The 114,636-nt window shown below is 72.2% G+C and carries 101 protein-coding genes, 1 tRNA gene and 1 pseudogene (2 of these 103 cut by a window edge); 61 read left to right on the forward strand and 42 right to left on the reverse strand.

The genetic code is table 11. From position 1 onward, the window contains the following. From I8D64_RS04995 to I8D64_RS05005, 3 genes are all read left to right on the forward strand, one after another. On the forward strand, positions 1–2,119 hold the 3' portion of the coding sequence (locus I8D64_RS04995) for an acyltransferase family protein (protein ID WP_200501410.1). Its footprint begins 1,043 nt before the window's first position; the window shows 2,119 of its 3,162 coding nt (coding positions 1,044–3,162); its start codon lies beyond the left edge, outside the window; the stop codon is at positions 2,117–2,119. A gap of 134 nt (positions 2,120–2,253) precedes the next feature. Then, positions 2,254–3,588, forward strand: coding sequence for a M18 family aminopeptidase (locus I8D64_RS05000; protein ID WP_200501411.1), 1,335 nt, complete (start codon positions 2,254–2,256; stop codon positions 3,586–3,588). A 216-nt stretch (positions 3,589–3,804) separates the two neighbouring features. Continuing rightward, positions 3,805–4,914 (forward strand): Gfo/Idh/MocA family protein, encoded by a 1,110-nt coding sequence (locus tag I8D64_RS05005; protein WP_200501412.1) that lies wholly within the window; start codon positions 3,805–3,807, stop codon positions 4,912–4,914. A 19-nt stretch (positions 4,915–4,933) separates the two neighbouring features. On the opposite strand, the gene I8D64_RS05010 is transcribed toward I8D64_RS05005, so the two are convergent. After that, a complete protein-coding gene (locus tag I8D64_RS05010; protein ID WP_200501413.1) occupies positions 4,934–5,650 on the reverse strand; it encodes a hypothetical protein in 717 nt (238 codons plus the stop codon). A gap of 131 nt (positions 5,651–5,781) precedes the next feature. Here I8D64_RS05010 and I8D64_RS05015 point away from each other — a divergent pair, with 131 nt between their 5' ends. Next, entirely contained in the window at positions 5,782–5,991 is a 210-nt protein-coding gene (locus I8D64_RS05015; protein ID WP_200501414.1) for a hypervirulence associated TUDOR domain-containing protein, read from the forward strand. A gap of 115 nt (positions 5,992–6,106) precedes the next feature. Here the strand turns inward: I8D64_RS05015 and folP are convergent, their stop codons facing one another. Then, positions 6,107–6,988, reverse strand: a complete 882-nt coding sequence (gene folP / locus I8D64_RS05020; protein ID WP_200501415.1) for a dihydropteroate synthase — start codon at positions 6,986–6,988, stop codon at positions 6,107–6,109. 314 nt (positions 6,989–7,302) lie between these two features. Here folP and I8D64_RS05025 point away from each other — a divergent pair, with 314 nt between their 5' ends. Then, positions 7,303–8,016: an HAD family hydrolase gene (locus tag I8D64_RS05025; protein ID WP_200501416.1), complete on the forward strand. Its 714-nt coding sequence runs from the start codon at positions 7,303–7,305 to the stop codon at positions 8,014–8,016. Next, positions 8,013–8,537, forward strand: coding sequence for a GrpB family protein (locus I8D64_RS05030; protein ID WP_200501417.1), 525 nt, complete (start codon positions 8,013–8,015; stop codon positions 8,535–8,537). The genes I8D64_RS05025 and I8D64_RS05030 overlap by 4 nt, the downstream gene beginning before the upstream one ends. Before the next feature lie 25 nt (positions 8,538–8,562). Here the strand turns inward: I8D64_RS05030 and I8D64_RS05035 are convergent, their stop codons facing one another. Continuing rightward, positions 8,563–8,850, reverse strand: a complete 288-nt coding sequence (locus I8D64_RS05035; RefSeq protein WP_200501418.1) for a hypothetical protein — start codon at positions 8,848–8,850, stop codon at positions 8,563–8,565. A 30-nt stretch (positions 8,851–8,880) separates the two neighbouring features. Then, on the reverse strand, positions 8,881–10,476 hold the full coding sequence (locus I8D64_RS05040; protein WP_200501419.1) for a glutamyl-tRNA reductase: 1,596 nt from the start codon (positions 10,474–10,476) through the stop codon (positions 8,881–8,883). A gap of 143 nt (positions 10,477–10,619) precedes the next feature. Here I8D64_RS05040 and hemE point away from each other — a divergent pair, with 143 nt between their 5' ends. From hemE to I8D64_RS05090, 10 genes are all read left to right on the forward strand, one after another. Then, the gene (gene hemE, locus I8D64_RS05045; protein ID WP_200501420.1) at positions 10,620–11,798 is read left to right on the forward strand and encodes a uroporphyrinogen decarboxylase; all 1,179 of its coding nucleotides are present in this window, start codon (positions 10,620–10,622) and stop codon (positions 11,796–11,798) included. Then, positions 11,795–13,276 carry an FAD-dependent oxidoreductase gene (locus I8D64_RS05050; RefSeq protein WP_200501421.1) on the forward strand — a complete coding sequence of 494 codons (1,482 nt, stop codon included), beginning with the start codon at positions 11,795–11,797 and terminating at the stop codon, positions 13,274–13,276. The genes hemE and I8D64_RS05050 overlap by 4 nt, the downstream gene beginning before the upstream one ends. Next, positions 13,273–14,037, forward strand: a complete 765-nt coding sequence (gene hemQ / locus I8D64_RS05055; RefSeq protein WP_200501422.1) for a hydrogen peroxide-dependent heme synthase — start codon at positions 13,273–13,275, stop codon at positions 14,035–14,037. The genes I8D64_RS05050 and hemQ overlap by 4 nt, the downstream gene beginning before the upstream one ends. A gap of 76 nt (positions 14,038–14,113) precedes the next feature. Then, positions 14,114–15,442 (forward strand): ferrochelatase, encoded by a 1,329-nt coding sequence (locus I8D64_RS05060; RefSeq protein ID WP_200501423.1) that lies wholly within the window; start codon positions 14,114–14,116, stop codon positions 15,440–15,442. Continuing rightward, positions 15,439–16,515 carry a hydroxymethylbilane synthase gene (gene hemC / locus I8D64_RS05065; RefSeq protein ID WP_425490268.1) on the forward strand — a complete coding sequence of 359 codons (1,077 nt, stop codon included), beginning with the start codon at positions 15,439–15,441 and terminating at the stop codon, positions 16,513–16,515. Before I8D64_RS05060 ends, hemC begins: the two co-directional genes overlap by 4 nt. Then, entirely contained in the window at positions 16,512–17,420 is a 909-nt protein-coding gene (locus I8D64_RS05070; RefSeq protein WP_200501424.1) for a uroporphyrinogen-III synthase, read from the forward strand. The genes hemC and I8D64_RS05070 overlap by 4 nt, the downstream gene beginning before the upstream one ends. A 112-nt stretch (positions 17,421–17,532) precedes the next feature. Next, a complete protein-coding gene (hemB, locus tag I8D64_RS05075) occupies positions 17,533–18,492 on the forward strand; it encodes a porphobilinogen synthase (RefSeq protein WP_246482784.1) in 960 nt (319 codons plus the stop codon). Between the two features lie 115 nt (positions 18,493–18,607). Beyond that, positions 18,608–19,990: a glutamate-1-semialdehyde 2,1-aminomutase gene (hemL, locus tag I8D64_RS05080; protein WP_200501426.1), complete on the forward strand. Its 1,383-nt coding sequence runs from the start codon at positions 18,608–18,610 to the stop codon at positions 19,988–19,990. 342 nt (positions 19,991–20,332) lie between these two features. Continuing rightward, positions 20,333–20,406: transfer RNA gene (locus tag I8D64_RS05085), tRNA-Met, on the forward strand. A 620-nt stretch (positions 20,407–21,026) separates the two neighbouring features. Next, positions 21,027–21,515: a hypothetical protein gene (locus I8D64_RS05090; protein ID WP_200501427.1), complete on the forward strand. Its 489-nt coding sequence runs from the start codon at positions 21,027–21,029 to the stop codon at positions 21,513–21,515. Positions 21,516–21,659: 144 nt separating this feature from the next. On the opposite strand, the gene I8D64_RS05095 is transcribed toward I8D64_RS05090, so the two are convergent. Then, positions 21,660–23,669: a DUF6020 family protein gene (locus I8D64_RS05095; RefSeq protein ID WP_200501428.1), complete on the reverse strand. Its 2,010-nt coding sequence runs from the start codon at positions 23,667–23,669 to the stop codon at positions 21,660–21,662. A gap of 541 nt (positions 23,670–24,210) precedes the next feature. On the opposite strand from I8D64_RS05095, the gene I8D64_RS05100 reads away from it, so the two are divergent. The 5 genes from I8D64_RS05100 to I8D64_RS05120 all read left to right on the forward strand — a co-directional run bounded on the left by I8D64_RS05100 (position 24,211) and on the right by I8D64_RS05120 (position 31,680). Continuing rightward, entirely contained in the window at positions 24,211–26,151 is a 1,941-nt protein-coding gene (locus tag I8D64_RS05100; RefSeq protein ID WP_200501429.1) for a hypothetical protein, read from the forward strand. Positions 26,152–26,333: 182 nt separating this feature from the next. After that, positions 26,334–27,011, forward strand: a complete 678-nt coding sequence (locus tag I8D64_RS05105; protein ID WP_200501430.1) for an AIM24 family protein — start codon at positions 26,334–26,336, stop codon at positions 27,009–27,011. Between the two features lie 306 nt (positions 27,012–27,317). Then, positions 27,318–28,601 (forward strand): Gfo/Idh/MocA family protein, encoded by a 1,284-nt coding sequence (locus tag I8D64_RS05110; RefSeq protein WP_200501431.1) that lies wholly within the window; start codon positions 27,318–27,320, stop codon positions 28,599–28,601. Positions 28,602–28,915: 314 nt separating this feature from the next. Next, positions 28,916–30,403: an FAD-dependent oxidoreductase gene (locus I8D64_RS05115; protein WP_200501432.1), complete on the forward strand. Its 1,488-nt coding sequence runs from the start codon at positions 28,916–28,918 to the stop codon at positions 30,401–30,403. 299 nt (positions 30,404–30,702) lie between these two features. Further along, positions 30,703–31,680 (forward strand): zinc-binding dehydrogenase, encoded by a 978-nt coding sequence (locus tag I8D64_RS05120; protein WP_200501433.1) that lies wholly within the window; start codon positions 30,703–30,705, stop codon positions 31,678–31,680. A 138-nt stretch (positions 31,681–31,818) separates the two neighbouring features. Here I8D64_RS05120 and I8D64_RS05125 read toward each other — a convergent pair whose 3' ends face one another. Beyond that, positions 31,819–32,241: an organic hydroperoxide resistance protein gene (locus I8D64_RS05125; RefSeq protein WP_200501434.1), complete on the reverse strand. Its 423-nt coding sequence runs from the start codon at positions 32,239–32,241 to the stop codon at positions 31,819–31,821. A 62-nt stretch (positions 32,242–32,303) separates the two neighbouring features. After that, positions 32,304–32,912, reverse strand: a complete 609-nt coding sequence (locus I8D64_RS05130; protein WP_200501435.1) for a TetR/AcrR family transcriptional regulator — start codon at positions 32,910–32,912, stop codon at positions 32,304–32,306. A gap of 236 nt (positions 32,913–33,148) precedes the next feature. Here I8D64_RS05130 and I8D64_RS05135 point away from each other — a divergent pair, with 236 nt between their 5' ends. After that, the gene (locus I8D64_RS05135) at positions 33,149–33,538 is read left to right on the forward strand and encodes a DUF1304 family protein (protein WP_200501436.1); all 390 of its coding nucleotides are present in this window, start codon (positions 33,149–33,151) and stop codon (positions 33,536–33,538) included. A gap of 85 nt (positions 33,539–33,623) precedes the next feature. Here the strand turns inward: I8D64_RS05135 and I8D64_RS05140 are convergent, their stop codons facing one another. Both I8D64_RS05140 and I8D64_RS05145 read right to left on the reverse strand, forming a co-directional pair. Then, positions 33,624–34,592 carry an SDR family oxidoreductase gene (locus I8D64_RS05140; RefSeq protein ID WP_200501437.1) on the reverse strand — a complete coding sequence of 323 codons (969 nt, stop codon included), beginning with the start codon at positions 34,590–34,592 and terminating at the stop codon, positions 33,624–33,626. A gap of 133 nt (positions 34,593–34,725) precedes the next feature. Then, positions 34,726–35,937 carry a pyridoxal phosphate-dependent aminotransferase gene (locus tag I8D64_RS05145; RefSeq protein ID WP_200501438.1) on the reverse strand — a complete coding sequence of 404 codons (1,212 nt, stop codon included), beginning with the start codon at positions 35,935–35,937 and terminating at the stop codon, positions 34,726–34,728. A 314-nt stretch (positions 35,938–36,251) separates the two neighbouring features. Between I8D64_RS05145 and I8D64_RS05150 the strand changes: the two genes are divergently transcribed. The 4 genes from I8D64_RS05150 to I8D64_RS05165 all read left to right on the forward strand — a co-directional run bounded on the left by I8D64_RS05150 (position 36,252) and on the right by I8D64_RS05165 (position 40,660). Next, a complete protein-coding gene (locus I8D64_RS05150; RefSeq protein ID WP_200501439.1) occupies positions 36,252–36,860 on the forward strand; it encodes an HdeD family acid-resistance protein in 609 nt (202 codons plus the stop codon). Between the two features lie 456 nt (positions 36,861–37,316). Then, positions 37,317–38,228: a carbohydrate ABC transporter permease gene (locus I8D64_RS05155; RefSeq protein WP_200501440.1), complete on the forward strand. Its 912-nt coding sequence runs from the start codon at positions 37,317–37,319 to the stop codon at positions 38,226–38,228. 12 nt (positions 38,229–38,240) lie between these two features. Then, positions 38,241–39,263, forward strand: coding sequence for a carbohydrate ABC transporter permease (locus I8D64_RS05160; protein WP_200501441.1), 1,023 nt, complete (start codon positions 38,241–38,243; stop codon positions 39,261–39,263). Between the two features lie 11 nt (positions 39,264–39,274). Next, positions 39,275–40,660 (forward strand): ABC transporter substrate-binding protein, encoded by a 1,386-nt coding sequence (locus I8D64_RS05165; RefSeq protein ID WP_200501442.1) that lies wholly within the window; start codon positions 39,275–39,277, stop codon positions 40,658–40,660. 229 nt (positions 40,661–40,889) lie between these two features. Here the strand turns inward: I8D64_RS05165 and I8D64_RS05170 are convergent, their stop codons facing one another. Then, positions 40,890–42,161, reverse strand: coding sequence for an ROK family transcriptional regulator (locus I8D64_RS05170; RefSeq protein ID WP_200501443.1), 1,272 nt, complete (start codon positions 42,159–42,161; stop codon positions 40,890–40,892). A 44-nt stretch (positions 42,162–42,205) separates the two neighbouring features. Continuing rightward, a complete protein-coding gene (locus tag I8D64_RS05175; RefSeq protein WP_200501444.1) occupies positions 42,206–43,111 on the reverse strand; it encodes an SDR family NAD(P)-dependent oxidoreductase in 906 nt (301 codons plus the stop codon). 40 nt (positions 43,112–43,151) lie between these two features. On the opposite strand from I8D64_RS05175, the gene I8D64_RS05180 reads away from it, so the two are divergent. After that, positions 43,152–45,236 (forward strand): M3 family metallopeptidase, encoded by a 2,085-nt coding sequence (locus I8D64_RS05180; protein ID WP_200501445.1) that lies wholly within the window; start codon positions 43,152–43,154, stop codon positions 45,234–45,236. A gap of 116 nt (positions 45,237–45,352) precedes the next feature. Next, positions 45,353–46,057, forward strand: coding sequence for a hypothetical protein (locus I8D64_RS05185; protein ID WP_200501446.1), 705 nt, complete (start codon positions 45,353–45,355; stop codon positions 46,055–46,057). 37 nt (positions 46,058–46,094) lie between these two features. Here the strand turns inward: I8D64_RS05185 and I8D64_RS05190 are convergent, their stop codons facing one another. Both I8D64_RS05190 and I8D64_RS05195 read right to left on the reverse strand, forming a co-directional pair. Further along, entirely contained in the window at positions 46,095–46,505 is a 411-nt protein-coding gene (locus tag I8D64_RS05190; protein WP_200501447.1) for a DUF6157 family protein, read from the reverse strand. A 92-nt stretch (positions 46,506–46,597) separates the two neighbouring features. Next, positions 46,598–47,191, reverse strand: a complete 594-nt coding sequence (locus I8D64_RS05195) for a DUF4126 domain-containing protein (RefSeq protein ID WP_200501448.1) — start codon at positions 47,189–47,191, stop codon at positions 46,598–46,600. A gap of 59 nt (positions 47,192–47,250) precedes the next feature. Between I8D64_RS05195 and I8D64_RS05200 the strand changes: the two genes are divergently transcribed. The 9 genes from I8D64_RS05200 (at position 47,251) to I8D64_RS05240 (ending at position 57,624) form a co-directional block, all read left to right on the forward strand. Further along, positions 47,251–47,883, forward strand: coding sequence for a hypothetical protein (locus I8D64_RS05200; protein WP_200501449.1), 633 nt, complete (start codon positions 47,251–47,253; stop codon positions 47,881–47,883). 379 nt (positions 47,884–48,262) lie between these two features. Then, positions 48,263–48,889, forward strand: coding sequence for a DUF47 domain-containing protein (locus tag I8D64_RS05205; RefSeq protein ID WP_200501450.1), 627 nt, complete (start codon positions 48,263–48,265; stop codon positions 48,887–48,889). Between the two features lie 8 nt (positions 48,890–48,897). Beyond that, positions 48,898–49,920, forward strand: a complete 1,023-nt coding sequence (locus I8D64_RS05210; RefSeq protein WP_200501451.1) for an inorganic phosphate transporter — start codon at positions 48,898–48,900, stop codon at positions 49,918–49,920. An 86-nt stretch (positions 49,921–50,006) separates the two neighbouring features. Further along, the gene (locus I8D64_RS05215) at positions 50,007–50,978 is read left to right on the forward strand and encodes a hypothetical protein (RefSeq protein WP_200501452.1); all 972 of its coding nucleotides are present in this window, start codon (positions 50,007–50,009) and stop codon (positions 50,976–50,978) included. Between the two features lie 5 nt (positions 50,979–50,983). Then, a complete protein-coding gene (locus tag I8D64_RS17180; RefSeq protein WP_246482751.1) occupies positions 50,984–51,934 on the forward strand; it encodes a DUF6069 family protein in 951 nt (316 codons plus the stop codon). A 15-nt stretch (positions 51,935–51,949) separates the two neighbouring features. After that, entirely contained in the window at positions 51,950–52,720 is a 771-nt protein-coding gene (locus tag I8D64_RS05225) for a CPBP family intramembrane glutamic endopeptidase (protein ID WP_200501454.1), read from the forward strand. A 47-nt stretch (positions 52,721–52,767) separates the two neighbouring features. Continuing rightward, a complete protein-coding gene (locus tag I8D64_RS05230; RefSeq protein WP_200501455.1) occupies positions 52,768–53,622 on the forward strand; it encodes an Fpg/Nei family DNA glycosylase in 855 nt (284 codons plus the stop codon). 139 nt (positions 53,623–53,761) lie between these two features. Further along, positions 53,762–55,405, forward strand: a complete 1,644-nt coding sequence (pgm, locus tag I8D64_RS05235; protein WP_200501456.1) for a phosphoglucomutase (alpha-D-glucose-1,6-bisphosphate-dependent) — start codon at positions 53,762–53,764, stop codon at positions 55,403–55,405. Between the two features lie 689 nt (positions 55,406–56,094). Then, a complete protein-coding gene (locus I8D64_RS05240; protein ID WP_200501457.1) occupies positions 56,095–57,624 on the forward strand; it encodes a hypothetical protein in 1,530 nt (509 codons plus the stop codon). Between the two features lie 77 nt (positions 57,625–57,701). Here the strand turns inward: I8D64_RS05240 and I8D64_RS05245 are convergent, their stop codons facing one another. Then, positions 57,702–58,277, reverse strand: coding sequence for an arsenate reductase/protein-tyrosine-phosphatase family protein (locus I8D64_RS05245; RefSeq protein ID WP_200501458.1), 576 nt, complete (start codon positions 58,275–58,277; stop codon positions 57,702–57,704). Positions 58,278–58,399: 122 nt separating this feature from the next. Between I8D64_RS05245 and I8D64_RS05250 the strand changes: the two genes are divergently transcribed. The 7 genes from I8D64_RS05250 (at position 58,400) to I8D64_RS05280 (ending at position 64,768) form a co-directional block, all read left to right on the forward strand. Beyond that, positions 58,400–58,936: a GNAT family N-acetyltransferase gene (locus I8D64_RS05250; protein WP_343068441.1), complete on the forward strand. Its 537-nt coding sequence runs from the start codon at positions 58,400–58,402 to the stop codon at positions 58,934–58,936. Then, on the forward strand, positions 58,933–60,009 hold the full coding sequence (locus I8D64_RS05255) for a phosphatase domain-containing protein (protein ID WP_200501459.1): 1,077 nt from the start codon (positions 58,933–58,935) through the stop codon (positions 60,007–60,009). Before I8D64_RS05250 ends, I8D64_RS05255 begins: the two co-directional genes overlap by 4 nt. Positions 60,010–60,118: 109 nt before the next feature. Continuing rightward, the gene (locus tag I8D64_RS05260) at positions 60,119–60,664 is read left to right on the forward strand and encodes a GNAT family N-acetyltransferase (RefSeq protein WP_200501460.1); all 546 of its coding nucleotides are present in this window, start codon (positions 60,119–60,121) and stop codon (positions 60,662–60,664) included. A gap of 10 nt (positions 60,665–60,674) precedes the next feature. Then, positions 60,675–61,694, forward strand: coding sequence for an aldo/keto reductase (locus tag I8D64_RS05265; protein WP_200501461.1), 1,020 nt, complete (start codon positions 60,675–60,677; stop codon positions 61,692–61,694). 21 nt (positions 61,695–61,715) lie between these two features. Continuing rightward, complete coding sequence (locus tag I8D64_RS05270; RefSeq protein ID WP_200501462.1) at positions 61,716–62,615, forward strand: LysR substrate-binding domain-containing protein; 900 nt, start codon at positions 61,716–61,718, stop codon at positions 62,613–62,615. Between the two features lie 161 nt (positions 62,616–62,776). Beyond that, positions 62,777–64,045 (forward strand): LCP family protein, encoded by a 1,269-nt coding sequence (locus I8D64_RS05275; protein ID WP_246482752.1) that lies wholly within the window; start codon positions 62,777–62,779, stop codon positions 64,043–64,045. Positions 64,046–64,162: 117 nt separating this feature from the next. After that, positions 64,163–64,768 (forward strand): phosphatase PAP2 family protein, encoded by a 606-nt coding sequence (locus tag I8D64_RS05280; RefSeq protein ID WP_200501463.1) that lies wholly within the window; start codon positions 64,163–64,165, stop codon positions 64,766–64,768. A 116-nt stretch (positions 64,769–64,884) separates the two neighbouring features. Here I8D64_RS05280 and I8D64_RS05285 read toward each other — a convergent pair whose 3' ends face one another. Beyond that, entirely contained in the window at positions 64,885–66,261 is a 1,377-nt protein-coding gene (locus I8D64_RS05285) for a GntP family permease (RefSeq protein WP_200501464.1), read from the reverse strand. Positions 66,262–66,552: 291 nt separating this feature from the next. On the opposite strand from I8D64_RS05285, the gene I8D64_RS05290 reads away from it, so the two are divergent. Then, complete coding sequence (locus I8D64_RS05290; protein WP_200501465.1) at positions 66,553–67,254, forward strand: FadR/GntR family transcriptional regulator; 702 nt, start codon at positions 66,553–66,555, stop codon at positions 67,252–67,254. Positions 67,255–67,354: 100 nt separating this feature from the next. Further along, positions 67,355–68,080, forward strand: coding sequence for a phosphatase PAP2 family protein (locus I8D64_RS05295; protein ID WP_200501466.1), 726 nt, complete (start codon positions 67,355–67,357; stop codon positions 68,078–68,080). Here I8D64_RS05295 and I8D64_RS05300 read toward each other — a convergent pair. The 6 genes from I8D64_RS05300 to I8D64_RS05325 form a co-directional block, all read right to left on the reverse strand. Next, positions 68,025–68,888 carry an amino acid ABC transporter ATP-binding protein gene (locus I8D64_RS05300; protein ID WP_200501467.1) on the reverse strand — a complete coding sequence of 288 codons (864 nt, stop codon included), beginning with the start codon at positions 68,886–68,888 and terminating at the stop codon, positions 68,025–68,027. The two genes, I8D64_RS05295 and I8D64_RS05300, sit on opposite strands and share 56 nt — an antisense overlap. Then, positions 68,888–69,826: an ABC transporter permease subunit gene (locus I8D64_RS05305; protein WP_200501692.1), complete on the reverse strand. Its 939-nt coding sequence runs from the start codon at positions 69,824–69,826 to the stop codon at positions 68,888–68,890. Before I8D64_RS05305 ends, I8D64_RS05300 begins: the two co-directional genes overlap by 1 nt. A gap of 116 nt (positions 69,827–69,942) precedes the next feature. After that, positions 69,943–70,875, reverse strand: coding sequence for a transporter substrate-binding domain-containing protein (locus I8D64_RS05310; RefSeq protein ID WP_200501468.1), 933 nt, complete (start codon positions 70,873–70,875; stop codon positions 69,943–69,945). Between the two features lie 66 nt (positions 70,876–70,941). Beyond that, the gene (locus tag I8D64_RS05315) at positions 70,942–72,066 is read right to left on the reverse strand and encodes a hypothetical protein (protein ID WP_200501469.1); all 1,125 of its coding nucleotides are present in this window, start codon (positions 72,064–72,066) and stop codon (positions 70,942–70,944) included. Positions 72,067–72,185: 119 nt separating this feature from the next. Beyond that, a complete protein-coding gene (locus tag I8D64_RS05320) occupies positions 72,186–74,345 on the reverse strand; it encodes an ABC transporter ATP-binding protein (protein WP_200501470.1) in 2,160 nt (719 codons plus the stop codon). Continuing rightward, positions 74,342–76,078, reverse strand: a complete 1,737-nt coding sequence (locus I8D64_RS05325) for an ABC transporter transmembrane domain-containing protein (RefSeq protein ID WP_200501471.1) — start codon at positions 76,076–76,078, stop codon at positions 74,342–74,344. The genes I8D64_RS05320 and I8D64_RS05325 overlap by 4 nt, the downstream gene beginning before the upstream one ends. Positions 76,079–76,401: 323 nt before the next feature. Here I8D64_RS05325 and I8D64_RS05330 point away from each other — a divergent pair, with 323 nt between their 5' ends. After that, positions 76,402–77,079: a DUF6318 family protein gene (locus I8D64_RS05330; RefSeq protein WP_200501472.1), complete on the forward strand. Its 678-nt coding sequence runs from the start codon at positions 76,402–76,404 to the stop codon at positions 77,077–77,079. Between the two features lie 72 nt (positions 77,080–77,151). On the opposite strand, the gene I8D64_RS05335 is transcribed toward I8D64_RS05330, so the two are convergent. The 8 genes from I8D64_RS05335 to I8D64_RS05370 all read right to left on the reverse strand — a co-directional run bounded on the left by I8D64_RS05335 (position 77,152) and on the right by I8D64_RS05370 (position 88,745). Continuing rightward, positions 77,152–77,856 (reverse strand): hypothetical protein, encoded by a 705-nt coding sequence (locus I8D64_RS05335; protein ID WP_200501473.1) that lies wholly within the window; start codon positions 77,854–77,856, stop codon positions 77,152–77,154. Continuing rightward, a complete protein-coding gene (locus I8D64_RS05340) occupies positions 77,853–78,833 on the reverse strand; it encodes a class I SAM-dependent methyltransferase (protein ID WP_200501474.1) in 981 nt (326 codons plus the stop codon). Before I8D64_RS05340 ends, I8D64_RS05335 begins: the two co-directional genes overlap by 4 nt. A gap of 157 nt (positions 78,834–78,990) precedes the next feature. Continuing rightward, positions 78,991–79,497 (reverse strand): DUF456 domain-containing protein, encoded by a 507-nt coding sequence (locus tag I8D64_RS05345; protein ID WP_200501475.1) that lies wholly within the window; start codon positions 79,495–79,497, stop codon positions 78,991–78,993. Between the two features lie 103 nt (positions 79,498–79,600). Then, complete coding sequence (locus tag I8D64_RS05350; RefSeq protein ID WP_200501476.1) at positions 79,601–80,557, reverse strand: beta-ketoacyl-ACP synthase III; 957 nt, start codon at positions 80,555–80,557, stop codon at positions 79,601–79,603. 36 nt (positions 80,558–80,593) lie between these two features. Beyond that, on the reverse strand, positions 80,594–81,751 hold the full coding sequence (locus tag I8D64_RS05355) for a VanZ family protein (RefSeq protein WP_200501477.1): 1,158 nt from the start codon (positions 81,749–81,751) through the stop codon (positions 80,594–80,596). 371 nt (positions 81,752–82,122) lie between these two features. Beyond that, positions 82,123–83,982, reverse strand: coding sequence for an RICIN domain-containing protein (locus I8D64_RS05360; protein ID WP_200501478.1), 1,860 nt, complete (start codon positions 83,980–83,982; stop codon positions 82,123–82,125). 312 nt (positions 83,983–84,294) lie between these two features. Beyond that, positions 84,295–87,588 (reverse strand): AAA family ATPase, encoded by a 3,294-nt coding sequence (locus tag I8D64_RS05365; RefSeq protein ID WP_200501479.1) that lies wholly within the window; start codon positions 87,586–87,588, stop codon positions 84,295–84,297. Continuing rightward, a complete protein-coding gene (locus I8D64_RS05370; RefSeq protein ID WP_200501480.1) occupies positions 87,585–88,745 on the reverse strand; it encodes an exonuclease SbcCD subunit D in 1,161 nt (386 codons plus the stop codon). The genes I8D64_RS05365 and I8D64_RS05370 overlap by 4 nt, the downstream gene beginning before the upstream one ends. Before the next feature lie 196 nt (positions 88,746–88,941). On the opposite strand from I8D64_RS05370, the gene I8D64_RS05375 reads away from it, so the two are divergent. The 3 genes and pseudogenes from I8D64_RS05375 (at position 88,942) to I8D64_RS17185 (ending at position 90,792) form a co-directional block, all read left to right on the forward strand. After that, positions 88,942–89,928, forward strand: a complete 987-nt coding sequence (locus tag I8D64_RS05375; protein WP_200501481.1) for a serine hydrolase — start codon at positions 88,942–88,944, stop codon at positions 89,926–89,928. Positions 89,929–90,007: 79 nt separating this feature from the next. Further along, positions 90,008–90,328, forward strand: a pseudogene (locus I8D64_RS17895) (maleylpyruvate isomerase N-terminal domain-containing protein); the annotation flags it as partial. An 8-nt stretch (positions 90,329–90,336) separates the two neighbouring features. After that, positions 90,337–90,792: a hypothetical protein gene (locus I8D64_RS17185; RefSeq protein WP_246482753.1), complete on the forward strand. Its 456-nt coding sequence runs from the start codon at positions 90,337–90,339 to the stop codon at positions 90,790–90,792. A gap of 60 nt (positions 90,793–90,852) precedes the next feature. Here the strand turns inward: I8D64_RS17185 and I8D64_RS05390 are convergent, their stop codons facing one another. The 5 genes from I8D64_RS05390 to I8D64_RS17755 all read right to left on the reverse strand — a co-directional run bounded on the left by I8D64_RS05390 (position 90,853) and on the right by I8D64_RS17755 (position 98,060). Continuing rightward, positions 90,853–92,451: a sulfatase family protein gene (locus tag I8D64_RS05390; protein WP_200501484.1), complete on the reverse strand. Its 1,599-nt coding sequence runs from the start codon at positions 92,449–92,451 to the stop codon at positions 90,853–90,855. Between the two features lie 238 nt (positions 92,452–92,689). Further along, positions 92,690–94,261 carry a sugar porter family MFS transporter gene (locus I8D64_RS05395; RefSeq protein ID WP_200501485.1) on the reverse strand — a complete coding sequence of 524 codons (1,572 nt, stop codon included), beginning with the start codon at positions 94,259–94,261 and terminating at the stop codon, positions 92,690–92,692. 177 nt (positions 94,262–94,438) lie between these two features. Continuing rightward, positions 94,439–95,686, reverse strand: a complete 1,248-nt coding sequence (locus I8D64_RS05400; RefSeq protein ID WP_200501486.1) for an ROK family transcriptional regulator — start codon at positions 95,684–95,686, stop codon at positions 94,439–94,441. 206 nt (positions 95,687–95,892) lie between these two features. Further along, entirely contained in the window at positions 95,893–97,341 is a 1,449-nt protein-coding gene (locus tag I8D64_RS05405) for an MFS transporter (protein WP_200501487.1), read from the reverse strand. Positions 97,342–97,403: 62 nt separating this feature from the next. After that, on the reverse strand, positions 97,404–98,060 hold the full coding sequence (locus tag I8D64_RS17755) for an FCD domain-containing protein (RefSeq protein WP_200501488.1): 657 nt from the start codon (positions 98,058–98,060) through the stop codon (positions 97,404–97,406). Between the two features lie 101 nt (positions 98,061–98,161). Here I8D64_RS17755 and I8D64_RS05415 point away from each other — a divergent pair, with 101 nt between their 5' ends. Then, a complete protein-coding gene (locus tag I8D64_RS05415) occupies positions 98,162–99,835 on the forward strand; it encodes a dihydrolipoyl dehydrogenase family protein (protein WP_200501489.1) in 1,674 nt (557 codons plus the stop codon). 58 nt (positions 99,836–99,893) lie between these two features. Here I8D64_RS05415 and I8D64_RS05420 read toward each other — a convergent pair whose 3' ends face one another. Continuing rightward, positions 99,894–100,358 carry a hypothetical protein gene (locus I8D64_RS05420; protein ID WP_200501490.1) on the reverse strand — a complete coding sequence of 155 codons (465 nt, stop codon included), beginning with the start codon at positions 100,356–100,358 and terminating at the stop codon, positions 99,894–99,896. Between the two features lie 209 nt (positions 100,359–100,567). Beyond that, positions 100,568–101,077 (reverse strand): DinB family protein, encoded by a 510-nt coding sequence (locus I8D64_RS05425; RefSeq protein ID WP_200501491.1) that lies wholly within the window; start codon positions 101,075–101,077, stop codon positions 100,568–100,570. Between the two features lie 82 nt (positions 101,078–101,159). Here I8D64_RS05425 and I8D64_RS05430 point away from each other — a divergent pair, with 82 nt between their 5' ends. The 5 genes from I8D64_RS05430 (at position 101,160) to I8D64_RS05450 (ending at position 104,676) form a co-directional block, all read left to right on the forward strand. Further along, positions 101,160–101,669: a GNAT family N-acetyltransferase gene (locus I8D64_RS05430; protein WP_200501492.1), complete on the forward strand. Its 510-nt coding sequence runs from the start codon at positions 101,160–101,162 to the stop codon at positions 101,667–101,669. 162 nt (positions 101,670–101,831) lie between these two features. After that, the gene (locus I8D64_RS05435; RefSeq protein WP_200501493.1) at positions 101,832–102,281 is read left to right on the forward strand and encodes a PadR family transcriptional regulator; all 450 of its coding nucleotides are present in this window, start codon (positions 101,832–101,834) and stop codon (positions 102,279–102,281) included. Further along, entirely contained in the window at positions 102,268–103,431 is a 1,164-nt protein-coding gene (locus tag I8D64_RS05440; RefSeq protein WP_200501494.1) for a hypothetical protein, read from the forward strand. The genes I8D64_RS05435 and I8D64_RS05440 overlap by 14 nt, the downstream gene beginning before the upstream one ends. Before the next feature lie 46 nt (positions 103,432–103,477). Next, a complete protein-coding gene (locus I8D64_RS05445; protein ID WP_200501495.1) occupies positions 103,478–103,963 on the forward strand; it encodes an AAA family ATPase in 486 nt (161 codons plus the stop codon). Between the two features lie 104 nt (positions 103,964–104,067). Next, complete coding sequence (locus I8D64_RS05450; RefSeq protein ID WP_281391999.1) at positions 104,068–104,676, forward strand: histidine phosphatase family protein; 609 nt, start codon at positions 104,068–104,070, stop codon at positions 104,674–104,676. A 42-nt stretch (positions 104,677–104,718) separates the two neighbouring features. Here the strand turns inward: I8D64_RS05450 and I8D64_RS05455 are convergent, their stop codons facing one another. After that, the gene (locus I8D64_RS05455) at positions 104,719–105,159 is read right to left on the reverse strand and encodes a GNAT family N-acetyltransferase (RefSeq protein WP_343068444.1); all 441 of its coding nucleotides are present in this window, start codon (positions 105,157–105,159) and stop codon (positions 104,719–104,721) included. Between the two features lie 37 nt (positions 105,160–105,196). Between I8D64_RS05455 and I8D64_RS05460 the strand changes: the two genes are divergently transcribed. Further along, complete coding sequence (locus I8D64_RS05460) at positions 105,197–105,508, forward strand: putative quinol monooxygenase (protein WP_200501498.1); 312 nt, start codon at positions 105,197–105,199, stop codon at positions 105,506–105,508. 39 nt (positions 105,509–105,547) lie between these two features. Here I8D64_RS05460 and I8D64_RS05465 read toward each other — a convergent pair whose 3' ends face one another. Next, a complete protein-coding gene (locus I8D64_RS05465) occupies positions 105,548–106,684 on the reverse strand; it encodes an FUSC family protein (RefSeq protein ID WP_246482755.1) in 1,137 nt (378 codons plus the stop codon). 191 nt (positions 106,685–106,875) lie between these two features. Here I8D64_RS05465 and I8D64_RS05470 point away from each other — a divergent pair, with 191 nt between their 5' ends. From I8D64_RS05470 to I8D64_RS05485, 4 genes are all read left to right on the forward strand, one after another. Continuing rightward, complete coding sequence (locus I8D64_RS05470; RefSeq protein WP_200501499.1) at positions 106,876–107,418, forward strand: DUF1697 domain-containing protein; 543 nt, start codon at positions 106,876–106,878, stop codon at positions 107,416–107,418. Positions 107,419–107,429: 11 nt separating this feature from the next. Continuing rightward, positions 107,430–108,326 (forward strand): phosphotransferase, encoded by an 897-nt coding sequence (locus I8D64_RS05475; RefSeq protein ID WP_200501500.1) that lies wholly within the window; start codon positions 107,430–107,432, stop codon positions 108,324–108,326. Positions 108,327–108,394: 68 nt separating this feature from the next. Next, positions 108,395–108,817: an HIT family protein gene (locus I8D64_RS05480; RefSeq protein ID WP_343068445.1), complete on the forward strand. Its 423-nt coding sequence runs from the start codon at positions 108,395–108,397 to the stop codon at positions 108,815–108,817. Between the two features lie 108 nt (positions 108,818–108,925). Beyond that, positions 108,926–109,786: a GNAT family N-acetyltransferase gene (locus I8D64_RS05485; protein ID WP_200501502.1), complete on the forward strand. Its 861-nt coding sequence runs from the start codon at positions 108,926–108,928 to the stop codon at positions 109,784–109,786. Here I8D64_RS05485 and I8D64_RS05490 read toward each other — a convergent pair. The 4 genes from I8D64_RS05490 to I8D64_RS05505 form a co-directional block, all read right to left on the reverse strand. Then, the gene (locus I8D64_RS05490) at positions 109,770–112,370 is read right to left on the reverse strand and encodes a family 78 glycoside hydrolase catalytic domain (protein WP_200501503.1); all 2,601 of its coding nucleotides are present in this window, start codon (positions 112,368–112,370) and stop codon (positions 109,770–109,772) included. The genes I8D64_RS05485 and I8D64_RS05490 overlap by 17 nt on opposite strands. 106 nt (positions 112,371–112,476) lie before the next feature. Further along, positions 112,477–113,565 carry a glycine betaine ABC transporter substrate-binding protein gene (locus tag I8D64_RS05495; protein WP_200501504.1) on the reverse strand — a complete coding sequence of 363 codons (1,089 nt, stop codon included), beginning with the start codon at positions 113,563–113,565 and terminating at the stop codon, positions 112,477–112,479. A 2-nt stretch (positions 113,566–113,567) separates the two neighbouring features. Continuing rightward, positions 113,568–114,425, reverse strand: coding sequence for an ABC transporter permease subunit (locus I8D64_RS05500; RefSeq protein WP_200501505.1), 858 nt, complete (start codon positions 114,423–114,425; stop codon positions 113,568–113,570). Continuing rightward, positions 114,418–114,636, reverse strand: partial view of an ATP-binding cassette domain-containing protein gene (locus tag I8D64_RS05505; protein WP_200501694.1) — the 3' end only. The gene runs 1,020 nt beyond the window's last position; only the last 219 of its 1,239 coding nucleotides appear in the window; the start codon falls outside the window, past its right edge; it ends in the stop codon at positions 114,418–114,420. Before I8D64_RS05505 ends, I8D64_RS05500 begins: the two co-directional genes overlap by 8 nt.

A 114,636-nucleotide genomic window follows, 5' to 3' on the forward strand; every position in this document is an offset into this window, starting at 1 on the left:
GCTGGTCGCGGTCTACCACATCTGGTTCGGGCGGGTCTCCGGCGGCGTCGACGTCTTCCTGTTCATCTCGGCCTTCCTGCTCACGGGATCGTTCGCGCGGCGTCTCGAGTCGGGACGTCCGCTCGCGGTGCCGCGCTACTGGCTGAAGACGTTCAAGCGCCTGCTGCCGCCTGCGGTCGTGACGATCCTGGGGTCGCTGGTCCTCGCGTTCACGGTGCTGCCGCCGACGATCTGGGCGACCGTGCAGCGCCAGGCGTGGGCGAGCGCCCTGTACGTGCAGAACTACGTGCTCGCGGCGGACAGCGTCGACTACTACGCGCACGACGCCGCGGCCGCCTCCCCGCTGCAGCACTTCTGGTCGATGTCGATCCAGGGGCAGATCTTCCTCCTCTGGCCGCTGCTGTTCGCGCTCGGCGCCGTGCTGGTCCGCCGCCTGCCCGCGCTGCGCGCCCACCCGCGATGGCTGATGGCAGGCATGTTCTCGCTGGTCATCGTGATCTCCCTGGTGTGGTCGATCGTCTCCACGGTGTCGAACCAGACCTTCGCCTACTTCGACACCGCGGCCCGGCTGTGGGAGTTCGCGCTGGGCTCTCTGCTGGGGCTGATGCTGCCGCGGATCGACCGGGCGACGGGCGCGACGACCTCGAACGCCGCCCCACCGCGCTTCGCCGTGGCGCGCGCGGTGATCGGCTGGGTCGGTCTCGCGGCGCTGCTCTCGTGCGGGGCGCTGCTGGACGTGCAGGGCATGTTCCCCGGCTGGATCGCGATCTGGCCTCTCGCCGCGGCGGGCCTGGTGATCCTCGCCGGACGCTCGGGCCGCGCCTGGGGCGCCGACGCGTTCCTCTCGCTGCGTCCGGTCGCCTTCCTCGGGTCGATCGCCTACGCCCTCTACCTCGTGCATTGGCCGCTGCTCATCGGCTGGCTCGCCCTCACCGGGCAGGAGCGCGCCGGGGCGCTCGACGGCGCCGGGGTGCTCGCCGTGTCCCTGCTGGTCGCGTGGCTGCTCACGCGTCTCGTCGACACTCCCATCCGCCGCTCGGCCTGGCTCGATGCGCGGCCGCGCAGGGCCCTCGCGGCGGTCGCGGTGAGCCTGGTCGTGGTGCTCGTGGGCTCCCAGGCCGTCTTCCCCGCGGTCGGCGAACGGTCGCTCACCGTCGCCCAGGGCGCGCAGGACGACGACGGCGGCGCGAGCGACGGCGGCACGGCCGCGCCCACCGTCCCGAACCCGGGCGCGCAGTGGACGGTGGATCCCATGACCGACGGCTTCGGCACTACCATCCCCTCGCCCGACGTCGTCACCGAGCCCTCCGAGCACACCTACGCCGAGGACTGCCAGAAGAAGCTGGGCCTCCCGGACACCGTCACCTGTCGATACACCCCCGCGTCCGACGGCGACCCCGACCTCACGGTCGCGCTCGCGGGCGACTCCCACGCCGGCCAGTACACGGGCGCGATCCAGCAGATCGCGAAGGAGAGGAACTGGGCCGTCTACTACATCGGCCACAGCGGCTGCACCTTCACCACGGACCCGGCGACCAACCAGTGCAAGGACGTCAACACCTCCTGGGAGACCCTCATCGACGGCGTCGACCCCGACGTGCTGATCACGATGGGCACCCGCACCTCGTTCGACGGCGGATCGGAGTCCGAGGCCGACCGCACGAACCTCGACAGCGCGCTCCCGCTGACCACCGAGCGGGGCATCCCCGTGCTGCTGCTGCGCGACAATCCGCGCTGGCCCAAGAAGGAGGAGTCCGGCAACCGCTTCGACTGCTCCTTCGACGTGCTGCGCGAGGGCGGCGACGCGACGCAGGCCGACGCCGAGTGCGGCGACGACATGAAGAACCGGATGGACGCCGAGAACCCGTCGGCCTACCGGGCGAGCGACGACCCGTACGCGCCGATCCGCATCGCCGATCCCGCGACCGACGTGCTGTGCCCGAAGGGCCGCTGCTCGCCGATCATCGGCAACGTGTTCGTCTACCGCGACAGCTACCACCTCACCGACGCCTTCTCCCGCACCATGGACGACTGGTTCGAGAAGCAGATCGACGCGACGCTCGCGATGAAGGGCCCCGACGCGGAGGCCCCGCAGAGCGAGCCGTCCGACGCCGGCTGATCCGGGCCGACGGGGACGGACGGGCGGACGAGGCCGGACGGGACCGGGCCGACGAGACGAGTCGGGACGGGCAGACGAGGATGGACGGGCCGAAGCCGCCGTCGCGCCTCCGGCCGCTGTGGAACGATGAGGCCATGACCTCCGCACCTGCCGAATCTGCAGTCCACCCCACCGACGAGGCCCGCGATTTCGCGACCGACCTGGGCTCCTTCGTCACCGCCTCCCCCTCGAGCTTCCACGCCGTGCGCGAAGCGGCCCGGCGCCTCGAGGCCGCGGGATTCTCGGCGCTGGACGAGACGGAGCAGTGGGACGGGGACGCGGTGCGCGGGAACCGCTACGTGCTGCGCGACGGCTCGCTCATCGCCTGGTCCGCACCCGCGGAGGCATCGGAGGGGACGGCCTTCCGGATCGTCGGCTCGCACACCGACTCCCCCGCGCTCAAGGTGAAGCCCGACCCGCAGCTCGCCGCGGAGACGATCGCGCAGGTGGGCGTCGAGGTCTACGGCGGGGCGCTGCTGAACTCGTGGCTGGATCGCGAGCTGCGCCTGGCCGGGCGGCTGGTGCTGCGCGGCGGCCGCGAGGTGCTGGTCGCGACCGGTCCGCTGCTGCGGGTCCCGCAGCTCGCCGTGCACCTGGACCGCGGGGTGAACGCCGACGGCCTCACGCTGAACCCGCAGAAGCACATGCAGCCGATCCTGGGCCTGGGCGAGGTCGACGTGCTGGGTCTGCTCGCCGAGCGCGCGGGTGTGCAGCGCGCGGAGATCCTGGGGACCGACGTGGTCACCGCGGACGCGCAGGCGCCCGGCTTCTTCGGAGCCCACGAGGAGTTCCTGGCCTCGGGCCGCCTGGACAACCTCTCCTCCGTGCATGCCGAGGTCGAGGCGCTCGTGCGGCTCGCGGGCGGCGCGGGAGCGGGCGCAGGGGCGGCCGAGGGCGAGCGCCCGATCGCCCTCATGGTCGCCAACGACCACGAGGAGGTGGGTTCGGCGTCCCGCTCGGGCGCCGCCGGGCCGTTCCTCGAGGACGTGCTGGTGCGCGTGCACGCGGCGCTCGGCGGGGACGAGGCCTCGCGGCGCCGGGCTCTCGCGGGCTCGATGGTGCTCTCGGCCGACGCCGGCCACGCCGCCCACCCGAACTACCCCGAGCGCCACGACCCCGTGAACCGTCCACGCCTGGGCGCCGGGCCGATCCTCAAGATCAACGCCAACCAGCGCTATGCGACCGACGCCGTGGGCACCGCGGCGCTCACCGAGGCCTGTGAGCGCGCGGGCGTGCCGCTGCAGGCGTTCGTCTCCAACAACGCGATGCCCTGCGGATCCACCATCGGCCCGATCACGGCGACCCGGCTGGGCATGACCACGATCGACGTGGGCATCACCCTGCTCTCGATGCACTCGGCCCGCGAGATGTGCGCCGTCGCCGACCCGCTGCACCTCTCGCGGGCGTGCGAGGAGTTCCTGCGGGGCTGACGGGCTGCGAGCCCGCTGGTGGGGCACCCGCCCGGCCGGTACCAGCGGGCGCTCGAGGAGCTGCGCAGCTCGCCACGAAGAGAGCGCTGAAACGGTGATAAGGTCATCACCGCACTTATCTATAGACCCGAAATCAACTCCTCGCGCCGGGGTGACCCGCCGCTTGACCGAGGACCCCGGGTCGCCTGTCAGCGCCGACGGAAGGGCCGCTCACCCATGACCTCTCAGAACACCCCGATCCGCGCCGGCGTCGTCGGCATCGGCTGGGCGGGCCAGCAGCACATGGCCGCCTACGACGCCGCGCCCGGCGTCGAGCTGGTCGCCATCGCCGGCATGGAGGACGACGTCCGCGCCGAGCTCTCCGAGCGCTACGGGATCGAGGCGACCTACCGCGACTGGGAGTCGATGATCGCCCGCGGCGATCTTGACGTGGTCAGCGTCGCCGTCCCCACCTTCCTGCACGCACCGATCGCGATCGGCGCACTGCGCGCGGGCGCCCACGTGCTCAGCGAGAAGCCCATCGCCCGCACCGGCGAGGAGGGCCAGGCCATGGTCGACGCCGCCCGCGAGGCCGGCCGGGTGCTCGAGGTCGTCTTCAACCATCGTCGGCGGGGGGACATCGAGGCGATCGCGGCGGCCGTCGAGGACGGCACCGTCGGCCGCCCCTACCACGCGCGCGCCATGTGGCTGCGCCGCGCCGGGATCCCCGCGCTGGGCAGCTGGTTCACCAATGCGGAGATGTCCGGCGGCGGCCCTCTCGTGGACCTCGGCGTGCACGTGCTCGACTGGACCCTGCACATCATGGGCGAGCCGCGCGTCACCGCCGTCTCCGCCGTCACCCACGCCGAGCTGGGCCCGCGGGGCCTGGGCGGCGCCGTCGGCGGGGCGAAGTCCGGCGCCGACTCCGCCTACGAGGTCGAGGACCTCGCGAGCGCGCTGCTGCGCCTCGAGGGCGGCGGCTCGATCATGCTCGAGACCAGCTGGGCGGCCCACCGCGCCACTCCCGACGAGTTCGGCATCACCCTCTACGGCACCGACGGCGGGGCCGACCTGAAGGTCGAGGGCTACGCGCCCTCGGGCGAGCTCACGCTCTTCACCGGCGACGGCGAGGACGCGATCGACACCCCGATCACCGCGCCGGAGGGCCGCGGGCACGGCGCCGTGGTCGAGCGCTTCCTCGAGCACGTGCGCGACGAGGCGTCCTGGGCGCAGCACGACGGCGGCGTGGGCCTCAGCCGCGCCCGCATCGTCGACGCCTGCTACGCCTCGGCGCGCCAGGGCCGCGAGGTCCGCCTCGACGAGAACGGGGAGATCCTGGGCGACTGAGCCCGGGAACCGGCGCTGATCAGCCCGCATGCTCCGAGCGCAGCAGGAGCAGCGACTGCAGCCAGGAGTGATGCGTGCTGGTCAGCGCCACGATCCCGTCGACGATGACCACGAGGCCGCCCAGGGTCAGCAGCCCCGAGAAGATCAGCAGCAGGATCCGTCGGCGCGGGCCGAAGAAGTTCTCGAGGGCGCGCAGCACCCGGGTGTGCAGGCCGAACTGGGAGAGCACGGTGACGGTGACCAGCGGCAGCTGGTAGATCACGTTCCAGGCCACCAGTAGCACGATCTCCTCGAGCAGGCTGTGGGTCTGCATCGCCAGACCCACCGCGATCGTGAAGGTCGGGTCGGCGAACGTGGTCAGCGAGAGCAGCAGCCCGCCGACGGCGAGCGAGCCCACCTGGTCGATCGTGTGGTGGTCCTTCGGCGGGCGCGGGCGCAGGGCGCTGCGGCACTGGTAGGCGGCGAAGCCGAGCAGCGCGCACCCGACGACCAGCTGGATGACCGAGACCCGCGTGCCGGAGTCGAGGACCGGCGCGAGCCAGTGGCCGACGAAGGCGAGGATCGGCTTCAGCACGAGGGTCACCGCGAGCACTGCGACCGCGTATCCGCCCAGGAAGTACAGCAGGTGCAGCGGGCGCATCCCGCGCGCGAGGAAGGTGGCGGCGATGACGCCGCCCAGCACGTCCATGGTGACGACGGCGAGGCCGAAGAAGGTCAGCAGGCCCGCGAGCGTCATGCCGCCGAGAGTACAGGCGCCGCGTGGCACGATGGATCCGCCGAGGGGACGAGCATCGGGGCCGACGATCGGACCCGGGTCGGACTCGGGTCGGACCCCCGTCGAGCTCCTCGGCCGATGGGAGGCGCACGATGACGCAGTTCGCGAAGGGCGACCACGTGCAGTGGAACTCGGAGGTCGGCATCGTCTCCGGCGTGATCACGGACGTCCACGAGAAGGACATCGAGTTCAAGGGACGCACGCGGCACTGCAGCTCCGAGGATCCCCAGTACGAGATCCGCAGCGACAAGACCGATCACGTCGCGATGCACAAGGGCGGGGCACTGACGAAGGTCGAGTGACGCGGCGGGGCGTCGGTGACGGCGGGGCGGCGAAGACGGCGGTCCGACGGGGCCGCGCGGTGCGGCTCCGCCCCTGCTCGCGGAAACTTCCGTGGCCCCCGCGGCGCCTGCCGGCTCAGACGTTGTGGGTCGGGTGCATGTTGTGCTCGAGGCGCACGGGATCACGCAGGCCCAGGATCGCCTCGGTCATGCGCACGGCGTCCACGGTCTCGGGGACGTCGTGCATGCGCACGATCCGCGCGCCCTTGAGGATGCACACGCTCATCGCGGCGAGCGAGCCCGCCAGGCGCTCACCCTGCGGCCGGTCGATCGACTCGCCGATGAAGTCCTTGTTCGAGACCGCGACCAGCAGGGGCAGTCCGATCTGCGCGAGCTCCTCGAGCCGGCGCGTGATCTCCAGGGAGTGCAGCGTGTTCTTGTCGAGATCGTGCCCGGGGTCGACGATGATCCGCTCACGCGGGATCCCGGCCGCCTCCGCGCGCGCGACCTGGTCCAGCAGCGCCTCGCGGACCTCGCCGACCACGTCCTCGTAGTGCGCGGCGGGCTTCTCCTCGCGGGGCCTGCCGGCGCTGTGGCAGAGGATCACGTGCGCACCGCCGTCGGCGACGACGCGCGCCATCTCCGGGTCGGTGAGTCCGCTGGTGTCGTTGATGACCGCGGCGCCCGCCTCGAGTGCCGCTCGGGCGACGGCGGCGCGGTTCGTGTCGACCGAGACCATCACCTGGGGATGGGCGGCGGTGAGCCGCTCGATCACGGGGACCACGCGCTCGATCTCCTCCTCGACGGAGACCGCGGGGCCCCGCCCGAAGGGCACGCCGCCGATGTCCACCCAGTCGGCGCCATGCTCGACGGCGCGCTCGGCGCTCTCGACCGCCTGGTCGAGGACGAAGGTGCGGCCCTTGTCGTAGAAGGAGTCGGGGGTCCGGTTCACGACGGCCATCACGGCGACGTGTCGAGTGAGGTCCAGGGCGCTCATCCCGCGGTGCTCGGGCTCCATCCGACGTCCTCTCTCCCCGACGGCTTCCCGCCGCCCGCACTGGTGGCATCCGCACTGGTGGCGCATGCTCGGCACGACTCTACGGGGCGTTCCCGACAGCGCGCGGGTCACGGAGCGCGGGCCACGCGGGGCACGGCGAGCGCAGGGCACGCAGGGTTCGCGGGGCACGGCACGGCGAGCGCAGGGCACTCAGCGCACGGTCTCCGACGAGGGCGTGCACTTCGCGTAGCAGGGGATCGGGTCACGTGCATATACGAGGGTCACCCGATCTCCTGCTACGTGAAGTGTCCGGGGGTGCTCGGTAGTCTCGGCGGATGCTGCTGCTGATCGACCTCGACAACACCCTCATCGACCGCGACGGCGGCTTCGCGCGCTGGGCGAAGAGTTTCGTCGAGGATCTGGGCGGGGGTCGCGAAGACCTGGACTGGCTGCTCGCGGCCGATGCGCACGGATACGCTCCCCGCCGCGTCCTCGCCGACGGACTGCGCGAGAGGCTGCGCCTGACCACCGACCCGGAGGAGCTCGTCTCGCAGCTGCGGCGCGGCCACCTCCCCTACATCGAGCCCTACTCCGGTGTGGTCGAGGAGCTGCAGAGCCTGCGCGGGGCCGGCATCCCGATCGTGGTGGTGACCAACGGACGCTCCGAGCAGCAGTCCCGCAAGCTCGAGCTCACCGGGATCGGCGACCTGGTCGACCACGTCGTGATCTCCGAATCGGTCGGGGTCAAGAAACCGTCGGCGGGCATCTTCCACGCGGCGCTCGAGCGTCTCGGGTCGTACGCGGAGCCCGGAGCGGTGTGGATGGTCGGCGATCATCCCGACGCCGACATCGCCGGCGGGCGCAACGCGGGGTTCTCGACCGGCTGGGTGCGCCATGGCAGGCCGTGGGACGACCAGGGAAGGGATTGGCGGCCCACCGTGCAGGCCGAGACCACCCGTGAGGTGCTCCAGCTCATCGCCGAGGACGCAGGACATGTCGAGCACGCCTCGCGTAGGGAGGACCGTGAAGGCGGCGTGACCCGGAAATGACCTCAGCGGAGCGGCCGGATACCCCGTCGGAGCAGGCTGTCCTGCTCGTCGATCCGAGACCGGAGGACTGGGCACTGCGCTTCGCGCGGATCCGAGACGACGTCCTCGCTGTGCTGCCCGGAGTGCGGATCGAGCACATCGGTTCGACCGCCGTCCCTGGTCTTCCCGCGAAGGATGTCGTCGATGTGATCGTCGGCGTCCCGCAGAGCGCCATCGCCGCTGCGGCGCATCGCCTGGAAGGTGCGGGCTGGGACCTCGAAGGAGAGCGCGAGCGGCACTGCTGGTTGAGCCGTCCCACGCGCCGCGCGCGCGACTGCGTCCTCCATCTCGTCGAACACGGCGGACGGATCTGGACGGAGCGCCTCGACTTCCGGGATCTCCTGCGCCAGGACGCCGATGCTCGAGCCGACTATCTGCGCACGAAGGTCGAGGCAGCCCGATCATCCATCGGGTGGACCGAGTACACCCGCGCCAAGGCCCCGACCGTCGGCAGGCTGCTGAACGAGCATCGGGAGAGCTGAGCGGCCGCCCCCACCACCACCGACCTCAGCCCTTCTCGCCAACGCTTTCGATGAGGCGCCACACCTCCGCCTTCGCCTCCTCGGCGCGGGCGGTGCGCGGATCGTCCCCGGTGAGCTCGCGGCGGCAGTCCTTCACGAGCTCCTCGACCTGCAGGGCGGCGTCCTCGGCGCGGCCCTCGCGGGCGCAGGCGATCGCGAGATCGGCGCGCACGTCGATGACGGCGGCGTCGAAGGCGTTCGGGGCGTCGGCACCGGTGAGCATGGCCGCGAGGCGCGAGTAGAGCTCGGCCGTGGTGGGACTCGGCGTGGTCATCGGGTCCTCCGGATCAGGGGATGCGACGGGTCAGGACCGGCCGTGGCCGACCTGCTCGAGGAACGCCTGCTGCTGTGCGGGCGTGAGGGGGCAGGCCGAGGGATTCTGGCGCACGTTCTCCTGCACGCCCATGCGCGCCAGCCTGGCGAGCGCCTTCATGGTGTCGGCGGTCGGCGCGGCAGGCGCGGCTCCCTCTCCTGCTGCCGTCCCGTCGGCCCCCGACACGGCGGCCGTCGACGCGTGACCCGTCGACGCGGAACCGGCCCACGCGGCGTCGGCCGGCGCACCGGGCGTCTCCCCCGTCAGCAGGGCGCCCTCGCGCACGGCCTCCGGTGGGACGGTGCGGTCCAGCCGCACCCAGGGGCTCGCGAGGTGGTCGCCCTCGGCGGGGGCGTCGGCCTCCCCGAGGTCGACGCCGAAGATGGTGTGGAAGGCCTGCACGAACTTGTCCGCATCGCCCTGCTCGGCGAGCTCGCGGGCGCGGGCCGTGGGCGAGTGCATGACCTTCGCGAGGATGCGGCGAATCGACCGCTCCACGTCGTCGGCCTCCTCGCCCTTGCCGCCGCGGCGCAGCCGCGCGACCTCGGAGTCGGTCGCCTCGCCCAGCGAGCGGCGCAGCGCGGCCATCGCCGGGTCGACGCGCCGGTACTCCTGGCGGGCGGTGAACTGGGCGACGCCGTCGGCGATGATCTGCCGGGCCGCCTCGAGCACGGGGGCGGCCTCCTCGTCGATCTCGATGGTGAGGTCGGAGAGGTCGAGCACCTGCACATCGTTCAGGTGACGCACCAGGGGGTGCAGGTCGGAGTGCAGGGCGAGGTCGAGGATGAGCGTGGGGCCGACGTCCCGGAAGTGGTCGGGAAACAGGCTCGTGCCGCGGCCGGAGCAGGCGAGCACGAGGTCCGCCTCGCGGATCGCGGTCCCGAGCTGGTCGGCGCGGATGGCCTCGATGCCGTGGCGCTCGGCGAACCCGAGGGCGCGCCCGGAGCCGGAGTGCACGCGCACTCGGCCCGCGCCGCGGCGGGTGAGGTCGGCGACGCCCAGGCGCGCATAGGCGCCGGTGCCGATGACCAGCACGTCCTTGTCCTGCAACGGCCCGATGAGGCCGACGGCGTGGTCGAGCGCGATCGCGACGCCCGAGCGGCCGGCCGCACCCACCGGGGTGCGGGAGGCGACCCGCTTGGCGAAGCGGAAGCCGATCTGGAAGAGGTCGTTGAGCTGCGCGGTGGTGTGGCCGGCGCCGCGGGCGGCGTCGAAGGCCGCGCGTACCTGGCCGGCGATCTCCGCCTCGCCGAGAACGACGGAGCGCAGCCCCGCGGTGACCTCGTAGAGGTGCTCGGCGACGGGCGCGCCCATCGCGGTCTCGAAGCACACGGAGACCAGTTCGGCGTCCAGGCCGCTGGTCTCGCTCACGGCCTCGACGACGAGCTCGAGCCCGTCGTGGAAGCGCTGGGTGTCGAGGTAGACCTCGAGGCGGTTGCACGTGGACATGACGACCCAGCCGTCGAGCGGGCCCCCGTCGGCATTGAGGTTCTCGATGACCTCGGGGAGGTCGGCCGCATCGCGGGTGAGCACGTCCAGCACCCCGAGATCGAGGTGCTCATGAGTGGCACGGACGGCGGCGAGCATCACTCCATGGTAGGCCCGGGCCGCCGCCGGGCCGGTGAGGTGTTGACCACCCCGGGACCTTCCTCCCGCGGACCGCCCACGGGCTGGGGGCACAATGGCAGAGCACGGCGATCGTGCACGTCAGAGCCACTTTTCACGACAGGATGTCAGATCAGATGAGCCCCGCCCCCGCCGCCCGTCCGGGCACTGCGCAGGCCCCGCAGGCCACCGCGCAGGACACCCCGACCCTGGTGCGTCGGCTGCGTGGAGAAGCCGTCGACCCCGCGGCGCCCGCATCCGTGTGGTTCATGCGCCAGGCCGGCCGCTCGCTCCCGGAGTACCGCGAGGCCCGCGAGGGCACCGGCATGCTCGAGGCCTGCCTCATGCCCGAGCTCGCCGCCGAGATCACCCTGCAGCCCGTGCGCCGCCATCGTGTGGACGCGGGCATCTTCTTCTCCGACATCGTCGTGCCCGCGAAGATCGCCGGCCTCGCCGTCGAGATCGTCCCCGGCCGCGGCCCCGTCTTCGACCACCCGATCCGCACGGTCGCCGACATCGACGCCCTGCCCCCGATCGACGACTCCCTCGAGGACTCGCTCGAGCCGATCCGCGAGGCCGTGCGCCTGGTGACCGCCGAGCTCGGCGCGACCCCGCTCATCGGCTTCTGCGGCGCCCCCTTCACCGTCGCCTCTTACATGGTCGAGGGCGGCCCGAGCCGCGACCACCTGCGCACCCGCGCCCTGATGCGCGAGGACCCCGCCGCCTGGGACCGCCTCGCGGGCTGGGTCGCGGAGCTCTCGGGCCGCTTCCTGCGCGCCCAGGTCACCGCGGGCGCCCAGGCCGTGCAGCTGTTCGACTCCTGGGTGGGCGCGCTCTCGGCCGAGACCTACCTGACCCATGTCCAGCGGCACTCGGCGGCCGTGCTCGACGCCGTCGCCGACCTCGACGTGCCGCGCATCCACTTCGGCGTGGGCGCGAGCCACCTGCTGCGCGAGATGCACGCGGCCGGCGCGACCACGATGGGCGTCGACCACCGGATCACCCTCGACCAGGCCATCGACCTCCTCGGCGGCGACGTGCCCGTGCAGGGCAACATCGACCCCGCCGTGCTGTTCACCGGGGCCGACGCCCGCTACGCGGAGGCCGACGCGGTCCTCGCCCGCGGCGCCTCCGCCCCCGGCCACGTGGTGAACCTCGGCCACGGCGTCCCGCCCGACACCGATCCCGGGGTCCTCACCGACCTCGTCGCCTACCTCCACGAGCAGTCCCCTGCGGCCGGCGAGCCGTCCTCGACGGGCCAGGCCCCGAGCACCCCGAGCACTCGGGAGGCCGACGCGCTGTGAGCACCCGTGTCCTCGTCCTCGGCGGAGGTCTCGCCGGGCTCCTGGCCGCGCGCCGGCATGCGCGCGGCGGGGCCCGCGTCACCCTCGTCGAGCGCCGTGAGGACGTGGGTGGGGCCGTGCGCGGCGTCGACCTGGGCGGAATCCTCGTCAACGCCGGCGCCGAGGCGTACGGCACAGGCTCCGGCGCGGTCGACGCACTGCTCAGCGACCTCGGCCTCGGCGAGCACGTCGTGACCCCCCGCGCCGGGCTCGGCTCCCGCGTGGTCTCCGACGCCGGCGCGCTCGTCTCCCCGCCCGGCGGCCTGCTGGGCATCCCGGGCGACCCGCTGTCCCGCGAGGTGCGCGCGGCGCTCGGCACGACGGGCGCGCTGCGCGCCTGGGTCGAGCGCCTCCTGCCCGCCTCCTTCGGCTTCGCCGACGGCGTGAGCGTCGCCGAGTACGTGCGGCGCCGCATGGGCGCCCGCGTCGCGGAGCGCCTGGTCAGCCCGATCATCGGCGGCGTGCACTCGGCCGATCCGCACACCCTCGAGCTCGCGAGCGTGCTGCCGCGCCTCGAGGAGACCGTGCGCGAGACCGGGTCCCTCGCCGCGGCCGTGCGCCGCCTGCGCCCGCAGCCCCATGCCTCCGCGGGCACCGCGGTGCGGGCACTCGATCCGACGATGGCGCTGCTGCCCGGCGCCCTCGCCGACGACCTGATCGCCCACGGCGGCACGATGCTCGGCGGAACCCGCGCGGTGGGCGTCCGACGGGGCGGCACCGACGCGGCCGACGCCCAGCCGGACGCCCCCGACGCAGCCTGGCAGGTGCGTCTCGAGGGCGCGCACACCGGTACGCTCGCGGCCGACCACCTCGTGATCGCGACCGATCCCGGCACCGCCCGCGACCTGCTGCTCGGGAACGGGGCCGCGGAGGCCGACGGCTCCGATGCCGACGCCGATCTCGCGGAGGTCGCCCGGGCGATCCCCTCGAGCCCCGCCGTCGCCGTCCGCCTCGTGCTGCTGGCGCTCGACGCCCCGCAGCTCGACGCGTTCCCCTCGGGCACGGGAGCGCTGGTCGCGCCGGGCACCCGCGGGATCCGCGCGAAGGGCCTGACCCACGCGAGCGCGAAATGGGAGCACGTCGAGCGGGCCGCGCGCGAGCGCTTCGGACCGCACTCCCACGTGCTCCGCCTGTCCTACGGACGCCCCGGCGAGGTGCTGCCCGGGGACGACGCCCTCACCGACGAGCAGGTCACCGACCTCGCCCTCGCCGACGCCTCCGCGATCCTCGGCACCGCGCTCTCGCGCGAGCAGCTGCGGGCCGCCCGCACCGTCACCTGGCGGCGCACCATGCGGCAGGCCCGCCCCGGCCACCGCGCCGCCCTCGAAGACCTCGACCGCATCCTCGGCAGCGCTGGGCTGCCGCTGGAGCTGACCGGCGCATGGCGCGCCGGGACGGGGCTCGACGCCCTCGTCCGACACGATGGAAGGACATCATGAGCAGCGAAGACACCCACCAGGCCTCGTCGGCCCCCGCGGCGACCGCCCCGTCGGCCGCCTCTACCCCGTCGACCCCGTCGGCCCCCACCGGCGGCGAGACGGTCCGGTACACCTCCTACACGGTCTTCACGCGCGTCGAGGCGGCCGACGCCCCGCGCGAGCAGGTCGCGGCGGAGGTCGCGAAGGTCGTGGCAGCGATCGAGGCCGAGGGCACCGTGGTGCGCGGCATCTACGACGCCTCGCTGTTCCGCGCCGAGGCGGACCTCATGCTGTGGATGCACGCCGAGACCCCCGAGGCGCTGCAGGACGCCCTGCGCCGCTTCGAGCGCACGCGCGCCGCCGAGGGCCTCGTGCGCTCGTGGTCGGCCGTCGGCGTGCACCGCGAGGCCGAGTTCTCCCGGTCCCACGCCCCGGCCTTCCTCTCCCCCTCGCGCACCCCGCAGCAGTGGGTCACGGTCTACCCCTTCACCCGCTCCTACGAGTGGTACCTGCTGCCCGACGAGGAGCGCCGCGACATGCTCATCGAGCACGGCACGCTGGGCCGCACCTACCCGCAGGTCCACGCGAACACCGTTGCCGCGTTCGCTCTCGGCGACTGGGAGTGGCTGCTGTCCTTCGAGTCCGACGACCTCCACGACCTCGTCGACATGATGCGCGCCCTCCGCTACACCGGCGCCCGTCTGCACGTGCGCGATGAGCTGCCCTTCCACGTGGGCCGCCGCCTGGCCGCCGCCGACGACGTCGCCGCCATCCTCGTCTGATCCCGTCCCGCACCCACCCGATTCCCTTCCGCCCCGGCCGCCCCGCCGGAGCATCGACTGCGACCCGGAGGTCACCATGCTCGAGAACCCCGCACCCCTCCCCGACGACGTCCCGTACGACGCGATCCTGTTCGCCTCCTTCGGCGGACCGGAGCAGCAGGAGGACGTGGTGCCGTTCCTGCGCAACGTCACCCGCGGGCGAGGGATCCCGGACGAGCGCCTCGAGGTCGTCGGCGAGCACTACCGCAAGCTGGGCGGGCGCTCCCCGATCAACGACCAGAACCGCGACCTCATCGCCCGCTTCCAGCGGGCGCTCGCAGCGGCCGGCATCGACCTGCCGGTCTACTGGGGGAACCGCAACTGGGCGCCGTTCACGAGCGACGTGGTCGGGCGGATCAGCGCCGACGGGCACCGCCGGGTGCTCGCGGTCGCCACGAGCGCCTACTCCTCCTACTCCTCGTGCCGCCAGTACCGTGAGGACTACGCGAAGGCGCTGGTCGCGAACGATCTCGTGGGTCAGATGGAGATCCAGAAGATCCGCGCCTACTTCGACCACCCCGGATTCCTCGAGCCCGTGCGCGACGGGGTGCGCGCGGCGATCACGCAGATGCGGGACGCCGGCCACGACGCCTCCCGCACCCGGGTGCTGTTCTCCACGCACTCCATCCCGCACGTCATGTCCAGCGCCTCCGGGCCCGCGGAGAAGGACGCGCAGGACCCGTCGGCGGGCGATGTGGGCGGCTGGTACGTCGCCCAGCACCTCGCGGCGTGCCGCTGGGTGATGGAGCAGCTCAGGGCGACCGGCGGCGCATCGGCCGGCGCGCGCCCGGGCGACGCGGCCCGGGCCGACGGAGGTGCAGCGGCCCTCGGCGTACCCGACTGGGAGCTCGTCTACCAGTCCCGCTCGGGCGCTCCGCACGTGCCGTGGCTCGAGCCCGACATCAACGACCGCCTGCAGGAGATCCGCGAGAACGGCGAGGCCGACGCGGTGATCGTGGTCCCGATCGGCTTCGTCACCGACCACGTCGAGGTCGTCTGGGACCTGGACACCGAGGCCGCCGAGACCGCCGAGGAGCTCGGCCTGGCATTCACGCGCGTGGCGACCTCCGGGACCGACGAGCGCTTCGTCGAGGGCCTCGTGGACCTCGTGCGCGAGCACGTCGAGCCCGGCCACAGCCCCCGCGCGGTCACCGACTTCGGCGTCGTCGAGGACACCTGCGGCGCCCTGTGCTGCCTGAACGGCTCGGCGCACGCCCGCCCCGTCCCCGTCGAGGGCACGCCCCTGGACACGGTCGAGCAGATCGCCCTCGCCATGCGGGCCGACGAGCACATGCGCGCGCTCATCACCGAGGAGCAGGCCGCGCACGCCGAGCAGTCGCGCGCCGGTTCCGAGGTGCCGGCGTGAGCGCCGAGCAGCACAGCGCGACCTCCGCGCGTGCCGACGCCGCCCCCGCGCGTGCCGACGGGGCCCTCCTGCTGCGCGTCGGCACCCGCGGTTCCGACCTCGCCCTCGCCCAGTCCGGCCAGATCGCCGGACGCGTCGCGGGCGAGGACCGCGTCGAGCTCGTCCGGGTGCGCACCCACGGGGACGTCGACCGCACCAGCCCGCTCGCGCAGATCGGCGGCACCGGCGTGTTCGTCACCGCGGTGCGCGAGGCCCTGCTGGGCGGGGCGGTCGACGCCGTCGTGCACTCCGCGAAGGACCTGCCCACAGCGCCGGTCCCCGGCATCGTGATGGCCTGCATCCCCGAGCGCGAGGACCCCCGCGACGCCCTCTGCGCCCGCGACGGCCTCACCCTCGAGACGCTCCCGCAAGGAGCGAAGGTCGGCACCGGCTCCCCGCGCCGCGCCGCCCAGCTGCGCCGCGCCCGCCCCGACCTCGAGGTCGTGGGCATCCGCGGCAACGTCGAGACGCGGCTCGCCCGCGCGCTCGGCGAGGGCGCGGACCTGGACGCCGTGGTGCTCGCCGCCGCCGGCCTGCTCCGCCTGGGCCGCAGCGAGGTGATCAGCGAGCTGCTGAGCCCCGACGTGCTGCTGCCCGCGCCCGCGCAGGGCGCGCTGGCCGTCGAGTGCGCCGAGAGCTCTGCCGGCGCCTGGTTCGAGTCCGAAATGCGCGCGGCCGACCACGCCCCGACCCGCGCGGCCGTCGCCGCCGAGCGCTCCCTGCTGCGCACCCTCGAGGCCGGCTGCTCGGCACCCGTCGGCGCCCTCGGCACGGTCGCGGGCGCGGACGCGGGCTCGAGCTCGGACGGCGCCGACGACGCCTCCGAGGGGCCCGTGCTCACCCTGCGCGGCCTCGCGATCTCCGAGGACGGCACCCAGGTCTTCGAGGGCACCCGCAGCACGCCCGTCGACCTCGCCGACCCCGCAGCACTCGAGGCCGACGCGGTGCGCCTCGGGCAGGACCTCGCCGCAGACCTCCTCGAGGCCGGCGCCGCCCGTGTGCTGAGCGCCGCAGGGGGCGACGCCGCATCGTGAGCAGGGACCGCGTCCTCCTCCCCCGCCCCGAGGGGCGCGGGGACGACCTGACCGACCTCCTCGAGATCGCCGGCTACGACGTGGTGCGCGCGCCCTTCGTCCGGATCGAGCCCGCACCCGCCGCGGACCTCGCCCCCGCCCTCGACCGCCTCGCCCGCGGCGAGTACGACCTGCTGGTCATCACCAGCCCCGCGACCGTGCGCTCGCTCGTCGCCGTCGGTCTGCAGGTGCCCGAGGGCACCGAGGTCGTCGCCGTCGGCGGCGCGACCGCCCGCGCCCTGCACGAGGCCGGCCTCGAGGTCGACCTGGTCGCCGAGGGGTCCGGTGCGGCGCTCGTCGAGGCGGTGCGCCGCTGTCGGGAGGCCGTGGGCTCGTCGGACCAGGACACGAACCCGGAACTGGGCTCGGTCTCGAGGTCGGTCTCGGACTCGACCGCTCCCGCTCCGCGGGTGCTGCTGCCGGCCTCATCGGCCGCCGCCCCGACCGTCCGCGAAGGCCTCGAGGGCGCCGGCATGCGCGTCGAGCAGGTCGACGCCTACCACCCGGAGCACGCGCCCCTGCCCGCGGAGGTCGAGCGCGACCTGCCCGGCGGCGGCTTCGACGCGATCGTGCTGACCAGCTCGATGATCGCCCGCCGCGCCGCCCAGATCGGCGTGCACCCGCGCACCGCCGTCATCGTCATCGGCCGCCCCACCGAGAAGGCCGCTCTCAGCGCCGGGCTCCGGGTCGACGCGCGCGCCGAGCACCCCGACGCCCCGTCCCTCGCACGAGCCGTGCACCTCGCGCTCGCGCCCGAGACCACCGCTCTCCCAACCACCAGCACGACCAGCCCCACGATCCCCGCCGGCCACACCAGCTCGACCAGCCCCACCAGCTCGACCAGCCCCGCCGCCCCGAAGGAGTGACACCCCGATGACCTCCATCGACCCCGATCAGCGCGTCGCCGACTACCGCGCCCAGCTCCCCGCCCACCTCTCGCCCGCCCGTCGGGCCCGCCGCCTGCGCACCACCGAGGCCATGCGCTCCCTGGTGCGCGAGACCACGCTGCGGCCGTCGGACCTGGTTCTGCCGATGTTCGTGCGCGAGGGGATCGACGCGCCCGTGCCGATCACCTCGATGCCCGGCGTCGTCCAGCACACCGAGGACTCCCTGCTCGAGGCCGCCCGCGAGGCCGCCGACCGGGGCGTCGGCGGGATCATCCTGTTCGGCGTCCCCGCGACGAAGGACGCGGTGGGCTCCGCCGCGAGCGATCCCGACTCCTTCGTGAACCGGGCGATCGCGCGCCTCGCCCAGGAGATCGGCGAGGACCTCGTGATCATGGCCGACCTGTGCCTGGACGAGTTCACCGACCACGGGCACTGCGGCATCCTGGACTCCCGCGGCCGCGTCGACAACGACGCCACTCTGGTGCGGTACCGCGAGATCGCCCTGGCGCAGGCCCGCGCGGGCGTCCACATGATCGGCCCCTCGGGAATGATGGACGGCCAGATCGCCGCGATCCGCGACGCCCTGGACGAGGGCGGCTTCGAGGACGTCTCGATCTTCGCCTACAGCGCGAAGTACTCCTCCGCGTTCTACGGCCCCTTCCGTGAGGCCGTCGACTCCTCGCTCGAGGGCGATCGCCGCACCTACCAGCAGGATCCCGCCAACGGCGGCGAGGCCCGCCTCGAGGTCGAGCTCGACGTGGACGAGGGCGCGGACCTGGTGATGGTCAAGCCCGGCATGCCCTACCTCGACGTGCTGCGCGACATCGCCGAGTCCTCCCCCGTGCCCGTGGGCAGCTACCAGATCAGCGGGGAGTACGCGATGATCGAGGCCGCGAGCGCGAACGGCTGGATCGACCGCGACCGCGCCATCATGGAATCGCTGCTCGGCTTCAAGCGCGCCGGCGCCTCGACGATCCTCACCTACTGGGCGTCCGAGGTCGCCGGCTGGATCCACGACGGCCTGCCCGCCCACCTGCGCCCGTTCGTCTGAGACCCCGCTCGACCGCCGGCTCTGGCACTGGCTCGAGCACTGGCTCGAGCTCCGCTCGACGTCCCGGCGCTGCCCGCACTCCCACCCGTCCGCACTCCCCGAAGGAGACAGCCCCATGACCCTCGACGAGTCGACCTCCGAGTCCCTGTTCGACCGCGCCAAGCAGGTGATCCCCGCCGGCGTGAACTCGCCCGTGCGGGCCTTCGGCTCCGTGGGCGGCACCCCGCCGTTCATCGCCTCGGCCTCCGGCGCGCTGCTCACCGACGCCGACGGCCACGAGTACGTGGACCTCGTGGGCTCCTGGGGGCCGATGATCCTGGGCCACGCGAACCCGCGCGTCGTCGAGGCCGTGCGCGAGGCCGCTGGCCGCGGCCTTTCCTTCGGCGCTCCGCAGACCGGGGAGGTCAGCATCGTCGAGGAGCTCGTGCGGCGCGTGCGCCCGCTGCAGAAGGTGCGCCTGGTCAACTCCGGTACCGAGGCCACCATGAGCGCCCTACGGGTGGCCCGCGCCGCGACCGGCCGCGACGTCGTCGTGAAGTTCGCCGGCTGCTACCACGGGCATGTCGACGCTCTCCTCGCCGAGGCCGGCAGCGGCGTCGCCACCTTCGCGATGCCCGGCTCCGCGGGAGTCACCGAGGGCACCGCCCGCGACACGATCGTGCTGCCCTACGGCGACCGCGACGCCGTGACCTCCCTGTTCGCCGAGCGCGGCGGCGAGATCGCCGCGATCATCACCGAGGCCGCACCCGCGAACATGGGCGTGGTGACCCCGCCGGAGCACTTCAACGCCTTCCTCGCCGAGACCGCCCACGCCGCCGGCGCGCTGCTGATCACCGACGAGGTGCTCACCGGCTTCCGCGCGAGCGCCGAGGGCTACTACGGCATCGACGGGCCGACGGCCGGTGGGGCGGGGTCGACTCCGGCCGGCGGGGCGGGCACGGCCGACGGGGCCGGATCCGCTCCGGCCGGCGGCTCGGACTGGGCTCCCGACCTCATGACCTTCGGCAAGGTCATCGGCGGCGGTCTCCCGGTGGGGGCCTTCGGCGGCCGCGCGGACCTCATGGACCTGCTCGCGCCGCTCGGCCCCGTCTACCAGGCGGGCACGCTCTCGGGGAACCCGCTCGCCACGGCCGCGGGCCTCGCGACCTTCGCCGGGCTCGACGACGCCGCGTACGCCCAGCTCGCGCGCACCTCCTCGACCCTGCAGTCGCTCGTGGCCGACGCCCTCTCCACCGCGGGCGTCCCCCACGTCATCCAGACCGCCGGCACCCTGTTCTCGGTGTTCTTCCGTGAGCAGCCGGTGACCACCTACGACGACGCGAAGGACCAGGACACGGCCGCGTTCGGCCGCTTCTTCCACGCGCTCCTCGAGGGCGGCGTCTACCTGCCGCCGTCGGCCTTCGAGGCCTGGTTCGTCTCCACCGCGCACGACGAGCAGATCGTCGACCGCATCGCCCAGGTCCTCCCGGCCGCGGCGCGCGCGGCAGCGCAGGGTTGAGGGAGCGGGGTTGAGCGGGCTGGGCCGGGCTGAGCAGGCTGGGCGCGCCGGGCTGGGTTGAGTGAGCGCGCTGGGCTGAGCAGGCTGGGCTGAGCGGGCGCGCCAGGTCGCTCGGGGCGGGGACCGGACTCGAGTTCGAGTTCGAGTCCAGGTTGGGCGCCGGTCTCGCTGTGCGTCGCCGTGTGTCCCATGGGTGGCACGGCACGGGGCTCCCTGCGCACCATGGATGCGCGTCCTCCTCGGGGATGGCGCGCATGGCCGCCGACGTCGATCCCGCGCGTCGGTCGCCTCGCCGGGATCCCTCGTCGACCTCGACACGAGTTCTCGGCGTGCAGGCCGTCCCGCTCCGTAGCTCAGCCCGGTAGAGCAGCTCCCCCATAAGGAGCGTGTCGCAGGTTCGAATCCTGCCGGAGTGTCCGCCGCCCGGGTGCTCGGCGCCCGGATGCACGGCGCCCGCTCACCCGGCCCAGTCCCCGCCCGGCGTCGGTTCGCACGCTGGGGCCGTGGGGCCACAAGGGAAAGCGTTGAGTGCTGCGTAGTCGTCGTTCTGAGCGCCCATAACGACCGGTATGCAGCACTGTTCGAGCCAGTACCTGGTCCGCATCACCCTTCGGGCCGATTTCGGGCTGGCCGGACCGTTGAGTGCTGCGTAGTCGTCGTTCTGAGCGCCCATAGCGACCGGTACGCAGCACTGTTCGAACCAGCACCCGGTCCGCATCACCCTTCGGGCCGATTTCGGGCTGGCCGGACCGTTGAGTGCTGCGTAGTCGTCGTTCTGAGCGCCCATAACGACAATTGCGCAGCACTGTTCGAGCCAGCTCCGGTTCCCAAGCACTGTTCGGGTCAACACCGGGGCCTCGGCGAGGTTCGGGGGGCATCACGTGCTGCCGCGCCCCGTGCCGTCGTTCTGGGATGCCCACTTCCCGTCGACGTCGGCTGATCTGCCATGCACGCGCTCGGCGGCCCTCGCGTGACCATCGCCGCGCGTCGGTGCCGTCACCACCGCACGCGGAGCCGGGACGCGTAATCTGCACCGGTGGACATCAACCCGTACGACACTCGCCAGCGGATCCTGCAGGCGCAGGACCAGGTGCAGGTCCAGCGGGAGGTCGCGCCGGACGCCGAGCTCGCCGGATGCCCCGGCTGTCCGTACTTCTGGACGTGCCCGGTGCCGCATCGCGGCGAGGAGGTGCGGCCGCCCCGGGAGATCCACCTCGAGGACGTCACCGAGGAGATCGGAGAGCGCCGTCCCTTCCGTCCGCACGACGAGTCCGACATCGGCTGGACCGACGTCTGGATCGAGGACGACGAGGACGGAGCCGCACACCCGACGGAGGACGCACCGACGACCTCATCGGAGGACGAGAAAGCGGACGTCGAAGGGGCGCACGACGAGGGTGCGGCGGAGTCGGCGGACTCAGGGTACTCGGCTGACTCAGCGGACACAGCGGATGCTCCGAGCGCGCCGGATCACGGACCGACGTCGCGCCGCCGCTGGTGGCAGCGTCGTTCGCGGCGAGCCTGAGTCACCACGGGATCCGCGCAGCGCCTCGGGCCACCGCCTCGGGGCCACCGCCACGAGCTCAGCGATGCGGACTCACCGCGACGGGCGCAATGCCGTGCGGACTCATCGCCGCGAGCTCAGCGACGCGGACTCACCGCCCCGCACTCACCGCCGCCGAGGCTTCCGGTGGAGGCCCTTCGGCGGCGCGAGCGGACGCTGCGGCAGGCTGCGCACCGGTCCGTAGCGGCCCTCCTTCTCGGCCTCGGCGGAGCGCTGGTGCCGACCCTGGGGTCCGCCATCGCGCGGTGAACTGGTCACGCCGATCCAGCTGAGGTCGTCGGCCGCGCCGCCCGGCACCCCGTCAGCCGGGCTAGCTCCGTAGTCAGCATCGCTGTCGACCCTGCTGTCCGCACCTCTGTCGCCAGCACCGACCTCACCGTCGGCCCCGCGACCGCCGCGCGCGCCCGCACCCGCACCCGGCGTGCTGCGGCGGCGGGTGACGCGGCGGATCCTGCGGACCGCGCCGTCGGGCGAGCCGACCTCGACGAGCTCTCTGCTCGCCGACAGCGCGAGCAGGGCGAAGGGGAGGAAGCAGCCGATCACGAGTGCGGCGCCGCCGGAGGCGTCGGCCGGCATGAGGGCGAGCGCCCCGGTCAGGATGCCGATCGGCACCGCCCAGAACCAGACGCCGGGGCGGCGCAGGGCGACGGCGATGACGCCCACCAGCAGCACGGCCACGACGCGCAGGGGCGACTCGACGAGCAGTCGCAGGCCGGGGGTCCCGTCGAGGACCGAGGCGACCGCGCCGGGCGCACCGTCGTCCGCGGTGCCCGGGAGGTTCTGGCGGCCGTGGGCGAAGGGGTCGAAGGTGCTGGAGACCTCCAGCAGGATGCCGTCGGCCGCGAGTCCGGGATGGTTCTGGGCGAGGTGCCACCAGATGTCCGGGAGCCGCTCCGCCTGGGCCGCGCTGACATCGTCGTTCTCCGCCTCGAGCAGTCTCGCGGGCGCTCCGGGCGAGTAGCGGTCGCGCAGGGCTTCGACGTCGAAGATCTTCGCGAGCGCGTCGGCGTCCTCCGCGGACAGCGCATCGGGGTCCTCGCGCAGGGCGAGGGCGATGCTCTGCGCCTGCAGCCCGTGCTGGGCGACCGGGTCCTCCGTGCCCAGCATCCCCTGGGAGGCGCCCAGGCGCGTGCCCACGAGGACCACGAGCAGCGGCACGACGAGAGCGACCAGCGCCACCCGCCATGCCTCCCGGCCGCGGCGCATGATCACCGTCATCACCAGCAGCACGATCACCAGGGGCACCGCAAGCGCGGAGCAGCTGAGCAGCAGCAGGGCGGCGAGCGCCCATTCGAGCACGCGTCCGCCGTGGATCGGCTCGCGCGAGTGGACGTGGTCGATGACGAGCGCGAGGAACCAGCACAGGGAGGCCGCCCCGAGCGCGGCGGGTGAGAGCGACAGGGACCAGAGCGCGATCGGGACGCCGCCGATCACGAGCACCGCGAGCGCGAGGGCGCACAGGCCGTCGCTGCGCACCCAGCGCCCGAGCAGCGCCGCCGCGCGGCCGAGGGCCGCGAGCACGAGGGCCAGCTGGACCAGGACCAGGACGCCGAGGCCCGCCCCGATGCCGCCGGTGAGGAGTCGGCCGATCGCGAGCACGCACTCGAAGGCGATGATGACGAGCGGACTGCGGTGGCCGGACATGCCCTCGCCGCGCAGCGATCCGCCCTGGAGGTCGGCGTCCGCCCAGGCCCCGCCCCCGCCGAGCACCTCGCCCAACAGGATGGGCGACCAGATCACGAGCAGCAGCAGAGCGAGGCGCCACCAGCTGCCCAGCAGCCAGCGCGCGGCCCGTGCGATCCGGGAGGGCCGTCGCCGGGAGGTCCCTGCGGCCAGCTCGCCGGCGCGCTCCTCGGCCCGGGCGAGCGTGAAGCGCAGCAGGCCGCCGACGACGGTGAGCAGGGCGGCGTACATGACCGCGGTGTAGATCAGCAGGCCCACGACGAGCTTCGTGTGGGCGTCGAAGGCGCTCAGGAACAGCAGGTGCTCGCCCTGGTCGTCGAAGGGATGGCGCGCGATCCAGCCCATCGTCGCGCACAGCGTGAGGGCGCAGACCACCAGGATCGGGACGGCGACGGCGCCGAACTTCTGGACACCTCGCAGTGCGCGCTCCACTTCGGCCACTCCCCTCGTCCGTGCCTGCGGACCATTGTCCAGGAACGCAGGCCACGAGCGGGGAGGACACGGCCGTCGTCCCGCGGAAGTCGCGCCGACCGCGCCCCACTTGTCCCGTTCTGCGCCGCTTCTGCGCGGCCACTGCGCCGCTTCTGCCCCACTCCTGCGGGGCCGCTCCGTGCCCCACGTCGCATCCCGTCCGCTCGTCGGTCAACGTCGGGCGTCGGTCCGATGAACTTCGTATGAAGCTTCCCGCGCTCCGGGGCGCTGTCCTGGTGCGTCGCGCGGGGACGGCACGATCTCTCCCAGGACGCCGAGGCCGCCGGGGCTATTCTCACGACGGCGGGTCGCGGATGGCCGGCCCGGTGGTGGCACGGCGTCCCGCGCAGGGACGCCGCACCCGGCCTCGTGGGGGATCGCGAGCCGGGTCGGGGCAGGGCCCCGTGCCTCACGGGCCCGCCCATCCGCACCGCGCCGGTGCCTCTGCTCCTTCCGTGCGGCCGCACCTGCCCTCTGTTCCCGTCGCCGGAGGTTCGCCACCGTGTCATCACCCGCTGCCGCGCGCTCCGCGGAGATCACGCTCCCTCCCACCGCGCTGCGACGCTCGCGCGAGACCGGAGCCGAGCGCGCGGCCGGCACGAAGGCGGAGGACGGCACTGAGGGGCGGGCCGGCGCTGAGGCCAGGACCACGGCTGCGACCGGGACCGGGGCCGACGTCAGGTCGGGCTCGGCCGCCGGGGCCTCCCGCTTGTGGTGGGCGCTCGCGGGGGCCGCCGTCGTGCTCTGCATCGTCCTGCACGTGGTGGTCGCGCAGAGCGCCGTGGCGCCGCGCACCCCATGGGACGAGATCCATCCTCTGCAGATCGCGCGGATGCTCTCCGGCGATCACGACGTCCCCAAGCTCTCCGGGAGCGGCTACTACCCGGGGTGGGCGATCCTCATGACGCCCATCTGGTGGTTCACGCACGACCCGGCGACGGTGTACCGCGCGGCGATCATCCTGGGCAACGTCATCGGCGTCGCGACGATCCTCCCGCTGGCCCTCGCGGGCCGCCATCTGGGGATGAGCACGCCGCAGGCGATCGCGGTCGCGGGCCTGGCCATGTGCATGCCCGGACGGATCGAGCCCGCGGACTACGCGATGAGCGAGCCGCTGCTCATGTTCTGCTACGCCTGGGCGGCGCTGGGCATGCTCGTGCTCTGGAAGCGGCCGACGTGGTGGCGCCTGGCGCTCTTCGTCGGCGCGATCGCCGCCGCCTACCTCACGCACACGCGCGCTCTCGCGCTCGTGCTCACGGCCGTGGTGTGGCTGCTCTTCTTCACTCGCCGCAGCGTCGCGAAGGCGCTCGTGGGCGTGCTCGCGCTGGTCGCGTCCTGGTGGATCGTGGACCGGATCGCCTCGGCCATCAACCACCGCATGCTGCTGACCGGCAGCAGCAAGACAGACCTGGCCATGCAGGCGATCCTCCATGCCCAGCCCGAGGCGCTCGCGAAGCTCCTGGCGGGCCAGAGCTGGGCGCAGGTCGTGGGCACCGCCGGACTGTTCGCCCTGGGGTTCGTCGTGATCGTGGTGTGGACGCTGCGGGAGCTGCGCACCGTGCGTCTGGGACCGGGGGCGTTCCTGTTCGGTCTCACCCTGAGCACCGTCGGCATGAGCGTGGTGTGGTGGTACCAGCCCGAGGCGCTGTGGGGGAAGAGCTTCCACGGCCTCGAGGCCTGGCTCTATTCGCGCTACATCGATCAGGTCGCGGCCCTGGTCGTGATGGTGGCCGCGGCCGCGCTGCTGCGCCGGGTGAGCGCCCCGATGATCGGCATCGCCCTGGTGGTGTTCGTGCTGGGGGCCGCGGCCGTGGTGCTGAAGGTCGCCCCGCACGTGCCCATGTGGTACGGGCTGGGGACGAACACGGCGGCCGTGAACAGCTGGCAGGGCATGTTCCCCGAGTACCCTTTCCATCGTCCGCTGACGCCCACGCTCGACAACGCGAACCGCTTCTGGATATGGGCTTCGCTGGCGACGGCGATCGCCCTGGCCGCGCTGTTCGTGCTGCGGCGCTTCCCGCGCACTGCCGTGGCGCTGCTGCTCGTCGGGGCCGCCGCGATGTCCCTGAACGCGAACCAGGATCAGCAACGGCGCGTGCCGGCCAAGGTGGGTGCGAGCCTCGAGAGGGCGGACGCCGCGAGCGGGGACACGGGCCCGCTGCCGGTGGACGTCGACCTCTCGTGTGCGAGCTCCGGCTTGAACAGGGCCGAGATCCTCAACTGGTCGGGCTTCTGGTTCTCGCCGCGCACCGTGAGCATCGCCGATCCGCCGAAGGGCCTGCCCTTCACGACCGAGCTCGTCATCTCCTGCAAGAACGGGTCGACGATGAAGGACCTGGGCGCCCGACCGGTCACCGGCGGTTCGAGCTACGGCTACCGGCTCTGGGTGCTCCCCGGCTCACTCCAGGACCAGCTCGCCCGGGAGGGCGCCCTGGCGACATGACGGCCGGGCCCGTCGGCCCGGCCGGCCCGGCCGACCCGTCGGCCAGACCTGCCGATCGCCCGACCGTCCCCTCTCCCGACCAGTGACCGCGGCCACGCGACCGTGAGACGATCTCCCGGAATGCCCGACCTGACCGGCCCCACGACCCGCTCGCCGGACCCCGCCAGACAAGGACACCGCTTATGCGCAGCACCCTCTTCGACGCCTCGAACCAGGAGAAGCAGACCCAGGAGCGCTGGGTCCTGCAGTCCTCCAAGATGCTGCGCTGCGCTCTGCAGCCGCAGTCCCCCGAGATCATCGCCGCCCAGGGCGTGATGGTCGCCTACCAGGGACAGATGGACTTCTCGTACCAGGGCTCGGGCGGCGGCATGAAGCTGCTGAAGAAGATGACCACGGGCGAAGGAGGGAACCTCATGCGCGTGCGCGGCCAGGGCGAGGTGTTCTTCGCCCGTCGGGCCGACGAGATCTTCCTGATCCAGCTCGAGGGCGATGCGCTCACCCTGAACACGCGCAACCTGCTGGCCTTCGACTCCTCGATCCAGTGGGACATCCGGGGCACGGGCGGTGCGGGCTTCATGGCCGGCGGCCTGTTCAATCTGTTCCTGCAGGGCCAGGGCCTGGTCGCCGTGACCTCCGACGGCCCGCCCATGCTGCTGGACTGCTCGCAGCAACCCACCTACGTGGACCCGCAGGCGGCGGTCTGCTGGTCGGCGAACCTCACCCCGCAGATCAAGAACGACTTCAAGATGGGCTCGCTCATCGGCCGCGGCTCCGGCGAATCCTTCCAGCTGGGCTTCCACGGCCCGGGCTTCGTCGTGGTCCAGCCCTCCGAGGGCGCTCCGGTCACGACCGCTTCCTGATTCCGGGCCGGGGCTCGGCTGGCTTCCGGGCTCACTGGCGGCTGGGCGGCTGGGGCCGGCGCGGGCGGCGAGCGGGCGGCGGTCGGCAGCTGGCCCAAGCGACCGACGGCCCGCGGCACGCCCTCTTCGGTCAGGTTCCGTGCTGAGATTCGGCGAATCCGGCACGGATCCTGCCCATTCAACGCCGGTCCGCCGCCCAACCACCCGCCGTCAGCACAACCACCCGCACCACAGCGCGACCCTCCCTTCCCTCCTGCGCACCGCCCGCGCTAGTGTGTGACCCACACTTTGTTTCAAGGAGGAAATATGTCGTTCACCCTGGGCATCGTGGGCATCGGCCAGTTCGGCACCCACTTCGCCGAGCTCTTCAGCGCCCACCCCGACATCTCCGCGGTCTATGCCGTGGACTCGGTGCCCGAGCGCATCGACGCGATCGAGCAGCGCGAGCAGAACCCCGTGCACTTCGCCGGACGCTTCTCGAGCGTCGAGGAGCTGCTGGCCTCCGACGTCGACGCGGTCGCGATCTTCACCCAGCGCTGGACGCACGGGAAGATCGCGATCCAGGCGCTGCAGGCCGGCAAGCACGTGTACTCGGCGGTGCCCATGGCGATCGAGGAGGAGGAGATCCGCGAGATCACCCGCCTCGTCCAGGAGACGGGCCTGGTCTACATGATGGGCGAGACCAGCCAGTACAACGCCGCCGTGGTGCTGGCCCGTCGGATCGAGCGCTCGGGCGCCTTCGGCGAGGTCTTCTACGCCGAGGGAGACTACGTCCACGACATGGACCTGGGCTTCTACGACGCCTACAAGTACTCCGGCGGCGACGCCTGGAAGTCGACCGCCTCCTACCCGCCCCTGCTCTACCCCACGCACTCGATCGGCGGGATCCTGGGCGTGCTCGAGGACCGCCACGCGGTCTCGGTCTCGGCGCTCGGTCGGCCCGACACCCGCGGCGACGGCGTCTTCGACAAGGACGTCTCGATGTTCGACAACGACGTCTCCAACGCCTTCGCGCTGTTCGAGATGGACAACGGCGGAGCCTTCCGCACCAACGAGCTGCGCCGCGTGGGCTACCCCAGCCACAAGCGCGAGTCCCGCTTCCGCTTCTTCGGCGAGGCCAGCAGCTTCGAGGAGACCGTGGACGTCACCTACTGGCACGACAAGAAGTCGGTCCTCGAGGTCACCGACCTCATCAGCACCTCGTCGACCATGAGCCTGGACGACCCCCGCCTGAAGGATGTCTCCCCCACCCTGCGCGACGCCTTCGTCGCCGGCGCAGCCCGCTCCCACCACCAGGAGCGCCTGCCCGCGGAGTTCCAGGGCAAGCCCAACGGCCACGAGGGCGCCCACCACTTCCTGGTCGACGACTTCGCGCGTGCGGTGACGAACGGGAAGCAGCCGATGGTCAACGCCTGGCAGGCGGCCCGCTATACCCTGCCCGGGATCATCGCCCATCAGTCGATGCGTGAGGGAGGCGCCCGTCTCCCGATCCACGACCTCGGCGACTGCCCGCTGCCGGTCCAGGATCTCGACGCCGACCAGCCCGCTCTCGACGAGGCCGGCATCCAGGCGCTGCTCGCGGAGGTCTGATCCGGGCGGGGCCGACGGGCCCGTCGGCCGTCGGCCCCGACCCGTCGGCCGGCCCGTCGGCTCGCCGCTCGCCGGCTGCTCTCGCCGGCCGGCCCGTCGCCCCGGTGCGTCGGCCCTGACTGTCGGCCCCGCCCGTCCGGCCGACGCCCGCCCCAGCGGCCCGGAGCGTGATCCCGCTTGCTCCGGGCCGCCGGGGTCTGCAGGTCAGTGATTTTCGCGTATAGGCTGGTGCGTAAATCGAGACCAACGGCGACGCCGCTCTCGCCGGACGCGTGCAGCGCCCGCGGGCGCTCGCCCCGGGAACCCGAGGTGCGATGACCACGAACCAGCCTTCCGCCCAGCCCCTGCGACTCGCCGTGATCGGCTCCGGTCCCGCGGGCGTGTACGCCGCCGAGACGCTGCTGCGCTCCCCGCAGGTGAAGTCCGGCGAGCTCGAGGTCCAGTGCGACCTCTTCGACGCGCTGCCGACGCCCTTCGGGCTGATCCGCTACGGCGTCGCCCCCGACCACCCGCGCATCAAGGGCATCATCACCGCCCTGCACCGCATCCTGGACCGCGGGGACATCCGCTTCCTGGGCGACGTCGAGTTCGGCACCGACCTCACCGCCGCCGAGCTGCGCGAGCGCTACGACGCGGTGATCTTCGCGACCGGCGCCCTCAAGGACGCCGAGCTGAACATCCCCGGCATCGACCTCGAGGGCTCCTACGGCGCCGCCGACTTCGTGGCCTGGTACGACGGCAACCCCGACTACCCGCGCACCTGGCCCTTGGAGGCCGAGCAGGTCGCCATGATCGGCAACGGCAACGTGGCGCTGGACGCGGCCCGCATGCTCGCGAAGTCGGCCGACGAGCTGCTGCGCACCGAGATCCCGGAGAACGTTTACGAGGGCCTGACCTCCGCGCGCACCACCGATGTGCACGTGTTCGGCCGCCGCGGGCCCGCGCAGTCGAAGTTCACGCCGCTGGAGACCCGCGAGCTCGCCCACCCCCACGGCGTGCAGATCGTCATGGACCCGGCCGACTTCGCGATGATCACCCCCGAGGAGCGCGAGGCCATCCGCGCCGACCGCCGCCGCGAGCAGGTCTACGCGACGTTCGAGGGCTGGCTGCATGCGCAGCAGGAGCGCGAGGCGAAGGGCGAGGAGCCCACGGACGCCCACGGCGGTCCCGTGCAGCGTCGCCTGCACCTGCACTTCTGGCACAAGCCCGTCGAGGTGCTCGGCGAGGACGGCCGCGTCGCCGGCATGCGCTTCGAGCGCACCCGCCTGGACGCCGACGGCACCATGGAGGGCACCGGCGAGTTCGTCGACTACGACCTCCAGGCCGTCTACCGCGCGATCGGCTACTTCGGCTCCGAGCTGCCCGGCGTCCCGTACGACGAGTCCCGCGGCGTCATCCACAACGAGGCCGGCCGCGTCACCGAGGCCGACGGCGAGGTCATCCCCGGACTCTTCGCCAACGGCTGGATCAAGCGCGGTCCCGTCGGCCTCATCGGCGCCACGAAGTCCGACGCCGCGGAGACTGTCGCAAGCCTGCTCGAGGACCTCGAGGCCGGCCGCATCCCCAGCGCCTCGGACCGCGATCCCTACTCGATCCTGCGCCTGCTCGAGGACAAGGGCGTGGAGTTCACGACCTGGCAGGGCTGGACCGCCCTCGAAGAGCACGAGATCGGCCTCGGCGCAGCGGTCCAGGACAGCGAGGGCAATCCGCGCCCGCGCGTGAAGGTGGTGCCGCGCGAGGAGATGGTGCGCGTGGCCCGCGAGGGTCAGCGCGCGCACGAGAGCGCCTCGGCCGACGCCTGAGGGCGGCACCTGGCGGCGGTGCCTGAGGGCGGTGCAGCCGAGGACATCGAAGCCGGGCCCCCAGGCCCAGGTCCCAGACCTCAGGCCCCAGCCCACGCAGCGCGCCCCGGGAATCCCGGGGTGCGCTGCCGTCTCTGACGGACCTCACAGCTCCTCGACAGCCACCGAACGACCCAGCGCCCTATAGTGGAATGGTCATTTCACTACAGGGTGGTCTTCGCCGAACCCCGGACGTCGCATCGCGTCGTCGCACCGGAGCTCCCCGCGCCGTCGCCACCCACCGTTCCAGGAGGTCCGCCATGCGCGCCGTCACCCATCAGTCCTTCGGAGAGCCCACCGACGTCCTCGACGTCACCGAGGTCGCCGAGCCCTCACCCGGTCCCGGCGAGGTGCTCGTGCGGATGGTGCTGAGCCCCATCCACAACCATGACCTGTGGACCGTGCGCGGCACCTACGGCGTGAAGCCGGAGCTGCCCGCGCGCGCCGGCACCGAGGCCGTCGGCGTCGTCGAGCAGCTCGGCGAGGGCGTCACCCAGCTGGTCACCGGTCAGCGCGTGGTCGCGACCTCACAGCTCGGCGTGTGGGCGGAGCGCTTCACGGCGCCCGCCGCGTCACTCATCCCCGTACCGGAGAACCTCGCCGACGAGGTCGCCGCGCAGCTCGCGGCGATGCCGTTCAGCGCGATCTCGCTGCTGGAGCGCCTGGACCTCGAGCCCGGACAGACCCTCGTGCAGAACGCCGCCAACGGCGCCGTCGGCCGCCTGGTCGCACAGTTCGCTCGCGCCCGCGGCATCAACGTCGTGGGCCTCGTGCGCCGCTCCGCCGGGGTCGAGGAGCTCGCGGCCCAGGGCATCACGGGCGTCGTCGCGACCGACGAGGACGGCTGGGAGGACCGCGCCCGCGCTCTCATCGGCGACTCCACCGCTCCTGTCGGCATCGACTCGGTGGGCGGGGAGGCCGCGGGCCAGGTGCTCTCGCTGCTGGCCGACGGCGGACGCCTCGTCGTCTTCGGCGCGATGGCCGCCCCGGTCATGTCGATCCCCTCGGGCCCGGTGATCTTCCGCGACCTGCACATCGAGGGCTTCTGGGGCGCCCAGGTCTCCAAGGACATGCCGGCCGACCAGCGGGCCGAGCTGTTCGGCGAGATCATCACCCGCCTGCTCGACGGCTCCGTGACCCTGCCGGTCGCCGCGACCTACTCCCTCGAGGACGTGCGCGATGCAGCGGCCGCGAACTTCGACGTCGGCCGCGTCGGCAAGGTGCTGCTGCGTCCCTGATCCCGCTCGGCGCGCGTCGGCATGGTCGGCGGCCCGAGCATCGGCTCGGCGCGCAGACGCCCGCGCGCCGAGCCGCCCCACGCACAGGAGCCCGCCGGGAGGATTCTCCCGGCGGGCTCTCGTCATGGGCGACGTGGATCAGTCGTCGGCGACGGTGACGTTCACGGGGATGTTCCCGCGGGTCGCGTTGGAGTACGGGCACACCTGGTGCGCGGCGTCGGCGAGCGACTGCGCGGCGTCGTGGTCGAGCTCGGGGATGACGACCTCGAGGTCGACGGCGAGGGCGAAGCCGCCCTCGTCGTTGCTGCCGATGCTCACGCGGGCGCCGACGCTCGAGCCGTCGATCGCGACCTTCTGCTGGCGGGCCACGGCCTGCAGCGCCGAGTGGTAGCAGGCGGCGTAGCCGGCGGCGAAGAGCTGCTCGGGGTTGGCGCCCTTCCCGGAGCCGCCCATGGCCGTCGGGACGGCCATGTCGAAGGCGAGGTCCGATCCTGAGACCTCGACGTGCCCGTCGCGGCCGGCGCCGGTGGCGAGCGCTTCGGTGGAGTAGAGGGGCTTCATGGTGGATTCCTTCCGTCGGGTGCTGCGGTGGACCTGCGGGGTCGGACGGCCGGGGTGCGACCTCAGCCGGCCGACGCGAGCAGGGGTGTGCGGGCCGCTTCGAGGGAGCTGCGCGCGGCGCTCCGGTCGATGCGGCTCATGACCAGGGCCGCGATGAGCGCGGAGACGCTGGTCTCGGTGAGGCGCTCGCGCTCGGCGGCGGAGGCCTCGGGGAAGCGGGCGGCGACGCCGGCGCCGAAGGCGCGCACGAGCTCGGCCCGGTAGGAGGCGATGACGTCGCGCACGGCCTCCTCGCGGCCGATGCCCGCGCAGGCGGAGTTCACGAGCAGGCAGCCGTCGGGCAGGGAAGTCTGCTCCCCCTTCCCGTCGTCCCCGATCTCCTCGCCCAGCAGCCGGGCGGCGGAGCCGAGGTAGTCGGCGAGGGCATGGGGGCTGGGGTGCTCGGTGAGCAGCGGGGCCAGGCCCGGGCGGACGACCTCGTCGAGGTAGTTCGCGATCGCGGCCTCGAAGAGCCCGCGCTTGGAGCCGAACGCGTGGTAGATGCTTGACGCGTTCAGGCCCGTGGCCTGCTGGATCGCGCTCATGGAGGCGCTCTCGTAGCCCTCACGCCAGAAGAGCGAGCGCGCGGCGCGCACGACCTCGACGGTCTCGAAGGTGGCGGTGCGTCCCATCGGCAGGCTCCTTCCCTGATCGGTCCCCGGCGGCGCCATCCGGCCGCGCCCTGCAGCGGCGGCAGACGCGTGCGCCCTGCGACATCCACCTGTCCGGCGGAGCCGCGTGACGCCCGCCCTTCCGGCGGCGCCGCCGTCAGTCTATAGTGGAGCGAGCGCTACAGAAAAGCCTCGCTGGTCACTCCTCACATCACTCGTCACAGGTCGCCTTTCACCCCACCCCTCCGGAGGTCCCCATGCTCGTCGTCGGTCTCGTCCTCGCAGTGCTCGCGGCGCTGCTGCACGTGTTCATCTTCTGGCTCGAGTCGCTCGCCTGGGGCAGCGAGCGCGCCCAGGGCGTCTTCGGCCAGCAGACCGAGCAGGAGGTCGCGGCGACCCGTCTGTTCGCCTTCAACCAGGGCTTCTACAACCTGTTCCTGGGCGTGCTCGCGCTGCTCGGCGTGCTCCTGACCGCCCTCGGTGCGCACTCCGTGGGCCCGGCCCTGGCGCTCGCGGGAACCGGCTCGATGCTGGGCGCGGCCCTCGTGCTGGGCCTCGCCTCCCCCGCGCATCGCGGCGCGGCCGTGCGCCAGGGGGCGCTGCCGCTGCTCGCGGTGCTCGTCCTCGTGCTCGCACTCGCGATCTGAGCGCCGCGGGCACGACGGGCGGGCGGCCGGAGCATCCGGGGACCCCGCGGCATCCGCCGCATCCGCGGCACCCCGGGCCGACGCCTCAGAAGACGGGCCGTCCCCCGGTCACGCCGAGCACGGTGCCCGAGACGTACGAGGCCTCGGCCGGGCTCGCGAGGAACACGTAGGCCCCCGCGCACTCGGCGGGCTGGCCCGCGCGGCCCAGCGGGGTGTTGCCGCCGAAGGCCGTGTAGTCCTCGCTCGCACGGGTGGCGACGTTGAGCGGGGTCCAGATCGGCCCCGGCGCCACGGCGTTCACGCGGATCCCCTTGCCGCCCAGGTCGCCGGCGAGGTTCACCGTGAGGTTGTTGATCGCGGACTTCGTCGCGGCATAGTCCATGAGCGGCACGGAGGGGTCGTAGGACTGGATCGACGTGGTGTTGATGATCGAGGAGCCCTCCCGCAGGTGCGGCACGGCCTCCTGGGTGATCCAGAACATCGACTCGAGGTTCGTGGCCAGCGTGCGGTGCAGGCGCTCCGAATCGATGCCCTCGATGCCGCGCGGCTCCGCACGGCCCCACTGGAACGCGGCGTTGTTCACGAGCACGTCGAGCCGTCCGAGCTCTTCGACGGTGCGCGTGACGAGCGAGCGGGCGTGGGCCTCCTCGCGGATGTCACCGGGAAGCAGCAGGGCCCGTCGGCCCGCGTCCTGGACCCAGCGGGCGGTCTCCTCCGCGTCCTCCTGCTCGGCGTCCATGTAGGAGAGCGCGACATCGGCCCCCTCGCGCGCGAAGGCGATCGCGACCGCGCGGCCGATGCCGGAGTCTCCCCCGGTGATCAGCGCGACCAGCCCGTCGAGCCGGCCGTGGCCGACGTAGGACTGCTCGCCGTGGTCCGGCACGGGCTCCATCGGGGCCGTGAGGCCGGGAGGGTCCTGGTCCTGCGCGGGGAACGAGGGCTCGCCGTCCTTCGTGCCGAGCTCGCGGGCGCGGGCGGTGACGGGACCGATGTCCTCGGCGCCGTTGCCGTGAGTGTCCTCTCGAGCGTGGGTCTCCGGGTCTGTGGCGGGCATGGATCATTCCTTCCGTGGACAGTCCCCCAGCGTATGCCGGGAGACGGAGTTCGTGAAGGGGTGGTGGTGGCGTTCCGGTGGCGGCCCGGGGCGCCCCCGGGCCGCCACGCATGACCGGCCGCGCCAGCCGGCCCTAGCGCCGGATCGAGGCCAGGTGGTCGGCGATGCGGTCGACGGCGTCGGCGAGCAGGCCGACGTCCGGCAGGGTCACCAGGCGGAAGTGGTCGGACACGGGATAGTTGAAGCCTGTCCCCTGCGTGACCAGCAGCTTCTTGGAGCGCAGCAGGTCCATGGCGAACTGCTCGTCGCTGTCGATGCGGTACATCTCGGTGTCGATGCGCGGGAACATGTAGAGCGCGCCCTGGGCCTTGACGACGGAGACGCCCGGGATCTCGCTGAGCCCCTCGTAGGCCACGTCGCGCTGGTCGCGCAGGCGCCCGCCAGGCAGCAGCAGCTCGTCGACCGACTGGTAGCCGCCGAGCGCCGTCGCCACCACGTGCTGGGCGGGGACGTTGGGGCACAGGCGCATGTTCGAGAGCACGTCGAGGCCCTCGATGAAGTTCTCGGCGTCGTCCTTCGGCCCGTACAGCGCCATCCAGCCGGCGCGGAATCCGGCCACCCGGTAGGCCTTCGAGAGGCCGTTGAAGGTGATGGTGAGCAGATCCGGGGCGAGCGCGGCGACGTGGGTGTGGACGGCGTCGTCGTAGAGGATCTTGTCGTAGATCTCGTCGGCCAGGATCAGCAGGTCGTGCTTGCGCGCGACCTCGACGATCTCCTTCAGCACGTGTTCGGGGTAGACCGAGCCGGTGGGGTTGTTGGGATTGATGACGACGATCGCCTTGGTGCGCTCGGTGACCTTGTCGGCCAGGTCCGAGACGTCGGGCCACCAGTTCTGCTCCTCGTCGCAGCGGTAGTGCACGGCATTCCCGCCCGCGAGCGAGACCGAGGCGGTCCACAGCGGGTAGTCAGGAGTGGGCACGAGTACCTCGTCGCCGTCGTCCACGAGCGCCTGGCAGGTCATCTGGATCAGCTCGCTGACCCCGTTGCCCAGGTAGATGTCGTCGAGCTCCATCCCGGGCATGCCCTTGGTCTGGTAGTACTGCGCGACCGCCCGACGTGCGGAGACGATCCCCTTGGAGTCCGAGTACCCCTGCGCGGTGGGCAGGGTGCGGATCATGTCGACGAGGATCTCGTCGGGCGCCTCGAAGCCGAACGGGGCCGGGTTGCCGATGTTCAGCTTGATGATCTTGTGGCCCTCTGCCTCCATGCGCGCTGCCTCTGCGGGGATCGGCCCGCGGATCTCGTAGCAGACGTCGCGCAGCTTGGAGGACTGGGTGAGGATCATCGTTCGACTCCTAGGGCCCGGGGCCCGGTTCGCGGCCGACGGGACGGCCGCAGCCCCGCGGGCGCGAGGCTGCGGCCAGGGTATCCCCGGGCCAGGGGGCAGCGGCATGCGCGTCTCGTGCTGCGTCACCGCCGCCTCGTCCCCCTCCCTCCAGGCGGACCGCACGGCACGCCGCACCGCCCGCGCCGCTCCGCACCGAGCCCGACCCGACCCGACCCGACCCGACCCGAGAGGCTAGGCTGGAAACCGTCTGAACGACGACAGGGAACGCGCCGGTGCCACGAACGGCGTCGTCCGATCACAGGAGGTCCGCCATGTCCGCATCGCAACCCGACGCACCCGATCAGACGGAGTCGACGGTGCCAGCAGAGACCGGTTGGAGCCGACTGCGCAAGGGCGCGCGCATCGCCCTCATCGTGCAGGGTGCGCTGAGCGTTCTGGTCGCGCTCGTCCTCCTCTTCGACCCGCTCCGCTCGATGCTCGTGCTCACGCTCGTCGTCGGTGCATGGCTGCTGGTCACCGGAATCGCCGCGATCATCAGCCATATCGCTCGAGATGCGCATCACCGCAGCGTATGGACGGTCGTGTCCGGCGCGCTCTCGATCGTGGCCGGTGCCCTCGTGATGATCATGCCCGGCTCGGCCGCGGTCGCTGCCGTCGCGATCCTCGCGACCTGGGCGATCCTCTTGGGAATCACCTACGGCCTGAACTCCTTGGCCCTGCGACGAGCAGGAGCGCCGGGATGGTGGGGCGTGCTGATCACGGGCATCCTCGCCGTTCTGCTGGGGATCCTGATGCTCGCCAATCCTGGCGCGGCCATGCTCGGCCTGGTCTGGGCCATCGGCATCTACGCGCTCGTCGACGGCATCAGCGAGCTGATCCTGGGGATCCGCCTGGGCTCCCCTCGCTCCGATCGCCCCTGAAGCCGCGGTCTCGCCCCGCCCCCGCGCCTCCACTCGCCCGCCCCCTCGGCCGCCCGGTCCACCCGGATCCGGACGAGCAGTCGTGCGCGACGCTGCCGGGGCCGGCACCGCCAGGGCCTAGGCCCTGCTTCGGCGAGCGCTTCTGCACCCTCACCGGTCACAGCGCACCCCTCGAGAGACCGTCTGCCACGTGCTCGAGGCGGGCGCACGCCGCGTTTGGGGACGAGCGCGCTCGCATCCGCTTCGGGACACCCTTGACGCACATGCTCGGAACCCTTTACTTTCAGTGCGTAAGTAATTGGGGCCGACGACGTCGCCCGGTGCCGATGCGTGCAGTGATCGCCTGCGCCGCAGCTTCCGCCACTGCATATGGCGAGCGGAGGGCGATCATGCACTCTCGGCACCGAAAGCGACGCTCCGCGAGCGACGTCGACGCTCTCCGACGAGAGGACGAAGATGTCTGCCGCATCCACCGCCGAGCTCCCGCCCGCACGACGCAAGCACCGGGACGACACCCGCCTGGCGCTGCTGTTCATCCTGCCGGCGAGCATCGGCCTGCTGGTGTTCCTGGTCTGGCCGCTGCTGACGGGCCTGTACTACTCGCTCACCGAGTACTCGATCCTCACGCCCCCGAAATGGGTGGGGCTCGAGAACTACACGAACATGCTCAGCGACCCGGTGTTCTGGAAATCGCTGCGGGTCACCGTGCTGTACGTCGTCATCAACATCGGCGTGCAGACGGTCCTCGCGCTCCTCATCGCCGTCCTCATGCAGCGCCTCACGCAGAACACGTGGCTGCGCTCGCTCGTGCTCACCCCGTACCTGGTCTCCAACGTGGTCGCCGCGATCGTGTTCCTCTGGCTGCTGGACTCGCAGCTGGGCATCGTGAACCTGATCCTGCAGGGCATCGGCTTCGATCCGGTCTCCTTCTGGGCCAACGAGAAGTGGGTGATCCCCACGATCGCGCTCGTCAACGTGTGGCGGCACATGGGCTACACGGCGCTGCTGCTGTTCGCCGGTCTGCAGTCGATCCCCGAGCAGCTCTACGAGGCGGCGCGCACCGAGGGCGCCGGCGAGTGGCAGCTGTTCCGCCGGATCACCCTGCCGCTGCTGCGGCCGATCCTCGCGCTCGTGCTGATCATGTCGATCATCGGCAGCTTCCAGGTCTTCGACACCGTCTCGGTGACCACGCAGGGCGGACCGTCGGACGCCTCCAAGGTGCTGCAGATGTACATCTACGAGAACGCCTTCGGGCAGTACCAGTTCGGGTACGCGTCCGCGCTCTCGGTGGCGCTGCTGGTGATCCTCATGGTCATCACCTTCGCCCAGTACTTCCTGACCCGCGCCGGCCAGTCGGACCTGGACTGAGAGGACGCCCAGATGAGCACCGCCACTCCCGCCGTCGGCCCGTCGGCCGCCGGCCCCACCGGCACCCCCGAACCCACCGGCCTGACCGACCCCACGGACCCCGACGCCCCCACGGGCCCGTCGGCCTCCCCCGCCTCCGGCGCCGCCCGCGCGCGCCGCCGTCCGCTGTCGCCCGGGCGGATCGTCGCCTGGATCGTCATGATCGTGATCCTGCTGGTGACGCTGTTCCCGTTCTACTGGATGCTGCGCACGGCGCTGTCCTCGAACACGGCGCTCGCGACCGACCCGACCAGCCTGCTGCCGGTGGACTTCTCGCTCGGCGGCTTCGAGCGCGTGTTCGGGCTGCAGGACGTGGAGACCGCGGTCTCCCAGGGCGGCTCGGGCGCGTCGATCAACTTCTGGCGCTACCTGCTGAACTCGGTGATCGTCGCGACCGTGATCACCGTGGTGCAGACCTTCAGCTGCGCGATGGCCGCCTACGCCTTCTCGCGACTGCGCTGGAGGGGCCGCGAGACCGTGTTCCTCATCTTCCTGGGCGCGATGATGATCCCGCAGATCTTCACGCTGCTGCCCAACTTCATCCTCATCAAGAACCTGCACCTGGTGGACACGCTGCTGGGCATCATGCTGCCCACCCTGTTCATCTCGCCGTTCGCGATCTTCTTCCTGCGCCAGTTCTTCAACAACATCTCGCGCGAGGTCGAGGAGGCCGCCCTCATCGACGGCGCGTCCAAGCCGCGCGTGTTCTTCACGCTGATCCTGCCGATCAGCTCCGCGCCGCTCGCGACGCTCGCACTGCTGACCTACATGACGGCGTGGAACGAGTACTTCTGGTCGCTGATGGTCTCCTACACGGACTCCTCGCGCGTGCTCACCGTCGCGCTCGGCGTCTTCCGCGCGCAGTCGCCCCAGACGGGCACGGACTGGGCGGGCCTGATGGCCGCGACGCTGGTCGCGGCGGCGCCCATGCTGATCCTCTTCGTGCTGTTCGCGAAGCGGATCGTGAACTCCATCGGCTTCAGCGGGATCAAGTGAGGGACGCACCCATGACACGCACGACTCCCCGTTCCCCCGTCCGCGCGCTCAGCCGTCGGACCCTGCTCGGCGGGACCGCCGCGCTCGGCGCGGCGGCCGCGACCGGCACCCTCGCCGGCTGCTCGGGCGGCGCCTCCGCGAGCGGCACGACGCGCCTGGACTACTGGCTGTGGGACGCCAACCAGCTGCCCGGCTACTCCCGCGCGATCGACCTCTTCATGGAGCGCAATCCCGACCTCGACGTGCGCATCACCCAGATGGGCTGGGACGACTACTGGACCAAGCTCACCGCGAGCTTCGTCGCCGGTGCCGGGCCCGACGTCTTCACCGACCATCTGGGCCGGTATCCGGAGTTCCTCTCGCTCGACGTGATCGTGCCGCTGGACGACTTCGCCCCGATCGCCGAGATCCCCGACGACCAGTACCAGCCGGGCCTGCAGGAGCTGTGGACCGGGCAGGACGGCAAGCGCTACGGACTGCCCAAGGACTACGACACGATCGCGCTGATGTACGACGCGAAGACGCTGAAGGAGGCGGGACTCTCCGCCGACGACCTCGAGGGCCTGGACTGGAACCCGCAGGACGGCGGGAGCTTCGAGAAGATGCTCATGCGCCTCGCGAAGGACACCACCGGGAAGCGCGGCGACGAGGAGGGCTTCGACCCCAAGAGCGTCGCCCGGTACGCCCTCGCGGCCGACCCCTCCACCGACTACACGGGCCAGACCACCTGGTCGCCCTTCGCCTTCTCCACGGGCTGGACCTTCACCGACGAGAAGACCTGGGGCACCCGCTTCAACTACGACGACCCCGACTTCCAGGCGACCATGGACTGGTACTTCGGGCTCGTCGACAAGGGCCTGCTGGCGCCCTTCGGCCTGTTCGGCGACTCCAGCCCCGCCGAGACCCAGATCCAGGGCGGCAAGGCGGCCGTCGCCCTCGCCGGCTCCTGGATGATCGGCACCTACGCGGGACTCGAGGGCGTGGACCTGGGCATCGCTCCCCTGCCGTCCGGGCCTATCGGGCATCCGATGTCGATGTTCAACGGCCTGGGCGACTCGATCTCCTCGCAGTCGGAGCACAAGGAGGAGGCCGCGCGGCTGGTCGCGTTCCTGGGATCGGACGACGCCCAGGAGATCATCGGCTCGCGGGCCATCGTCTTCCCCGCCTCCGACGCCGGCACCGCCGCCGCCGTGAAGGCCTACGAGGACAAGGGCCTGGACGTCTCCCCCTACACCGACCGCGTGAAGAAGGGCGAGACCGGGCTCTATCCCCTGGTCGAGCACGCCGCCCGGATCATGTCGATCATGCAGCCGGCCTTCGACGACCTCTGGATGCGCAAGACCGAGGCCGACTCCTTCACCGCCTACAACGACAAGGCCAACGCCCTGTTCGAGTGAGGGGTGGGGCGAAGCGGGGCTGGGCGCGGGGCGCCCGGGCGCGGTCTCGGTCGCTTCCGCGGCGCCGCCGCGGTGAGAAGTACGAAATCGTTGCCATGAGCGCTCATGGCAACGATTTCGTACTTCTCACGCTCCGGAGCCCGCTCCGGAGCCCGAGCCCGCGCCCGATGCCGCGCCCCGTCGCGCCGTCCATCGCGCTGGGTCCGACGGAGGTGCGCCGCGCGGGCCGTCAGGCGTCGTCGCGGCCGCCGATGAAGCGGCGCAGGGCGATCACGGCGGCGCCGCGGGTCCAGTCGTCGAAGTCGGCGGGAAGGAAGCGCACGAGCACGTCGCGCTGGACGCGGGCCAGGTGGGCGCGCAGGGCGACGTCGAACTCGTCGCCCACGCGCAGGAGGTCCACGGCCTCGCCGCCCAGGATCAGGGCGTCCGGGTCGAGCACGCCGACGAGCCCCGCGCCTGCGACCGCGACCGCGTGGGCGACGTCGGCCGCGACCTCGAGGGCGGCCGGATCGCCGGCGCGGGCCGCGTGCACGAGGGCCTCGAGACCGTGCGCCTCCGATGCTCCTGCGGCCCCGCCGGCACCGCCGACGCCGACGCCGGCGCCGACCCCACCGTCCGCCTCCGACACCCCGGGGACGCCGCGCTCCCGCGCCGCGTCGAGGATGTGCGCGGTGCTCGCGACCTGGCGCAGCAGCACGCCGCGGCCGTCGCGGGTGATAGTGGGCAGGGTGCCGGTGAGCCCGGCGAGGTGGGTGCGACCGCGGTGCACCTCGGCGTCCTCGACGCTGCCCACGCCCACGCCCGCGCCGATGGTGATGACGGCGAAGGAGCAGTGGCGTCGACCGATGCCGAACCAGGCGTGCCCCTCGAGCAGGGCATGGAAGTCGTTGCTGACCGTCACCGGCAGGCCCAGGCGCCCTTCGAGCTCGGCGCGCAGGTGGACCGGCTCGCTCCAGCCGAGCATGGCGGACGAGGCGACGGCGCCGTCGTCGTCGACCTGCGCGCCGATGCCCACGCCGATCCCCGCCACGCGCGGGTGGGCGGCGAGCAGAGGCTCGCACAGCTCGAGAGCGGTCGCGATGATCGTGGCCGGCTCGACGTCCTCGAGATCCCGGCTGACCTCCTCGAGCGCCGTGCCGCGCACGGTGACGACGGCGGCGTAGATGCTCTGGGCGGTGATCTTCACGCCGATGAAGACCGCGTGGTCCTCGTCGACGTCGAGGGGCTGCTGCGGCCGTCCCTTGGTCTGCATCTGCGGCGGCAGCTCGCGCAGCAGGCCGCTCTCCAGCAGCTCGCGGGTGACGCGGGTGAGGGTCGGCCCCGAGAGCCCGAGCAGCCGCGCGAGGTCGGTGCGGGCGTGCGGGCCGTAGCGGACGAGGTGCTCGTAGACCTCGCCGGCGGTCGCGGAGCAGGGGGCGCTCGGCGGCACGCGATCCGCGGACGTGCGTGCCGCGCCCGGTGCGTCCGCCGCGCCGGACGTCGACTCTCCCCCGCTGTCCATGTCCACAGGGTACGGAACGCGCTGTGCTCCTCCGACCGTCTCCGTCAGGTCGCCGCGATCCTGCGGTCCGCCCACTCCGTGACCCGCCGGGCCAGCGCGAGGTCGTTCGCCGCGTCCGATCGGCGCAGCAGCGTCGGCCGCCCGCGGTTGCCCATCGGCCCGTCGGGGCCGACGTAGGAGCCGGGCGGGAGGAGCTGGGTGGCGGCGAACAGCACGGACTCGGCGCCGCGGGCGGCGGGCATCGCGATCGGCCGGGTGACCTCGGTGACCAGGGCGTCCAGCGCGGCGGAGCCGGTCGCGTTCTGGATGTTCGTGAGCACCCACCCGGGATGCGCGATCTGCAGGTCCGTCCCGGTCCCGTGCAGGGATGCGGCGAGGTCGAGCGCCCACAGCATCGCCGTCAGCTTCGAGCGCCCGTAGGAGGCGGAGATGCTCCAGCGGCCGCGTGCGAAGTCCATGTCCGTCAGGTCGATCCGGCCGGCCTTGTGGGCGTGGGAGCCGACGAGCACGATCCGTTCGCGCACGAGCGGCTGCAGCATCGTGGTGAGGAGCCGGGGCGCGAGGGCGTTCACGGCGAGCGCGCGCTCGATCCCGTCGGCCGTCTCCTCGCGCCGACGGGTCACCGTGCCGGCACCGTGCACGAGCACGTCGATGCCCCGGTCGCCGACGGCATCGGCGATCGCCGCGGCGCCCTCGCGCACCGACGCCATGGATGCGAGGTCGAGCGGGACGAGGCGGACGGCGTCCTCGCGTCCCGTCTCCCGCGCGATGCGCCCGCGCACCACCTCGCCCTTGGCCGGCGTCCGCACCGGCAGCACGAGGTCAGCACCCCATCGGGCGAGCTGCAGCGCCGCCTCCCGGCACAGCCCGTCGCTGCCGCCCGTGAGCACGATCAGCCGGCCGCTGAGGTCGGGCGTGCGCAGGTGCTCCCATCCCATGACTGTCCGCATCCGCCCACGATAGGCGCACAGCGCACATAGGCTGGTCACCATGCCCTCCACACCCGACGTCGACGTCACCGCCGCCACCGAGACCGCCGCCCCCGACCTCACCGGCAACCCGTTCGCCGAGCCCTCGACGCTGCCCTACGGCCTGCCGGACTTCGCGGCGATCCGTCCCGCCCACTTCCTGCCGGCGCTGCGCGCGGGCATCGCCGAGCAGAAGGCGATGATCGCGCAGGTCGCCGCTGACGAGGAGCCGCCGGCGTTCGACACCGTGATCCGTCCCCTGGAGGAGGGCTCGCCCCTGCTGCAGCGCGCGCTGCCGGTCCTGTTCCACCTGCTGGGGACCGACGGCACCGAGGAGCTGCAGGCCATCGAGGCGGAGATCGTGCCCGAGCTGACCGCCCTCGAGGACTCGGTGTGGCTGGACGGGCGGATCTTCGCGCGGGTCGAAGCCCTCGAGCGCGACGCCGACGCCCTCGACCTGAACGCCGAGGAGCGGCACGTCCTCGAGCGCACGCACCTGCGCTTCGAGCTGCGCGGCGCCCAGCTGGATCCGGCGCAGAAGGCCCGGCTGGGCGAGGTCAACCAGGAGCTCTCGTCCCTCCAGACCCGCTTCACGCAGCAGACGAAGGCCGATCTCCACGACGCGGCCGTGCTCGTGACCGACGAGGCGGACCTGGCGGGCCTCGACGACTCCCAGAAGGAGGCCGCGCGCCTCGCGGCCGAGGACGCCGGGAAGGACGGCTGGCTGCTCACGCTGATCCTGCCCACGATGCAGCCGCTGCTGGCCTCCCTCACCGACCGCGCGGTGCGCGAGCGTCTGTACACCGCGTCGATCGAGCGCGGCACCGAGACCTGGGGCCTCGCCAAGAAGATCGCCCGCCTGCGTGCGGAGAAGGCCCATCTGCTGGGCTTCGCGGACTTCGCCGAGCTCGCGGTCGCCGACCGCACCGCGAAGACCCCGTCGGCCGTCGAGGAGTTCCTCGCGCAGATCGCCGGGCCCGCGGTGCGCAACGCCGACCGCGAGGCGGAGCGCCTGGCCGCGCGGGCCGCGCGCGACGGCATCGACGAGCTCGCCCCGTGGGACTGGTCCTTCTACTCGGAGCTGATCCGCGCGGAGGAGTTCGCGGTGGACCAGGCCGAGCTGCAGCCCTATTTCGTGCTGGACCGGGTCCTCGAGGACGGCGTGTTCCGCGCCGCCCACGATGTCTACGGGCTGTCCTTCGCGCGCCGCGAGGACCTCACTCCCCCGCACCCGCTCGCCCGGATCTGGGAGGTGACGCGGGAGGACGGCTCCGCCGTCGGCCTGTTCATCGGCGACTACTTCACCCGGCCCACCAAGCGCGGTGGCGCCTGGATGAACACGCTCGTGGACCAGTCGCGCCACGACGGCACGCTGCCGATCGTCATGAACACGATGAACGTGTCCCGCCCCGGCGAGGACCGCCCGGCGTTCGTGACCCTCGACGAGGTCGGCACGATGTTCCACGAGTTCGGTCACGCCCTGCACGCGCTGCTCTCGGACGTGGAGAACTCGTTCGTGGCCGGCACGGCCGTCGCCCGCGATGTCGTCGAGTTCCCCAGCCAGGTCAACGAGATGTGGGCGCTGCGGGAGGGCATCGTCGAGCACTACGCCCGGCACGTGGAGACCGGCGAGGTCGTCCCGGCCGAGCTGCTCGAGAAGGTCCGCGCGGCCGAGCAGTGGAACGCAGGCTTCCGCACCCTCGAGCACGTGGCCGCGGTGACTCTGGACTGGCGCTGGCACCGCCTGAGCGAGGACACGCGCATCGGCGACCCGCACGCCTTCGAGGCCGCGCAGCTGGAGGACGCGGGACTCGCGCATCCGCTGATCGCCCCGCGCTACCGCACCGGCTACTTCCAGCACACCTTCTCCGGCGGGTACGCCTCCGGCTACTACTCCTACCTGTGGGCCGAGGCGTACGACGCCGACGCCGTCGCGTGGTACGAGGAGCAGCTGGCCGAGGGGATCTCCCCGCGCGAGGCGGGCCGACGGTTCGCCGCCGGCATCCTCTCGATCGGCGGCTCGCGCGATCTGCCGGAGGCCTACCGGGCCTTCCGCGGCCGCGACCGCGACGCGCGCTTCCTGCTCGAGCGCCACGGGCTTGTCTGAGCCGTCGGCCCCGTCGTCCCGTCGGCTCGATCCTCCCGACCGACGGGGAGCCGTTTCCCGGCGCCGACCCAGCGAACATCGAGACCGCTCCAGGGTTCTCTGCCATGCTCGACTCCATGACCCAGGACCAGCAGGCCGCCTCGGCCACGGAGACCCCGACCGCGCCGACGATCTTCACCGCCTACGAGATCGACGACATGCTCACTCTGAGCGACACGAGGTCGGCGGAGATCACGCGCGACCAGCTCGGCATCCCGGGCGTGCCGGGCTCCGGGCCGGGGACCGAGCACGTGACCGCGGCGGTCAATGCGGGCCTGCGGGCCCGCGGCATGCTGGTTCGCCGCGGCGGCGAGTGGGTGCTGGGGCCGCAGGGCGAGCTCGTGGCGACCACCCTCACCACGGCCGACCGCTGGCTCGGGATCGCCCTCGCGCAGGACGCGGGCATGCGCGCGGCCTTCGTCGTGAAGGCCGGCGGCAGCGTCCTCATGCTCACGCAGGACGACCTGGACTCCTTCCAGGTCACGTCGCTGAGCGGGGCCGACGGGCGCTCGGCGGGCGACGTGCCGAAGGCCGTGGCCCGGGTCGCCACGACCTTCCTGCGCCGCGGCGCCGGGCACACCGTCAGCCTGCGCCGCACCGACATCTCCGACCCGGACTCGACGACGCCGCTCATGGTGCATGTCGAGGACGACGGCTCCTGGCAGTCGGGCCACCTGCCCTTCACCGAGGACGGCGTGCTCTCCGCCTCGCCGATCGCGCTCACCGAGGTCGAGCCCGCGATCGCCGATCTCTGGGAGCGCGGGGAGAGCCGCGGGCGATGACCCTCACGCGCGCCTGAGCCTCACGCGCGTTCGACCCTCAGCCGCGCCGGGAGCGCATCGCCCTGCGCTGCTGCACGTGGGGGTCTGCGGCCAGCGCCTGGTACTGCGCGGAGCCGACCGGCACGAGGGCGACGCGGCCCTCGGCGTCGTGGTGGATGCCCCATCCGTACTTCTTGGGCAGCGGTGAGGCACGCAAGCAGGCCTGCGATCTCGCGAAGAACGCCTCGCGCGCCGCGCGGCGCTCCTCCGCGTCGAGCGAGCGTCGGGTGGCGTGGACGTCGAACAGGACGTCGTCACTGGTGAACTCGTAGGGGTGCTCGGCGATCAGGGCGAACTGGAGCGCCGCGATCGTCGGGGAGCCGTTGCCGCGGGGCGGCTGCTCGGCCGTCGTGACCGGGCAGTCCTCCGCCACCTGGATGAAGGTGTCGATGTAGTTCGTGGATCCCATGCGTCGATGATGCGCCTCGGGAGGTCGCGGCCTCTCGGACGAACGCGACAGTCCCTGCGCGCCTGCATCCGCCAGTCCATCGATACGCGCCCTCAGCCGACGCCCGGTGCCGCGGCCTCCCGCGCCCGTCGGCGAGCGCGCACCCGCGACCAGAACCGCAGCGCACGGTAGATGAGATACCCGCCCGCGAGCAGCGCGATCACGGCGATCACGCCGGCGACGACCGGCAGGGCGATCGAGAGCGCGCCGACCACGAGGGCGGCCACGTCCTCGGTGCCGGAGACGGCGACGTTCGAGACGGGCTCGGGCGAGGTGTTCACGACCGCGCGGGTCGCGGCCTTCGCGCCGTGGGCGCCGAGGGAGGCGAGCACGCCGATGATCGCGAGCACGATCGCGTGGGTCGTGTCGGTCTCCCCGCCCAGCAGGTAGCCGATGGCGCCGCCCGCGACGGGCCGCACCACGGTGTGGACGACGTCCCAGAACGAGTCGAGGAAGGCGATCTTGTCGGCCGCGAAGTCCACGAGCAGCAGCACGGCGGTGATGACCAGCACGTCGGAGCGCTGCAGGACCTGCGGGATGTCGTCGACGCCCAGGAACCGTCCGCTCATGCCGAGCAGGAACACCATGAGGTACGGGCGCAGGCCGCTCACCCAGCCCGACCCGAGCGTCATCATCACCGCTTCCATGGGCGACAGCGTAGGCGACGGCGGCGTCGCGGCCGGCGCCCCGGGCCTACCCTGGATGCATGTCTTCGACGCCCTCACCCCGCTTCCGCCGGCCAGCTCCCCTGTTCGCGGCGCGCGCGGAGGAGATCCCGGGCGCTCCCGATCCGCAGCTCGCGACGGACCTGGGTCACGAGAGCGCCCGCGCGCTGCTGGACGGGGTGTACCGCAGCACCGACCCGGCCGTCGTCGAGCGGGTGCTGCACCTGGTGGAGACCGAGGGCCTCGACGATCTCGCCTCGCTGTGGTCGGGCTCCCCGGCGGAGACCCTGCCCGGCGCGCTGTGGCGCCTGTACGTGCTGCACACGTGGGCGCAGCGCAACGCCCATGACGTAGTGCGCCGCTACCGCGAGGGGACGCACACGATCCCCGGCCTGCGCTACCTCGCGGGCGTCGCGGAGCCGCCGGACATCGACCAGGTCCGCGCGACGCTCGACGAGATCCTGCGCGGCGCCTTCACGGGCGACCTGCCGATCGCGCTCGGCCGCGCCGGGGCCGTCGCGGTGCTGTGCGCCCACGGCACCGCCCACCTGGCCGACCTCGAACGGACTCCTGAGCTCCAGCACGCGATGACGACGCAGGCGTCCCGTCTGCTCTCCACCGGCGAGGAGCTCACCGAGGCCGCCCGCATGGCGGAGGCCGGCACCCTGAGCTGACGCCGGCCCCGGCACGCCCGGCGTCGGCTGTGCTCCCACCGGACCGCAGCCCTGGCCCCGCCCGCCCTCGGTCGCATTCCCGGATCCGTCCCGTCCGTCTCGATCCCCACATACCCGCGACCCGTGATGCGTCGTGGGTTGCCGATGTCCTACGATGGGACGCGCGTCGGGCCGCGGTTGCCCCGGGCTCCAACATTCGCCGCTTCGAGCGGCCTTCGCGCCGTCAGGCGCACCCGGTCCGGCGCGCCCCTTCTTCTGCGGGCGGCGTCGTCGCCCCTTGGATGGCGCCCTCGGGCGTCAGTCGTGTTCACCCGCACTGCCGGGTGTCGACCTGTCCGTGCCGAGCATCCGTGCCGACCCGCCCTTGCGAGGAGACGTCGTGGCGTTCCGCTTGTTCTCCCGTCGCTTCGAGAGCTCCCTGCACGACCTCTTCAACGATCTTGCGCAGGTGCTGGTCGCCGGAGCGGAGATCCACTCGCGCACCCTCGGCCAGTCCCCGCGAGACCGGGCTCGCAGCGCCCCGCGCCTGCACGAGCTGGCAAGCGACTCCTCGCAGCTCTCGCACCGGATCGCGAACCGTCTGGCGGATTCGCTGATCACCCCCTTCGAGGCCGACGCCCTCCACGACCTCGCGCTGACGATGTCCGACCTCATGTACTCCCTCGAGCGCACGGCGGAGCTCTCGGCGGCGCGCGGCGCCACGGCCGTGCCCGACGTGCTGCTGGAGGCTGCACAGCTCATCGAGCGCGGCTGCGAGCTGACGGTCGAGGCGGTCTGGAAGCTGCAGGCGGTCAAGGAGCTCGAGGGGTACGCCCAGGAGATGCGGCGCCTGCGCCGCCACGGCGACGGCCTTGCCCTGCGCGCGCGCACCGAGGTCTACGCGCGCGGCGGCGCGGCGGCGGACCTGCTGCGCGAGCGCGACCAGGTCGAAAGCGTCGAGGCGAGCCTACGGCTGCTGGACGAGCTGGGACGCACGGCGGACCTGCTGCGCGTCAAGGCACCGTAAGCCCGCCGATGCTCTCGCCCTTCTTCGTCGCGGCGGTGTGCCTGGCCCTCGTCATGGCCTACGTGAACGGCCTGCACGACGCCTCGAACGCCGTCTCCACCACCATCGCCACGCGTGCGATGTCCGAGCGCGCTGCCCTGATCCTCGCCGCGATCCTCAACCTGCTGGGCTCCCTGCTGGGGCTCGGCATGTCGCTGACCGGGGCCCGCTGGGCGCTCGAGCTCGCGGGCCTGGAGTCCCTCACCCACGCCGACGTCCACGGCGACCCGCGGGTGCCGCCGATGCTCGTGGGCGTGGCGCTCGCGGTGATCAGCTGGTCGCTCCTCACGTGGGCGCTCGGGATCCCCTCCTCGACGTGGCAGGCGATGCTCGGCGCGGCCGCCGGGGCGGCTCTCGCGATGGGGGTGCCGGTGCCCTGGCTCGCCGCGCTAGCCCTGATCGTCCTGCCCCTCGTCGTCGCGCCGGTGGTCAGCGGCGTCGCCTCCTACGCGCTCGCTCGCGGGATCCGCCGCCTGGGAGCGGAGGACCGCATCAGCATCGGGACCCTGCAGTTCCTGCAGACCCTCTCCGCCGGCGCCGTCGCCACCGCCCATGGATTCTCCGACTCGCGGATCTCGATGGCGCTGATCGTGCTCGCGGCCTCCTACCAGGGCATCGAGATGGCGGACACCCCTGCCGCCCTCTCCGCGATGGTCGCCGTCTCGCTCGCCCTCGCGCTCGGGACGCTCGTGGGCGGGCATCGCATCATCCGCACGCTCGCTCGTCGTCTGACGAACCTGGCCACGGTCCAGGGCTTCGCCGCCGAGACCGTCGCCGCGATCGTGGTGCTCGTGGGCGCGAGCGGCACGGGCACCTCCTTCTCGACCTCGCAGTCCCTGACGTCGAGCGTCGTCGGCTCCGGTCTCGCTCTGGGCCCGCGCCAGATCCGCTGGAAGCTGTTCGGCGGGATCCTGGGCATCTGGGTCGCGACGCCGGTCGCGTGCCTGGGGCTGGGCGCGATGTGCACGCTGCTGGTGCACCGCCTCACCTGAGACCCCGCGTCCCCGCGCGCACCCTGCCGATGTTCGGGACGTCTCGTTATCCTGTCCCGACCAGACGTCGCCTCACAGGAGGTCAGATGCCCTCGCCCGACGAGCGCCCCGCCGCACGACCTCGCCCCAGCTACGGCCTGCCCGGACCGGGCACGAACGCGTCCGACGGCCCCTCGGCCGACCGGGGCCGCCCGACGTACGGCCAGTCGGCGCCCGGCGCGCCGTCCGCGGGCACGAGCGGCGGCACGTCGCCTGCCGGCCCGAACGTCGGCGCGTCCGACGGAGCGCCGAACACCGGCGCGAACGGCTCGGCGGGTCCCTCGGCCCCGTCCGGTCCGACGGGCTACGTCCTCCCCCCGAAGGGCCAGCGCGGCTCCGCCGGCGGCCCGACGGGCCCCGCAGGGAACCAGGCAGGACCCGGCGGCGGCCCGGCAGGACCGGGCAGCCCGGCAGGACCGGCCGGCCCGGCGGGACCGGCGTACGGGCCTGCGGGATCCGGCGGGCCGACGGGCCCCGCGGGAGCGGCCGCGCCGACACGCCGGCGCGGGAAGCTCCCGCTGATCCTGGGCATCGTGCTCATCGTCATCGCGCTCGCCCTGGCGATCATCGGCCCGATCATCAGCGTGCGGAACGTGGTCTCTGCGATCGACGCGGACGGCAACGCCATCTCCGACGGCAAGGCCGAGGTCCCGCTGAACGAGTTCGACATGATCCTCGTGTACGTCCCGAGCGACGACTCGGGGACCGCCGAGTGCACGTCGTCGAGCCCCGGGGACTCCTCCGTGCAGACGGACACCGGCGGCGGACAGTCCGTCACCTTCCCCAACGGCACCTCCTACGAGCAGCGCTCGGGGATCCTCGCGACCTCGGACACGACCGTGACCGTCTCCTGCACCGGCACCAGCTCGGCCGACGCGATGTACGTGGGCCCGATCAACGTGTGGGGCTTCGTGGTGCCGTTCTTCGGCGGCATCGTGCTGGGCCTGTTCATCGGACTGATCGGCCTGGTCCTCACGATCGTGGGGATCGTGCTGATGGTGCGCTCGCGTCGGGCGTGATGCGCATGCCGTCCTCGCAGCCCACCTCGCCCGAGCCCGAGGAGCCTGGCGCGCCTGACGCGAACCTGCCACAGGCCGGGACGGCCGACGCGGAACCTGCCCAGCCCGCGACGGCGGACGCGAACACGCCTCAGGCCGAAGAGGCCTGGCCCGGAGGGATCCCGCCGGTCGAGCCCCGGCCACGCTCGTCCTGGCCGGGCGCACCCCGCCCGGCCGCCGCCGCGACGCAGGGCTCCGGCGACTCCGGCGACTCCCGCGAACCTCATGAGTCGCCCGCGTCCACCGACTCCCGACCCCGGACGGCCAAGCGCACGGCGTCCCGGCATGACGCGTCCCGCTCCGCTGCCCCGTCGGGCGCCTCCCGCACCGGTGCCTCTCGAACACAGACCTCTGAGTCCGGTGCATCTGGTGCCTCACGAGCCAGCGCGTCCCGCTCCGTTGCCTCTCGCACCGATGCCGACGGTCCGAACCCGTCCTCCCGCGACACAGCCTCGCGAGAGACTTCCCGGTCCACCGGACCGCGCCGCGGCCCCATCGACACCCCGCGCGCCTCGCGGGCGATCGCCACGCTCGTGCTGGCGGTGCTCGCGGCGATCCTGGTGTGGGTGGTCGCGACCCCGATCGCCGGGCTCGACCTGCACGCCGGCGGCTGGTCCATCAGCCCCGGGGCCATCATCCCCGCGGTGCTCGTGCCCGGGATCCTCGCCTGGGTGCTGCGGATCGCCTTCGAGCCCTCGCCCCGCGGGCCCCTGATCTGGACGATCATCACGGTCGTGGTGCTCGCGCTGTCCCTGCTCGGACCGGTGGTGATGGGCGCTTCGGGGCCGATCCTGCTGGCGCTGCTGACGATGCACCTGGTCGTCGGTATCGTGCTCGTCGTCGGCCTGCGCGGTCCGCGCGGGACGGTGCACGTCTCCCGCACCCCACGCGCGCAGGAGAAGGTCGGGCCTCTCTAGGAGGAGATGAGACCGATGATGTCGACTCAGGATCTCTGGACCGCTTGTCTGCTGATCCCCGCGATCGCCCTCGGCATCATCGGGGCCGTGGCCGCTCATCGTCGGCGGACCACCCTGGGCCTCTCCCTGCGCCACGGCGCCGTGACGGAGTTCCTGTCCGGCTGCGCGTTCTCCCTGCCGTTCGTGCTGGTGCTCATCGGGGTCATGGACCTCACCGGGCTCGTGGACGGCCCCGAGTGGATCGGGGGCTGGGCCTCCGCCGCGGGGATCGCCGTGTACTTCCTGGTGCTGTTCCTGCTCGAGGAGATCGCGTTCCGCGCGCTGCTGATGACGGGACTCGGCGTGATGATCGGGCGATCGGGCGCCTGGGTGATCACGGCGGTGGCGGTCGCGGGCGCCTACGCCTTCGCGCCGCACACGGGCGTGCTGCCGGTGGCGGGCGCGATCATCACGAACCTGCTCACGGGTCTCGCGCGCTGGCGGACGGGTCGCATCTGGTGGGGGTTCGGGCAGCGCTGGCTGTGGAACACGGCGGTCGTCGCGCTCGGCTTCACCGACAGCGGCTTCGCCCTCCAGGACGGCCTCATGCACCAGCCGATCGCCGGACCGTCGTGGCTGACGGGCGGCGGGTTCGGTCTAGAGGGCGGGGTCGGCGGCATCGCCATCCTGGTGGTGATGATGCTCGGCGTCGTGCTCTTCGCCCGAGGGCGCACGGGCCCCTGGCAGATCTCCGCCGCCTCTGCGGCGTCCGCGTCCGCCTCGGCACCGGTCTCCGAACGCCCGTAGCCCCGTCACCCCCTCGCCCCGTCGCCCCGTCGCCTCATACTGGAGGCATGCCGGAACTGCCCGAGCTCGACGCCGCCGTCGCGCAGATCGACCGACTCCTGGCCTCGCGTCCTCTGCACGGCGCGGACGTCGCTGCCATCAGCGTGCTGAAGACGGCGGACCCTCCCCTGGCCGATCTCACGGGCCGCGAGCTCACCGGGGTAAGTCGCCGCGGCAAGCATCTCCTGCTGGATCTCGAGGGGACCGCGCTGGTGATGCATCTGGCGCGCGCGGGCTGGCTGCGCCACCATGCGCAGGCTCCTGCGGGTGCGCCGGGGCCGCGCAAGGGCCCGCTCGCCGTGCGCATGGTGTGGGACGACGGCTCCGCCCTGGACGTCACCGAGCAGGGCACCCGCAAGGCCGTCGCGCTGTGGGCCACCACGGCCCCGGAGGAGCTGGAGACGCTGGCCCGGCTGGGACCGGAGGCCGACGCTCTCGACGAGGCCGCCTTCACGAGCATCTGCGCCGGCACCCACGCGCACCTGAAGACGATCCTCACCGACCAGACCCTGATGGCCGGCATCGGCAACGCCTGGTCCGACGAGGTCCTCCACACCGCGCGCCTCTCTCCCTTCGCCGCGGCCGACGGCCTGGATCGCGAGTCCTCCGCGCGTCTGCACACCGCCCTGCGCGAGGTGCTGGACCGCGCCGCGGAGGGGCTTCGGGACCTGCCGCTGGACCGCATCAAGCGGGCGAAGAAGGCGCTACTGCGTGTGCACGGCAGGGCCGGGGAGGACTGCCCCACGTGCGGGACGAGGATCGCGGAGGTCTCCTTCGCCGAGCGCTCCCTGCAGTACTGCCCCACCTGCCAGACCGGCGGTCGGCGTCTGAGCGACCGCCGGATGGACCGCCTGCTGCGCTGACCACGGCTCCTCCCGGGCACCGTCCGGGACCCTTCCGGGATCGTGGACAGGCCCCATCTCACGCACCGGGCCCCGGGCGGCGGCGCCCAGCCGCGCTTCCTAGAGTGGGCCGATCGGACCAATCGAGGGAGAGATGATCATGGCGCAGCATGAGCGAGCAGGTCAGAAGGCCCGCCCGGAGGATCTTGTCGACGTCGCGGAGCTGTTGGACGCGTACTACGACCTCCATCCGGATGCGAGCGATCCCGATCAGGCGGTCGTCTTCGGCACCTCGGGCCATCGCGGCTCGTCGCTGGACACGGCGTTCAACGAGGACCACATCGCGGCGACGACGCAGGCGATCGTGGAGTACCGGGCCGCGCAGGGGATCCGCGGCCCGCTGTTCATCGGCCGGGACACGCATGCGCTGTCCACCCCGGCCTTCGACACCGCGCTCGAGGTGCTCGGCGGCAACGACGTCACCGTGCTCATCGACTCGCGCGACGCCTATACGCCGACGCCCGCGGTCTCGCACGCGATCCTCGTGCACAACCGCGGCAAGGGCGGCCAGGATGCGACCCGGGCCGACGGCATCGTCGTCACCCCGAGCCACAACCCCCCGCGCGACGGCGGCTTCAAGTACAACCCGCCGCACGGCGGACCGGCGGGCTCCGACGCGACCGGCTGGATCGCCGATCGCGCGAACGAGCTGTTGAAAAGCGGCCTGAGCGGCGTGCGGCGGATCGAGCGCCAGCAGGCCCACGCCCGCGCCGAGCGCTACGACTACCTCAAGAACTACATCGACGACCTGCCCAGCGTGGTGGACCTCGATGCGATCCGCAGCGCGGGCGTGCACATCGGCGCGGACCCGCTGGGCGGCGCCTCGGTGGACTACTGGGCGATGATCGCCGAGATGCACGACCTGAACCTCGACGTCGTGAACCCGAACGTCGACCCGCAGTGGTCGTTCATGACGCTGGACCGCGACGGCAAGATCCGTATGGACTGCTCGAGCCCCTGGGCGATGGCCTCGCTGCTCGAGGTCAAGGACCGCTACGACATCGCCACCGGCAACGACGCGGACTCCGATCGTCACGGCATCGTCACGCCCGACGGCGGGTTGATGAACCCCAACCACTATCTCGCGGTCGCGATCCGCTACCTCTTCTCCCATCGGCCCGACTGGCCGACGTCCGCGAAGGTCGGCAAGACCATCGTCTCCTCCTCGCTCATCGACAAGGTGACGGCGTCGCTGGGTCGAGAGCTGTTCGAGGTGCCCGTGGGCTTCAAGTACTTCGTGCCCGGCCTCATCGACTCCTCGGTGGGCTTCGGCGGAGAGGAGAGCGCGGGCGCCTCGTTCCTGCGACGCGACGGCAGCGTATGGACGACCGACAAGGACGGCATCATCCTCGCGCTGCTGGCCTCGGAGATCCTCGCCGTCACCGGGAAGACCCCGAGCCAGCTGCACGGCGAGCTCGTCGAGGAGTTCGGCGCGAGCGCCTACGCCCGCATCGACGCCCCGGCGAACCGGGAGCAGAAGGCGAAGCTCAAGAGCCTCACGCCCGACGCGGTGAGCGCCACCGACCTCGCCGGCGAGACCATCACCGACAAGATGACGGTCGCGCCCGACGGCTCCGCGATCGGCGGCCTCAAGGTCTCCACCGAGAGCTCGTGGTTCGCCGCGCGCCCCTCGGGCACGGAGGACGTCTACAAGATCTACGCCGAGTCCTTCCGCGGCGAGGACCACCTCGCCGAGGTCCAGGAGGCCGCGAAGAAGGTCGTCGACACCGCCCTGGAGGGCTGACTCCGGGCCGACGGAGCACCGTGCAGCGCCCGTCCCGCCGTCGTGGGGCGGGCGCTGCGCGTGTGGGGCCGCTCGCGCACGGGCCCCACGCGCGTGCGCGCGGGACAGGTTGTGGTTACCGTAGAGTCTTCAACTTCCGACCTCCGCCTTCCGGGCCGACGACCCCCGCGCATCCTGCTTCCCCCGGGTTCCCCCGGTGCTCGGATGCGCTTCCCAGGACGTTCCCCGCGATGAGCGCTCGTGCACACCGCCATTGCGCGCTCGCCGGGAAAGAGGCAGGGTGGTAGTTGGCCAAGGAACAGTAACGAGTCGGCAAAGGGCACACGGAGCTTCCCCGCACATACCCACCCAATCCGCCCGTCCGGTTGGCACGAAGATTGCTGACCTGCAAAGACGACGCAAGCCCCGGACTTCGCCCTCGCCATGTATCGTTCCGCAGAGCAATGACCCACACCACGTGGGAACCCCATCCGAGGACGGATCGTCGACCGGCGAGCCGCACAGAGTGACGCAAGGAGAGGAGGCGCATGCGACGCACGACACCCGCACGCAGTGCACGCGATGCACGGCGCCCTGTCCGCGCCATCCATCTGCGCGCCGCCTCCGTCGTCGCACTCGCCGCCCTCGGCGTGGGGGTCGCGCCTGCGCTCGCATCTCCCATCGCCGGCGCTGACGGCCAGAACGCCGTCGTGACGGCCGGCACGAGCAGCGACGCCAGCGATGATGGTGGCAACGGAAACGCAGACAATCCGAGCGACCAGCCGACCTCGGACGAGCAGACTCCTACCGAGGAGGCCAGCCAAGGCACCGACGAGGGGACGTCGGACGGATCGGACACGAGCGGCGACCAGTCCACCACGCCATCCGCCTCGACCCCGGGGAACACGCAGTCCGGGAACGGCGGGCACAGCAGCAAGCACCATCCCCACGCGAAGCTGCAGCCCTCGACCCTGGATCTGAGTGAGAAGAACACGGCTACCTTGTCTCTCTGGGGATTCACTCCTGGCACCAAGGTGTCGTTGACCGTTCCGGAAGGACTGTCGACCGATTCGCCGACGGTCACAACCGGAAAGCATGGCGGCAAGAGCGTGACTGTCCACGTCGATTCATCTGTCGAAGATGGCAAGTACGTGATCACGGCCACTGACCTGAATGACCCGAACGAGAGGTCCGCCAGTGCGGAGCTGACAGTGGACGCGCCGGACCAGAGCTCGAACCCTGCTATCACACTGGGGTCGAAGAGCATTGAGGCAGGGAAGTCCCTCAAGGTCACGGGCACGGACTTCCCGACGGACGATCCGGTGACGGTCATTGTCACCGACAGTCACGGCAAGACCGTCGGCCGCCCCAAGACCGACGACGCGACGGCTGCTGGCGCGATCTCGACCAATATCTCGATTCCGGGCACCACGCCCGCGGACAACAAGTGCACGGTCACGGCCACGACGGAGAGTGGCGACACTAAGGTCTCGGCCCCTCTCACGGTCACGTCCCCGAAGGGCCCGGGCACGGACGGGCCGTCGAACACTCCCACGGGTGGCACAGGCGGAGGGTCCGGCAGCGGCACGCCGACAACAGACAAGCCGAGCACAGACACCCCGTCGAACTCGACCACTTCCCCCAGCTCGTCCTCGACGAGCGACGCGCCGTCCACAACGAGCACGTCGCCGTCGACTTCGAGCGGCTCACGCAGCGCATCCACGACCTCCGAGGTCCCGCCCGCCACGAGCACGCGCGATAGCTCGAAGGAGATCGAGCTGAGCGCGCCGTCGAACGACTCGTCGTCGAAGAGCACGGAGAAGTCCGAGAAGAAGGACACGTCGGAGAAGCCGACGAAGGACGAGAAGTCCGAGAAGGCCAAGGACGAGGACAAGAAGACCTCGGACACGCCGCAGCAGACCTCCGACCAGCCGGTGTCCGATCAGCAGAGCGACGCCACCCAGGCCGCCGCGACCATGGATGACGACGACACCACCTCGAGCGGCCCCACCACCGTCACCACGCAGGATGACGGCGGCGGCCCCCTGGTGAAGCTCTTCAGCTCCATCGGCGGCGAGGACGCGAGCGGCATGGACCGCATCCGCCAGGTGTTCATCGCGACCCTGGGCGTCGGCTTCCTGACCGCGCTGGGCTTCACCGCCGCCTCGTGGCTGAGCCGCCGCAGCGGCACCCACAGCGCCCGCGCCGGCCTGCGCCAGCTGTTCCACCGCAGGCACTGAGCCGACCTGCCGTCGGCCCCTCGGATCGAGCGCATCGAACCGGGCATCTGCCCGCGTCCGACCATCCGCAGGACGCGTCAGGCGCGGTGCGTCGGCGTCCGTCGTTCGCTGTTGCCCGCGCGCTTCTTCGCGCTGTCCAGGGCATCCAGCTGCACGCGCAGGTAGAGGACGAGCGAGGGCATCGCGCGGATCATCCCCAGGACCGTGCGGTCGAAGGCCTTCTGCCCCTCGTACCAGGGATCCGGCACCGCCATGTCCTCCTCGCGCGCGTTCGCGGGGACGACGGGGTCGAACTGGCGCCACAGCAGGACATCCGGGCGCGGCTCGCCCTCGGGGATCTGATCGACCTTGCGGCGCATCGTCGCCGCATGCTCCGCAGTCATCGCGAGCACGAGGTCCCACCCGACCAGCTCGGACTGGTGGACCGTGCGGGCGGTGTGATCGAACGGCTCCTCGAACCCTGCGCTCACCAGGGCCTTCACGGTGCGGTCGTCCATCGGCATGCCTTCGGAGTCCCAGCTGGTGCCGGCCGATCCCACGTCGATGCGGTCCGACAGGCCCTCCTGGACCAGCCCCTGCCGCAGGATGACGGCCGCTGCGGGGGAACGACACATGTTCCCCGTGCACACGGTCAGGACACGGAAATCAGCCACATCGACATTGTGACAGCACGATGACGCCTGCGCGGCCATCCGGAGATATGGCAAGGTGGGAGAGATCCTGGGGTCGAGACTCTTCCAGTTCTCGCACCCCGCGCAGGTAGGATGCCTGACGGGTGAGCGCGGGACCGCTCGTCCCGACGCTGACCCACGAACCGGAGGAGACCATGGTCGACATCATCCGTGCACGCGAGGACGACTGGTCGCTCGTCCGCGAGATCCGGCTTCGTTCGCTGAGCACCGATCCCGAGGCCTTCGGCCAGACCTGGGAGCACGAGAGCACCTACGACGATTCCGACTGGCGCGAGCGCATCGAGGCCGCCGCCTGGTTCCTCGCCGTCGAGAACGAGCAGCCCGTCGCCGTGGTCGCCAGCCGTCACGAGGCGGACTCGCCCGAGAACGAGCGCGAGCTGCAGGCCATGTGGGTCACGCCCGAAGCCCGCAAGGGCGGCATCGCCCAGAAGCTCGCCGAGAGCGTCTGCTCGTGGGCCGAGGAGGACGGCGCCGACACGGTGACCCTGTACGTCGGCCCCGACAACACCGGCGCCCGCAAGACCTACGAGGCACTCGGGTTCGCCGACACCGGCGACCGCTGGGAGGTCGTCGAGGACGATCCCCGCTCCTCCTGGATCAAGATGTCCCGCAGCGTGTGACACGCCCTCACCCGCCCTCGACCGCGCAGCAGGCACACCTGCAGCCGCACTGGTCGGCGCGGATCGAGAACGTCAAGAACGCTGTGGTCAGCGGCGTCCTCGACACCGTGGGCTGGGTGCTGCGGATCAAGCCGTTCACCGGCTTCGGCACCCCCGGCCGCGTGCGGATCATCGCGCGCGTGCTGTGGGCTCGGCCGTCGGCCCCCGCCGACTACCACGACCAGCCGGTGTGGGACATGCGCTCGATGGCGGTGCGCGGCTGGCGCAGCTTCATCTCGCAGGTCGCCCCGTACCAGGACGTGCGCATCCAGCTGGATGGACGCCAGTACGCGGTGCGCTCCGACCGCGCGGGACTGGTGGACGTCGAACTCGAGGCGCAGCTGACGCCGGGCGTTCACATCGCCCGCATCGCGACCACGGCCGAGAACACCGTGACCGCCGAGGTCCACGTCCACTCTCCCGACGAGGCCTTCGGCGTGGTCAGCGACATCGACGACACCGTGGTGGTCACCTGGCTCCCGCGGCCGCTGCTCGCCTTCTGGAACGCCTTCGTCATCCCTCAGACCTCCCGCCGCGCCGTCGCCGGCATGGCGATGCTCTACCAGCGGATCGCACGCGCGCACACCTCCGCCCCGTTCGTGTACCTCTCGACGGGCGCCTGGAACGTGTTCCCCGTGCTCCAGCGCTTCCTCTACAAGAACGGGTATCCCGACGGCCCGCTGCTGCTCACCGACTGGGGGCCGACGAACACCGGCTTCTTCCGCTCCGGCCGCGCCCACAAGGAGCGCACCCTGGAGACGCTCGTCGAGCAGTTCCCCCACGCCCGCTGGCTGCTCATAGGGGACGACGGGCAGCACGACCCGGCGATCTACGCGGCCTTCGCCCGCGCGCACCCCGAGAACGTCGCCGCCGTCGCCATCCGCGAGCTCACCGAGCCCGAGCAGGTGCTCTCCAGCGGACTGCGCGCCCGGCGTCACCCCGACCTGCCCGCCGACTCGCCCGTGGTGTGGGTCCAGGGGGCCGACGGCCACGCCCTGCTCCACAGCCTGCGCCGCGAGGGCATCGTGCCGTGAGAGGCCCGCGAGCCCAGGATGCCCCGGCCGTCGGCCGGCCACCGGCTGACCACCAGCCGACCGACGCACTCCCCGACCGCACCCCACCCCGCAGGAGATCCTGACCACCGTGTCCACCGCCGCCGCCACGCCCGCACCCGCCCCTCGCCCGGCACCCCCGTCGATCCGCGAGGCGAGCCTCGACGATGTCGAGGGCATCGTCCGCGTCGTCAACCTGGCCTACCGCACGCAGGGCGGCTGGACCACCGAGGAGCACCTCGTGGGCGGTGCCCGCACCGACGCCGAGGACGTGCGCGCTGCGATCGCGGACGACACCCACCTGCTGCTGGTCGCCGAGCGCGACGGCGCGATCGTCGGCTGCTGCTACACCGACCGGCAGGGCGACAGCGCGGAGCTGGGCCTGTTCGCGGTCGACCCGACGCTGCAGGCCGGCGGCGTGGGCGGGGCGCTCATGGAGGAGCAGGCGCGTCGCCGGGCCGACGAGGGCCTCGCGTCTCTGCACCTGCGGGTCCTCGAGTCCCGCCAGGAGCTGCAGGCCTGGTACGCCCGGCACGGCTTCGTCGAGACCGGCGAGGTGGTGCCCTTCGCGGGCGACGCGGCGAACCTCAAGGTGCCGGGGCTCGGCATGGCGGTCATGGTGCGCGCGCTCGCCTAGGCTTGACCCCATGAGCAACGAGGCCTTCGCACCCTCCCCCGACCGCTACGAGAGCACCGACTACCGCCGGGTCGGCGACTCCGGCCTGCGCCTGCCGCCGATCTCGCTGGGCTTCTGGCAGAACTTCGGCGAGGACCGCGACCCCGGCACGCTGACCGCGATCGTGCGCCGCGCGTTCGACATGGGCATCACCCACTTCGACCTGGCGAACAACTACGGCCCGCCTCCCGGCAGCGCCGAGTCCCACCTGGGCCGGATCCTCGCCCGCGACTTCGGCCGCCACCGCGACGAGCTGGTCATCTCCACGAAGGCCGGCTACCTCATGTGGGACGGCCCCTACGGCGACGGCGGCTCGCGCAAGTACCTGCTGAGCTCGCTCGACCAGTCCCTGGATCGGCTGGGCCTGGAGTACGTCGACATCTTCTACCACCACCGCGAGGACCCCGAGACCCCGCTCGAGGAGACCATGGGCGCCCTCGCCCACGCCGTCCACACGGGCAAGGCGCTGTACGCCGGGATCTCGAACTACTCGCCCGAGCACACCCGCGAGGCCGCCCGCATCCTCGAGGGCCACGGGGTGCCGCTGCTCATCCACCAGCCCTCGTACTCGATGTTCAACCGCCATGTCGAGGACGGTCTGCTGGAGACCGCCTCGGATCTGGGCATCGGTCTCGCGGTGTTCTCGCCGCTGCAGCAGGGGCTGCTGACCAGCAAGTACCTCAAGGGCGTGCCGCAGGGATCGCGCGCCGCGGGCGCCTCGCCGTTCCTCTCCGCCACCCAGACCGAGGACGAGACCTACCAGGAGCGCGTGCGGGGCCTCGCGAAGATCGCCGAGTCCCGCGGGCAGAGCCTCGCGCAGATGGCCCTCGCCTGGGTGCTGCGCCACCGGGAGGTCGCGACCGCGCTGGTGGGCGCCTCGTCCACCACGCAGCTCGAGCAGAACGTCGAGGCCGCCCGCGGCGTCGAGTTCACCGACTCCGAGCTCGCCGCGATCGACGAGTTCGCGGTCGACGGCACCGGGCGGAAGTGAGCACTGAGTGAGCACGCGGCGGTGAACGGGTCCTCCGCCCTCACTCTCCCCCAGCTGGAGGCGGTGCTCGCGGTCGCCGACGAGGGCTCGTTCACCGTCGCCGCGCAGGCCCTGGGCATCTCCCAGCCCTCCCTGTCCCGGCGCATCCACAGCCTCGAGGAGACGCTCGGGCTGCGCCTGTTCCTGCCCGTCGGCCGGCAGATGCAGCTGACCGACGCGGGCCGACGGGTCGCGAACACGGCCCGCCGCACCCTCCAGGATCTCGAGGACCTCCGACACCAGGAGGCGGGGGCCGACGGGACCCTGAGTGGCACGTTGCGCGCCGCCGGCCTCCCCTCGCTGGTCGCGACGCGCCTCCCGCGGCACCTGGGCGCGTTCCATCGCGCGCACCGGGACGTGCGGATCGAGGTGTTCGCGCAGGAGGACCGCGAGCTGCTGGTCGAGTCGGTGCGCACCGGCCGGGCCGACGTCGCGCTCACGGCCGCCGGTCACGTCCCGCCGGACCTGGAGGCTCTCGAGCTGAGGCCCCAGACCTTCCTCGCTGTGGTCCCGCGCGAGCCGGGCACACCGGTGACACCGGGCATGCTGAGTGCGCGCGACCTCGCGGAGCGGACGCTCGTGACCCTGCCGGAGGGGACGTCGATCCGAGAGGTCACCGAGTCCGTGTTCCGCGGCCTGGGCGTCACCCCGCCGCGTGTGATCACCACGACCCAGCGGGACGCCCTCGTGGCCCTCGCGATCGCCTCCGACGGCCTGACCATCGTCCCGGAGGACCTCGCCGAGAGCTCCCCGACGACGGACGCCCGACGCCTGCACCTGCCCTCCGACGTGCAACGTCCCGTGGTGGCCCTCCACCGCCGGGAGCATCTGCGCACGCCCGCGCTCTCCGCCTTCCTCGAGACGCTCGCCGCCGACGTGTGAGGCAACCGCGCCGAGGCGTCGTCCGTCCTCGCGTCAACACTTTGGGCGCCCACCTGGGTCCATACCTTGAATGCATGACTTCCGTGCTGACCGCTATTGGACGCTATCGATGCGGGGTGCTTGGGTGACCGTCGGCGAGTGCCCGACGATCGAGGAGTCCCATGCCCGCACCAGATGCAGACCGCAGCCCGCGCCCCGGCCCGCCCCGCGGAACGACGCGCACGCTGCACCGCGGGCCGGCCCACCTCTCCCCCGCGGGGATGCGCGTGCTCGTGCGCAGGCGGCGGCGCCGCACGATCGCGGCCCTCGCCGGACTCGCCGCGCTCTCCCTGGTGGCCCTGATCCTCGTGCCCGCGCAGACCCTGCGCAGCGGGCTCACCGTCGCCCCTCTGCATGCGGGACCGGCCGCGCAGGACTCGGCGAGCGACGACGGATCGGTGAACATCCTGGTGCTCGGCTCGGACTCGCGCGTGGGCGAGGCGGACGAGGAGGACTCCACGGCGCGCAGCGACTCGATCCTGCTGGCGCACCTGAACGCCGACGACTCCTCGGTGCATGCGGTCCAGATCCCTCGTGACACCCTCATGGACCTCCCCGCCTGCGCGGACACCGGGGAGGGGTCCTTCGCGGGCGGCCGCGGCATGATCAACTCCGTGCTGAACTTCGGTCCCGCCTGCTCGGTCGCGGCTGTCGAGTCCCTGACGGGCGTGCACGTGGACCACTTCGTGGAGGTGGACTTCGCGGGATTCGCCGCGATCGTCGACGCCCTGGACGGACTCCCCGTGTGCCTGCCCGAGGCGTTGCACGACTCGGCCGCCGATCTCGACCTGCCGGCGGGCCGCCAGACGCTCGACGGCCGCCAGGCGCTCGCCCTCGCCCGCACCCGGCACGCCGTCGGCGACGGCAGCGACATCGCCCGCCTCGACCACCAGCAGCAGGTCATGAAGGCGATCATGCAGCGCGCGGAGAACCGGAGCCTGCTCACGCGGCCCGACCGCCTGTACCCGTTCCTGCAGGCGACCTCCTCCGCCCTCACGGTCGACGACCAGCTGGGCTCGATCCCCGGAATGACCTCGCTGGCCTCGCGCTTCGCACGCGTCCCCTCGGACAGCATCACCGTCGAGACCATGCCGTGGACCCCCGCCCCGTCGGACCCGAATCGGGTGGTCCCCTCCTCGAAGGCCGCCGCGGTCTTCGCGTCGCTGTCCGACGAGGGCTCGAGCGAGCACGCCACCGGGGAGGGGACGAAGGCGACGTCGTCGGCGTCAGATTCCCCGTCGTCCGACACCCCGTCGACGAGCTCTCCGTCGTCCAGCCCTCGGGCGTCGAGCTCTCCGTCGTCGAGCGGCCCCTCGTCGAGCGCCTCGCCGAGCGACTCTTCGAGCACGTCGACCTCGGCCTCGACCTCCGGGAGCATCCAGTGCGAGTGATCCCCGCTCGCGTGCCGTCCGCTCCGACAGCCCCGCCACCCGGCCGTGACCCGTCGGGCCTGTGGCTGAGGCCACCGCGACGGGGGTTCTCAGCGACCGCGGTGGGATGATCGGAAAATGCGCATTTCCCCCGTCCGCTGGCTCATCGCGGGGGTCTCGCTCGCCCTTTTCCTGCTCGTGTTCTACCTCTCGGGGTGGGTGGGGCCCACGGAGTCGCTCGACATCCGCATGCTCACCTCGCTGCGGACGGACGGCAATCCGGCGCTGCTGTGGATCGTCTCGGTGCCGTGGCTGATCCTGTGCAGCATCGTCGTGATCGCGATCGGCATCCGTCGCGGCCGCGCCATGGACGGCCTGCGCGCCTTCGCCCTGCTGGCCCTGTGCAACGTGCTCGGGCAGGTGCTGAAGAAGGTCGTGCTGCACCGCGACTCGATCGTGCTCATGGTGGACAACACCTACCCCAGTGGCCACATGATCGCCTTCGCCTCGGTCGCGCTCGCCCTGCGGATCGTGCTGCCGCGGCGCATGCGCAGGGCGTTCACCGTGATCGCCGCGATCGTGCTGTGCCTGGTCGCCTTCGAGCTCGTCTACTACGGATGGCACCGCCCCAGCGACGTGATCGGCTCGCTGCTGCTGGTCACCGCCGTCGGCGTGCTCGGCGGCGGGTCGCGCGGGACCGAGGACGAGGATCGTCCCGAGCCGGTCCTTCCGCCCGGCGCCTGAGCGGCGCGGGCCCGGCGCCTGAGCCCCGCGGGCGACGGCCGAGCCGCCGAGCCGCCGAGCCGCCGAGCCGCCGAGCCGCCGAGCCGCCGAGCCGCCGAGCCGCCGAGCCGCCGAGGTCAGAAGATCGCGTAGACCGCGAGGACGAAGGCGAAGCCGACCACGGACTCGATGCCCTGCTGGACGGTCCAGGTCTTCAGCGTCGTCTTCACATCCATGCCCATGAGTCGGCCGACGAGCCAGAAGCCGGAGTCGTTGACGTGCCCGGCGAAGACGGAGCCCGCGGCGGCCGCGAGGGTGATCGCGGCGGTGTCGATCGCGCCGTAGCCGCCGGCCATCACGGCCGGGGAAAGCAGGCCCGCGGTGGTCACGAGAGCGACCGTCGCCGAGCCCTGGGCCAGGCGCAGGGCGAGGGCGATGACGTACGCGGCGAAGATGACGGGCATGCCCCAGGAGTCGAGCGTCGAGGCGAGCGCGTCGCCGATGCCCGAGGCGCGCAGCACGCCGCCGAACATGCCGCCGGCGCCGGTGATGAGGATGACCGAGGCGACCTGGCCGAGGGTCGTGTCCACGAGCTTCTCGAGCGCCGAGCCGTCCTGCCCACGGAACTTCCCGAGCACGAGCATGGCCACCAGCACGGTGATCAGCAGGGCGACGGGCGACTCGCCGATCAGGCGCAGGGCCTGCACCCAGGCGGCGTCGGCGTCGACGACCTTCGCGGTGCCCAGCGCGTCCAGGCCCGTGTTGAGCAGGATCAGCACGAGCGGGAGCGCCACGACGGCGAGCACGGTGGAGGCCCGCGGCGGAACGGTGGGCTGGTCGTCATCGGTGCCGAAGAGGTCGGGCACGAGCAGCGGCGTGCGCGCGTTGACGAACTTCGCCCACAGGTAGCCGGAGACGTACCAGACGGGGAAGGCGATGATCAGGCCGACCAGCAGCACGACGCCCAGGTTCGCGCCGAAGAAGTCGCTCGCGGCGACGGGGCCGGGGTGCGGCGGCACGAACACGTGCATGACCGAGAACGCCGCGGCGGAGCTCAGCCCGTACAGCAGCAGGTTCTTCCCGCCGATGCGCCGGGCGACCGCGAAGATGATCGGCAGCATGACCACCAGGCCCGCGTCGAAGAAGATCGGGAAGCCCAGAACCAGGGAGGTCAGGCCCAAGGCGAAGGCCGCGCGCTTCTCGCCGAAGACGGCGACCATCTTCTCGGCGATCACCTTGGCGCCGCCGCTGGACTCGATGAGGCGGCCCAGCACCGCGCCGAAGCCGATGAGCAGCGCGACGGATCCGAGCGTCGAGCCGAACCCGTCGACGAGGGTGTCGATGATCGCGCCGGAGGGGATGCCGGCGGCCAAGGCCGTCAGCAGCGAGACGATGACCAGCACCAGGAAGGCGTGCAGCCTCACCTTGATGACCAGGAACAGGATGAGCGCGACGGCGACCGCGGCGATGCCGAGGAGCGGTCCGGCACCCAGGTTCTGGGTCCAGTTGTCCATGGGGATTCTCCGTTGAATGCGAGTGGGAAGCAGAGTGGAAGCGGGGTGATCGGACGGGCGGCGATGGGACGCTCGCGGCACGATGCGGCGCGCGGCTCAAAGCGAAGCGCGCCCCTGGCAACCGGCGGCGTCCGTCGGACACCCGACTTCAAAGGTACTACTTTTCGCGCGTTAAGGTAGCACTATTGCGCGGGGCGCTGGGGCGCTCGGATCGTCGGCCGATCCGCGTCTCCCCCTCCGCCCGCCGCACCGTGCGGAGCCCGCGCAGCCCTCGATGATGAAGGAATCGCCATGACCTCGACGGACATGCATGCCGGAGTGCTCGACGACCTGGGTCGGCGCATCGCCGATGGCCGGCTCCCCGAGGGGGCGGTGCTCACGCTGTCGGGCATCGAGAAGGACTGCGAGGCCTCGCGGACCGTGGCCCGGGAGGCCGTGCGCGTGCTCGAGACCCTGGGGATGGTCGCCTCGCGTCGGCGCGTGGGCATCACGGTGCAGCCGCGCAGCAGCTGGGACGCGTTCTCCCCGCGCCTGATCGACTGGAACCTCGCCGGCCCCTTCCGTCAGCGCCAGCTCGAGGCGCTCGCCGAGCTGCGCGTGGCCGCCGAGCCCATGGCCGCGCACCTCGCCGCACGCCGTGCCGACTCCCGTCAGTGCGCCGAGCTGCGGCGTCTGGCCGATCGGCTCGTGGACCTGGGAGGGCGGGGACTGGGCGATTCCGACGACTACCTCGAGGCCGATGTCGCCTTCCACGACCTGCTGCTCACCGCCTCGGGCAACCCGCAGCTCACGGCGCTCGCCCGGCCGGTGCGCGCGGTGCTCGAGGGCCGCAACCGCCTGGGCCTCACTCCCCCGCTGCCCGTCGAGGGCACTCTCGAGGAGCACATGCGGGTCGCGATCGCGGTCGCCGACGGCGACGCCGAGGCCGCCGAGCGCTGCTCCCGCTCGCACATGCGCACCGTGTGGGGCGAGGTGAGCCGGACGGACGGCTGAGCGCCGCGACGCTCTCACCTGCAGGTGCTTGCTGGGAAGAGCGTGTGCGAGATCCCACCGACCCCTCCGGGCGCACGGAGCGCGATGCCATCATCGGGGCGTGCTCACCACGGAACAGGACTCGCAGACCCTGACCGCGGACCTCACGCGTGGCATGACCCGAGCGCGCCCCCTCGACGGGGACCGCCGGCAGATGCCCCTCCGCCTCCTGGTGGCGGCGATCGCGACCGGGATGTTCTTCGTCCTCTACCGGCTCTCCGGGTGGTACCGGCCCGCCGTGCAGCCGGACCTCGGCATCCTGCGGATGCTGGAGACGCACGGAACCCCCGCCCTGCTGAGCGCCGTCTCCGTGCCCTCGCTGATGCTGAGCAGCGCGGTCGTGCTCCTGATCGGCGCGACGCGGGGCCGCGCGATGCTGGGCGTGCGCGCCTTCATGATCCTGGCCGCCTGCAACGTGCTGGGACAGGTGCTCAAGGGCTTCGTGCTGGGGCGCGATGCGATCGCGACCGATCAGGGCAACTCCTTCCCCAGCGGGCACATGATCGCCTTCGGGTCGGTGGCGCTGGCCCTGTGGATCGTGCTCCCCCGCGTGATGCGCGGCGTCTTCACGATGGTCGCCGCGCTCGTGCTCGCCGTGGCCGCCTTCGAGCTCGTGCACTACGGATGGCACCGTCCCAGCGACGTGGTCGGATCGCTCCTCCTGGTCACGGCCGTCGGAGCGGTCGGCTCCGCCGCGAGCGGGAGCCGCGAGCACTGCCGGCCCTCGTCGCTCACAGCACGGAGGCGAGGAACCCCTGCAGACGATCCGACTGCGGATGGTCGATGACCTGCTCGGGGGTGCCCTGCTCGAGGATCTGCCCGTCGGCCATGAAGACGACCTGATCGGCGACCTCGCGGGCGAAGCCCATCTCGTGGGTCACCACGACCATGGTCATGCCACCCTCGGCGAGCTCCTTGAGCACGGTGAGGACCTCGGCCACGAGCTCGGGGTCCAGGGCCGACGTCGGCTCGTCGAAGAGCATGAGCTCGGGCTCCATCGCGAGCGCGCGGGCGATCGCCACCCGCTGCTGCTGGCCGCCGGAGAGCTCGGAGGGGTAGTGCTCGGCGCGATCGGCCAGGCCCACGCGCTCGAGGAGCGCGAGCGCGTCCTTCTCGGCCTGCGCCTTGGGACGGCCCAGCACGTGCACGGGCGCCTCCATGACGTTCTGCAGGGCCGTCATGTGCGGGAACAGGTCGAAGCGCTGGAAGACCATGCCGATGCGGGCCCGCTGGCGCGCGATCTGCTGGGGCGAGAGCTTCTGCCAGCGGCCGTCGGGCAACGGTTCCTCGGCGTACCCCTGGGTGACGCCGGCGATGCGCACGCGGCCCGCCGTGGGCTCCTCGAGCTGGTTGATGCAGCGCAGCAGCGTGGACTTGCCCGAGCCCGAGGGGCCGATGAGCACGGCCACCTCGCCCTCGGCCACGCGCAGGTCGCAGTCCTTGAGCACGTGCAGGTCGCCGAAGGCCTTGTGCACGCCCTCGAGCGCGATGAGGGCGGGGCCCTCGGCGGGGGCGGCGGGGTCCGAGGGGACGACAGGCGCCGACTGGTCGTCCGGCGCGTCGGCCCGATGGGTGTTCCGGGGGTCCTGGCTCATCACAGCTCCACCTCCGGGAGGGAGTTCTTGGGGGTCGTCGAGGCGCTGTTCACGGCCCGCTGGCGGGCGCGCCGCCCGCGCTTCGCCGGACCGGCGCCGCCGGGGCGGTCGTCGAAGCCGCGGCCGAAGTAGCGCTCGAGGTAGTACTGCCCGACCATCAGCACGCTCGTGATCGCGAGGTACCAGATCGCGGCGACGACCAGCAGCGGGATCGGCGCGTAGAGCTTGTTCGCGATCGCGTTGGTCGCGAAGGTGAGGTCCAGGGTGAAGGGCACGGCGAGCACGAGCGAGGTGGTCTTGAGCATGCCGATGGTCTCGTTGCCCAGCGGCGGCACGATCACGCGCATGGCCTGCGGGATGATGATGCGCCGCAGGATCTGCCCGTTGCCCATGCCCAGCGCCTTCGACGCCTCGCTCTGGCCCTTGTCCACGGAGTTCAGGCCCGAGCGGATGATCTCAGCGAGGTAGGCACCCTCGTTGAGCCCGAGGCCCACGACGGCCGCCCAGAAGGCCGGGAAGTAGTCGCGGGTGGAGAAGGAGAACCACTCGGGACCGAAGGGGATGCCCAGCGCGATCTTGGGGACGATCACCGTGAACAGGCCCCAGAACACCAGCTGGGTGTACACCGGGGTGCCGCGGAAGACGAAGATGTATGCCCAGGAGACACCGCGAAGCACCGGGTTCTCGCTGCGGCGCATGATCGCCGCGGTCAGCGCGATCACCGTGCCCAGCACCATCGAGAGCACGGTGATCAGCAGGGTCCAGCCCACGCCCTGGACGACCTTCACGTCCAGGATGTACGTCGCGACCGTGCCCCAGTCGAAGACGGGGTTGGTGACCAGGAAGTTCGCGAGCGCGAGCACCAGCAGCACCACGATGACGGCGCTGATCCAGGTGCCCGGGCGCGGGCTGCGCTTGGCGCGGATCCGGCCCGGGATCGGGTCGGCGTCGCGGCCGGAGGGCTGCGGGGCGCCTGAGGCGCGTTGCGGGGAACCGGCGGCGGGCACCGGGCCGACGGGCCCGTCGGCGGGCGTGGGCGAGGGCTGTGTCGTGCTCACTGCGGATCCACTTCCGAGGTTTTGATCATACCTGCGGCGTTGCCCCAGGCATCGAGGATGTCGTGCATGGCGCCGGTGTCGATGAGGTGCTGGACCGCCCCGCGGATCGCCTCCGCGAGCTCGGGCTGGTCCTTGGAGACGACGATCCCGTACAGGGCCGCGTCCTCGATGTCGCCCACCTGCTCGAGGGTCCCGCGGGACTTCTCGATCGCGTAGGCGACGACCGGTGAGTCGCCGATGAGGACGTCGGCCTTGCCGCCGGCGGCGGCGGTCGCGGCGTCGGCGTTGCCCACGTAGGGCTGGTCGATGACGCCCTTGCCCCCGTCCTTCCGGCAGGCGGCGTCGCGCTCGGCGACCACGTCGTCCATGTAGGTGCCGACCTGATGGGCGACGCGGGCGCCGCACAGGTCCGGCGGGTCGATGTCGTAGGGGTTGCCCTTCTTCACCGCGTAGGACATGCCGGCGGAGAAGTAGGAGACCATCGAGACCTGCTTCAGGCGGTCCGGGTCGATGGTGAAGCTCGAGATCCCGACGTCGTACTTCGAGCCGATCGAGGGGATGATCTGCGCGAACACTGCGGACTCGGTGCGCGTGTCCAGCCCCAGCACCTTGCCGACGCCGCTGAGGATGTCCATGTCGATGCCCACGGCCCCGCCGTCCGAGCCGACGAACTCGCCGGGCGCGTAGTTCAGGGCCGCGCCGTTGACGAGGGTGCCGCGGTCGCGGACGTCCTCGGGGACGAGGCCCGCGAGGTCGTCCTGTTTCGTGATGCCCGAGAGGTCGATCGTCGGGATCGCGTCGGTCTCGGCGTCCAGCCGCTCGGAGGCGTGGGTGCAGCCGCCGAGGACGGGCACGCTGATCGCGGCGCCGAGGGCGAGGGGCAGCGCGCGAAGCAGGGTGCGTCTGCGGGGCCGGGATGACGGGAACACGAATGGAAGTTTATGCAGAGGTATGCATGTTGACAAACTCGTGGGGTGTGGCGCACACGCTCCGGATCATTCGCCGATGATCGCCCCGTCGGCTCGAGCCTCCAGCGACCCGCTGGTGTAGTCCGTGCTCAGGTAGACGCCGATGCGCACGTCCCCCTCGGAGGGATCGCGGCGCACCCCGGCATGCTGGATGTTGCCCCGCATCTCGTCTTCCGTGATGCCGTTGCGCGTGCGCGCAGCGCCGAAGACGCGAGGAACAGCATCCCAGTCGACATCGCCGAGGTCGAACTCGTCCTCCGGTTCGGGCTGGATGGTCGCGGGCTCGCCACTGCCGACGTGCGGTCCGTCGATGCGGAAAGTGTCGTACGTCGTCGCCCCCGTTGCCGTGGGTGCCGTGATGCTCGCCCAGCCGTCGTACAGCAGCACCTCCGTCACTGTGGTGTCGCCGCGCGCGGCGGCGAAGACCCGGACCACCTCGGCGGCGCGGCCGCGACCTCGCACGTAGGACCCGTCATGAGTGCGAGCGACGAGATCGCGCCCGCGCAGCGCGATATCGTGGAAGTAGGGCCGGGCGACCGCCGCTGCGGCACCGGCGCCCACCGCGACGAACAGGACGCGACGCGAGAATCGGTGACGCCGACCGACAGGGATCAGAGACCGCGTGCGCCCGGGGACGTGCGCGTCTGGATCGCTGTCCCAGTGGTCCACGCTGTGCGGATCGTCGATCGAGGCCACCGACGAGCCCACCGGCGGCTCATCCAGGAGCACGACGTCCGGAGCGTCCGGTGCCAGGCGCACCGCCGCGACCCTTCGCCCGCTCGCGAAGCCGCCCACCTGCGAGGCATCCAGCAGCCGACGCATCGTGGTGCGATAGGCGGCGCGATCCGTCGGCTCGACCAGCAGTTCGACCTCGTACAGGGGCACGTCATTGACCGAGGTGCCCGTGCGGCGCAGGCTCAGGACCGTGGCGGCGACGAGTCGGCCCTCCGCGCGAGCGCGCTGCACGGCGGGATCCTGGGGCCCCACCTGCCGCGGGACGCTGGCGGCTGCCAGCGCCAGAGTGATCATCAGCATCGCCGCGATGCCCGCGGGGATGGCGATCCACAGGCGGCTCTGATCGCCCACGAGCGCCACCACGAGCACCGCGGCCAGACATGCACCGGTCAGGGCGGCGGCGAGAAGTCGTAGCACGAGCGCATTCTGCCATCCCCGACCCTATGACCAGTGGAGGGACCACGAACGGGAGACCCCATCACCATGGGAGCGTGCGCCCGTGGGAGGCTCGGCTCCAGCCGATCCGCCTCGCCTGATCACATCCCCGGCATGCCCCCGCCGCCCGTGGGCACGGGCTCGCCCTGCTCCTCCTCGGCGTCGGGATCGGCCATCGCGCCCTCGAACTGGGAGCGGTACAGCCGCGCGTAGGCGCCGTTCGCCCCGAGCAGCTCGTCGTGCGTCCCCTGCTCGACGATGTCGCCGGCCTCCATCACCAGGATCAGGTCGGCGTCGCGGATCGTGGAGAGCCGGTGCGCGATCACGAACGAGGTGCGGCCCGAGCGCAGGCGGTTCATCGCGTTCTGCACGAGCAGCTCGGTGCGGGTGTCCACGCTCGAGGTGGCCTCGTCCAGGATCAGCAGGCTGGGCCGGGCGAGGAACGCGCGGGCGATGGTCAGCAGCTGCTTCTCCCCCGCGCTCACGTTCGACGCGTCGGAGTCCAGGACGGTCTCGTACCCCTCGGGCAGATGGCACACGAAGTCGTCGACGTGGGTCGCCTTCGCGGCCTCGATGACCTCCTCGTCGCTCGCGTCCAGGCGCCCGTAGCGGATGTTCTCCATGATCGTGCCGTTGAACAGCCAGGTGTCCTGGAGGACCATGCCGGTGCGCTCGCGCAGCTGCGTGCGGGTGAGGTCGCGGATGTCGATGTTGTCGATAGTGATGCGGCCGCCGTCGATCTCGTAGAAGCGCATCACGAGGTTCACGAGCGTGGTCTTGCCCGCGCCCGTCGGCCCCACGATCGCGACCGTGTGCCCGGGCTCGGCGACCAGGGAGAGGTCACGGATGAGCTCGCGCTCGGGCGTGTACGAGAAGCGCACGTGGTCGAACTCGACGCGGCCCTCGCGGATCCGCGAGGCGGCGTCCAGCGAGGTCGGGTCCGGGTTGCCGGCCTCGTCGCGGGCCGAGTCCGGAGTCTGCTCCTCGGCGTCGAGCAGCTCGAAGACGCGCTCGGCGCTGGCCACGCCGGACTGCAGCATCGTGGCCATCGAGGCGACCTGGCTGAGCGGCTGCGTGAACTGGCGCGAGTACTGGATGAACGCCTGCACGCTGCCCAGCGACATGTCGCCGCCGATCACCTTGAGGCCGCCCACGATCGCGATCGCGACGTAGGTGAGGTTCCCGGCGAACATCATCAGCGGGCCGATGAGGGAGGAGACGAACTGGGCGCCGAAGGACGCCTTGTACATCTCGCCGTTGCGGGCCTCGAAGCTGCGGGACGCCTCCTGGCGGCGGCCGAAGACGTTCACGAGCTCGTGGCCGCTGAAGGCCTCCTCGACCTCGGCGTTGACCTTGCCGGTCGCGTCCCACTGCTGCTGGAACAGCTTCTGGGAGCGCTTGCCGACGATGGCCGTGATCACCGCGGCCAGCGGGATCACGCACAGGGCGATGAGGGTGAGCTGCCAGGACAGCGTCAGCATCATGACGATCACGCCGAGCACCGTCAGCAGCGCGTTGACCAGGCCGGTCAGCGTGTTGATGAGCGTGTTCTGGATGTTGTCGATGTCGTTGGTGACGCGGGAGAGGATCTCGCCGCGGCGCTGGCGGTCGAAGTAGGACAGCGGCAGCCTGTGCAGCTTCTCCTCGACCTCACGGCGCAGGCGGTAGACCATCCGGAAGATGATGCGGTTGAGCATCACGCCCTGCAGCCACTGGAACAGGCTCGCGACCACGTAGATCCCGACCACGAACCACAGCACCTGGTGCAGGGCCGCGAAGTCGATGCCCTGGCCGGGGGTGAGGTCCATGCCCGCGAGCAGGTCCGCGTAGGTGTCGTTGCCCTGCGCGCGCAGGCCCTCGATGATCTGCGCCTTCGTCGCACCCGCGGGCAGCTGCTTCGAGATCGCTCCGGAGAAGACGACGTCCGTCGCGCGGCCCAGGATCTTCGGGCCGACGACGGCCAGGCCCACGCCGATCACGCCGAGCGCGATCCCCAGGATCGCGTACATCTTCTCGGGGCCGATGGTGCGGATCAGCCGCAGCGCCGAGGGCCAGAAGTGCTTCGCGCTCTGCCCCGGGCGCAGCCCGCGCTCGGCGCTCTTCTCGGCCTCGATCTCCGCGGCCTCGCCGGCCTCGTCGCCCGCGGGCTTCGTGGACGCGGAAGCGGGCGCGGTGCGCGCGGTGTCGGTCGAGGTGGCGTCGTCGGCAGACGTCGCGCCGTCGGCCGGGGTCGGCCTCTTCGTCGTGTCGTCGGCGTTCATGCGACCACCTCCTCGGCGCCCTGGGAGCGGACGATCTCCTGATAGGTCTCGTTGTTCTCGAGCAGCTCGGCATGGGTGCCGGAGCCGACGACCCTCCCGTGCTCGAGCACCAGGATCAGATCGGCCGAGGTGATGGTGGTGACGCGCTGGGCGACGATCACCTTGAGCGCATCGCGGGTCTCCGGCGCGAGCGCCGCCCGCAGACGTGCGTCCGTGGTGAGGTCCAGCGCGCTGAAGGAGTCGTCGAACAGATAGATCTCCGGTCGGGCGACCAGCGCGCGGGCGATGCACAGGCGCTGGCGCTGACCGCCGGAGACGTTCGTGCCGCCCTGGGCGATCGGCGAGTCGAGCCCGTCGGGCATGGCGGCGACGAAGTCGCGTCCCTGGGCGACGGTGAGCGCGTGCCAGAGCTCCTCGTCGGTCGCGTCGGGCCGCCCGAAGCGGAGGTTCGTCGCGACCGTCCCGGAGAACAGGTAGGGGCGCTGCGGCACCAGGCCGATGCGGTCCCAGAGCACCTGCGGGTCCAGCTCACGCACGTCGACCCCGTCGACCCTCACGCTGCCGGAGGTCGCGTCCATCAGGCGCGGCACCAGGCTGAGCAGGGTGGTCTTGCCCGAGCCGGTGCCGCCGATGATCGCGACGGTCTGCCCCGCGCGGGCGGTGAAGTCGATGTCCGTGAGCACGTTGTTCTCGGCGCCCGGGTAGGTGAAGGAGACTTTCTCGAAGGCGAGGTCGCCGCGGCCGTGCACCTCGGTGACGCCGCGCTCGGGCACCGTCACGGAGGTCTCGGTGGTGAGCACGGCGTCGATGCGCTCGGCGGAGACCATGGCGCGCGGGATCATCATCGTCATGAAGGTCGCCATCATCACCGCGATGAGGATCTGGATCAGGTAGGCGATGAACGCGGTGATCGACCCGACCTGCATGGTCCCCGACTCCACGCGCGGCGCCGCGAACCAGAGCACGAGCACGCTGGAGACCTGCAGCAGGAACATGATGATCGGGTTGATGAGGATCATCAGCAGGCCCACGCGGCGGTTGGTGTCCGTGAGGGCCTCGTTGGCGCCCTCGTAGCGCTCGCGCTCGAAGTCCTCGCGGGTGAAGGCGCGCAGGACGCGGATGCCGGTGATCTGCTCGCGCAGCACCTTGTTGATCGCGTCGATCCGCTCCTGCATCACGCGGAACAGCGGTGCCGCACGGGCGATGAGGAAGCCGACGGAGACCAGCATCAGCGGCACCATCACCGCGATCAGCCAGGCCAGCCCGGCCTCCTCGCGCAGCGCGAGGACGATGCCGCCGATGCCCGTGATGGGCGCCTGCACCAGGAACTGCATCGAGAAGAAGACGAGCATCTGGACCTGCTGCACGTCGTTCGTGGAACGGGTGATCAGCGAGGCGGCCCCGAACTCGTTCATCTCGTGCGCGGAGTAGGTGGCGACCTGGTCGAAGACGCGGCTGCGCAGGTCGCGGCCGATGCTCATGGCCGCGCGGGCGGCCGCGTAGTTCGCGACGACCACGGCGACGATGTTCGCGAAGGTCACCGCGAGCATCCAGCCGCCCAGGCGCCAGATCGTCGGGATGTCGCCCTGGGCGACGCCGTCATCGATGATGTCGGCGTTCAGCGTGGGCAGGTAGAGGTTGGCCAGCACTCCGAGCAGCTGGAAGATCACGACGATGATGATCAGGGTCCAGTACCGGCGGGCGGCCGCGAGCACGAGTCGCAGCAGAGTCACAGAGGTCCTTGGGCAGATGCGGTGCGGTCCGGGGGCGCGCGGACTGCGCGGTGAAGCCTACGTCGACCCGTGCGCACGGTCCATGGGATTCGGGCGGAATCGGGCGGATTCCGCCGAGGGTGGAACGCCGCGGGATGACGTCGATCGGAGGGCGGTGCGTGCGCCGCCCATGACGGCCGAGTCTCCCCCGCGACGCCCTCCGCGCACATCCGCCGATCGGCTGATCCTCGCGCGTACGGGCCGGATGCCCGCGCGTCGGGGTCGGATCCGCGGGTCCGGGCCGGATCCCCGCGCGTCCAGGCCGGACCTCTACGCTGGCCTGCGTGAGCAGACGGATGCAGCAGATCATCATCATCGTGGCGGCCATCGCCCTGGTGATCCCCTTCGGCGCGGTGGGCCTCGCGCAGGTCTTCGGCCGCAGCAACGGGACGACCGACGCCTCCTCCGCCACGGCGAGCGCGACGGCCCAGGACACGCGCCCCACGGTCGACCCGTCGTCCCAGCCGAGTCCCTCCCCCACGTCCGGCCCGAAGCTGCCGACGTCGGCGATGACCGACCAGTCGGACGACGGCGCCACCTCCGTCGGCACCTATCTGCTCGAGTCCTACGCGTACATGATGGCCACGGGAGACACCGACGGCTGGATGAAGGTGGTCGACTCGAACTGCGAGGTCTGCACGTCGTTCCTCTCCAACGCCACCCAGCTCCATGAGCAGGACGGATACCAGGTGGGCGGCGAGTTCACCGTGAAGTCCGCGAGCTTCGACGGCGCCGGCGACCCGCCCACCAGCGGCACGCTCACCCTCGAGGTCACCCAGAAGGACGCCACGATCGTCGACGACCCGAACAAGCAGGCGCAGGACGTCGACGGGTTCAGCGGCGAGATGCAGATGAAGCTGAACTGGGACGGGAAGCAGTGGAAGGTCGGCGACATGTCGATCACCGGGGCCGACGGCGCGACCGCGACCGGCGCCTCCGACGGCGGCGGCGCGGCCGGCTGAGTCAGCGCGGCCGGCTGGGTCAGCGCGGCCGACGGGAGCGCCGCGGGAGGCTGAGTCAGCGCGGCCGCTGAGTCAGCGCGCCTGCGGGAACCCGGGGAGCTGGCGCGCCGCGTCCCCGCGGTCGCCGGTGAGCTCGCGGACAGGCTCGGCCGCTGCGGCTCTCGCCAGCTCGCGCTGACCGCTCACCTCTGCGGCGCGCGCGATCTGCGCGGTGACCTGGTCGGGCGAGGTCGACCCCGTGCCGGCGAACCAGACCCAGCGACCGTCGATCGAGCGCGGCGGAGGGTCCTGCAGCGGCGCCAGCACCGCGCGGTGGCGGCGCGCCTGCTTCGGCGAGGGCCCCACGAAGTGGATGCCGCGGCGGGTCCATGCGGACCGGCGCACGGTCGACTGCGGGAAGCCGCCGGTCCCGGTCTCGGCCGCGTACCGCCGGGCGCCCGTCACGGGGACCACGCTGCCCGGGATGATCTGGTCCGAGGGGATCACGTAGGGGCGCAGGCCCGGCGCGCAGCTGCCGACCACGATTCCCCGTTCGCACACCACCAGCCTCTCCCCACTGATGAACAGCAGGATCAGGCCGAAGATGATCGCGAAGGCGAGGGCGGGCGCGACGGCGAGCACGACGCTCTCGCCGGGATTGATGAGGGTCAGGCCGGAGAAGACCACCCAGAGCAGCACGAACACTCCGATCACGAGCGGTCCGGGACGGTCTGCATGGACCGCGAGCACCTCACCGACCTCGTCACGGTGCCGGCGTGCGGCGCGACGGGCGCTCATGCGTCCTCGGCCTCGAAGAGGAACAGGTCGGTGCGGTAGGGCATGCCGACCTCGCTGCCGGGGGCGTGGCCGAGGTGCTCGTGCAGGTACCAGTCGAGATTCGCGAGCACCTTCTCGCGGCGCTCGGTCGGTGCGGTGATGACGTAGCTGCGGGTGCGGGCAAGGTCGATGAGCTCGTGCGTGGTGCGCGGGTCCTCCCAATGGCGCACGATCCGCTCGCGCAGCGCGAAGTGCGGGGTGATCGGCGGCGAGAAATCATCGCGGTACACGTCCCCCGCGTGCATGATGCGCGAATAGCGGTGCACCCAGGGGATCTGCACGTCGAGCGAGTTCCACAGCAGGGCCAGCACGCCGCCCGGTCGCAGGATCCGAGCGATCTCGGCTCCCGCGGCCTCGGTGTCGAACCAGTGCCAAGCCTGCGCGACGCTCACCAGGTCGGCGCTCGCGTCCGGGAGGCCGGTGTCCTCGGCGGAGGCCTGGACGACGCGCAGGAAGCCGACGGGGCCGGCGGCGTCGGCGGGTCCTTCGGGGTCGACGGGTCCTTCGGGGTCGACGGGTCCGTAGGGGTCGGCGGGCCCGCCGCGACCGTCGGCCGACGCGGCCATGGAGGCGTACGCCTGCTCCGCGGTCTCGAGCATGGAGCGACTGGGGTCGACGGCGATCACGTCGAGGCCGCGGCGCGCGAGCTGCAGGGAGAGCTTGCCGGTCCCGGCGCCGAGGTCGACCGCGATATGGGAGCGGGGCGCGCCAGCTGGGGCGCCTGCGGGGGTGCCTGCTTTCGGCCCACCGAGCTCGCCGTCGTGCGATGGCAGTGCCGAGATGATCGCGTCGAGCACCTCGGGCGGGTATCCGGGACGCAGGCGGTCGTAGTCTCCGCCCTGACCCTGGAACGCCGCGCCCAGCTGCCGGTGGCGCTCCCGCGTGCCGAAGCGCGGAGTGTCCCGCGAGGAGACCGGAGGGAAAGCGGGATCGCTCATGGGCTCATCGTCCCAGACGCCCACCCCGCACCGAGAGGTGAGAAGACGTCGTCATTCCGCCCTTTTGACAGCAGCTTCTCACCTCTCGCGGGGGGGGGCGGGCTGCGCGGGCTGCGCGAGGGCTGCGCGGGGGGAGGGAGAGGCGGAGCGGGGTGACTCAGCGGTTGAGGAAGTGCAGCGTGGTCGCGATCGCGAAGGTGAGGGTGGAGGCGAAGCCGCACACGAGCTCGAGCATGACGCCGATGCCGAAGGCCTTGATGGCGATCCAGCTGGACTCCCAGGCGAGCTTCATGTCGCGGCGGCGGTACCACTCGGAGCCGTAGAGGCCCAGGACGAACCCGATCGGCAGGCCCAGGAACGGGATCACGAAGATGCCGACGATGCCCGCGGCCACACCCACGAGGATCGGCCACGTGGGCACGTCGTTGTCCTTGAGCCGTTTCCCCGTCATGACGTAGCTGCAGGTCATGCCCACGGCGCAGAGGACCGCGATGATCGCGAAGGCCAGCCAGGTCCAGCCGCCCAGCACGATCGCCCACACCAGCGAGCCGATGAGGATCGTGATCGAGCCGGGGATGATCGGCAGCACGATGCCCGTGAGCCCCACGACGTACGCGAGGCCGACGACGATCGTGACGATGATCTGGACGGTCAGGGAATCCACGGGGCCTCCGACGGGGCGGGTCGAGCGGGATCAGACGGGCGCGCCGGATGAGACGGGCGCACCGGATGCCCCGAGCCGTCAGCCCTGGGCATCCGGAACCAAGTCAGGGCAGACGCACGACCTGGCCGGCCCAGGAGAAGCCGCCGCCGAAGCCGACCAGCAGTGCCGTTGCGCCCGCGGGGATCCGCCCGGCCTCGCGCATGCGGGAGATCGCGAGCGGGATGGTCGCGGCGGAGGTGTTGCCGGAGGTGATGATGTCGTCGGCCACGATCGCGTCCTCGCGCAGGTCGAGGGCGGCGGCGAGCGGCTCGATCATCCGCAGGTTCGCCTGGTGGGGCACGAACACGTCGATGTCGGCCATGTTCAGGCCCGCGGACTCGACGATCTTCTGCGAGAGCTTCGGCGCCTCGCGCAGCGCCCACCCGAGCACCTGGCGGCCCTGCTGGGAGAAGCAGCCGCTGGGCGGGCCGATGGTCACGGCGTCCGCGAGGTCGGTGACGGTCCCCCACTGCACGGGCGAGATCGTCGGCTCGTCGCCCGGGACGAGGACCATGGCACCCGCGCCGTCGGCCGTGAGGATGCAGGTGGTGCGGTCGGAGTAATCGGTGACCGCGGAGAGCTTCTCCGCTCCGATCACGAGCGTCGTGGTGGAGGCGCCCGCGCGGATCGACATGTCCGCCACGGCGAGCGCGTGCTCGAAGCCCGAGCAGGCGGCGCCCACGTCGAAGGCGGCGGGGTTGGGCAGACCCAGCAGGTGCGCGACCCGACCCGCGGCGCTCGGCGAGCGCTCCTGGTTGGAGCAGGTCGCGACGATCACCTGGGTGACCTGCGAGGGGTCGATGCCGGCGTCGGCCAGGGCGTTGCGACCGGCCTCGGCGGCGAGGTCGGCGACGTCCTGGTCGTCGGCGGCGATGCGACGGGACTCGATGCCCGTGCGCTGGCGGATCCACTCATCGCTCGTCTCGACCATCTGCTCGAGGTCGTGATTGGTCATGATGCGCTCGGGCCGGTAGTGACCGGTGCCGACGATCCGCGAGCCGGCCGGGGGCGTGGTGGGCATGGGGGTCCTTCCTGCAAAGGCTGGTCTGCCGGGAGTCTAGGCCGCGGCGGACCGCTGACGCGCGGTGGCGCCAGCATCTGTGAGAGCACGCGCATCGACCATCGCACTGCCCGCCAGGCGCCCTGAGAGCCCCCGATGGTCGCCGACGAGGGCGAAGACCAGCACGACCAGCATGTACAGGCCGATCGCGAGGCTCAGTGCGCCGGCCGCGAGCGGAATGCCCGCCGCGGACAGCAGCAGCGCGAGGGCGCGCCCCACCGTCCAGACGCCGCCCACGGCGCTCGCCCGCAGCAGGCGCGCTCCGACCCCGCCGGCGCCGCTCGGCCACGCCGGAGCGATGCCCACCGCTCGCTGCCCGAGGGAGGCGCCGCTGCGCCCCAGGGCGGGCAGCGCGAAGACCACGGCGAAGGCGAGCACGAGGAGCAGGGCCTGTCCCGGCTCGCCGAGCTCGTGGACCTGCCGCGCGTCCGTGGTGAAGACGAGCTCGACCACGGCGCGTCCGAGATCGAAAAGGAACCCGACGAGGCCGACGGCGATCAGATCGACCACCATGCCCAGCAGACGGCGCATGCCCGAGACGCGATGCGAGCGCCGAGCGGTGAGCTGCTCGGGGCTCGGCATCCACCAGTGCAGGAGCAGCGGGGCGAGCAGGGCGCCGACGAGGGCGCCGGTGGTGTTCAGGATGAGGTCGTCGACGTCGGCGATCCGGTAGCTGCAGTCGTAGATGCCCCACAGCCCGGTGTACTGGGTGGCCTCGATGGCGAGGGAGACCAGGGCGCCGAGCGCCGTGGCCGTGAGCACCCCGCGGCGCAGCATGCCCCGCACCGCGAGCCCGAGCGGCACGAACAGGACGACGTTCAGAGCGGCCTGCAGCACCGCCCAGCTGGTGACGGCGTCGCGGAGTCCGAGCCCTCCGCCCTCGCGCACGATGTCCGCGACGAACTGGAACGGCGTCAGTTGCAGGGTCCGGCCGGCGCCCGCGCCGCAGGTCCGCGCCGGATCGGGCAGGGGCAGCAGCGTGTAGGCGACCAGGGCGACGCCGTAGACGCTCACCGCCGCGGCGCCGAGCAGCCGCGGCACGCTCAGCCGTCCGTACCTGCGGTACTGGAGGACGAGGATCGGCACGAGCAGGCCGACGAACAGCACGCCGCCGCCGATCACGGAGAAGGGGATCTGCCAGGTCCAATCGCTCACGCCTCAGGACACTACGGCGGCTCGGCCCCGCGGGGCATCCGTCTGCGAGCGCTCGCGGGCGCCCCGCTCTCCACCCATGAGCGGACCGCGCAGGCGTCCGGGTCACGCCGGGGACGGAGGGGACGACGGGCGCGTCGGGAGGGGCGGCGGCGGGGGCGGCGCGGCGATGCGAGGCGGGCGCGGCCGCCGGGGGTGCCTTCCCGCTGTCTCGCCGACGAGAAGTACGAAACGGTTGCCATGAGCGTCCATGACAACCGTTTCGTACTTCTCGCGGACCCAGGACGGGCGCGGCCCCGGCCCCGTTCGCCGATCAGCTCCTCGCGTTCGCCGATCAGCCCCTCACGGGGCCGCTCAGTCCCTCACGGGGCCGCTCAGCCCTTCGCGACGGCGATCTTCAGGGACTGCCCTTCGTCGGCCGTCGAGGCGCTGCCGTGGAAGTCGGCGGCGTCCGTGGTCGCGGAGGTCACGCTGCCCTCGAGGTCGAGGACGAGGCCGGAGTAGCGGTTCACCAGGTGATAGGTGCCCGTGCGCTCACCGGTGGTCGGGTCGGTGTCGCGCACGACCCACCACTGCTGACCCACGGACGGGTCGGTGCGCTTGCCGTGCTGCTCCCCCGCCGCCTTCGTGGCCTTCACCTTCGTGCCCCAGGCGCGCTGCGTCGTCGTCGTGGAGTCCACTCCGAGCAGTGCGCCGCTGCGCGTGTTGGCGATCGTGTACGCGCCGTCGCCCGTCGGGGCGATCTTCCAGGACGCGCCGGCGTCGGTCCGCTGCGCCGTGCCGACGACCTTCGCCTTCCCCTTCTTCTGCTGGGCCAGCGCGGAGCGCTTCCCGGTGGAGAGGGTGTACGCCTTCTTCGTCGAGAAGAGGTTCTGGGCCTCGATCGCGGCCTCGTCCTCACTGTCGATCGAGACGTCGAAGTACTCGCCGTCGGACTCGCCGGTGCAGGAGATCGAGCAGTAGGAGCGGAAGTCCTTGCCGATGATGTTGCCGCTCGTCAGGGACTTGGAGTCCACCATCCACCGGTACCAGGACGACCAGTCCTGGTCGTCGCCGGTGCCGATGAGGTGCCACTTCTGGCTCGTGAGGTCGTCCGTGGCGTAGTACTCCTGCGGGCCGGGGCGCGTCGCGCCCTCGGGCTGGCCGATGTAGAGCCCCAGGTGCGCGTCGTAGCTGATGTTCATGACGAACAGCGGCGAGGTGCCGGGCAGCTCGCCCGCCTTCACCTGGGCGTCGGTGTTGCCCTTGGTGGTGGGGTCGTAGTCGTCCTCGGGGGCCGTGTACCCGGCGGCGTCGCGGTCGGTGACCGGGGTCAGGTTGGACTCCTTGCCGCCCAGGCCCTTCTGGGAGAACGAGCCGTCGAAGAACTTGGTCCACGAACCCGGCGCCATCTTCTTCGAGATCGGCGCGCGGGCCACATGGGAGAGGTTCACGTTCTCCCCGCCCTTGCCCTGCTTCCCGATCACGCGGGAGCCGTAGTAGACGTAGAAGTACCCGGAGGCCGTGTCGACGAACAGGCGCGGATCGCCGTCGCCGTAGTTGTAGGTGTCCTCGGGGAACTGCTTCTCGTCGCCGCGCTTCGTGGAGTACGGCGAGGTGATGATGTGGTCCTTGATGTCCCACGTCTTCCCGTGGTCCGTGGAGACGGCGTAGTCCAGGGAGTCGTAGTGCAGGCTGTCGCCGAAGGGGCGCCCGGTGAACTCGTTGTGCACGATGCCGATCCAGTCCCCGGAGTCGGGGTCGACCCATACGCCCACGAGGTCGCAGAAGTTCTTCTGGCTGTAGGAGCCGGTGGGGTCCTTGCTGGCCTCCTTGCCGGTGGGGCTCTGGTTGCAGCGCACCGTGGTGTCGTCGTTGCGGTGCTTCGGGTTGTCCGGATCCGCGGCGGCGTTGAGCGCCTTGTCCGCGGTCATGTCGTCGATGGTCGTGCCCTTGTAGAACAGCCACTCGCGCGGGTCGTCCTTCGCGTAGAGGGCGTGGGCCGACTGCGCGTGGAAGCTGCCGTCGGCGTCGATGAACATCGCGGCGGGTGTGTCGTCGGGAAAGGCGTAGTCGTGGCGCGCGCCGACGCTGATATCGGCCGACGAGGACGCGGACTGCGAGGTGTCCGAGCCGTCGGCGGCGACGGGGGCTCCGGGCGCCATCGGTGCGGCCGAGGCGAGGGACGGGGTGGCGATCACGAGCCCGGCGACAGCGGCGGACAGGATCGATGCAGCACGAGATCTGCTGGTCATGGGGATGTCCTGGGGGTGGGGGATGAAGAGGTCGAGATCATGCCGAGGTCCCGAGAGGTGACCCCGGTCACGGCACGACCGTACAGCAAACCGATTGACATCCGACGTCCTGCGCGCATTTTCGACTGTCGGTGCGGCTTCGACTGACGGTGCGGCCATGTGCGCAGCGTGCGGGGCCGCCCGTGCTGCCGACCTGAAAGCACGAGCCCGCGCCGCCCGACGAGAAGTACGAAACGGTTGCCATGGGCGCCCATGACAACCGTTTCGTACTTCTCGAGCGCACGGACACGGCCGATCTCCCGCGTTGGCCGCTCAGGCGGTGATGGTCGCGGTCGAGGAGCCCGACGGGCCGCGGCGCACGTGGATCTGCTCGGCGATCTGGGCCTTGAGGTCGCCGACGTGGCTGACGATGCCGATGGTGCGGCCGTGCTGGGAGAGGTGCCCGATCTCGGCGACGACGGTCTCGAGGGTCTGTGGGTCGAGCGAGCCGAAGCCCTCGTCGATGAACAGGGTCTCCATGCGCACGCCGCCGGCCTCGCCGGTGACGATGTCGGCCAGTCCCAGGGCGAGGGCGAGGGAGACGAAGAAGGTCTCGCCGCCAGAGAGGGTCTCGGGCACGCGCGCCTGGTCGGTGCGCCGGTCCATGACCAGCAGGTCCAGACCGGTCTTGCGTGCGCCGCGGGCGCCGTCGTCGCGCAGCAGCTCGAGGTCGGTGCCGGAGAAGCGGGCGAGACGCGCGTTGGCGGCGTCCACGACGTCCTCGAAGCGCCGCATGAGCACGAAGGTCGACAGCGGGATGCGGCGGCCGTCGGCGGAGCGGGCGGTGGCAAGGTCGGCGACGCGCACCACCACGCCGGCGCGCTCGCTGATGCCCGTGACCTCGTGCATCGCCCGCTCGAGGGCCTCGAGGGCGGAGGCCGAGCGCTCGGCGACGGCGCCCAGGCGGGCCGCGACGGCGGAGGCCTCGCGCAGGGCGCTCTGCGCGGCGACGAGCTGCTCGCCGGCGGTGGAGGCGGCGACGCGGGCAGCCTCGAGCGCCTCGTCGCTGGGGTCGGCATCGGAGACGCCGTCCTCGGCGAGGCCGTCGGCATGGCGCGACTCCTCGACGGCGCGATGCTGGAGGGAGGCGGTGAGGGTGCGGCGCTCGGCCTCCGGGAGCACGGCCTCGCGCACGGCGGCGTCATCGGCGAGGGCCTCGTAGTCGGCCACCTGCTGCGCTGTCGGAGCAGACGCTACGGGTGCGGATGCTGCGAGTTCGGACGCCGCCGGTTCGGACCCCGTCGGTTCGGATGCTGCCGGTTCCGCCTGCTCGCGCAGCGCCGCCCGTGCGGTCTCGCGGGCGGTCTCGGTCTCCTGGCTGAGGCTCGCGGCGCGCGCCGCCTCCTCGGTCGAGGCGCGCAGGGCCTCGCGCAGGGCGGTCGCGGCGCGGGCGCGGGCCGCGTGGTGGCTGCGGCGCGCGGCGATCGACTCCGCCTCGCCGCGCGCGTCGGCCACGCGGGCGCGATCCTTCTCGAGGGCGGCCGACGCCTCCTGCTGCGCGGTCCTCTCCCGTTCGAGGGTGAGGGCCTGCCGGGAGCGTTCGGAGGTGAGCTGCGCGGTGGCCTCGTCGTGGGCGGAGATCGCGGTCTCCGCCTCGGCGGCCTCGGTCTGCGCGGCCGTGGCCTGCGCGGTGGCCTCGTGGGCGCCCGTGTGCGCGGCCTCGGCGACGCGGGCGTCGAGGCCGCCGGCGCGCTCGCGCAGGGCCTCGAGCTCGCCCTCGATGACGGCCTTCTTCTGCGCGGCGTCGTGATAGGCGCGCTCGGCCTGCTGGCGCTGCGCCTCCGCCTGCTCGACCTGCTCGGCGCCGACGGCGTCGTGCGTGGGGGTCGCGGGGTGCGGGTGGTCGGCGGATCCGCAGACGGGGCACGGGGCGTCGTCGCCGAGGTCGACGGCGAGCTCGGCGGCGATGCCCGCGAAGCGACGTCGGCGCAGGTCGGACTCGGTCTCGGAGGCGAGGCGCGCGGCCTCGAGGGTGCTCGCCGCGAGGGTCTCGGCCTGGGTCAGCGCGGTCTGCTGCTGCGCGGCGGCGCGGGCGGCCTGGAGGCGTTCGGCGGCGGCCTTCTCGGCGAGGCGCGCATCGGCGAGGCCGGCGGCGCGGGTGCGGGCGTCGTCCCGGGCGGCGAGGAGCTCCTGCTTCGCGGCGGGGCGCGCCTCGATGGTCTCGTCGAGGGCGGCGAGGTCGCGGGCGGCCTGGTCGCTGCGCTCGGCGCGGGCGGTGAGCTGGGCGCCGCGGTGCTCGAGGCCCTCCTCGAGGGAGGCGAGGTCGGCGAGGGCTCCGGCGCGCGCGGTGTCCTCCTCGGCGGAGGCGGCGAGCGCGGCGGGCGCGTCCTCCCCCGCCAGGAGGTCGGCGATCTCGGGATGCTGGGCACGGGTGGTCTCGGCGAGGTCCGCCAGGTCCTTCTCGGCCCGGGCGGCCGTGCTCGCGGCCTGGTCGCGGCGGCGCAGCAGCTCGGCGACGGGGCGGGCGGCCTCGTCGCGGGCGAGGCGGGCGCGGGCCGAGCGGATCTGCGGGGCGGCCGCGTCGAGGCGCGCGCCGAGGGCGTCGAGCTCGCGGCGGCGGTCGCTGCGCGTGCGCTGGAGGGCGGTCTGCTCCGCGTGGGCGCGGGCGGAGGCCTCGGAGGCCGTCTGGGCGTCGTGGTCCTGCGCGGCGTCGGCCGCGGCCTGCCGGCTCGCCGCGAGGTGCTCGCGGGCGGCGGCGCCGAGCTCCTCCAGGCGCAGCGCCTCGGCATGGCCCTCGAGCGCGTCGAGCTGCTCGCCCTCGACGCCGACGGCCTCGACGAAGCGGGCGAGGGAGCGGCCCAGGGAGCCCTTCGCGGCGTCGACCTCGCGCTTGGCCTCCTTGCGCATCTCCTCGAGCTGCTTCTCGACGTCCTGGTAGATCTCGGTGCCGAACACGCGCTGGAGCACCTGCTGGCGCTCGCCGGTGCCGGCGCGCAGGAAGCGCGCGAACTCGTTCTGGGGCAGCAGGACGGTCTGCGTGAATTGCTCGCGGCTGAGGCCGACGGCGCGCTGGATCTCGCGGCCCACCTCGTCCAGGCGGTTCGCCAGGGGCTCCGCCGCGCCGGCCGGGGAGGATGCCGCGCCGGCCGAGGACGCCCCCGCGCCCGCCGTGCTCCCAGTGCCCCTGGTGCCCGAGGCGGAGTCCGCCCCGTCGGCCGCTCCTCCGGCGATCTCCGCGATCACGCCGGGCAGCAGCTCGGGCGAGCCGAGTCGCCACAGCAGCGCCTTGGCCTGCTGCTTCGTGGTCCCCGTGCCGCGCTTCTTGGCGCGCTCGTAGTCGGGCTCGCGGTGGACGCGGAAGATGCCGGCGCTGGTCTCGAACACGAGGTCGACCGCGCTCGGGGAGTCGGAGGCGGCGAACTGGGAACGGATCCGGTCGCTGCTCGCGCCGCTGCCGGCGACGCTCCCGTACAGGGCGTAGACGATCGCGTCGAGGATCGTGGACTTGCCGGATCCCGTCGGCCCCTCGAGGAGGAACATGCCGCTCGCGCCGAGCGCGGCGAAGTCGATGTCGACGGCGCCCGCGAAGGGGCCGATCCCGCGCAGGTGCAGGTGGTGGAGCTTCACGAGGCCTCCTGGCCGCGGGAGCGCACGGTCGTGTACGCCTCGTCCATGACCTCGTGCTCGCGCGCGCTCGGCTCGCCGCCCGTGACGTAGCCCAGGAACTCGTCCATGACCTCGAGGGGATCGGCCTCGCGCCGCACCTCGGGTGCGGCCTCGCCGGCCTCGCGGCCCTCGGGCTCGTAGGAGGTGAGCAGCAGGTGCGGGAAGGCGGCGCGCAGGCGCTCCTGCAGGTGGGCGGGACGGGCGGTGTCGGTGACGGTCGCCTTCACCCAGTCATCCCCGTGCGCACCGGCCTGCGCGAGCAGGGACTCGAGGTCGCCGCGCAGGGCGGTGAGGCGGCGGGGCACGGGCGTCCCGATGCGCTCGACCTCGACCTCGCCGGGCGCGCCGAGCTCGACGAGGAGCACGGACTTGCGGTGGTCCTTCTCGGAGAAGGAGAAGGCGAGCGGGGAGCCCGAGTAGCGCGCCGGGGAGCCGACGGACCGCGTGAGGTCCTGACAGCCGTGCAGGTGGCCGAGGGCCACGTAGTCGAATCCGGCGAGCACGGGCGCCGGGACGGAGTCGACGCCGCCCACGGAGAGGTCCCGTTCGGACTCGCTGGACTCGCCGCCGCTGACGAAGGTGTGGGCGAGCACCACGGTGCGGGCCCCGGGATGCTCGGCCGCGCGCTCGCGCACCCGGTCCAGGGCGGCGCGGGTGACGGCCTCGTGGCTGCGGCCCAGCGGCTCCTCCCCCTCCGCGACGAGCCGATGGCGGGCCGTGTCCGGCTCGAGATAGGGCAGGCCGAAGAACAGCACCTCGCCGTGCTCGTCCTCGACGCTCACCGGATGGTCGAGCCCGGGGGTGTCGGTGAGCAGGTGCACGCCCGCGCGCATGAGCTCGCGGCCGAAGCCCAGGCGATCCGCGGAATCGTGGTTGCCGGGAGTGAGCACCACGGTCGCGGTCTCCGCGAGGCGCGAGAGGGTGCGCCCGAGCAGCCGGATCGCGGGGATCGGCGGCACGGCGCGGTCGTACACGTCGCCGGGGATCACGACCACGTCGACCTCGCGCTCGCGCACCAGATCCACGAGCCAGTCGTAGAAGGCGACCTGGTGTTCGTGCAGGTCCTCGCCGTGCAGAGTGCGCCCCAGGTGCCAGTCCGAGGTGTGCAGGATCTTCATGGTGCCGAGCCTATGCGGGGACGGGGACATCCGAGGCGCACGGACCGGCTGCGGCCGACGGGAGAACCGGGCGGCCTCGGTCGTGCGGGAACCGACGATGCCGCGGCTTCCGGCGCGGGTCCGCCCCGCCGGCGCGGATCCTCCCTCCGGCACGGCTCGCCTTGAGGCGCTCGGGCGTGGGCGCGAGGATGGCTGCATGACGATCCCTCGACGCGCCCTGCTCTCCGCCGCCGCGATCACACCGGGCCTCCTCGCGACCTCCGCGGCCCGCGCCGATCCCGCTGCCGACGCCCATGCCGACGCCGATGCCGACGAGCGCAGAGACGCACGGCGGGATTTCCGGGGCGCCCTCGCGGACCTCGAGACCGCCCATGACGCCCGGATCGGGGTGAGCGCCCGCGTCGTCGGCGACTCCCGCGCTCTCACCCATCGCGGCCGCGAGCGCTTCGCCCTCGCCTCCACCGGCAAGGTCCTCACCTCGGCGCTCGTCCTGCGCGAGGCCTCCGAGAAGCGGCTGCAGCAGATCATCCGCTTCACCGCCGAGGATCTCGAGGAGTACTCCCCCGTCACCGCCGAGCACGTGGACGAGGGGATGCGCCTCATCGACCTCGTCGACGCCGCGCTCACCCGCAGCGACAACACGGCCCAGAACCTGCTGTTCAGGGAGCTCGGCGGGCCGCACGCGGTGCAGCGCCGGCTCCGGCACCTCGGCGATCCCGTCACCCGGATCGACCGCACCGAGCCTGAGCTGAACACCGCGATCCCTGGCGATGCCCGCGACACGACCACGCCCGTCCAGATGGCAACCGATCTGGAGCTTGCGACGCTCGGCCACGGCCACGGCCACGGCCACGGCCACGGGCACGGCCACGGGCACGGGCTTGGGCTTGAGCTTGGGCGCAGTGCCCTCGGACGCGACCGCTCGGCGCAGCTGCTCGCGATGATGCGCACGAACACGACGGGGGACGCGGCGATCCGCGCGGGCGTCCCGTCGTCCTGGACCGTTGCCGACAAGACGGGCGCCGGCGGCTACGGCACCAGCAACGACATCGCCGTGATCACCCGCCCGCATGCGGCGCCCCTCGTGCTCGCCGTCTACACGACGGGCCGCACCGAGGACGCCGAGCTGCCGGCGGACCTGATCGCCCAGGTCACCCGGCACGTGGTGGACGCCCTGGACTGAGTGCCCACCGCGTCGGGCACGACGCCGCCCCGGAGGGCGTGGCACGATCCCTCACACGGCGCGAGGAGCGAGGTGCGTGATGGGGCGGACAGCAGCACCGGGCAGGGACGCCCAGATCGAGGCCTTCCTCGAGGCGTGGAGCGGTCTGCGGCGCGCCGTCGACGCGCTCCCTGCCGAGGCCTTCGCCCACCCGTCGGGGTGCCGCGGCTGGCTGGTGCGCGACCTCGTCTGCCACCTGGTGATCGACGTGCAGGACGTGCTCATCACGCTCGCGACCCCGGCGGGGACGGGGGCCGGGGTGCGACCCCGGCCGGGACGAGCGCCGCGACGTCAGCCGGGTCGAGCGGCGCGACGTCGGCCGACGCGGAGCTGCAGCGTCCCGCGGACTCTGCGGGCTACTGGAGCATCGTGGATGCGCCGACGGGCGAGGACCCGGTTGATGCGCTCATCCCCCGCCTCGCCGCGGCTTACGAGGATCCCGCCCCGCTCATCTTCCACCTCGACGACCTGGGGTCCGCCGCCGCGCGAGCAGTGCGGGACGCCGATCCGGACCGACTCGTCGAGACTCAGGGCATGGTGCTGAGCGCGGGGGACTTCGCGGACGCCTACGTGCTCGAGTGGACGCTGCACCACCTGGACCTCGTCGAGGGAACGACGAGCAGGCCCGGCCCGTCGGCCGCCTCCCTCGCGCGCGCCCGCGGGCTGCTGATCCGGGTCATCACCGGATCGGGCGACGCGCCGCTGATCGATGTCCCCGACGCGGACCTGCTGCGGATCCTCACGCGCCGGCGCGACCCGTCGGCCGAGGAGCTCGCGGCCCTCCCTCCCCGGATCGCGCAGGGCCTCCCCTACCCCGTCGGCTGAGGGAGTCGAGCCGGCGGCGTGCCGGGCCGATGACGCCGGACGGCGACGCCTTCCCGCCCGTCAGCCCCGATAGGTCGACTCGTCGAGTCCCGACATCGTCGGGTCGTGGTCGAGGTGGCCCACGGCGTCCATCGAGCTCATCCAGTGGTAGAAGTTGTCGCCGCGCTCGCGCAGGCGATCGTAGAGCTCGGCGAGCATCGCCCGGCGCGGCTCCTCGAGCAGAGGGTCCTCGAAGCGGTTGGAGAGCTCGTCGGGGTCCGAGCGCAGGTCGTAGAACTCATTGCGCGACTCGGGGTTCACCACGAGCTTGAAGCGGGGCCCGCGCAGCATGCGCTGGGCGATCGGGAAATGGTGGCCGTGGAACTCGCACAGCACGTTCTCGCCCCACTCCGGATGCTCTCCCCGCACGATCGGCAGCAGGGAGCGGGAGTCCACCGCGGGATCCGTCGGCCGACCGGCGAGGTCCAGGAAGGTCGCGGGCAGGTCGATGAGGCTCACGAACTCCTCCCGCACCTGGGGCGGGCAGCCGGGGACGCGCAGGATGCCGCCCGTGCGGTAGATGTCGTCGTACATCGCGGGGCCCTTGTCGTGCAGGCGGTGGGAGCCGGTGAACTCGCCGTGGTCCGAGCTGAACGCGACAGCTGTGGTGTCCGCGAGGCCGAGCTCGTCGAGCGCGTCGAGGATCCGCCCGAACTCGCGGTCGATCATGGTCACGTAGCCCCAGTAGACGGCGATGAGCTTGCGCGACTGCTCCTCCGTCATGGTGTCGAAGGCCCAGTGCCCGGAGTAGTTGCGCTGCACCGGCGGCTTGTCGGCGAAATCCTCGGCGACCGAGCGGGGCAGCTCGACGTCCGCCGGGTCGTACATGTCGAAGTACTCGTCGGGGATCACGTAGGGCAGGTGGGGCCCGGAGAAGCTCGAGACCACGAAGAACGGCACCTCGCCGCTGCGCGCCCCCTGCGCGTACCGGGTGAGCATCTCGATGGTGCGGTCGGCCAGGTAGTGCTCGAACGTCGCCTCGACGGGCTGGTGCAGGCGCGCGGCCATGAGGTTGCCGACCTCGCCGTTGGGGAAGGTGCCGCGGATGCGGTCGCTGATCTCGTACGGAGGATGCCCGTTCTCCTCGAGCCATGCCAGGTAGTCGGGGTGGTCCACGGCGTTGTGCCAGCCCGGGTAGTGCTCGGCCTCGAAGCCGAAGTCGGCGGCAGTGCGCTCCTCCCCCACGTGCCACTTGCCGACCAGCCCGCACTCGTAGCCGCTCGCCCGCAGATCCTCGGGGACGGTCCACTGGTCCTCGGGCAGGTCCTCGATGTAGCCGACGTTGCGCTCGTGATTGGCCAGCAGCTTGTGCCGGAACGGAGCCGCCCCCGTGAACAGGGACGCGCGCGCCGGCGTGCAGATCGCCGTGGGCGTGAACCAGTTCTCGAAGCGCGTGCCCTGGGCCGCGAGGGCATCGAGGTGCGGGGTGCGGCAGACCGGACTCCCGTAGCAGCCCAGGGTGTCGACCCGATGCTGGTCCGTCATGAGCATGAGGATGCTCCGGCGGGCGGAGCCGGGGGCGTCGGGGGCGCCGGGGACCGTGCCGGGGGCTGCGTGGCTGCCGGGGGCGGTGTCGGGCGCGGTGGTGCCGGTGGCGGAGGTGGCGGAGCCGGAGGTCATGATCGGAATCCTTCCATCGAGGACGAGGAACGTGCGGTGGGACGAAGAACGAGGCCGCGAGCCGCCCCGCACCCCGGGCCCGGGGCCCGCTTCGGCCTGGGCCTGGGCCGTGAGAAGTACGAAATCGTTGTGATGGACGCTCTTGGCAACCGTTTCGTACTTCTCACGGCCCGACGGGGCGCGTGGGGCGTCCGGGGTGCGGGGGCACGGCGCCCGGGTGCGAGGGGCGTCAGGTCGGTCAGGTGCGGGCGGAGGCGGCGGGGGCGTCGGCGATGTCGTCCATCTGCTCGAGCTCGAGGTTCTTGGTCTCGGGCACGAGCTTGAGGACGAAGAGGATCGAGGCGAGCGCGATGATCGCGTAGACCGCGTACGTGGTCCCGATCGACCAGGCCGCGAGCACCGGGAAGGTGAGGGTGACCGCGAAGTTCGAGGCCCACTCGACGCCGCCCGCGACGGAGGTCGCGGCACCGCGCATGCGGTTGGGGAACATCTCGCCGATGAGCACCCACATGATCGGGCCCCACGTCCCCGCGTAGGCGCCGACGTACAGGCACAGCGCGACCAGCGCCAGAATGCCGAGCACCGGCGAGGAGGCGAGATCGGGGGCGGTGCCGCCGCCGTCCTGCGCGACCTGCGGCGCGGTGAGCATGATGACGGCGGTGACCATGAGCGCGGCGAACATCGAGATCGACCCCCAGAGCAGCAGCGGTCGCCTGCCCACCCGGTCCACGAGCAGCATGCCCAGGATGATCGCGACGACCTTCACGGCGGTGAGCACGAGGGTCTGCTTCAGGGCGTCCTGCTCGCCGAAGCCGATGGTCGCGAAGATCGTCGTGGCGTAGTAGAAGATCGCGTTGATGCCGACCAGCTGCTGCAGCGCGGCCAGACCGATGCCCACCCAGACGATGCGCTGCAGGCGGGACGTGCCGGGGACGAGCAGGGCGCGGAAGCCGCTGCCCCGTCGGCCGGAGCCGTGGCCGGACCCGTGGTCGGTGAGGGAGCGGGTGATCTCCTCGACGCGCTGGTCCACGCCCTCCTCGCCGACGGTGCGGGCGAGCACGGCGCGGGCCTGGTCGGTGCGGCCGTGGGCGATGAGGAAGCGGGGCGACTCGGGGATGAGCAGCGAGGCGACCAGGTAGATCACGCCGCCGAGGGCGACCGAGAGGAACGCCCACTGCCAGACCTCCAGATGGAGGCCGAGCAGGCCCAACTGTGAGGTCGACAGCGGTGCGTCGCCCTGCGGGGCGGGCGCGGCGGCGAGCATCGCATCGCCCAGCAGCCCGCACACGAACAGTCCGATGATCAGCATGAACTGGCGCAGGGAGACGAGCATGCCGCGCATGGAGGCGGGTGACGTCTCCGAGACGTAGGCAGGGGCGATGGTCATCGCGGCGCCCATCGCCATCCCGGAGAAGATCCGCCAGAACAGGAACATCGCCATCGAGTCGCCCACGAAGGCTGTGCCCACGGAGGAGACGATGAACAGGATGGCGGCGACGATCATGATCGCCCGTCGGCCGATGCGATCCGAGAGCCGTCCGGCGAGGAACGCGCCGAGCACCGCGGTGAGCACGCCGAAGGCGACGGCGAAGCCCAGCATCCCGGTGCTCGCGCCGGTGTGGAAGGCGAGCGCGTTCTTGATGACGTTCAGGGACATCGCGTCCCAGCCGAACATCAGGCCGGAGATGGAGGCGGCCAGCGCCGCACCGAGGGCGCGGCGCCGCGCGGCGGGCGGGACGACGGGCGTCGCCTCGGGGGCGGGGACGTCCGGACCGGGCCCGGCGGTCGTCGAGGGGTCGGGGTGTGTCATGCGATCAGGTCCTTTCCTGGTCGGCGGGGGCGGTACGGGCTGCGGCGGGCTGCGGCCCGTTGGGCACAGCGGGGTGTGAAGCGGGGTGTGTAGCGGGGTGTGTAGCGGAGTGCGAGGCGGGGATTCGGACGGGCGCGACGATGTGCGCTGCGCCGACGCCCCGGTCGCGGCGGAGGTTCAGGTGCGGGGGTGGAGGACGACGAGGGCGGCGCCGGTGGCGCCTGCGAAGGCGTCGAGCCGTCCGCGCTCGAGGGGGATCAGGGGGAACCGCTCCCCCACGCTCTCGGCGACGAGCGGGCGGATCGTCTCGAGGAGGCGGTCGTCGGCGTCGAAGAGGTCGCCGGTGAGGATGACTTCGTCGGGGTCGACGATGGTGGTGGCCAGCACGAGCGCCCGAGCGATCGCGCGGGCGACGCGATCCAGCACCCCGCGCAGCTGCGGGGCGTTTTCCGCGAGCGCGTCGCGCAGCGCGGACGGCGAGCGCAGCACCACGCCGTGGCTGCGCAGAGCGGCGAGCACCGCCGGCGTCGAGGCGACGGTCTCGAGACATCCGGAGCGTCCGCAGCGGCAGGCCATGCCGGGGATCTCGACGGGCAGATGGCCGATCTCGCCGGCCATGCCGTCGGCCCCCAGGTCGAGCGCGCCGTCGCGCACCACGCCGCCGCCGACGCCCTGGTAGCAGCGCACGTGCAGAGTGATGCGGTGGCCGTCGCCCGCGGCGAGGTGCTCGGCGAAGGCGGCGCAGCGGGTCGTGTTGTCGACGTGGACGGGCACGCCGTAGCGCGCCTCCAGGGCTTCGACGAGCCCGTGCCAGGGCGCACGCTCGGGACGCGTGAGCGCGGCGGGGCCCGAGATCCCGAGGCCGACGCCGCGCAGCGCGGTCCGGCGGGTGGACCTCCCCGGCTCCACCGGCCCCGCGGGTTCCCCGGAGCCGTCTGCGGCGCCCGCGGCTTCCGGGCCGTCCGCGCCGCCCGCGGCGTCCGCGGCGTCCGCGGCGTCTGCGCCATCTGCGCCTTTCGCGGCGTCGAGCTCCGCGAGCATGCGCAGCACGAGCTGCCGGCGACGGGCGGCGCCGAGGCTCTCGTCGTGGGTCTGCTCCCGGCTCGCGAGGACTTCGCCGAGGGTGTTCAGGTGGACGATGCGGACCGCGCCGTGGGCGAGGTCGATGCCGATCGCCCGCACGGCGGTCCGGTCGATCGCGACGCGCTCGGTGGGGCGTCCGCGGCCGGGCTGCTCGTCGTGGCCGACGACCTCGACGGCGCCCTCCTCGACCAGGCCGGTGAGCACGGCGGAGACCGTCGAGCGGCTCAGGCCCGTCGACTCCGCGATGAGCGCGCGGGTGAGCGTCCCGCCGCCGCGGAAGGCGTCGATGACTTCGGCCTCGCGCGGATGGGCGGGAGTCGGCAGCGACCCCGTCGTGGACATGCCCCCACGCTAGGGGCGGCGAATTCCTCCATCTCGCCGGTGCAGAATCACCGACGAGATGGGACGCAGGTCACATCGCACCGAGAGGTGAGTTGTTGTCGTCAAAGCGCCCTTTTGACGACCACAACTCACCTCTCGACGTCGGGATACGACGACAACTCACCTTTCGATGCTCGAGCGATGCTCGATGCGGCGGGGGGCCGTGCTCAGCGACCGGTGGCCGCGACCAGCCTGTCCTCACGCGCACCGGGACCGTCTGCCGCGAGGTGGCGCTCGTCGGCCGCGAGGTGGCGCTCATCTGCCGCGAGATGGCCCCCGTCTGCCGCGAGATGGCGCTCGTCGGCCGGGAGATGGCGGCGGGAGGAGACGAGGATCCCGACCCAGCACACCGCACCCAGGGCCACGATGACGGCGAGCACGACCTGCACGTCGACGAGGTGGGCGACGGCGGCGATCACCGCGGGGGCGAGGAAGCCCGCGTATGCGGCGGCGTAGAAGACGCCCGTGAGCCCGGCGAGATCGCGCGAACCGGCGATGCGCTGCACCTCGAGCAGGGAGGAGACCAGCGCGATGCCCATGCCCACGCCGATCACGACGTTCGCGCCCAGGCCGATCGCCACCGACTGCGTGCGGATCGCGAGGGCGACGGCGGCGGTGCCCAGCAGCATGATCCCCACGGCCGCGACGAGCCCCCGGGCGGACTCGAGCGAGTGCACCCTCTGGGCGAGCGGCTGGATCGCGCTGGAGACGCCGAGCGCGATCACCGTGGCGGCGGTCGCGCACACCAGGCCCCAGGTGCCGGTCGCGCCGGCCAGCTGCGTGGGCAGGTAGCCGTAGCCGATCGCGGCGGAGCCGAAGATCCACGGCGCCCCCAGCAGCACGACGCGCGTGAACCGGCGGTGCCCGGCGCTCGGCACGCCGAGCTGGCGCCACCAGGGCCCGGGAAGACCGCCGGGGACGCGCCCCTCGGGCAGGCGCGCGACGATCACCAGGAAGGGGACGGTCAGCGCGAGGTGCACGAGGAAGGGCAGCACCTCGGGCAGCGGGCCCCACTGGGCGACGAGCCCGGCCAGCAGCGCTCCGGCCGCCGAGCCCGTGGTGAAGGCGAGGGATGCGCGGCGCGCACCGGAGTCCTCGGCGGCACCGGGGTCGAAGCGCCCCTGGGACAGCTCCTTGATCCAGGCGTTGCCCACGGCCATCGCGACGCCCACGGAGATGCCGGAGAACAGCCGGCCCAGCGCCAGGAAGAGCGCCCCGGTGAGCCCGAGGGCGAGTAGGACGCTCCCGATCAGCGCCGCGAGCACGCCGACCAGCATGAGCGGACGCCTGCCATGCCGGTCGGAGAGGGACCCGGCGAGCAGCAGGGCCGGCGCGAGCCCGAGCACGTAGACGCCCAGGAAGATGTTCACCAAAAGCGAGGAGAGGTGCTCCCGGTCCTCGTACATGAGCAGGAGCGGGCTGAACTGGTTGCCCGCCCAGGAGCACACGAACACGGCGCCCCAGGCGGCGATCCAGGGCTTCACCCCGCCGAGACCTGTGCGGCGGCCCGGAGCCGCCGGTTCCTCCGCTGCCGACGGGACGGCGAGGGCCGTCGTCGCCCCGGTCGCAGACTCGTCGAGCGGCTCCGGCCCCGCCCGGACCTCCGTGTCGGTCACCGCTGTCGTCCCCGCTCTGCTCCCGGTCGCTGTCTCGGTCTTCGTCGTCGTCTCCGTGACGCTCACAGGGCACCTCGATGCGAGGCGACGTGCTCGTGCAGGGTGCGGGCATAGGCGGTGGCGTCGCCCTCGGCGAGCGCGCGGGCGAGCTCCCGGTGGTGCTCGAGAGAGGCTTGCAGCTGCTCGGGGCGCACGCGCATGAGCTGGTGGCGCAGGCGCTGCTGGCGGTCGCGCAGGGTCGCGGTGAACATGACGGCGACGGTGTTGCCCGAGCCCTCGATGACGGCGGAGTGGAAGCGCGAGTCGGCGTCGATGAAGACCGGGACGTCCTCGGCCTCGATCGCACGGGACTGCTCCTCCAGCAGGCTCTCGAGGGCGGACGCAAGGTCCCCCGCCGCGCCGTCGGCGATGACGCGGGCCGCTGCGGCGGACTCGATGGCCTCGCGCATCTCGAGCACGTCGCGGGCCTCGTGCGGGGGCATGGGACGCACGACGGCGCCGCGTCGGTGCTCGAGGCTCAGCAGGCCCTCGGCGGCCAGGCGCAGGAACGCCTCGTGCATGGGGGTGCGGGAGAGGTCGAGCTCGCGGCGCAGCGCGTTCTCGCTGACGCTCTCCCCGCCGGCCAGCTCGCCGCGGATGATGGCGCCCTTGACGTGCTCGTATGCGCGCTCGGCCGCAGCCTGTGCGGGCGATGCGCTCTCGTCGTTCTCGAAGTTCACGACTCCAGCCTAGAGGCTTGCATGCAAGCTTGCACGCAAGCCCACAGGGTCGCGTGAGCGAGGGAACGCGCGGGCGGCCCGACGCGCGTAGCGTGGCTCACATGACGAGCGATCCGCGGACCGCCGGAGCCTCGCGCTCCGCCTCCGCTTCCCCAGTTCCCACTTCTTCGTCCGACGCACCGCCGACCTCCGCGTCCGCCCCCTCCGACGACGTCCTCGAGGTCGACGTGATCGTCCTCGGCGGCGGACCCGTCGGCGAGAACGCCGCCCAGTACGCGATCGAGGGCACGGGGCTCACCGCGGCGATCGTCGAGGGCGAGCGCATGGGCGGGGAGTGCTCCTACTGGGCGTGCATGCCCTCGAAGGCGCTGCTGCGCCCGCTCGACGTGCGCGCCGCGGCCGCGCACCTGCCGGGCATCACCACCCCGGAGATCGACGTCGAGGAGCTGCTCGCGCGGCGCGACGACTGGGTCTCCCACTACGACGACACCGGCCAGGTGCAGTGGGCCGAGGGCGCGGGCCTCACCGTGGTGCGCGGCCACGGGGCGCTCAGCGGTGAGCGCGAGGTGACCGTGCGACCGGCCGACGGGGCGGGCTCCGACGGGGCGCCTGCCGGCGACGACGCGCCCCGCGTGCTGCGCGCCCGCCGGGCGGTCGTGCTCGCGACCGGCAGCGAGCCGGTGATCCCCGCGCCCTACCGTGAGCTCGCGCCGTGGACCTCGCGCGATGCGACCGGGGTGAAGGAGGTGCCGGGGCGCCTGCTGATCGTCGGCGGCGGCGTGGTCGCCTGCGAGGCGGCGACGTGGATGCGCGCACTGGGCAGCGAGGTCACGATGCTGGTGCGCGGCGAGCGTCTGCTGCCGTCGGCGGAGCCCGAGGCCTCCGAGCACGTGCGCACGGGTCTCGAGGCGATCGGGGTCCGCGTCATCACCGGCGCCTCGGCCCAGCACGCCACGCGGGATGGCGTCTCGCAGGACGCCGCCGAGGAGAGCGGGATCGGTCGCGTGCACGGCGGCGAGGTGCGGGTGCACATCGCGGGCGCAGCGGGAACCGGCACGGCGGGAGCCGGTGCGCAGGACGGTGGGGCCAGGGGTGGTAACAGCGGCGAGGAAGATGGGGACTTCACGGCCGACGAGATCCTCGTGGCGACCGGCCGTCGGCCCCGACTGCAGGACGTGGGGCTCGAGGCCGTCGGACTCTCCCCCAACGATGTCAGGGGCGGGGCTCTGCCCGACTGGCTGCGGGCCGTCGGGGATGCGAGCGGCGAGGCGCCGCTCACCCATTGGGGCAAGTACCGGGCGCGCGTGATCGGCGAGGAGATCCGGGACGCCGCCCTCGCGGACGTCGAGCCCACGCCTCCTCCCGAGCCGGTCGCGGAGGGCCGGGCGGTCCCGCAGGTCGTGTTCACGGATCCGCAGGTGGCGAGCGTCGGGCTCATCGAGAGCGCGGCGCGGGACGCGGGCTTCGACGTGGTCGTCGCCCAGGTGCCCTTCGAGGGGTCGGCCGGCAGCGCGCTGCTGCGCGACGACGCCTCCGGGGTCGCGAAGATCGTCGTGGACGCGGTGACCCGCCGGCTGCTCGGGGCGACCTTCGCGGGCCCGGACGCCGCGGAGATCGTGCACGCGGCGACCGTCGCGATCGTCGGCGAGATCCCGGTCGACGTGCTGCGCCACGCGGTGCCGAGCTACCCGACGGCCTCCGAGCTGTGGCTGCGTCTGCTCGAGGAGCTGCCGCGCGAGTACCGGCACGCGGCGCCGCAGGGGCGGCGAGAGTAGCGGGGCCGCGGCGCTGGGCGCGGCGCGCGCTCAGCGCTCAGCGCTCAGCGCTCAGCGCTCACCCCATGATCGTCCGGAACACCCCGACGCCGAGGAATCCGAGGCCGCTCACCATGGCGAGGATGCCGATGGCCTCCATCGGCACGAAGAACAGCGAGTGCGGGCCGTGGCGGCCGATGACTGCTCGGCCGCGGGTGATCTCCGCGTCGATCATGGCATCGGCCTCTTCGCGACTGCGGGGCATGACGCCGTCGATCGCGAAGGCACCGGCCTGGGCGGCCGCCTGCATCTTGGGCTCGGCCTCGAGCGCCCACGCGGTCGCGCGGCTGCGCGGAGCCGTGATGTTCACGTACCAGCCGTGCAGCGTGGTGATCGCGCCGCCGAGGAGCAGCGCGACGCCCGCCATCAGCGGCATCGCTCCCTCGAAGCGCAGCACGCCCGCGCCGAGGCCTCCCACGAGCAGTCCGATCAGCGCCCCGATGTACAGGACCGCGAGGATTCCCCAGCCGCGCCAGATGATCATGCCTTCCCATCCCCCTCGTCGCGAGGTGACCCGGCCCTGCGCCTCGGTCGGTGAGGCCTCGCGACGTGACGACCCCAGCCAGGACCGGCGATCCCCACCAGGGCACACCCGGCACTGTGGACGAGTCGGCTGTCATCGGGAGGAATGCCGTCGCGGCGCGATGAATCACTCCTCCTCTCTGCCCTGCGGTGACCCCGCCGCGGCATCCCTTAGTACCCGACGCGGCCGTCGATCGCCTCGCGCACGAGGTCGAGATGCCCCAGGTGCCGGGCGTACTCCTCGATGAGGTGGGTGAGGATCCATCGCAGGTTCACGCGCTCCCCGCGGCGCAGTCCGCGCACCGGGCCGTCGAGGTCCGTCCAGCTCGCCGCGGCGGCGCGCGTGGTCTCGATCTCGCGGCGGTAGCGCTCGACGTCGGCGAGCGCGGTGGCGGGGTCGGCGTCCTCGAAGTCGCCGTCGGGGCTGGTCTGCGTGCAGTAGTAGTCGGGGAGCTCCTCGTCGAGCGTGACCTCGCGCAGCCAGTACGCCTCGACCTCGGTGAGGTGGCGGAGGATCCCGATCGGGCTCAGGGTGGAGGGCGGGAGGGGCCTCTTGCACAGCTGCGCGGCGTCCAGGCCGTCGATCTTCAGCAGCAGGGTCTCGCGATAGAAGTCGACCCAGTGATCCAGGGTCTCTCGCTCCCCCGCGACCATGGGGCCGAAGCGTCTCGTGTCGTCCATGGCGGGAAGTCTGCGGCCCGAGACCGTCCGTGGCCAGGGAATTTCCTTGTCAAGTCCCGCGAGCCCGCCCTATCTTCGCGCCGTGGACATCACGCTGCGGCCGCTCCGTCGCGAGGACGCGCGCGCGATCGTCACCGCCGAGGACGACGCGACGGTGCGGTTCCTCAGCGGAGGCCGCAGCACGGTGCAGGGCACCGAGGAGTACGTCGACCGCCTCGAGCGCGAGGCGGCAGAGGGTCGCTCGAAGCGCGCCTTCGGCATCTGGGCCGACGGGGCCTGCGTGGGCACCGTCGACGTCGACCCGCAGGTCACCGACGGACTCGAGCCGGGCGACGTGAACATCGCCTACGGGGTCGCGCCGTGGATCCGCGGACGGGGCGTCGCGGTGCGCGCCGTCGATCTGGTGTGCGGGATCGTCGCGGAGCGGAACCTGGGCGAGCGGGCGGCGATCCGAGCGTCGGCCGAGAATTCCGCGTCGCAGCGCGTGGCGGAGAAGGCCGGTTTCACGTTCTCGCACGAGATGCGCAGCGCGACCGATGTCGACGGCCAGGGGAAGCCGGAGGTGCTCCGGGTGTTCGTGCGGGAGTTGTGAGAGCGACCGACGGCGCAGGATCTCCCAGGCACACAGCGTCGAGAGTCGAACGCCGCATCCAGGCCTTGAGATGAGCACCGGGCGTCCCGTGCGGCCTGGACGGCCGTGATGACGTCGTTCACGACCGCCGCCACCCAATAGGTACATGCCATACTTAGCTCCATGTCCGACCTACCCACCCCCGACGCCGCGCACCCTCGTTGGCCCTCCACCTGGGTGCGCGCACTCCTGCCCCTCGCGATCCTGGTGAGCCTCGAGGAGCGTCCGCTCCACGGGTATGCGATCGCGCAGAGCGTCGGCGCGCTCGGGTTCGGAGTCCCCAAGGGCGGCTCGCTCTATCCGGCGCTCGCGCGGCTCGAGGAGGCCGGGACGATCGTCGCCCAGTGGGTGCCCGGCCCGTCGGGCCCGGCGCGCCGCGAGTACACGCTCACCGCGTCCGGACGCGAGCGCCTCGCAGCAGAGCGCTCCCGGCTCACCGAGCTCTCCTCCGCACTGGCGCCTGCGTCCTCCGGCAGCGCCCGGACGTCGGCCGATTCCTCGCCGACCCCGATGATCGAGAGCCCCAGCCCGCACCCGAGCACGATCGGAGGTCCCGACGATGATGGAAGCTGATCACGACGACGCACGCTCCCGCACCCACGTGACCGAACGCCCGACGGGTCCTGAGCTGAGCCGCGTGGCCCGCGCGTTCCAGTCCGCCCGAGGCATCGACGGCGACGCGGACTGGGCCGAGCTCGCGCTCATCCGCATGGTCTTCGAGGACGTGCGCATCGATGTCGCCGAGAAGCAACTCATGGACGCGGCCGCCACCGTGAGCGAGGCCCAGGAATCCCCGAAGCCCCTGTTCGGACGGCCCTCCGAGTGGGCGGACCAGCAGGCGGAGGAGCTGCGCGAGGTGGGGCTCGACGTCTTCGAGGATCCCCTGGTGATGGGCCTGCGCGAGGGCGCGGTGACGACCCTGGGCGTCGCCTCCGGGCTCAGCGCCCTGTTCTTCCTCAGCCAGCTCCTGGACCTGCTCTTCGGCGGTGACGCCGGGCCGACGGACCTCACGATCGGCTTCGCACTCATGCCGCTGCTGCTCGCTGCGCTGCTCGTGGTGCTGATCGCGGTCTACAAGCGGACCGTCGCACGGTTCCGCTTCCCGATCGTGGTTGCGCTGTGCGCGGCGGTCGTCGTCCTCGGCGCCGGCGGCGCCGCGAGCATCCTCATGCTCCTCGAGCAGAGAAGCCCCGACGTCCACCTGACATGTGGCTGGAGCATCCTCCTGGTGCCCCTGTACGCGGCCCTGACCTGGGTGGTCGCGAAGCTCTGGCGCGCGCCGGCGGACGCCCCCGGGCACGAGGAGAACCTGACCCCTCAGCAGATCCTGGACTCCGCGCACCTGGACGACAACGCGTGGACGGCTCGCGCCCGCGCCGCGCTGCGCCGCCGGGACGACCTCACCGACGCGCGCGTCGACGCCGCGCTCACCGAAGCGCGCGCCCATGCGGCGGAGGCCGGATCGTCCCTGCTCGAGGAGTTCGGCTCCCCCGAGGGGTGCTCCCTGAAGATCCCGAAGGACCCGCGCACCGTCGCCCGCCGCATGACCGTCTTCTTCGCCGTGCTCGCGCTGCTGTGGCTCGCCCTCGCGCTGGCCAATGCTGCCGACGCGGGGTGGGCGCTGAGCTGGAGTGTCGCGCCGCCCGCCCTGCTCGTCATCGTCTGCGGCGCCCAGGCCGTCTGGCACGCGAGGACCTGGCGCCGGGCCGTCCGAGCCAGCTGAATCCCCCAGCCCCACTGCTCTGTCACCCGCCCGCTACGCTCACCTCGTGGCCGACGACTCCCCCACCCTGACGCTCTTCCACGGTCCGCCGGGATCCGGGAAGACGACACTCGCCCGGCAGCTCGAGGACGACGGCGCGGGCGTGCGGATCTCGACCGACGACTGGCAGGCCGCTCTCGGCGTCGACGTGGCCGACCCCGACTTCCACGAGCTGCTGCAGGCCCGTCTCTACGCCCACGCCCTCACCCTGCTGGAGCACGGGGTCGACGTGATCCTCGAGGACGGCCTCTGGATGCGTGCCGAGCGCACTCGCACGTTCACCGACGCCCGTGCCCGCGGCGCGCGCATCCACTGGCACGTCTTCGACGTCGCACCAGAGGAGCTGGGTCGCCGGCTCGGTGCGCGTGCGGCAGCGGGAGCGCCCGGCGCAGTGCCGATCCCGCCCACAGAGCTCGCACGGATCCTGGGGCTCGTCGAACCGCCGACCGATGACGAGCTCACCGCCGTCGACGCGGTGACCGTGCATCACTGACGTCCGGTCGGTGCGCGGCGGGACGGACTCAGTGATCCCGCCTGTACCTCGCTCGTCGCAGTGGGCGAGGGCTGCGGCACCACGTCGTCTGTCAGACTTCCGGGATGGCGACGAGGGTGCTCCTGCTCCAGCATGGTGAGAAGCGACGGACAGCCGGTGACCCCGTCCTGACGTCTCGTGGGAGGGCACAGGCGGAAGCCGCAGCTCGACTCCTCACGAGGCTGCATCCCGTGGCCCTCGTCAGCAGTCCCCTGGCTCGCGCCCGCGAGACCATCGCCCCGCTCTCAGACGCGCTCGGCCTCGACGTCGACATCGACCTCCGGCTCCGCGAACGCATGAACCTCGACGCGGGTGAATCGGTGGAGGAGTTCGTCCGTGCTTGGTCGCGCTCGAGCACCGAGCGATCCTGGTCGCCGCCGCGGGGCCGCTCGTCCTGCTCCACCGCGCGGGACATGATGCGCGCGGTGGAGAGCCATGCCGTGGATGGCTCCGTCGTCGTCCTCGCCACCCATGGCGGGGCGACGATCGACCTGCTGCGCTCCGTCCTGGGCGACGACGAACTGGAGCGACGCGCGCCAGCACTCATCCAACAGGGCGTGCCCGGCGGGGCCGTGACGTCTCTCGTCCCGAGCGACGGGTCATGGGCCGTGCATACGATCGCTGATGACTCACACGTGCCCGGAGGTCAGAACTCCGGTCACGCGCCTGCTTGAACGCTGTCCCTCGCTGTCGCGAGGCGTGCTCGCACCCGACCATCAACGAGGTGCTGCGACGCAGCGGAACCGCTCGACCCCGGGATAGACCTCGCCGAGCGAGTGCGTGGAGAACCCGCACGCCGCGTAGAAGCCCACCACGTCCGCATCGGTCTCGGCCATCAGTCCGACACCCTCCGGAAGAGTGCGCCTCAGCTCCCGCAGGATCCGTCGGCCATACCCACGCCGTCCGGACGCCTTACGGACCGCGAGGGCCTCGACGGCCCATGTCGACGCATCAGAGGTCGGACCGGCCGCAATCGCAGCGAGCACCCGGCCGTCGTCGCCGCGCAGGACCCAGGAGTGTCGCGAGCGGACGAGCGCCCGCGCGCGGTCCGTTCTGGCGGTCGCGCCGCCCGCGAATGCTGTCGCGAGCAGGCTCACGGCAGCCTGAGAGGTGGACGGATCGACGGGCTCGAATCGCGACGTCTCCTCTGAGGGCACTCCATGAACCTACTCCGCCCCGTCCTACCCTTGCCCCATGACCTTCGTGAACGCAGGCACCCTCGGCACCGTCGCCGGAGCACGGGACGAGCTCGTCTCCCGGCTGATCCAGCGCAACGACCGTCTCCGCAAGCTCGGCTGCCTCGCCTACGAGGTCGGCACGAACGACGAGGAGCCCGACACCGTCTTCGTCGTGGAGATCTGGGAGAGCGCGCAGGCGCACCGCGAGTCGCTCTCGGACCCGGACGTCTCCGCCGCGATCACCGCGGCGCGCCCACTGCTCAGCGGTGCCTTCGGCGGGTTCCGCTTCGACGTTGCCGGTTCGCCGCTGCGCTCCGAGGGCGCCTGAGAGGACTCCTGGGGTCGACGGGCCCGGTCCTCCACCGCATCACTCCTGCGCGCCGGTCCTTGAGCGTCCGGCCCCGCGCGCCTCGCGGGCGGTCGCGACGTCGTCGACCACGACCACGATGTGGCGCAGGCTCGTCAGCAGCGACCCGTAGAGCGGCCAACTCGTGCTGCGCAGGCCCTCCCTGCCCGTGAGCGCGTCGGCCAGGGCGTCGATCCGGTCCAGGATCGGGGCGACGTCCGCGTCCGGGTCCGCGACGGACCGCCCGGTGTCGCCGACCAGATCGGCCCATTCCTCCCGGAACTTCTGGTCCCACGGACGTTCCGCACCGCTGGCCTCGCGCAGGGTGCGAGCCATGTGCCGCAGGTGGGAGACGCCCTCGTCGATCCTGGCGAGGATCTGCTCGTATCCGCTCCTGTCCTCGGGCGGTACCGCTCCGTTCTCCTCCGGTGAACGCTGAGAGCGCAGGCGATTTCGCGGGTTGGCGCGTCTGCTCTCGTGCGCCGTTCTCACCGTCGACCATGCGGACGCGAGGTCGCTGCTCATCGACTCGGTCTCCTCGAGCCATTCCTGAGCGCGATCGGTCTCCCACGACGTGCGGAACTCGTCGGCCATCGAGATGAGCACCTCGCCCATCCGGCGGTTCACGCTGTCCACGTATCGCGCCGCCTGCCGGTCGCGCAGCGGCGGGATCAGCAGCAGGTTCACCACGATCCCCACCAGCGCGCCCAGCGCGACCTCGAGGATGCGATCGGTCAGCAGGCCCACGTCGCCCGCCGATCCGGCCCCGAGCACGAAGATCACGGTGGTCGCGATCGCGATGCCCTCCTCCCGGATCCATCGGATCCTGGCCAGGGCGAGCGCCACCAGGAGCGCGATTGCGAGGGTCCACACCGAGGTCCCGAGCGCCGCGCCGACCACGAAGGAGAGCGCCACCCCGAGCCATGAGGCCACCGTGGACTGGGCGCCTCGGCGGAAGGACTCGAAGACCGTCGGATACACCGTGAGCAGCGCGACCCAGGGCGCGAGGAACGGCATCGTGGAATGCAGGACCTCCGCCGCCAGCCACCAGGCGAACCCCGCGGCGAGCACGGACTTCACGATCTGGAGGAGGTCGGTGACGGTCTCGGGGCGCAGGCCCCGGGGTCGAGGCATCTCGCGCGGTCGGAACGGACGCATCCCGAACACGCTACGCACCCCGAGACGCACACGCGAGGACTCCTGCTCACGCACGCCGTCCACCGCCCGCCACCCACCGCCGCGCGGGCTCCGCGCAGGACCCCGCAGGTGCCCGCTCCGGCGCCGTCGCCCGCGCGAGACGCTGCCGTGGGAAGCTTGCGTGCACCGGACGACGCACGAGGAGGTCGACGATGACCAGCTATGCCGTCCTGCTGCGCGCCGTGAACGTCGGTGGCACCGGGAAGCTGCCGATGGCGGAGCTGCGGGAGATGTGCACCGCGCTCGGCTTCGCCGACGTGCGCACCTATATCGCCAGCGGAAACGTCGTGCTGCGCTCGGAGGATGCGGCCGACGCGGTGCGCACCGTGGTCGAGACGCGGCTCGAGGAGTTCGCCGGACGCCCGGTGGGGGTCGCGGTGCGCACCGCCGAGCAGATGCGCGCGGTCCTCGCGAGGAACCCGTTCCCGGATGCGCCCGGAAACCGTGCGATGGCGCTCTTCCTGGACGCGCCTCCCCCGGCCGACGCCCTCGAGGGGGCGCGCAACGCGGCCGACGAGCAGATGGTGCTCGGCGCGCAGGAGATCTACGTGCACTACCCGTCCGGCATGGGCACCTCCCGCCTGCGGATCCCCGCCGCCGAGGACGGCACCGCCCGGAACATGAACACGGTCGCGAAGCTCGTGACGATGCTCGACGACCTCGACGACCTCGACGACCTCGACGAACGGGACTAGGCCTCTCCCGCATGGATTCCTCCCGACTCTCCCGCGCGATCACGGCCGCTCTCGAGATCGCCCGCGCCCAGGGACTCGACACCCTCGAGGCACGAGTCCTCAGCAACTCGAACAAGGCGGTCCTCCTCCTGCTGCCGAGTGCGGTCGTGGCTCGCGTGGGCCCGGCGGACCAGCCGATCGCGGCGTACGAGCTGGATCTCGCCGTGCGTCTCGCCGACGCGGACGCTCCCGTGGTCGCCCCGGACCCGCGGGTCGAGCCGGTCGCCCATCTGCGCGACGGCTTCGAGGTCTCCCTGTGGAGCTGGGTGGACCCCGACGGCGATCCCGATCGGACGCCGGCGGCTCCCGCCGCCCTCGCCGAGGCCCTCGCGCACCTGCACGCAGCGATGCGCGGCATCGATCTTCCGGCGCCGCGCTTCACCGACCGGGTCCGCAGCGCACTCGATCTGCTCGAGGACCCGGAGCGCTCCCCACGGCTCCGGGCTCCCGATCGGGCGCTGCTGCGCGGCACGCTCGTGGAGCTGCGCGATGCCGTGGGATCCACGAGCCGCGAGCAGCTCCTGCACGGCGAGCCGCATCCGGGCAACATCCTCCACTCGCCGCGCGGTCCGCTGTTCATCGACCTCGAGACCTGCTGTCGGGGACCGGTCGAGTTCGACCTCGCGCACCTCCCGCCCGAGGCCGCGGAGCACTACCGGCCCGCGGCGGGCACCGATCCTGGCGGCTCCGCGCTCCCCGACGCGACAGTCCTCGCCCAGTGCCGACGGCTCACGCTGGCCCTCGCCACGACCTGGCGCTTCGACGTCGCAGACGCCTTCCCCGACGGAGAGCGCGTGGGCGAGGAATGGCTCGGGCAGCTGCGTAGAGCTCCAGTCTCTGGCATATACGAGGAGAGGCGGGACCAATGACCACAGAAGCTGCGAATGACTGGCAGACCGACCGGGTGGGGACGGCTCTGCGCGGGACGAATCCGACGGTGCTCACCCGCATGCCCGGCGGCTTCGCAGCTATCGGAGACGTGCAATTCCTGCCCGGCTACTGCGTGCTGATCACCGATCGACCTGGCGTGGACCGCCTGTCACTGCTGCCGTATGACGAGCGAGCAGCGTTCCTGACCAGCATGGACATCCTCGGAGAGGCTGTCGAGACGGTGTGCTCCGCGCGCGATGCTGCGTTCCGCCGCGTGAACCTCGAGATCCTCGGCAACACCGACGCGTTCCTGCATGCGCATGTCTGGCCGCGCTACGACTGGGAGGGTGAGGAACTCGCACGGATGCCCGTATGGGCCCACCCGCGCGCTCGCTGGTCGGATCCTGCGACCGCGCTCTCCCCCGAGCACGAAAAGCTCCGTGACGAGCTCACCGCGGCGATCGACGCGGTCCTCAGATCTGCCAGCTGACGCCCACCACGATAGAGACGGCGTGAGTCAGAGCGATCGAGTGCTTGTCATCGGCCTCCCTCGAATAACCGGATGCTGCCTTCATTCTGCAGATGAGAACCTCGGACCATGCACGCCACCGACTCTCCCGAAGACCACGAGACGGCTCTGCAGCTGATCCTCGAGATGCAGAGCAGTGCGTCGACGGCGTGCGCGTATCTCGGCCGCCATGAGGCGGGGATCCGCGAGGATCTCGCGAACCTCGACCAGGGCTGGCGGGAGACACTGCGCGTGAGCCGGGGTGCCGATGGACGGGTCGACGGGGCCGTCCTCATCGAGTGGGACACGGAGCTGGATCGCTCGTGGGTCCACGGACCGTGGACGCGGCAGGGGCGATGGGAGCAGCAGGCGCCGGGACTGCTGGAATCCGTGATCGCCCAGGCCCCCGTTGCCTGTCACGAGATGTACGCCGCAGTGGAGAACGTGCAGATGGCGTGGCTCGCCGAGCGGTGCGGGTGGGCCGCCGGTGAGGCGAACTTCGAGTATGCGAAGCAGCTCGAGGATGGTCCGTCGGACCCGCGCATGGCGAACGACACCGTCCGGCCGGCGGACCCCGCGGATCTCACCCGCCTCGCCGAGCTCCACGAGGCGGAGTTCCCCGGCACCTATGCGTCCACGTCGGACCTCCTCGAGCACGGCGGCTCGTACTCGACGTTCGTGCACATCGAAGGCGGACGCGCGCTCGGATACCTCAGCGGTCAGACGCAGGAGGCCGACACCCTGTACGTCGACTTCCTCGCGGTCGCCCCGGACGCCCGGCGGCGCGGCGTCGCCCGCGGTCTGCTGGATGCGGCGGCGCTTCGCATGGGTGCGCGCACGATCACGCTGACCGTCGACGAGCATCGTCCGGAGGCGCAGCGCGTCTACGAGGCGCTCGGGTTCGTGCGGACCGCCTCGACGCGCCCCTTCCGGCTCACGGCCGCCAGCTGACCACCACCCGGCCGGCGGTGACGCCGTCGAGGACGATCTCGTCCTCGCTCGTGCCGAGCGCCCACTCCCCCGGAGCCTCGATTCGCGGGTGGCCCCGGATGCCGAGCTCGGCGCGGTCCAGGACGAGCTCGGCGCGCGTGTTCGCGGGAACCTGCACGAGGAGCGCGCCCGCGTCGCGATCGAGCTCGACGCCGACGGGCCCGCGGATGGTCGGCACGGTCCCTCGGATCCGGGCGAGCGGGCCGGGATGCGGGGCGATGCGCACCCGTGCAGCTCCCGGCTCGATCACCCGGACGCCGAGGACCCAGCGCGCGATGACGTTCACCGGCGCGGTCCCCCAGGCGTGCGAGAAGGACATGTTGGGCTTGTGCGCGGGATCCCAGGCCTCGGGCACGATGGTCGCGCCCAGGTCGTCGATCTGGTGCAACCAGCTCTCGGTGGTCCGCGCCGTCATCAGCGCGATCGCCTCGCGGGAGCGCCCGGCGGCGAACAGTGCGTCGAGCAGGAACTGCGCCCCGTAGACGCTCATGCGCATCCCGCCGGAGGCGAGGAACTCGCCGAGGGCGGGGAGGTGCTCGTCGGGCGCGAGGCCGAGGGCGACGGGGATCGCGGTCGCGTGCTGGGAGCGGTGCTCGCTGCCCTCCCCGTCGACGTAGGCGGGGCCGTCCCCGAGCATCCGCTCGTTGAGTGCCCTGGTCACGGCCGCGGCCGATTCCGCGAAGCCGTGCGCGACGCGCTCGTCGCCGATCGCCTCGCCGATCCGGGCGAGGGCGCGGAAAGCCGCAGCCTGGAAGGCGTTGAGCACCGTGTTGACCTCGGTGAACTCGAAGCCGTCGCGCGAGCTCTGGGGCCAGTCGACGAGGTCGGCGTCCCACTCGCTCGCGCTGCCCGGGTCCTTGCGGACCAGGTCGCCGTCGAGGAGGTGCTGGTAACCGCCCTGCTCGAGGAAGTGGAGGTCCTCGCGCAGGCGCCGGTCATCGCCCGTGGCCAGGTAGTCCTCCCATGCCATGAGCGGCGGCATCAGGTGGTACTCGGCGGGCCAGGTGGGGCGGCGGGTGAGGAAGGCCAGCGAGGCGCGGGCGAGCGCGAAGGACGGCTCCACGGCGTACTGCGAGCGCTGGTTGACCAGGGCGTCCCCCTCGTAGGGGAGGCGCTCGCGGGACTGGGTGTCCACGTACAGGTCCTGGCTGGTCGCCTCGATCGAGTACCGGCACATCTCCCACACGCGGTCCAGGTCCGGGTCCGAGGAGGTGAAGGAGCCGCCGCCCACGGCGGGCGACCGCAGCACCACCGGGCGCAGCGCGCGGGAGAGGTCGAGGCCGGAGCCGGCGTCGGCCTCGAGCTCGACGTGGCGGAAGGCGCGCAGCCCCCAGTGCTCGATGGTCTGCGGGCCGTCGCGCAGCGTCCACGTCTCCTCGTAGACGTTGCTCGTGCGCAGGCGGGAGCGCACGGCGCCGTCGGCCTCGAGCTCCTCCCCGAGCCGCACCCGGACCCGCGTGCCCGCGCGGCCGACCACCTCGAGGCGGATCCCGCCGACGATCTCGCGACCGAGGTCCGCCCGCCAGATCTCGCCGCCGCCCATCCGGTGCGCCCGCACGGTCTCGCCCAGGTGATGGCGGATGCTGACGGTCGCCGGCGTCGGCGGCGGCAGCTCGACCTCGCTGCGCAGCGCCAGGTCCCACCCGGAGTCGTCGAAGCCGGGGCTCTGCCAGCCGCGCGGCTCGTGCCGCATGTCCCAGTCCTCGCGCGGGGCCCGGAACCAGCCGCCGCCGATGTCCCCGAGCCCCGGCAGCATCATCGCCCCGCTGAACGCCCGCCAGCGGGTGGAGGTCGGCACCTCGAGGCGGGTGCCGTCGGCCAGCACCGCCACCAGGCGGGCGCTGAACGCTCTCCCCTGCTCGGCCCAGCACAGGGCGGCGAGGGCGTTGCGCCCGGGCCGCAGCACGCCGGTGAGGTCATGCGCGTGGTACATCGCCTCCTCGAAGCCCGAACGCACGCTGCCGTACCCCACGACCTGCGCGTTCGCCCACAGCTTGTACACGTGCTGGCGGCCGCCGCGCGGCCCCTGGGGCGTCGGCCCGCCCTCCGGGGACAGGCCCGCGGCCTCGACGAAGGCGGCGCGGACGGGCTGAGCGGGCAGATCGAACTCGGTGCGCAGCAGCACCCACGGGATGTCCTCCGCGGTCCACTCGTCCATCGCCACCGGACCCCAGATGGCCTCGCCGCCCCAGGCGTCCGCCGCGGTGACGAAGCACTGGGCGCTGGACCAGTCGCCGGGTGCGTCGGTGTCCACGGCGACCCGCCACCAGTACGGGGTGGAGGCGTCGAGGTCGGGCCCCTCGTAGGGCACGGCCACCGAGCGCTCCGAGGTCACCCAGCCGGTGTCCCAGAGCGGGCTGCCGAAGCCGCGCGGCGAGCGGGCGACCTGGATGCGGTGCATCCTCTGCATGGAGTCGCCCAGCTGCGGGACCACCCAGGAGAAGCGCGCACCGCGCACGGGGACGCCGACGGGCAGGTGCTGGAGGTCGACGCGCAGCTCCTCCGGGCGCGGTCTGGCGCGGGAGGACAGGTGACGGGGCGACATGCCGGGAGGACCTCCGCGCGTGGAGTCGGACGCGACCGTTCGATCCTATCGAGCCGGGGCGCCCGTCGGGGGGCCGGCGGGCCGACGGGTCCGCGGCGGGAGCGCCCTACGGCCGGGACACCAGCCCCTGCTCGACCATGAAGTCGAAGGCGACGTCCGCCGGCAGCTCCCCGCCCTCGTCGACCCGCAGGTTCAGCGAGCGCAGGGCGTCATCGGTGAGCTCGGGCGTCACGGTCTCGTAGACGTCCTGGAGCTGCGGATGCTTCGTCAGCGTCTCGGTGCGCAGCACAGGGGCCACGTTGTACGCCGGGAAGTAGTGTCGGTCGTCCTCGAGGATCTTCAGGTCCAGGCTCTGGATGCGCCCGTCGGTCGTGAAGACCTCGCCGAAGTTGCAGCTGCCGCGGTCCGTCGCGGTGTACACGGCGCCCGTGTCGTAGAGGCTGATGTTGCCCGCGGGGACGCCGTCGTCCTTCCCGCGCGGGATGTCGTAGGCCTTCAGCAGCGGCACGAGTCCGTCGGCCCGGGAGTTGAACTCCGACTCCACGCAGATGGTCCGGTCCTCCACGGGAAGGTCCTCGAGCTGGCTGAGCTTCGTGATGCCGCCCAGCTCCTCGACGGCCTCGCTGCGCACCGCGAGGGCATAAGTGTTGTTCAGCGGCGCGGGCGGCAGCCAGGTGAGGCCGTTGTCCAGGTCCGCATCGTGCACGGCCTGCCACTGCTTCTTCTTGTCGGGGATGCCCTTGGTCTCGCCCAGGTAGGTGAGCCACGCGGTGCCCGTGTACTCCCAGGTCATGTCGGCCCCGCCGTTGGTCATCAGCTCGCGCACGGGGACGCTGCCGGGGACGTTGGTGAGGTCGTCGACCTCGAAGCCGGCGGCGCGGGCGGCGATCACGCCGATCTTGCCGAGGATCAGCTGTTCGGTGAAGTTCTTCCCGGTGACGGTGATGCGTGCGCCCTGGGCGAGGTCGTCGATGCGCTTGATCTTCCCGGGGGCGACGTCCGGCGTGTACGCGGTCGCGGGGCGCAGCCCGCAGCCGGCGAGCGGGAGCAGGCCGAGCGCCGCGAGGGCTCCGAGCCGTCGGCGGCTGAGACGGCGGCCGCCGATCGAGTAGCCGACGGAGCGGCGCGAGAATCCGGCGTCCGGGCGGTCGGCGGGCCGGCTGCTCGGCCGGCCGGTGGGCGTGGTCTCGTGCATGCTCACAGTCCTTTCGGTCGGGCGACGTGCTCGACGACGCGGCCGGCCCAGTCCACGATCAGGGCGAGCACCGCGACCAGCAGCGCGCCGGAGATCAGGACCTTGAACAGGTACAGGTTGATGCCGGTGGTGATCAGCAGGCCCAGGCCGCCGCCGTTGACGAAGGCGGCGAGCGAGGCCGTGCCCACCAGCAGGACGAGCGCGGTGCGCACGCCGGAGAGCATGACCGGCACCGCGAGCGGCAGCTCGACGCGCAGCAGCACGGCGAAGGCGGTCATGCCCATCCCCCGCCCCGCCTCGACCAGGCGCTGGTCGACGCCGCGCACGCCGATCATCGTGTTCCGCAGCACCGGCAGGATCGCGTAGAGCACCAGGGCGATGATCGAGGCCTGGAACCCGTTGGGCACGAAGGCGGCGAGCAGGACGATGAGGCCGACGGCCGGGGCGGCCTGCCCGAAGTTCGCCACGGCCAGCACGGGCTCCGCGATCTTCCGGAAGGGGCCGCGGGTCAGCAGGATCCCCAGCGGCACGCCGATCACCAGCACGATCACGGTCGCCACCAGGGTGAGGGCGAGGTGCTGGCCGGTGAGCTCGAGGATCGTCGAGGGGTTCAGGGTGTTGCGCTCGGTGGCCGTGAGCGGCGCGAGCATCAGCCAGGCGCCGTAGACCACGAGGATCGCGAGCAGCACCAGGATCTGCACGATGAGCGGGCGCCACGGGCGCGGAGCGGGCGCGCGGTCCGCATCTGCCGCGTCGGTCGCGTCGGTCGAGCCGGCCGCGGCTGCCGCGTCGGCCGCGGCATCGATCGCGGCATCGTCGGTGGCCTGGGCGGCGGTGTCGGTCGTCGGGCGCTCAGTCATCGCGGGCCGATCCCTGCGGGGAGGTGACGGCGGCGCCCTCGTCGTCGATGACCACGTCGACCGCGCCGGTGTTGGTGCCCACCGGGGCCTCGCTCGAGCGCTCGGCGGCGCTCTGACGGGCCATGGTGATCGCGTCCATGATGGTCTCGACGTCCACGACCCCCTCGAAGACGCCGCCGCGGCCGGTGACCAGGGTGGCGCCGGCGCTCGA

Origin of the sequence: Brachybacterium halotolerans, from assembly GCF_016623465.1 — a bacterium.
In the GTDB taxonomy this organism is placed as follows: Bacteria; Actinomycetota; Actinomycetes; order Actinomycetales; family Dermabacteraceae; genus Brachybacterium; species Brachybacterium halotolerans.

What these genes read in the sequence shown, in the direction of transcription:
- I8D64_RS05000 (WP_200501411.1), top strand. Translation starts at nt 2,254, where the DNA reads ATGACCTCCGCACCTGCCGAATCTGCAGTCCACCCCACCGACGAGGCC.
- I8D64_RS05005 (WP_200501412.1), top strand. Translation starts at nt 3,805, where the DNA reads ATGACCTCTCAGAACACCCCGATCCGCGCCGGCGTCGTCGGCATCGGC.
- I8D64_RS05010 (WP_200501413.1), bottom strand. Translation starts at nt 5,650, where the DNA reads ATGACGCTCGCGGGCCTGCTGACCTTCTTCGGCCTCGCCGTCGTCACC.
- I8D64_RS05015 (WP_200501414.1), top strand. Translation starts at nt 5,782, where the DNA reads ATGACGCAGTTCGCGAAGGGCGACCACGTGCAGTGGAACTCGGAGGTC.
- folP (WP_200501415.1), bottom strand. Translation starts at nt 6,988, where the DNA reads ATGGAGCCCGAGCACCGCGGGATGAGCGCCCTGGACCTCACTCGACAC.
- I8D64_RS05025 (WP_200501416.1), top strand. Translation starts at nt 7,303, where the DNA reads ATGCTGCTGCTGATCGACCTCGACAACACCCTCATCGACCGCGACGGC.
- I8D64_RS05030 (WP_200501417.1), top strand. Translation starts at nt 8,013, where the DNA reads ATGACCTCAGCGGAGCGGCCGGATACCCCGTCGGAGCAGGCTGTCCTG.
- I8D64_RS05035 (WP_200501418.1), bottom strand. Translation starts at nt 8,850, where the DNA reads ATGACCACGCCGAGTCCCACCACGGCCGAGCTCTACTCGCGCCTCGCG.
- I8D64_RS05040 (WP_200501419.1), bottom strand. Translation starts at nt 10,476, where the DNA reads ATGCTCGCCGCCGTCCGTGCCACTCATGAGCACCTCGATCTCGGGGTG.
- hemE (WP_200501420.1), top strand. Translation starts at nt 10,620, where the DNA reads ATGTCAGATCAGATGAGCCCCGCCCCCGCCGCCCGTCCGGGCACTGCG.
- hemQ (WP_200501422.1), top strand. Translation starts at nt 13,273, where the DNA reads ATGAGCAGCGAAGACACCCACCAGGCCTCGTCGGCCCCCGCGGCGACC.
- I8D64_RS05060 (WP_200501423.1), top strand. Translation starts at nt 14,114, where the DNA reads ATGCTCGAGAACCCCGCACCCCTCCCCGACGACGTCCCGTACGACGCG.
- hemB (WP_246482784.1), top strand. Translation starts at nt 17,533, where the DNA reads ATGCGCTCCCTGGTGCGCGAGACCACGCTGCGGCCGTCGGACCTGGTT.
- hemL (WP_200501426.1), top strand. Translation starts at nt 18,608, where the DNA reads ATGACCCTCGACGAGTCGACCTCCGAGTCCCTGTTCGACCGCGCCAAG.
- I8D64_RS05105 (WP_200501430.1), top strand. Translation starts at nt 26,334, where the DNA reads ATGCGCAGCACCCTCTTCGACGCCTCGAACCAGGAGAAGCAGACCCAG.
- I8D64_RS05110 (WP_200501431.1), top strand. Translation starts at nt 27,318, where the DNA reads ATGTCGTTCACCCTGGGCATCGTGGGCATCGGCCAGTTCGGCACCCAC.
- I8D64_RS05115 (WP_200501432.1), top strand. Translation starts at nt 28,916, where the DNA reads ATGACCACGAACCAGCCTTCCGCCCAGCCCCTGCGACTCGCCGTGATC.
- I8D64_RS05120 (WP_200501433.1), top strand. Translation starts at nt 30,703, where the DNA reads ATGCGCGCCGTCACCCATCAGTCCTTCGGAGAGCCCACCGACGTCCTC.
- I8D64_RS05125 (WP_200501434.1), bottom strand. Translation starts at nt 32,241, where the DNA reads ATGAAGCCCCTCTACTCCACCGAAGCGCTCGCCACCGGCGCCGGCCGC.
- I8D64_RS05130 (WP_200501435.1), bottom strand. Translation starts at nt 32,912, where the DNA reads ATGGGACGCACCGCCACCTTCGAGACCGTCGAGGTCGTGCGCGCCGCG.
- I8D64_RS05135 (WP_200501436.1), top strand. Translation starts at nt 33,149, where the DNA reads ATGCTCGTCGTCGGTCTCGTCCTCGCAGTGCTCGCGGCGCTGCTGCAC.
- I8D64_RS05140 (WP_200501437.1), bottom strand. Translation starts at nt 34,592, where the DNA reads ATGCCCGCCACAGACCCGGAGACCCACGCTCGAGAGGACACTCACGGC.
- I8D64_RS05145 (WP_200501438.1), bottom strand. Translation starts at nt 35,937, where the DNA reads ATGATCCTCACCCAGTCCTCCAAGCTGCGCGACGTCTGCTACGAGATC.
- I8D64_RS05150 (WP_200501439.1), top strand. Translation starts at nt 36,252, where the DNA reads ATGTCCGCATCGCAACCCGACGCACCCGATCAGACGGAGTCGACGGTG.
- I8D64_RS05155 (WP_200501440.1), top strand. Translation starts at nt 37,317, where the DNA reads ATGTCTGCCGCATCCACCGCCGAGCTCCCGCCCGCACGACGCAAGCAC.
- I8D64_RS05160 (WP_200501441.1), top strand. Translation starts at nt 38,241, where the DNA reads ATGAGCACCGCCACTCCCGCCGTCGGCCCGTCGGCCGCCGGCCCCACC.
- I8D64_RS05165 (WP_200501442.1), top strand. Translation starts at nt 39,275, where the DNA reads ATGACACGCACGACTCCCCGTTCCCCCGTCCGCGCGCTCAGCCGTCGG.
- I8D64_RS05170 (WP_200501443.1), bottom strand. Translation starts at nt 42,161, where the DNA reads ATGGACAGCGGGGGAGAGTCGACGTCCGGCGCGGCGGACGCACCGGGC.
- I8D64_RS05175 (WP_200501444.1), bottom strand. Translation starts at nt 43,111, where the DNA reads ATGCGGACAGTCATGGGATGGGAGCACCTGCGCACGCCCGACCTCAGC.
- I8D64_RS05180 (WP_200501445.1), top strand. Translation starts at nt 43,152, where the DNA reads ATGCCCTCCACACCCGACGTCGACGTCACCGCCGCCACCGAGACCGCC.
- I8D64_RS05185 (WP_200501446.1), top strand. Translation starts at nt 45,353, where the DNA reads ATGACCCAGGACCAGCAGGCCGCCTCGGCCACGGAGACCCCGACCGCG.
- I8D64_RS05190 (WP_200501447.1), bottom strand. Translation starts at nt 46,505, where the DNA reads ATGGGATCCACGAACTACATCGACACCTTCATCCAGGTGGCGGAGGAC.
- I8D64_RS05195 (WP_200501448.1), bottom strand. Translation starts at nt 47,191, where the DNA reads ATGGAAGCGGTGATGATGACGCTCGGGTCGGGCTGGGTGAGCGGCCTG.
- I8D64_RS05200 (WP_200501449.1), top strand. Translation starts at nt 47,251, where the DNA reads ATGTCTTCGACGCCCTCACCCCGCTTCCGCCGGCCAGCTCCCCTGTTC.
- I8D64_RS05210 (WP_200501451.1), top strand. Translation starts at nt 48,898, where the DNA reads ATGCTCTCGCCCTTCTTCGTCGCGGCGGTGTGCCTGGCCCTCGTCATG.
- I8D64_RS05215 (WP_200501452.1), top strand. Translation starts at nt 50,007, where the DNA reads ATGCCCTCGCCCGACGAGCGCCCCGCCGCACGACCTCGCCCCAGCTAC.
- I8D64_RS17180 (WP_246482751.1), top strand. Translation starts at nt 50,984, where the DNA reads ATGCCGTCCTCGCAGCCCACCTCGCCCGAGCCCGAGGAGCCTGGCGCG.
- I8D64_RS05225 (WP_200501454.1), top strand. Translation starts at nt 51,950, where the DNA reads ATGATGTCGACTCAGGATCTCTGGACCGCTTGTCTGCTGATCCCCGCG.
- I8D64_RS05230 (WP_200501455.1), top strand. Translation starts at nt 52,768, where the DNA reads ATGCCGGAACTGCCCGAGCTCGACGCCGCCGTCGCGCAGATCGACCGA.
- pgm (WP_200501456.1), top strand. Translation starts at nt 53,762, where the DNA reads ATGGCGCAGCATGAGCGAGCAGGTCAGAAGGCCCGCCCGGAGGATCTT.
- I8D64_RS05265 (WP_200501461.1), top strand. Translation starts at nt 60,675, where the DNA reads ATGAGCAACGAGGCCTTCGCACCCTCCCCCGACCGCTACGAGAGCACC.
- I8D64_RS05275 (WP_246482752.1), top strand. Translation starts at nt 62,777, where the DNA reads ATGCCCGCACCAGATGCAGACCGCAGCCCGCGCCCCGGCCCGCCCCGC.
- I8D64_RS05280 (WP_200501463.1), top strand. Translation starts at nt 64,163, where the DNA reads ATGCGCATTTCCCCCGTCCGCTGGCTCATCGCGGGGGTCTCGCTCGCC.
- I8D64_RS05285 (WP_200501464.1), bottom strand. Translation starts at nt 66,261, where the DNA reads ATGGACAACTGGACCCAGAACCTGGGTGCCGGACCGCTCCTCGGCATC.
- I8D64_RS05290 (WP_200501465.1), top strand. Translation starts at nt 66,553, where the DNA reads ATGACCTCGACGGACATGCATGCCGGAGTGCTCGACGACCTGGGTCGG.
- I8D64_RS05300 (WP_200501467.1), bottom strand. Translation starts at nt 68,888, where the DNA reads ATGAGCCAGGACCCCCGGAACACCCATCGGGCCGACGCGCCGGACGAC.
- I8D64_RS05320 (WP_200501470.1), bottom strand. Translation starts at nt 74,345, where the DNA reads ATGAACGCCGACGACACGACGAAGAGGCCGACCCCGGCCGACGGCGCG.
- I8D64_RS05335 (WP_200501473.1), bottom strand. Translation starts at nt 77,856, where the DNA reads ATGAGCGCCCGTCGCGCCGCACGCCGGCACCGTGACGAGGTCGGTGAG.
- I8D64_RS05340 (WP_200501474.1), bottom strand. Translation starts at nt 78,833, where the DNA reads ATGAGCGATCCCGCTTTCCCTCCGGTCTCCTCGCGGGACACTCCGCGC.
- I8D64_RS05350 (WP_200501476.1), bottom strand. Translation starts at nt 80,557, where the DNA reads ATGCCCACCACGCCCCCGGCCGGCTCGCGGATCGTCGGCACCGGTCAC.
- I8D64_RS05360 (WP_200501478.1), bottom strand. Translation starts at nt 83,982, where the DNA reads ATGACCAGCAGATCTCGTGCTGCATCGATCCTGTCCGCCGCTGTCGCC.
- I8D64_RS05370 (WP_200501480.1), bottom strand. Translation starts at nt 88,745, where the DNA reads ATGAAGATCCTGCACACCTCGGACTGGCACCTGGGGCGCACTCTGCAC.
- I8D64_RS05375 (WP_200501481.1), top strand. Translation starts at nt 88,942, where the DNA reads ATGACGATCCCTCGACGCGCCCTGCTCTCCGCCGCCGCGATCACACCG.
- I8D64_RS05390 (WP_200501484.1), bottom strand. Translation starts at nt 92,451, where the DNA reads ATGACCTCCGGCTCCGCCACCTCCGCCACCGGCACCACCGCGCCCGAC.
- I8D64_RS05395 (WP_200501485.1), bottom strand. Translation starts at nt 94,261, where the DNA reads ATGACACACCCCGACCCCTCGACGACCGCCGGGCCCGGTCCGGACGTC.
- I8D64_RS05400 (WP_200501486.1), bottom strand. Translation starts at nt 95,686, where the DNA reads ATGTCCACGACGGGGTCGCTGCCGACTCCCGCCCATCCGCGCGAGGCC.
- I8D64_RS05415 (WP_200501489.1), top strand. Translation starts at nt 98,162, where the DNA reads ATGACGAGCGATCCGCGGACCGCCGGAGCCTCGCGCTCCGCCTCCGCT.
- I8D64_RS05420 (WP_200501490.1), bottom strand. Translation starts at nt 100,358, where the DNA reads ATGATCATCTGGCGCGGCTGGGGAATCCTCGCGGTCCTGTACATCGGG.
- I8D64_RS05425 (WP_200501491.1), bottom strand. Translation starts at nt 101,077, where the DNA reads ATGGACGACACGAGACGCTTCGGCCCCATGGTCGCGGGGGAGCGAGAG.
- I8D64_RS05435 (WP_200501493.1), top strand. Translation starts at nt 101,832, where the DNA reads ATGTCCGACCTACCCACCCCCGACGCCGCGCACCCTCGTTGGCCCTCC.
- I8D64_RS05440 (WP_200501494.1), top strand. Translation starts at nt 102,268, where the DNA reads ATGATGGAAGCTGATCACGACGACGCACGCTCCCGCACCCACGTGACC.
- I8D64_RS05450 (WP_281391999.1), top strand. Translation starts at nt 104,068, where the DNA reads ATGGCGACGAGGGTGCTCCTGCTCCAGCATGGTGAGAAGCGACGGACA.
- I8D64_RS05460 (WP_200501498.1), top strand. Translation starts at nt 105,197, where the DNA reads ATGACCTTCGTGAACGCAGGCACCCTCGGCACCGTCGCCGGAGCACGG.
- I8D64_RS05465 (WP_246482755.1), bottom strand. Translation starts at nt 106,684, where the DNA reads ATGCGTCCGTTCCGACCGCGCGAGATGCCTCGACCCCGGGGCCTGCGC.
- I8D64_RS05470 (WP_200501499.1), top strand. Translation starts at nt 106,876, where the DNA reads ATGACCAGCTATGCCGTCCTGCTGCGCGCCGTGAACGTCGGTGGCACC.
- I8D64_RS05475 (WP_200501500.1), top strand. Translation starts at nt 107,430, where the DNA reads ATGGATTCCTCCCGACTCTCCCGCGCGATCACGGCCGCTCTCGAGATC.
- I8D64_RS05485 (WP_200501502.1), top strand. Translation starts at nt 108,926, where the DNA reads ATGCACGCCACCGACTCTCCCGAAGACCACGAGACGGCTCTGCAGCTG.
- I8D64_RS05490 (WP_200501503.1), bottom strand. Translation starts at nt 112,370, where the DNA reads ATGTCGCCCCGTCACCTGTCCTCCCGCGCCAGACCGCGCCCGGAGGAG.
- I8D64_RS05495 (WP_200501504.1), bottom strand. Translation starts at nt 113,565, where the DNA reads ATGCACGAGACCACGCCCACCGGCCGGCCGAGCAGCCGGCCCGCCGAC.
- I8D64_RS05500 (WP_200501505.1), bottom strand. Translation starts at nt 114,425, where the DNA reads ATGACTGAGCGCCCGACGACCGACACCGCCGCCCAGGCCACCGACGAT.